The sequence below is a fragment of the Ancylobacter polymorphus genome, assembly GCF_022836935.1.
GTDB classification, from domain to species: domain Bacteria; phylum Pseudomonadota; class Alphaproteobacteria; order Rhizobiales; family Xanthobacteraceae; genus Ancylobacter; species Ancylobacter polymorphus_A.
Window position 1 is genome coordinate 57672 of the sequence record NZ_CP083241.1, and the last position, 112255, is coordinate 169926.

Genomic DNA, 112255 nt, shown 5'->3' on the forward strand with positions numbered 1-112255 from the left:
CACCGCCAGATCGATGTCGGCGGCGTCCCCTTCGGAGACTTCCGCGAGAACCTCGCCGGTTGCCGGGTTGAACGTCTTGAAGGTCCTGCCAGAGAGAGAGGGGACGAATTTGCCGTCGATCAGCAACTGCTTTGGCAGCGGCGCGATGATGTCGGCGATCGGGCTCACATTGATGGTCATGGCGGTGCTTTCGGCGACAAGAGGGTGGGCCGGAACCGCAAGTGCCGTGCCAGAAGCCCCAGCGCCAGCCGCGCCGCCGCCGGCCCGCGCGCCATGGCGGCGCCAGAGGGCGCGGTTGCTGGATTCGCGTGCTTCCGGCCAAAGCTCACCGCCGGGGCGAGGGGCCTCCCGCCCGTCTCAGATCAGCGACACGTGTCGCAGCCGGGCGCCATTTGGAAACACCCGGCGGAGAGATTTCGCCGGCAAAGTCAGGCGTGCGGCGACTGGCACGCGCCTTGCGGTCCGAGCCGTGAGCGGCCGCAAAGGTCGCGACGTGGAGGCTCCCATGATCGATCCGACCGACTTCAAGCACGGCATGCGGCGCCTCGCCGCCGGCGTGTCCGTCATCACCACGCTGGAGAACGGGCAGCCGCATGGCTTCGTCGCCACCTCCGTCACCTCGGTGGCCGCCGACCCGATGCCCACGCTGCTGGTCTGCGTGAACCGCAATGTCTCTTGCCACGACGTTATCGACGCCTCGGGCTCATTCTGCGTCAATCTTCTCGCCGAACCGGAGCTGGAGCTCGCGAAGGCGTTCAGCTCATCGGCGCTTCGTCACACGCGCTTCAGCACCCGGGAATGGCGCCCTCTCAAGACCGGCGCCCCGGCCCTGGTCGGCGCGCTGGCGAGCTTCGACTGTGAACTGGCGGAGAAGGTGAGCGTTCACAGCCACAGCATCTTTCTCGGGAGGGTCGTCGCTATCCATCTGCCGGAGATGCCGCTGCATCCGCTGATCTACGCTGGCGGGCAGTTCGACACGCTGGGCTCGCGTTTCACGCGCCCGGGGCTGTAAATGCGCCGTGTGAGGGCTGAGCGCGGTCTGCTTCTGGTGGTTACCTGAACATCGCGCGTCATGTGCGAACAGCAGGCGAAGATGTATTGGCCTGGTGCCGGTTCTGTGGACACCATGTCAAGCTGATTTGGCTCGCTCCTCGACTTGGAGAGGGCTCAGATAGCCCCGCGTCGAGTGCCTGCGTCGGCGACTTTAGAAGCGCTCGATGTAGTCGAATACATCCGCTCTCGCGTCATCCTCGTCCCGTGGACCTCGCGGTCTGTTCGCTCGGTTTTCGGCGACGAGAAGAAGTTCTCCATCGCAGCATTGTCCCGGACATCGCCCGACCGACTCATCAAACAGTTGATGCCGTAGTCAGACATCAGGCGCAGGAACTGCTCGCTCGTCTATTGGCTGCCCTGATCTCAGTGATGCAGCAGGCTATCGGGCTTGCCGGGGCGCCAGATCGCGATGATGAGGCCAGCAGTGACGAGCTGTGCCGTCATCTCCGCCTTGATCGCCCAGCCGACGGGACGCCGCGAGAATAAGTCGGGCGCGCAACCCATGCTCCCGTGTGAGCCGTTCGATACACGGTAGCCCGCAAGAGAGTCCTTTCACCAACATATCGTGCAGACCGTCGAAAGCCGAAATCGCCCGGCCCCGAAGCAAACCTGCGCTATTTGCGGAGCCGCCGCGCAAAAAGAGCGCTGGTTAGACGTAATTATTCAGGACTGCGGAACGCCTCAGGCCAAAGCGAGAGCTTCGGGCGTGAGCCAAGGTACCAGTGAGAGCATGGGTGGGAGGGCGTGTGACAGCGCCACGCCTCGCGCAACTTCGGCGATGCGTGGCGCCAGATCGTCGAAGTCCCCGCGCCGCGTGGTCAGCAGCAATTCCCGCGAGAAGGCAACGCCCGGCAAAGGCAATGCCACGACGTCTATGGCATGCGCCGCCCCCTGCAATATGCAGAGCGGCGTGGTGATTGCCACCCCCATGCCGGTCGCGACCATGGCGACTAGAGCGTCAGACGTATCGAACTCGAAGACGCGCCGCGGCCGAAGCCCCAGTCGGCCCAGATGCCGCTCGATATGTTGGCCGGCGTAGGAGCGGGCGCTGTGGCGTACCAGTCGGTAGCGCTCAAAAACGGCCCGAAGGTCTTTGCCGCGCACCGCGTCGATCTCGCTGCGCGGGGCGATGAGGACGTAAGGCTCACGGAACACCACAATCCGCTCGACCTCGCCGAGCCCCTCCATTGGGTCGCAGGTCAGGGCAGCGTCGATCTCGTGTCGCATCAGCGCGCGGGTGTGGGAGAAGGCAAGGCCCGACCAGGCGGTCACAGTCAAGGCAAGCGCGCCATCGGCAAGCTCCCTCACAATGCGGGCGCCAATGGTACCCGCCAGCGAATCGACGAGGCCAATACGCAAATTGATACGCCCGGGCATGTCGGCGGCGGCCCGGGCATCGGCCAGAAGCCGCTCAGCATCGCGCGCCAGCTCATCGGCCCGGGCGGCAACCATTCGCCCGACATGGGTCGGCGTGAGCGGCCGGCGGCGGCGGTCAAACAGGGGAGCGCCGATCAGCGCTTCCGCGCGCCGCAACGCCTGCGAGACCGCCGATTGGGTCACCCCGGCTCTTTGCGACGCCGCCGTCACGCTGCCCGTCTCGGCAACGGCGGCCACCAAGCGGAGGGAATGCAGATCGAGATCGCTCATGTCATTATCAGTCAGGAGAATGACTCTTAGTAATTCTACTTAATATACCGCATTTCGTTTGACCCCGACACGGGGGCATGGTCGCTTTCGCGACATGATGTCATTTTGTGCAAATGAAGGTCACTAGGCCGTGGAACGTACGCAAGTCGCCGTCGTCGGTCTCGGCGCCATGGGCATGGCTACTCTGTACCAACTCGCGCGACGGGGCGTGGACGTGATCGGGATCGATCGCTTCGAGCCCCCGCACGATGTCGGTTCGAGCCACGGCGAGACGCGGATCACACGTCAGGCCGTCGGTGAAGGTCGCGACTACGTGCCATTCGTACTGGCCTCGCATGCGATCTGGCGCGAGCTTGAGGTGCTCTCTGGCGAGCCCCTGCTGGAGGCGTGCGGTGTGCTCGTTCTTGCTCCAGGCTCGGGCATATCCTCCCACCACGGCAAGCGGGATTTCGTGGCGCGTTCGATCGAAACGGCGCGGGAGTTCGGTATCCCGCATGAGGTTCTGGACGGCGTCACGGCGCGCCAACGGTTTCCCCAGTTCAAGGGGATTTCCGACGACGACAAGGTCTATTTCGAACCTGGCGGCGGCTATGTGCGGCCGGAACGCTGCATCGCCGTTCAGCGCGATCAGGCATGCGCACTCGGCGCACGCCTCCGGCTTCGCGCCCAAGTCACCTCGATCCGACAGGACGGCGATGTGGTCCGCATCGGTATTGGCGGGGACGAGATCGTCGCCGACCGGGTCGTGGTCGCGGCTGGCGCCTGGACGGCGCCGCTGCTCGGAGCTCCGTTCGACCGGGTGCTAACCGTGAGGCGGCAGGTACTGCACTGGTTTAAGCTGGCGGACGTCACCGCGCATGCTGGAGCTCCGGTCTTCATCTGGATGCATGGTGCGGGCGACGAGGATTATTTCTACGGCTTTCCTCCGCTGGCCAACGACGACCGGCTGAAGGTGGCGACCGAGCAATACGTGGCCGCGACGACGGCCGAGACCCTCGAGCGCGAAGTGTCCGCCTCCGAATCCGAGGCGATGTGGCGGTCGCATGTCGCCGGGCGTATCACTGGCGTGACCCCCGAGCCCGTCCAGGCGGCGGCGTGCCTCTATACGGTCACGCCCGACAGCGGCTTCGTCATCGACCACCACCCGCAAATGCGTCGTGTGATGGTGATTTCCGCCTGTTCAGGCCACGGCTTCAAGCACTCGGCGGGCATCGGTCAGGCCGTTGCGGAGGCGGTCACAGGCGCGCCTAGCTCCTTCGATCTGTCCCCCTTTTCGCTTAGACGCTTCCAGCAGGCAGGCGTCCGCATGACGCTATGTAATGTCCGGCGATGCCTTCTCGCAGGCTGTGAATAACCAAAGACGAGTTCCTTAGTCCCGACATTGATGAAAGGTTGATCCGCATGCGCAAATCAATGATCGCCCTCCTGCTCGCTGGGGCGCTCGCGCCCTTCGCCGCACACGCGGCGGACGGTGTCGACGCCATCAAGAAACGGGGCACGCTCGTTGTAGGCGTCAAAGCCGACTACAAGCCTTTCGGCTTCCGGGACCCATCGGGTGCCGTGGTCGGGATCGAGCCCGACCTCGCGGCCGACGTCGCCAAGCGTCTCGACGTGAAGCTGGAACTTGTGCCGGTGGTTTCATCGAACCGGATCGAATTTCTCCAGCAGGGCAAGGTCGACATGCTGATCGCGACCATGTCGGACAAGCCGGAACGCCGGAAGGTCGTGCAGGCCATCGACCCGCCTTACTACTCGGACTTCGTCAATGTGCTGCTGCCGAAGAAGGCCGGCGTGAAGGACTGGTCCGAACTCAAGGGTAAGCCGCTCTGCGCTACCTCTGGCGCCTGGTACAACAAAGAGATCGCCCAGAAATACGGCACCGAGATCGTCGCGTTCGACGGTTCCGAGAAGCCGCTTTTCGCGCTCAAGCAGGGCAACTGCGTGGGCTACGTCTATGACCAGACCTTCATCCAGGGCAAGCTGCTGGATGCCGACTGGAGTGGCACCTACGAGATGCCGCTGAAGGGCGTTCTGGACGCACCGTGGATCATGGCGGTTGCGACCGGCAATGACAGCCTCATGACGTTCCTTGAAGGTGTGACGAAGGATTGGATGAAGACCGGCTTCATCGTCGCCGAGGAGGAGAAGTACGGCATCCAGCCGACCGAGTACTCAAAGGCCATGCATGACAAGATGAAGGGCTCGGCCAACTGATCGCCCGGCGCGGCCGATCCTTGCCGGATCGGCCGCGTTTTCAACGTTAAGAGACGGCGCGCCCGTCACGGATCGCCAACCGGATAGCGCGATGGACGTCATAGCCGCCTGGTTCAAAGACCTTTACGAAACGACGGGTCTCAATTTCACGGTCTTCTACGACCCCTATGACTGGAACCGTTACATCCACGGGGTGAGGATGACCGTCCTGCTGACGGTCTCCACCATTCTGATGAGCCTTCTGATCGGGGCGGTGGGCGCCCTTCTGCAAAGCGCTCCCTCGCGCATCGTTCGCGGCGCGGTCAACGGCTTCGTCGTCCTGTTCCGCAACACGCCGCCGCTTGTGCAGATCTTCTTCTTCTATTTCGGCATCGGCGCGATGCTCCCGGCCGGGCAGGACCAATTTGGGCTGCGCCAGCCCTTCATCGACAATGTGGAGTGGGCGATCATCGCGCTGTCGCTGTTCGCCGGCGCCTTCAATGTCGAGATCTTCCGCTCCGGCGTCGAGGCCGTGCCGAAGACCACGGTAGAGGCGGCCGAGGCGCTCGGTTATACCCGGCTCAAGGCCTATCTCTACGTGATATTGCCGCTCGCTCTGCGGGTGTGCCTACCGGCCCTCAACAACAACCTGGTCAACCTGCTCAAGACCACCACCCTCGCCTACGCGATAGCCGTGCCGGAGACGCTTTACGCCGTAAAGCAGATCTGGTCGGAGTCGCAGAACGTGTTCGAGATGATGCTGGTGCTGTTCGCGACCTACGGCCTTTTGGTCGGCATCCTGGTCTGGATCATGCACCGATGGGAAAAATCGCTGCGCATTCCGGGATATGGCCGATGAGCACGAAGAACACGCCAGCCAGCGCGGCCGCGCCGCTTCCCGTCCTCTTGCCGTTCCGCATCGAGCCCACCCGGCTGGGAACGCCGCGCCTCGCGCCCATGCACGCCCTGCTGTTTGGCGCAGGCCTCGTGTTGCTCGCGGGCAGCGCTTGGGCGCAGGCCGTCAGTGTCCAGTTGTCGCCGTTGGAAGTCATCATCAAATGGGCGCCGCTGCTGCTGTCCGGCTTCGCGTTCAACATCTTGATCTCCATGATCGCGATGGCGATCGGCACGGGCGCCGGCCTCGGCGTGGGACTGGGCATGCTCTCCCACAACACTTTGTTGGCCCGCTTCTGCTGGGCGCTCACCCAGTTCTTCCGTAACGCGCCTTGGCTGGTGTTGCTGTTTTTTGTGATGTTCCTGGTGCCCTTTCAGATCACGGTGTTCGGCGTCCGGATTCCGTTGCCGGACTGGCTGAAGGCGACGGTGGGCTTCTCTCTGCCCGTGATGGCAAACGTGGCCGAGATCGTCCGTGGCGCGGTACGCTCCGTGCCGTCAACGCAATGGGAAGCTGCGGAATCGCTTGCCTTCACCCCACGGCAGACCATGTGGCGGATCATTCTTCCCCAATGCGTCAAACGCATGCTTCCGCCGTGGATGAACCTCTATTCGCTTGTCACTATGGCGACGGTCCAGGCTTCGATCGTCGGCGTGTCCGAGATGCTGACACTTACCGCGCAGGTTCATACCGCCGAGGGCGGGCGTCCGGAGCTGTTCGCCCCGCTTTATGGCTTCGCCATGCTCTGCTTCTTCCTCTATTGCTACCCGATCGACCGGTTCACCGCCCGGCTCGAGCGTCGGTTCCATATCCGCTGAGAGACCATTTACACATGGCCGTTGCGACCGAACCCCGCCACTGGACACCCGACCAGCCCATCATCCAGTTGATCGACGTCCACAAATCGTTCGGCGCTCTCGAGGTGTTGAAGGGCGTCAGTTTCAACGTGAAGAAGGGCGAGGTGGTCTGCATCATCGGCCCGTCGGGCTCGGGCAAGTCGACTTTGATCCGGTGCATCAACGCTCTGGTGCCGGTGACATCCGGCACCATTCTGGTCGAGAACATCGAGGTGGCAGATCCGAAGCTCGACAAGCTGGCGCTGCGCCGCAAGGTCGGCATGGTGTTCCAGCAATACAACCTGTTCCCTCACAAGACCGCCCTCCAGAACGTCATGATGGCGCCGATTCATGTTCTCCATCAGGACAAGGGGGAGGTTGAGGAACGCGCCCGTGTCCTCATGAAGAAGGTCCGGCTAACCGGAAAGGAGGACACTTATCCGGGTGAGCTTTCCGGCGGCCAGCAGCAGCGAGTCGCCATCGCCCGCTCCCTTGCCATGCGACCCGACGTGATGCTGTTCGACGAGGTCACCGCCGCGCTCGATCCGGAGACGGTCAAGGAGGTGCTGTTCACCATCCGTGAACTCGCCGAGGATGGCATGACTTGCCTGCTTGTGACCCATGAGATGAACTTCGCGCGCGACGTCGCTGACCATATCTATTTCACTGATCGCGGCGTCATCGTCGAGCATGGGCCACCCGCCACCTTCTTCAGCGCGCCGCGCGATCCGCGCACACAGGAATTCCTGTCCCAGATACTGTGATTGCCACCGAATGCAGCGTCGCCGAACCAAGATATCGGACGGTGTTCTCAATCTTGGAGTGACCGAGCAAGATCTGGATGGCGCGTATGTTGCCCGTCGCCTTGTAGATCATGGACGCCTTCGTGCGACGGAGCGAGTGAGTGCCATATTCCTCCTGGCGTAGGCCAATCGCGGTGACCCACTCGTCGACCAGGCGAGCATACTGCCTTGTGCTCATGTGGTGCGCGTGATCGATGCGGCTCGGAAAGGCATAGTCCTCAACGGTGCCGCCGCGCCGCTCCAGCCAAGCCAGCATGCTCGCTCGTACATCGCTGGTGATCTCGAACTGGACCGGCCGCCCTGTCTTCTGCTGCACGACGATCGCGCGGGTCCTGATCTCCGGACCGGCGACCACGTCACGGATCCTGATCTTGACCAGGTCGCAGCCGCGAAGCTTGCTATCGATGGCGAGATCGAAAAGCGCACGGTCACGAATGCGTCTTTCGCGATCGAGGAAAAACCGAATTGCCCATATCTGTTTTTGGGTGAGAGGACGCTTGGTTCCGACCTGCTTTCCGGCATTCCAAGCTGCACGCTCGCGGCTGGCATCATCAAATTGAGAATGGCCCATGTGAGTTCTCCTTGGCCTTGATCGGCCGAGGGAGAAACGTCGAGGCGCACTACCACGCAGGGGCCGGTAGCGGACTGTCCGCTATTGGTTTTTGACAATGGGTAGCAGACGTTCGAAATACCGCTCTGACGGCATGACGCTGATGTGCCAGGCTTCGCTGTCGTCCCGAGTAATATCTAAATCTTTCGACGGACTTGGGGGAGGGAAGTTCATCCCCAACGACAATCTTAAGCGGGCGGGCGGGGCCGAACCGGTCTCATAGGCGGTGTAGCCAACTTGGCAGATCCATTACACGCGCTCCTTAGGCTTGCCGAGGGCAGGAATGCCCAGAAGCGGCTCCTTTTCCCGCCGCAGCCGGATTCGCAAAGGCACCCTGCTTGAAGTTTCACGTCAGTTGCCCTTTGCCCACTGGAGTTTCCTTTACCTCAAGTAAAAGACGAAGGAAGCGCCCAGGACGCTACGGGCCGCTAAATATTCGCGCGCCGAGCATTTAGAGCGTTGCTTTCAGGAAATCGATGGTCTCGGGCTTTTGCGGATTTCCGATGACCTGGGTGGGCGGGCCGATCTCGTGGATCTTGCCCTTGTGGAAGAAGGCGACGCGGTTGGAGACCTCGCGGGCGAAGGCGATCTCGTGGGTGACCACGATCATCGTCATGCCCTCGGCGGAGAGCGAGCGCATCGTGTCGAGCACCTCGCCGACGAGCTGCGGGTCGAGCGCCGAGGTCACCTCGTCGAACAGCATGTAGTCGGGCGACATGGCAAGCGCGCGGGCAATCGCCATGCGCTGCTGCTGGCCGCCGGAGAGCCGTGAGGGATAGACCTTCAGCTTTTCCGACAGGCCGACACGGGCGAGCTTGTCCACCGCGATGGCCTCGGCCTCGGCCTTCGACTTGCCGAGCACCTTGCGCGGCGCCAGCATCACGTTTTCCAGCACCGTCAGATGCGGGAACGCGTTCCACTGCTGGAACACGATGCCGATCTTGCGGCGCAGCTTGTTGAGATCGGTGCCGCGCGCATGCACATCCGTGCCGTCGACGAGGATGCGGCCGGAATTGATCGGCTCAAGCCCGTTGATGCACATGAGCAAGGTGGACTTGCCCGAGCCGGACCCGCCAATGACGGAGACGACCTCGCCCTTCTCGACGGTCATGGTCACGCCCTTGACCACTTCGAGCGAGCCGAAGGATTTGTGAACGTCCTGTATTTCGATCGACATACAAAAACCTCAGCGTCTCAGTCGTTCTCGCGCCAGCGCTTTTCGAGGCGGGCACCGAGGCGGGCGATGGGGAAGCTCATCAGAAAGTAGATCAGCCCGGCGATGGAGAGCACGAAGAGCGGCTCCTGGATGCGGGTGACGATGACCTGCGAGGAGCGCAGCAATTCGACGACGCCGATCCACCACACCATGGCGGTGTCCTTCATCACGCCGAGCGTCAGGCCAATCCAGCTCGGCAAGGCGACGCGCAGCGCGATGGGAAAGACGATCTCGGTCAGGTCCTGGCGCCAGGAGAGCCCCAGCGAGCGGGCGGCGCGGCGCGTGGTGGTGGGCACGGCGAGGAAGCCGGAGCGGACGATCTCGGTGCAATAGGCCGACATGTACAGCGCCAGCACGACGCAGCCGACGGTGAACGGCGCCCAGTGCAAGCCGATGATCGTCTTGAAGGAATTCGCCACCACCAGCTGGATCAGCAGCGGGATGGAGCGGAACACGTCGAGAATGGCGCCGAGCGGGGCGTTGACCCACCAGGGCGCGATGGCTCGGATGACGCCGAAGACGACGCCGAGCAGCGTGCCGCCGAGCACCGCCCAGAAGGTGAGCATCAGCGTGACGCCGGCGCCCTTGAGCATGAACAGCAGGTCGTTGAAGGAGAAGCTGGTCTCGAACAGCGAGGAGAACATGGCGCGCGCCCCTCTCAGTAGCGGAACAGCCGCCACGCCATCAGGCGCGCGGAGAGGGTGACGAATTTGGCGAGCAGATAGTAGATCACGGCGGCGAGCGCGAAATATTCGAAGGTGCGGAAGGAGCGCACATTCAGATCCTGGGTGACGCCGGTGAGATCGTTGTTGAGGCCGACGATGACGCCGAGCGAGGTCATCAGGATCGCCCACACCATCTGGTTGGTGAGGGGATAGAAGACGATGCGGAACATTTGCGGCATCACCACCAGGCGGAAGGCCTGCACCTGCCCCATGCCGAGCGAGCGGGCGGCGCGCACCTGCGTCGGCGGCACGGCGCGCAGGCCGCCCCGGAAGGTCTCGGCGAGATAGCCGGCATTGTTGAAGGTGATGCCGGCGAGCAGGGCGACGAAACTGTCGAGATGGATGCCGAGCGAGCCGAGGCCGAAATAGGCCATGTAGATCTGGAACAGCGCCGGTGTGTTGCGGGCGAGCTCGATCCAGCTTGCCGCCACCGCCCGCAGCGCCCGGTAGGGCGAGGCGGCGGCGAGCGCGAGCAGGATCGCGAAGGCGACCCCGAGCAGCATGGAGAGCACGGCGATCTCCAGCGTGACCAGCGCGCCCCACAGCATGTCGGGCAAGGCGCGGAACGCCGGCAGCCAGTGGAAAGTGTAGTTCATGGGTCGCGCCAGTCCGGCTCGGTCGGAAACTGCAAGGAGGATGGCCATCCGTCATCCCGGCGGCGGAGTGCGGAGCCGGGATCGCGCGCAGAGCCTGCGGACGATCCCGGATCGGCCTGCCGGCCGTCCGGGATGACGCGTTGGGCAAGCGCTCAGCGATAGACGCCGGGCACCGTCAGGTCGGGGGCGGCACCGAGGCCGATCCACTTGTCGTAGAGCGCCTTGTAGCGGCCGGTGCGGACCTGCTGGTTGATGAACAGGTTCAGGTAGTTGATGAGGCCCTGCTCGTTGCGCAGGGCGATGAGGGCGACATAGTCGATGTCGTAGGGGGCATCGCCGCCCATCATCAGGCCCTTATACTTGCGTTCCTTCACGATCGCGGCGGCGACGGTGGAGGTGACGACGGTGGCATCGATCTGGCCCTGGGCGAGGGCGAGGAACACATCCGCCTGCGTCTGGTAGCCACGGAACGTCGTCCCCGCGCCCCACGCCTTCACGTCGCTTTCCAGGGCCATGCCTTCATATCCGCCAGTGACGGAACCCACCTTGCGGCCCTTAAGCTTGTCATAGGTGTCGAGGCCGAGCCCTTCGCGCGTCAGCACGACATTCTTGTAGGCAAAGTACGGGATGCTGAAACCGACGGTTCGTGCACGCTCCAACGTGTCGGAGGTCGAGGCGACGCCAACGTCGACGCGGCCAGAGATTAGAGCAGGAATACGGTCGGGGAACGGAGTCTCGACGATCTCTGCCTTCACGCCGAGCGCCTTGGCGAGATCCTTGCAATAATCGACGTCGAAGCCGATCGGGTTGTTGCTGGCATCGCGCGAGCCCATGGGCGGGAAGTCCAGCACCACCGCGCAGCGCAGTGTGCCGGAAGCGATGATGTCGTCGAGCTTGTCCGCCTGCGCGGGCATCGCAACGCCGCACGTAAGGGCAAGCATAGTTGCCAGCACTTTGCAGTTCATGTTCACTGTTCCTCTGGATTTATAATTTCTGGACGATGATGACATCATCTCGCGCTCATATTTCCGCTTCTGGATGAAGTGTTCCGGACAAAGGCATGCCATCACAACGCCGCGCCGGTCATGTTTTGGTCGATGATGAAACGGATGTTTCAGCCGGCGTGGCCGGCCGCAGAGGTCGCCGTCAACGTCTCGCCGGGGGGAGCGCGCCGCTGGCGCGTCCGGCCTCCGCGAAGGCGTCGAGTGCAAAGGCGATATCGTCGGAGGAATGCGCCGCGCTGACCTGAAGGCGGATGCGCGCCTGATCGCGGGGCACGACTGGATAGGAGAAGGCGGTGACGAACACACCGCATTCGCCAAGAGCACTGGCCAACGCCGCCGCGCGGGCAGCATCGCCGATCATGACGGGCACGATGGGGTGATCGACGCCGCTCAACCGAAAGCCCAGAGCGACCAGCCCCTGCCGCAGCTGGCGGGTTCGCGCCGCCAAATTCCCGCGCAGAGCTTCATCGCTTTCGGCAATGTCGAGGGCGACCAGCGTCGCCGCGCAGATGGCGGGCATCAGCGCATTGGAGAAGAGGTAGGGACGCGCGCGCTGTCGCAGCCAGGCGACCAGTTCCTTGGCGCCCGACACATAGCCGCCGGACGCGCCGCCGAGCGCCTTGCCAAAGGTGCCGGTGAGCAGGTGCACGCGACCTTCGACCCCGTGCAGTGCAGGCGTGCCCCGGCCGCCTTCGCCGACGAAGCCCACAGCGTGGGAATCATCCACCATGACCAGAGCGCCATGTTTTTCAGCAACCGTGCACAGCGCAGGCAGATTGGCGACGATGCCGTCCATTGAGAACACGCCATCCGTCACCACCAATATTGTCCGGGCCCCCGCGGCCTGCTCGAGCGCCATGTCCAGCGAAGCGGGGTCGTTATTGGCGTAGCGGTAGCGCCGCGCCTTCGATAGGCGAATGCCATCGATGATGCTGGCGTGATTGAGTGAGTCGCTGACGATGGCATCCTCTTCGCCCAGCAGCGCTTCGAACAGGCCGGCATTGGCGTCGAAGCAGGATGGAAATAGGATGGCATCCTCGGTGCGGAGGTAGCGGCTGACGCGCTGCTCCAGCTGGCGGTGCACCGCATTCGTGCCACAGATGAAGCGGACGGACGCCATGCCGAAGCCATGCCTGTCCAGCGCCTCTCGCGCTGCCGCGAGGAGGCGCGGATCGTTGGCGAGGCCGAGATAATTGTTGGCGCACAGATTGAGGACCCGATCGCCCCCGCCCTTGACGCCGACCCATATCCCCTGGGGGGTATCCAGTGCCCGCTCGTGGCGCACGAGCGACTGCGCCTGCAACTGGTCGAGCTCGGCGCGGAAGTGGGCGAGTACGGTCTCGACGGCGGCCATGGCAACCTCGCTCACAGTGGATAGGTGACGGGCGAGGACCAGGCGGGGTCCTCATGCTTCGCCCAGTAGAGGTCGGCCAGCCGGCGGGTGATCGGGCCCGGGCGACCGAGGCCGATGGGCGCGCCTTCGATGCGGCAGACCGGCATGATGCCGCCGGCGGTGGAGGTGATGAACACCTCATCCGCGCCGCGCAGGTCGCCGACGCTGACATCCCTCGCCGTGCAGCGGAGCCCTTCCTCGATGCACAGGTCGAACACCGATCGGCGCGTGATCCCTGGCAGCACGCCATAGGCCGGCGTCGTCAGCGCGCCGTCGCGGACGATGAAGACGTTGAAGCCCGGCCCCTCTGCGATGTTGCCATGGCTGTCGAGCACCAGCGCGGTTTCGGCGCGGCGGTCATAGGCGTCATAAAGCCCCTTCACGAGATCCAACCAGTGATAGTTCTTGATCTGCGGATCGACCGAGCCGGGCGGAATGCGCACCACATCGCTGATGGCGATGTCGAGCCCGCGCTCCAGTTGCTCGGCATTGGCGACCGAGCCGAACGGTACCGCGAAGGCGATGAAGCGGTTCACTGCCTGGCGGGGGTCGCGGCTGAACGTCGGCGAACTGCCGCGCGTGCAGATCATCTCGACATAGGCAGCGCGATGACCGGAGAGGGCGACGCTATTTTCCAGGATCGCCGTCACCTGCGTCCGATCATAGGGAATGCGCATCCGCAGACGGTCGAGACCGCCGAAGAACCGATCGAGATGCAGGTTCAGACGGAAGAAGCGGCCGTTCCAGACATGGGCGGTGTCATAGGTGGCGTCGGAATGCAGGAGCCCCCAATCGAGGACCGAAATCTTGGCTTCCGAGACCGGCAGATATTGCCCATCCATGAAGGCGACGCCCTCAGGATACGCCACAGGGTCGATATGCCTGAGGCTGATGTCGGGAAGCGGCGCGGGCGGGGTCGAAAAGGTAGGGTGAGCCATGGGTACGTCCTGATCTGTCTGCGCGTCGCCGAGCCCTCAGGCGGGGCTGGCCGTCGCCTCGAAGGAGGATGACGTCACTTTAGGCGCGGGTTCGGGGCCATTTTCCTCAAAGTAGGGCCAATTCTGGCTCGTGCGTTGCAAGCACCTGCGATGAAATGAAATGCATGATCAGGGCGGCTCGCGTACAGCCGGGCGCCCGCCACTGGAGAGGAGACCCGCCGTGCCCACACGTCTCGATGATCTCGACCGGCGCCTCATCCGCGCCCTGCAGGATGATAACCGGCTCAGTTTCGCCGAACTCGCCGAGAAAGTCGGCTCTTCTGCCGCCTCCTGCATGCGGCGTGTGAACCGGCTGCGGTCGGAGGGCGTGATCGTCGGCGATGTCGCACTTATCGACCCGAAGAAGGTCGGCAAGTCGCTCACCGTCATCGTCAATGTCGAATTGGAGCGCGAAAGGCTGGATCTGCTCGACGAGTTCAAGCGCGCCATGCGCGCGACGCCGGAAGTGAGTCAATGCTGGATGGTGACGGGTGACGCCGACTTCGTGCTGGTGGTGCTCGTTGAGGATGTCGACGAGTTCGACAATTTCGTCAAAACCCGGCTCTATACCAACCCGAACGTGCGCAAATTCCGCAGCATGATCGCGCTGGAACGCACCAAATTCGACCCGCGCATCCATGTCTGACGCAGACATTTCAAAGTGCCGCCGGCTTTGAGGCGTTTTAAGCGGAACGTCGCGCAATCTGTCGACATGTCGACGGTTTAAACGGCAACAATGCCATCCCACAGCATCTATGCACGATGGAAGAAATGCCGGTTCGGCCTGTTGTTCTCTTCGGCGATCCCCGCCTTCGTCACACATGCCGCCCCGTCGATGTCGCGGCCGACGACTGGCGCCCGGACGCGCATGATCTGGCCGATACGCTCACGTGCTTGCGCCAGCGGCTCGGCTTCGGGCGGGCGCTGGCGGCACCTCAGATCGGGTCGCCGCATCGCCTCATCGCCTTCGATTGCGCCCTGGGACGCTTTGTCATGGCCAATCCTGAAATCATCTGGCGTTCCGCTGAAATGCAGCCGGTCTGGGACGATTGCTTCAGCCTGCCGGGTGTCTGCATGGCGGTGATGCGCCATCGCTCGGTCAGCGTGCGTTTCCGCACCCTCGACAACGAGCCGGTCGAACTCGCCGAGCTGCCGCCCGACCTCGCCGAGCTAGTGCAGCACGAGATCGACCACCTCGATGGAATCCTCATGAGCGACCGGCTCGTCGACTCACGCGCCATCATCAGCGCGGAGATGGCGGCGCTGACAGCTCATCCCGGCGCATGAGCCGGACAATGGAGGACAAAGGCGCCTTTCTCGCTCGCGCGCTTGCCCTACTGGAGCAGCTCGTCGCGTTTCCAACGGTGCCGGACGCCAGCACTCTCGACCTGATCGATTTCTGCGGCGACTACCTCGCGGCGTACGGCGTCGAGAGCCACCGCGTCCCATCGCCCGACGGGCGGCACGCCGCGCTCTACGCGACGATCGGCCCCCGCTGTCCCGGTGGGGTGGTGTTATCGGGACATGTCGATGTCGTGCCCATCGAGGGGCAAGTCTGGACCTCGGACCCATGGCGTCTCACCGAGCGCGACGGCCGGCTCTACGGTCGGGGAAGCTGCGATATGAAGGGCTTCATTGCTCTCATGCTCGCGGCGGTGCCGGAGCTCCGCGCCGCTCCCCTCGCCCGGCCGGTGCACCTCGCACTCTCCTATGACGAGGAGGTGGGCTTCGCCGGAGCCCATCGGCTTGTGCCGGTCCTCAAGCAATCCCTACCGATGCCGCAGGCGGTGATTGTCGGAGAGCCGACACGCCATCAGATCGTCAACGGGCACAAAGCCTATGCCGAACTGGAAACACGGCTGCGCGGCCATGCCATCCATTCCGGTCGCGCCGATCTCGGGGTGAGCGCCGTGACCATGGCGGCTCGCCTCATTGGCCGGATCGACGAGATGGACCGGGAAAACGCCGCGCGGGCCGCCGCGCGGCCACCGCTCTTCCAGCCCAACTACACGACGCTGCATTGCGGCCGGATGGAGGGTGGTGTCGCTGCGAGCACGGTGGCGGCGCATGCATGGTTTTCGACCGATATCCGCGCGGTGCCCTGGGAGAAGGCCGACGACTATATCGACCGCCTCCGCCGGATCGCCGCCGATATCGAAGCCGAGATGCGGGCAACGCATTCGGGATGCGGCCTCGACATGCGGGTGATCGTCAACGTGCCCGGCCTGTCGCCCGAAGGCGACCAGAGCGCGACGGCTCTGGCGCAGAAGCTCCTGCCGCGCGCGGCGCTCACCACAGTCGCCTATGGCACCGAAGCCGGCCTGTTCCAGCGAGCGGGCTGGTCCAGCGTCGTATGCGGTCCTGGCGACATTCTCCAGGCGCACCGTCCCGACGAGTACATCGAGCGTGCCGAGCTCGTGGCCGGCGTGGACGTTCTGACAAGGCTGACGCAGGCGCTATGTTGACGCGCTGTCGATAGAAGGTGCTGTGCAGGGATCCGTCTAATGGTCATTGACAGCGAATGAAACCGGTTTCATTCTTAGATGAAACCGGTTTCATTGGTGCGATGAGCGTGGCGAGACCTCCCTCCGACATGTCGGCCCCCACCATCCGCCTCGTAGCGCGCGAGGCTGGCGTCTCCCAGGCGACGGTGTCGCGGGCCTTTTCCCAGCCCGAGCTTCTGACGCCGGCGACGGTGGAAAAGGTTCTCGGCACGGCTCAACGGCTCGGCTATGTCCCCAATCAGGTTGCGCGGGCGCTGTCCACCGGGCGCGCCGGCAACATCGCGCTGATCCTCCCGGATGTCGCCAACCCGTTCTTCTCCGCGCTGATGCGCGGCGCGCAGGCGCAGGCGTACAAGCGCGGTTACGCCACCTTTCTCGGCGATTCCGACGAGACCGCGCATCTGGAAGACATGCTGCTGGGCAAGCTGTCGGCGCAGGTCGACGGTTTCGTGCTCGCCTCGCCTCGCATGGACGAGGCGGCGATCCGCCGGCACGCGGCGCGCAAGCCGGTCGTGGTGATCAATCGTGATCTCGACGGCATCGGCCGCGTGCTGATCGACACGGCCGCCGGCTTCGCCACCGCCGTCGAACTGCTGGGCGGGCACGGACACCGGACCATCGCCTATGTCGGCGCGCCGGCCTCCTCCTGGTCGAGCCAGCAGCGGGCGCGCGCGGTGGCACGCGCCGGTGCGACCTGTGGGCTGAAGGTGGTGGAGATCGCCGCCGGACGCCCGAGCCACGAGGCCGGTCAATCCTGCGTGCCAGCCCTGCTGGAATGCGGCGCCACCGCCGCGCTCGCGGTCGATGACGTGGTTGCGCAGGGGATCATGGCCGGTCTTGCCGCGCGCGGCCTGTCGATCCCCGGCGATTTCAGCGTGGTGGGCTGCGACGACATCATCGCCTCCACCACTTATCCGCCGCTCACCAGCGTCAATGCCCGCTGTGCGCTCGCCGGTGCGAATGCGGTGGATCTGCTGCTCAACAGCCTCGCCAATCCCACACCGCCCATCGAAAGCCACGTCATCATCGGCGAGCTCATCGTCCGCGGCTCGACCGGGCCGGCCCCTGCCCCCGGCACGCCGCCCGGCATCAAGCCCAGCCGAAAAGTGCCGGCGGCCGATCCCAATTCGTCCAGCAGGAAGTGACCATGATCGACATCCGCCTTCACGACAGCAAACAGGACAACGCCATCGCCGCCGCAGCCTTCGGCGGCGCCGCCATCCGCGACACCATCGCCGCGCGGGGGGCGGCCAACATCGTCATCGCCACCGGCGCCAGCCAGTTCGAGATGCTGGAAGCGCTCGTCGCCGCGCCGGGCATTGACTGGTCGAAGGTCACCGCCTTCCATCTCGACGAATATATCGACATGCCGGAGACCCACCCGGCAAGCTTCCGCAAATATCTGAAGGAGCGCTTCACCGGCAAGCTACCGACGTTGGGCGCCTTCCATTTCATCGCCGGCGATGCGCCGGACCTCGATGCCGAACTCGCCCGCATCAACGCCCTCCTCGACGCGCATCCCATCGACGTGATGTTCGCGGGGATCGGCGAGAACGGGCACCTCGCTTTCAACGACCCGCCCGCCGATTTCGAGAGCACGATCGCCTACAAGGTCGTGCAGCTGGAAGAGCGCTGCCGCCGGCAACAGTTCGGCGAGGGATGGTTCCCGACCTTCGACGACGTGCCGACCGAGGCGATCTCGATGACGGTGCAGCGGATCGTCTCGGCCAGGGTCATCGTCCTCACCGTCCCGGACGAGCGCAAGGCGGAAGCCGTCCGCCATGTCCTGGAAGGGCCCGTCACCAATATGTGGCCGGCCTCGATCCTCCAGCAGCATCCCGATTGCCATGCCTTCCTCGACCGCGCCGCGGCGAGCCAGCTCACGAAGTAACGGCTCGCACGGGCGGCGAGCGCCTGCCAGTGCCGATCGTCAATAATAACCAGAGCGGAGAAACAGATGTCCTGCAGTTGGAAGACGCGCCTGTTTGCCACAGGCGCCGTACTCACCTCGATGACCTTCGGCGCCATGGCCGAACCCGTGGTCATCAATGTCATCGACGTGGCCGGCGACCTTCAAGTCAGCCAGCCGGCTCTCGAAAAGTTCCAGGCCCAGCATCCCGAGCTGGTGTCGAAATTCGTGTTCACCCAGGCCACGGCGCCGGAACTCGCCGGCAAGCTGAAGGCCCAGCAGGATGCGGGCCGCGTCGACATCGACTTCGTGCTGACCGGCAACGACGCGCTCGCCGCCGGCATGGAACAGGGACTGTGGTTCGAGATCCTGCCGAAATATGCAGGCGAGTTCCCGAACCTGAAGGAACTCTACATTCCCGGCGCCTACCTTATGCAGGAAATGGCGCGTGGCCAGGCCTTCGTCATCGACTGGTACCCCTCCGGCCCGCTGCTCGAATACGCCCCGGACCGTGTGTCCAAGCTTCCCGACACGCCCGAGGCGCTGCTCGCCTACTGCAAGGCCAATCCGGGCAAGTTCATGTATGCGCGGCCGGCCAATTCTGGCCCCGGCCGCACCTTCGTCATGGGCCTGCCCTACCTGCTCGGCGACAAGGACCCGAAGGACCCGGTCAAGGGCTGGGACAAAACCTGGGCCTACTTGAAGGAACTCGACACCTGCATCGAGTACTACACCGCCGGCACCACCGCCTCGATGAAGGAACTGGCCAACGGCACGCGGGACATCATTGCCACCACCACCGGCTGGGACATCAACCCGCGCTACCTCGGCATCGTGCCGGAAGAGTACAAGATCGGCGCCTTCAAGAACTTCACCTGGGTTGGTGACGCCAACTACATGGCCATTCCGAAGGGCGTTTCGGAAGAAAAGCTCAAGGTCGTGCTGGAATTGATGAAGTTCCTGCTCAAGCCGGAACAGCAGGCCTACATGTTCGACCATGGCTACATGTATCCCGGCCCGGCGATCAAAGGCGTGACCCTCGACATGGCGCCCAAGGAGAGCCAGGAGACCATCGCGAAGTTCGGCCGGCCCGAATATGCCAGCCTGATCGCCGACAACCCCACCGAAGCGCCGCTCGACGCCAAGCCGCTGGTCGAAATGTTCGACAAGTGGGACCGCGAAATCGGCGCGGCGAAGATGAAGAAGTAATCGACCTCCGGCGGGACGCAAACCACGTCCCGCCGGATCGCTTTTCCGAATTCTCAGACAGCGGGATTGAAGGGTGATGGCGATAGCTTCCGCCGGCTTTAGAGAGCTGCGGCTGGACCGCGTCAGCCGGGATTTCGGCGCGCATAACGCGCTCAAGGACATCAGCCTGACCGTGCAGCGCGGCGAGTTCATTGCCTTGCTAGGCCCCTCGGGCTGCGGCAAGTCGACCGCGCTCAACTGCCTGGCGGGACTGCTGCCGCTCAGCGACGGCGCCATCTGGCTCGACGACCGCCGGATCGACACGCTGAAGTCGGAGGAGCGCGGCTTCGGCATGGTGTTCCAGAACTACGCGCTGTTCCCGCACATGGATATCCGCCGCAATGTCGGCTTCGGCCTGCAGATGCAGGGCGTGCCGAAAGCCGAGACCGCGCGCCGGGTGGATGAGGCGCTGAACGTTGTCCGGCTGGCCTCGCAGGGCGCCAAGCTGCCGGGGCAGCTGTCGGGCGGCCAGCAGCAGCGCGTGGCGATTGCCCGCGCCATCGCCATCGAGCCGCCGCTGGTGCTGATGGACGAGCCGCTGTCCAATCTCGACGCCAAGCTGCGGCTTGAAATGCGCGCCGAGATCCGCCGCATTCACCGCCTGCTCGGCTCCGCCACCATCTATGTGACGCACGATCAGGACGAGGCGCTGTCTCTGGCCGACCGCATCGTCGTGCTGCGCGATGGCAAAGTGCGCCAGATCGGCACGCCGCCGGACCTTTACCGGCGCCCGCTGCATGCGGATGTCGCCGAGTTCATGGGTTTCCGCAACGCTCTTGCCGGCCGGATCGTCCGTCGCGAGGGGAACGAGGTGGAGATCGATTGCGGATTCGCCGGGCCGTTGCGGGGCGTGCCGGTCGATGTGCCGGGCGACATGGCGGGCGACGCGCCGGTGACGGCCGCCATCCGCCCGGCCGACCTGGTGCCGTCGGCCGCAGGGCCGCTGAACGCCGAAGTGACCGGCATGGAATATCGCGGCGAAGCCTATTTCGGCACCGCCACCGGTCCGGGCGGGCAGGAATTGTTCTTCCGCTGCGAGGCGCCGATCGGTGTGGGCGAGGCGGTGCGGCTCGGCGCGCCGGTGGACCGCACTCTCATTTATGCCAGCGAGGGCGGCAGATGACCCCGGCGGCGCCCCGCCCCTCCACGGTCCGCCCGCGCCGGCGCAGCCTTGCCGAGCGGGGCTTCGACGGCGTAACGCTGCTGCTGGTTCCGGCGGCGCTGTTCGTGGTCCTGGTCTTCGTCTACCCGTTCGTCTACGGGCTGCTGCTCTCCTTCGCCCCCAAGGAAGGCGGAGTTTTCGGCAACTACATCCGCTTCTTCTCCGACCCCTATATGTACGGCACGATCTGGCTGACGCTGCGGCTCGCTTTGCCAGTGACGGTGCTCAACATCGCCCTCTCCGTGCCCATTGCAATGCAGGTCCGCCATATGCGGCGCCAGCGCCTGCTCACCACCATTCTCGTCCTGCCGATCACGCTCGGTACGGTGCTGGTGGCGGAAGGGCTGCTGAACTATCTCGGTCCGCAGGGCTGGCTGAACCGCACCATGATCCTGTTCGGCCTGATCGATCGCCCGATCCGTCTGGTGCACAATTACTGGGGCGTGTTCATATCGCTGGTTATCACCGGTTTTCCCTTCACCTTCCTGCTCACGCTGTCGATGATTTCGGGCATCGATCCGGCGCTGGAGCAGGCGGCGGCAACACTGGGGGCACGCGCGCGCAGCCGTTTCCGCCACATCGTACTGCCGCTCATCATCCCGGGCCTCGCCGTCACCTTCTGCCTCGCCTTCGTCGACGCTTTCTCGGTGTTCCCCTCAGCGGTGATGCTGGGCGCGCCGGCCGGCGAAACGCGAGTCATTTCCTTCGCGGCGGCGCAGGCCGCCTTCGAGCAGTACGACTATTCCTACGCCTCCGCGATCGCGATGATCATGGCCGTGGTGCAGTTCGGCTTCGTCGGCCTGGTGCTGGCGCTGCGCCGGCTGTTCTACAAAGGGCCTGCGGGCGGCGGGAAAGGGTGAGCAGGACCATGGAAACCGCCCTCGAAAAGCTCTGGAAGACGCTCGTCTGGGCTTTCATCATCTTTTTCGTGGTCAATGTGATCGCGATGATCTCGACCGTCGTGGTCAATTCCTTCGGCACGCGCTGGCTCAATTCCTGGCTGCCCGTCGCCTTCACCACCCGCTGGTACGCCTCCGCGTGGAAGGAGTTCCAACTCAGCGACGTGCTGCTGGTCACCTTCCAGATCGCGGGAGCGGTGGTGCTCATCTCCGCGCTGATCGGCGTGCCCGCCGCCTATGCGCTAGCGCGGCGGGACTTTCCCGGCAAGCCGCTGGTGATGCTGCTGTTCCTGCTGCCGCTTCTGGTGCCGCCGATCACCTTCGGCGTGCCGCTTGCCACCGTGCTGTACAAGGTCGGCCTCGCCGGCACGATGTGGGGCGTCATCGTCGCCAATCTGGTGCCGACCATCCCCTTCACCGTGGTGCTGATGATCCCGTTCATCGAGCAGATCGACCCGCGCGTGGAGGCGGCGGCGCGGGTGTTCGGGGCCGGAACCGGGCGGCTGTTCCTCCATGTGCTGCTGCCGCTGCTGCTGCCGGGCATTCTGGCGGCGACGCTGCTGGCCATGGTGCGCACCGTGTCAATGTTCGAGCTGACCTTCCTCACCGCCGGCCCCACCAGCCAGACGCTGGTTGTGGCGCTGTACTATTCGGTGTTCGCGGCCGGCGTGCGCGCCGGGCAGTCGATCGACGCCATGGCGGTCGTCTACATGCTCAGCACGCTGGTCTGGCTTCTCGTCGCCCTGCGCTTCGTCAATCCGACGCAGATCGTGGCGCGGGTAAAGAAGGCGCCAGCCTGAGCCGCCATCGGTCCCCCCACGAAAAAGCCTCGCTCCGGACAGGAGCGAGGCTTTTGTCGTCGCGGGCGAAAGCGCTCAGTGATAGGCGGCGAGCGCGTCGTCCGGCAGGCGGTCGAGGGCTCGAAGGATGCCGCGCAATTCGCCGAGCCCCTTCATCCGCCCGGCGGCGGTGTAGCCGGGATTGACGATATTGTCGGATTCGAGATCGGCCAGCATGCGGTGGCCGTGGTCCGGACGCAGCACGATGCGGGTCTCGTCGGAACGGCGGCGGTTCTCGGCGAGCAGCACGGCGAGAACCGCCGGCATGTCGACATCGCCGTCGAGATGGTCGGCCTCCTGGAAGCCGAGTTGATCCGCGTCACGGCGCGTGGCGCGCAGATGGGTGAAGTAGATCCGTTTGACGAAATGCGCCGCCATGGCGGGCAGGTCGTTGTCTGGCCGCACGCCGAGGCTTCCGGTGCAGAAGCACAGGCCGTTGGCCGGCGCGGGCACGGCGGCGAACAGCGCGTCGAAGTCGGCGCGAGTGGAGGCGACGCGCGGCAGGCCGAAGAGCGGGCGCGGCGGGTCGTCGGGGTGCAGGGTCAGCCGCACGCCGAGGGCCTGCGCCACCGGCACGACAGCCTGCAGGAACGCGATCAGATTGGCACGCAGCCGCGCCGCGTCGATCGCGGCATAGGCGGCGAGGTGCTCGCGAAATTCGTCGAGGCTGAGCCCTTGCGTCGTGCCGCCTGGCAGGCCCGCCAGCACGGTGCGGATGAGCGCGACCACCTCGTCGTCGCTGAAGCCGTCGGCGACTTTGCTGGCCTCGGTACGCTGCGCCTCGCTGTAATCCGCCTCGGCGCCGGGGCGCTTGAGCACGTGAAGATCGAACGCCGCAAACCGCCGCTGGTCGAAGCGGAGCGCCGTCGCGCCGGTGGGCAGCGGCCAGTCGAGGTCGGTGCGGGTCCAGTCCAGCACCGGCATGAAATTATAGCAGACGATGCGCGGCCCGGCGGCTGCCACGGCTTCCAGGCTGGCGATCCAGACTTCGATGGCCTCGCGCGCCGCGCCGCCCTCGCGCTTGATCACATCGGCGACCGGAATGCTTTCGACGACCGACCAGCGCAGCGGCGTACGGCCCTGCGCCGTGTCCTCGATGATCGCGCGCCGCGCCTCGACCTCGGCACGCGTCCAGGCGACGCCAGGCGGCACATGGTGAAGGGCGGAAACGATGTCCGTCGCGCCCGCCTGCCGCGCATGATCGAGCGTCACCGGATCGCTCGGACCGAACCAACGCCAGCCTTCTCTGATCATCATGCCTCCGGTCTGAATGCGTATCGCGCCACCGTGCGTCCTGCTCCGTGGCGATAGAGCGTCGACAGCGCTGTGCGCACGGCGTCGACGAAGCGAGGGTCGGCGGCGAGGTCGGGGTCGAAGATCTCGCGCACACCGAGCAGCGCCGGCACCAGCGCCTCCGCTGACGGCCCGGCCGCGTCCGCGAGCGCCCGGAGCCGGGCGGCGAGCGGGTCGCGCACGTCAATGGCCTGCCCCTGTTCGTCGATGCCGGTGACGAAACGCATCCAGGCCGCGACCGCGAGCGCAAGACGGGGAATGGGAGCGCCGGACGCCAGACGCTCGCGGATCGTTTCCAGCAGCCGCTGCGGGAGCTTCTGCGAACCGTCCATCGCAATCTGACAGGTGCGGTGATGCAGCGCGGGATTGGCAAAGCGCTGCCGCAGCGCCGCCTTGTAGGCCGAAAGGTCAGTCCGCGCGGGCACGCGGAGGGTGGGCGTCACCTCATCGTCCATGAGGCCGCGAATGAACGGCTCGAAGCCGGGTGCCCGGATGGCCTCGGCGACGGTCCTGTAGCCGCCGAGGTAGCCGAGATAGGCAAGCGCGGAGTGCGCGCCGTTGAGAAGGCGCAGCTTCATCTTCTCGAACGGCTCGGCGTCGGCGACGAGTTCTGCGCCCGACTCCTCGAAGCGCGGCCGTCCGCCGGGGAAACCGTCCTCGATCACCCATTGCCGGAACGGCTCGGTGACCACCGGCCAGGCATCGGCGACCCCCAGCCGCGCCGCCACCGCGTCGCGGTCGGCCGGCGTGGTCGCCGGAACGATCCGGTCGACCATGGTGCAGGGAAACGCCACCTCATTGGCCACGAAACGGCCGAGGCCGCCGTCGCGCAGGCCGGCCAGCTGGCTGGCGACGCGGCGCACCAGCCTGCCATTGGCGGGAAGGTTGTCACAGCACAGCACGGTAAAGGGCGCGATACCGGCCGCCCGGCGGCGGGCCAGCGCCTCGACCAGGAAACCGGGCGCGCTGCGCGGCCGTCCAGGCGAGGCGAGGTCGCGAACAATGTCCGGATGATCCGCGCGCAGGTCTCCTGTCGCAGGATCATGGCAATAGCCCTTCTCCGTCACGGTGAGCGAGACGATGCGCACCTGCGGCGACGCCATCGCCGCCAGCAGGGCGTCGGGCGCTTCGGGCGCCACGAGAAGACGGGATACGGAGCCGATGACACGCAGCCGCTCGCCCGCGCCATCGCGTTCGGACAGCGTGTAGAGACCATCCTGCGGCCCCAGCGCGTCGCGTGTATCGCCCGCGCGGAGACTGGCGCCGAGGATCGCCCAATCGCGCTCGCCGGCAGCCAGCCGATCGTCCACGAACACCGCCTGATGGGCCCGGTGAAAGGCGCCGATTCCGAGATGGACAATGCCGATGCGCGACTCCGCGCGATCATAGCCGGGCCGTGCGATATCGGCCGGCAGTCGGTTCAGCGCGGCATCGGACAGCCTCGGCCGTGCAGTCATGGCAAGTCCTTATCTGCACCGGATGCGGCGCGCAGCGGGGTCGCCACGGTGTCGCCCTGAAGGCCGCGCTGGGCGTCCGGTTCGAAGAAATCCGGCCGCGCCCGCAGCAAATCGTCCAGCCCCGGCAGCACGTTCGCCAGATGCGCGCCCATCGCACGCTCCGCCGCCCGGGGATCGCGCGCGGCGAGGCCGTCGAGAATCGCCCGGTGTTCTTCCATGACCAGCGGGCGGTGACGGGAGATCGGCAGATGCAGCACGCGGCACCGATCGATCTGCACCTTTTCCTGGCGCGCGACCCGCCACAAATTGGGATGGCCGGAGAGAATGGCGATACGCTGGTGAAACGCCTCGTCCTGAGCGTGAAACCCCGCCCAGTCGCTCGCCCGCTCGCTGGCTTCCTGCCGGTCAAGGACAAGCCGCAGAGCGGAAAGATCAGCCTCCGTCACCCGCGCCGCCGCATGGCGCACCGCAACGCACTCCAGCGCTTCGCGGATCACCATGCCGTCGCGCAGCGCTTCCAGGCTGATGCGTGACACGAAGGTCCCGCGCTGGGGAAAAATCTCGATCAGCCGCTCATCCGCCAGACGCAGCAGCGCCTCGCGGATCGGGGTGCGGCTCACGCCGTACTGCTCGGCGAGTTCCTTCTCGGAGACAGGCGTTCCCGGCAGCATTTCCCCCCCGACGATGCGGTCCCGCAACTGCTCGTAAACCCGCGCCGATGCGGGAATGGCGCGCAACTGCGGCCTTTGCGCGAGAGGGAGGTGAGGCTGGGCGTCAGCATTCTTCACGGTTGGCATGCTCCAACTAATATATTAGCATATCACCAAAGGCAACGGATCGGCAGGCGATGAGCGACCAATCCCTCACCACACTTCGGACGGAGCCGCGCGTCATCCGGCTCGACGAGGCCGACAACGTCGTCATCGCGGTGGAGGCCATCCGGCCGTCCGACCGTGCGAGCGGCGTGGTGGCCCGGGAGAAGATACCGCAGGGGCACAAGATGGCGCTGCGCCGGGTGCGTGCCGGCGAGCCGCTGATCAAGTTCGGCCAACCCATTGGCGTCGCGAGCGCGGACATCGCTCCGGGCGACTGGGTGCATGTCCACAATGTCAGTGCCTCCGCCATGCCTGCGGGCGACCTCGATGCGGCACGGTTCGCGCCCGTGGATGACCACGTCTCGTCCATCCCCTCGACATTCCAGGGTTTCCGACGCAGTGACGGCCGCACGGGCACCCGCAATTATATCGGCATCCTCACCTCGGTGAACTGCGCGGCCTCGGTGGCCCGCTTCGCCGCGGCGGCCATTGAGCGATCCGGCCTGCTCGAGGCCTATCCGAATGTCGACGGCATCGTGCCCATCGTCCACGGCACCGGTTGCGGGCTCGCCGATCGCGGCGAGGGCTACGAGATGCTCCGCCGGACCCAGTGGGGCTATGCGTGTCACCCCAATTTCGCCGCCGTGGTCATGGTCGGCCTCGGCTGCGAGGTGCTGCAGATCGCCCGGATGAAGAAGGAATGCGGTGTTGAGGAGAGCGACGGTTTCCGCACGCTGACCATTCAGGAAACGGGCGGCACCCGCCGCACGGTCGACCAGATCACTGGAACAATCCGCGAGATGCTGCCGCGCGCCGCCGCCGCACGCCGGCAGACCCGCCCGGCCAGCGAATTGATCCTCGGTTTGCAATGCGGCGGTTCGGACGGCTACTCGGCGCTGACGGCGAACCCGGCGCTGGGCTTCGCCTCCGATCTTCTAGTGGGCGACGGCGGCACCTCCATCCTCTCCGAAACGCCGGAAGTCTACGGTGCCGAGCATCTGCTCATCCGCCGTGCCTTGCACCGCGACGTTGGCGACCGGCTCATGCAGCGGCTGCGCTGGTGGGAGGCCTACACCGCCCGCAACGGCGCGGAGATGAACAACAACCCTTCGCCGGGCAACAAGGCGGGTGGGCTGACGACGATATTGGAGAAATCGCTCGGCGCGGTGGCCAAGAGCGGCCATGCCGCGCTGCGCGCCGTGCTGGAATATGCCGAGCCGGTGCGCACGTCCGGGCTGGTGTTCATGGACACGCCCGGTTTCGACCCGGTCTCTGCCACCGGCCAGGTCGCCGGCGGCGCCAATCTCATCTGCTTCACCACCGGTCGCGGCTCGGCCTTCGGCTGCAAGCCCGTGCCCTCGTTGAAGCTGGCGACCAACAGTGACATCTACCGCCGCATGAAGGATGACATGGACATCAATTGCGGCGAGATGCTCGAAGGCATCTCGCTGGAGGCCAAGGGACGGGAGATTTTCGATACGCTCCTGCGCGTGGCCTCGGGCGAGCGCACGAAGTCCGAATGTCTGGGCTATGGCGATGCCGAGTTCGTGCCCTGGCAGATCGGGGCGGTGATGTGAGCGGCGCCCGGCCTGCGCCCAACAGGCACCCGGTCGCACTCTCTCCTTGCGGTGCTGACCTCGCCTCATGGGCGAGGGATCAGTTCATTCCCTGTTGGGCGGAGCGTGTCATCCGGCCGGGCCGTGCCGGCTATGCCGAGGCATTCCGCTGGCACGACGGCGCGCCGTGCGAAGCAATCGACCACACGACCATGGTCACCGGCCGGCTGGTCTATGCGTTCAGCATCGCCTACCGGTTCGACAGAAGGCCTCAGTTGCTCCGCGCAGCCGAGCATGGGCTGACATTCCTGCTCGACGCCTGCTGCCTGGGCCCGGGCCAGTTCGCGCATAGTGTGGGCCGCGCGGGCGAGGTGATCGATCCTCATGGCGATCTCTACGACCTCGCCTTCGCTCTTCTGGCGCTCGGCGGCTACAGCGCCGCGAACGGGCGCGCGGATGTGCTTGCCGCCGCCCGCGCCATCGCCGACCGCCTGGATCATGAACTGACGGATCCTCTGGGAGGTTACCGCGAACCGTGGAGCACGGGCGGCGTGCGTCTGCACTATCCGCAGATGCATTTGTTCGAAGCCTTCCTGATGCTCGCCGCAGCCGATCCCACCGGCGGATGGGACCGGCGCGCGGGCGGGATCCTCGCTCTCCTTTCTCGGCTTGTCGACGTGCAGGGAGCGCTCGACGAAGAATTCGGCGCGCGCTGGGAACGCCTTCCACCGGAGCAGCGACGCCGCGAAACCGGCCATCACTTCGAATGGGCCTGGCTGCTTTTCGTCTATACGACGGCCACCGGCTCGGCCGAGGCGCGCGACCTCGCCTGGCGTCTTTTTCACTACGGCCGAGCGACAGCGGGAATCGCCGAGACCTTACCCAATCGACCAATTCCCAATGCGATCGACGCCTGGGGCCAGCCGCTTCCTGTCGTCCGCCCGCTCTGGCCAACGCTGGAACTGGCGAAGGCTTCGTTAGCCGCCGCCAGCTTCGGCGAATCCGCCGATCTCTTCGCCTTATCCGATGCGGCTCTTGCGATTTTTACATCACGCATCAACCCTAACACCCTGACATGGGCGAATGACGATGCGGGGCATCCTCGACACGAGAGTCTCAACGTTCCCGCGAGAACGCTTTATCACATTGTTCCGTGTCTTTTATTATGCGCCTGTGGAGCAGAGGTCTCTCAGTCGCAATCGTCACTCAGTATAACCCGCCCGTTCTAGAGAGCGCGCCTCAGGCGAGCGGTTAGGTCCCGGATTGATTGAATTGCTGCGGTGCCGCGACCGACATGTGCGTGCTTGTGACCGTGATGGACGCCGTCGACCGCGGCTACCTCATCGTTCTGATGGAATACGCGGTCTGCTCCTACTCCGACGATGGGCATGAAGCGGGGCTGGCGATTTATCGCACGCGGTTCGCCGAACACATCAGCGTCGTCCAAGCGGCAGATCTGGTCGAGCGACGAATGTGTCGTAGACTGCCGGCGGAATCGACCACGCCGACTATAAGATCCTAAAAGCACTGCCGACGATGACGGCAAGAAACCAATCTCAAAGGTAAGGCCTCTGTCCAACAGGCGCTGCGAGCGGCTGTCGCACCGATCACTTCACTTTGCTGCCCTGTACCCGTTCAACGGTGGCCCTCTGGGTATCAAATCCATCTCCGAACCTAAAGAAGATCTGCCAGATGGTCACCGCGCCCCAACGTGCGACCTGCACAAGGGCGGAGAAGAGGCAAAAGCCTCGCGGTGGCTCACACATATAATCCCTACCAGAACTGCTCTAAAGGCCTGAACCGCCGTTGGGTATGCGCCGGGCTTTCCATTCGTCGGATGCGGCGGACGCCAGGAGTGTTTCCACCGCCAGCTGGGCCACGGCGAGGGTGGCGCGCGACGAGGGGCGGTTGAGGGGCGTGGCGAGATATACGGTGCGGCGGAAGCCCGGTTCGACCACCCGGAACGTATGGAGCTGTCCGTTATCCGCCGAACTCACCATCGAGCCGGGATGCCGGGCCGCCAGCGAGCAGATCGTGGCGCCGTGCCCGCGACGGATGAGCGCGAAAATCTGGGGCGATGCGTCGACTTCCATTACCACGTTGAGCGGCAGGGAATGGCGTCGCGCCGTCGCCTCGACCAGAAGCCGAAGCCCATGCTCGGGACCTGGCATCACCAGCCGCAGATGGCGGACATCGCGCATCCGAATCTCGCCCTTGTCGGTCAGATACGGGGCAATGGACGGCAGATCATAGGTGCCGACATACAGGTCTTCTTCGGCGATCGCCTGCAGCGAGGCGCTCCGGTCATTGGCCGCGCCGCCGCCGAAGATGATGGCCGCGTCCAGCGTGCCTTCGCGCAGCCAGTTGGCGATGTAGCCCGACATGCTCTCCACGACCCGCAGCCGCACCTGCGGCAGCCGCTCCAGGCAGGATTCGATCAGACGCACCGTCAGCAGTCCCACGAGCGAGCCGGGAACGCCGAAACGGACGGTGCCGATCGGCGGTTTGTCGCGGCTGAGCATGCTGGCCTTGGCATCCTCCGCCTGCTTCAGGATGGCATAGGCGTGGGTCTGGAACTCGCGGCCCTGCTCGGTGAGCGTCAGCCCGCGCGCCCAGCGCTCGAACAGAACGGTGGCCAGCTCGTCCTCGAGATCCTTCAGCCGCGCGCTCAGCGAGGGCGAGCTCATATGGAGCACCTTGCCGGCGGCGGCGAGGGAGCCGGTCTCCGCTATCGTAACAAAAACCCTGAGATCGCGAAGGTCCATGGCACCGTCAGGCTTGCAGGGCGATCTCCGCCCTTTGCGCCTTCATCTGCGCCAACCCGGCGTTGCGGGCAAGGATGGCGCGTGCGCGATCGGCGACCGGCAGATCGACCATGGCGCCGCGATAGGTCACGGCGCCAAGTCCGCGGGCCAGCGCCGCGTCGAAGGCCTCCAGCGCGCCACTTGCCCAGTCGACCTCCGCCGGCGAGGGCGCGAACACTTCATTCATGATCGGCACCTGGCTTGGATGGATGCAGAAGCCACCGGTGAAGCCCATTTCGCGCGCCTGGGTAATGGTGCGGCGGAACTTGGCGGTGTCGGCATAGTCCGCCACCGTGCCGACGAAGCCGATGGGATGGATGCCGGCATTGCGGGCGGCGACCACCGCCTGCGCATTGTGAATGTAGAGCGTATCGTAGGTCGGTGCGGCGCCGAGCGAGAGGGCGAGGTCCTCGGCGCCGACGATCATGCCCGCGATGCGAGGATGGGCGGCGGCGATAGACGCCATGTTGAGAAGGCCCTCCGCCGTTTCGATCATGACGACGAGCCTGGTATGGCCCACCTTCAGGCCGCGCTCGCGCTCCAACTCGTCGAGGATTTCGGCGACGGCGCGCACATGGGAGGCGTCCGGGACCTTGGGAAGCGTCAGGCAGCAGACGTCGGGCCCGACCGAGGCTTCGATATCGGCGAGCGCCTGCCGCCACGGCCGATTGATGCGCACGACCACATCCAGCCCCTGCCGGGCGAGGCGAGCAGCGGCCATCGGCGCGGCAAGGCGAGCCTCGTCCTTTTGCGCCGGAGGAATGGCGTCCTCAAGGTCGAGCTGGATCGCATCGGCGCCACGCTCGGCGGCGCGGGCGAGAAAGCGCTCATTGAGAACCGGAATGAAGAGCATGGAGCGCCATGCCGGAGCGGTGTTCATGACGAGACCTCGACTGCCTTGAGGCGCGCACCGAATCCGAGTTCACGCCGGATTTCCTCATTGTGCTCGCCAATCTCCGGCGCCGGACGGCGGAAGGCCCCCGGCGTGGCGGAGAAGCGGGGGATGATGTTGTGCATCGGCAGTGAGCCGAGATCGCGGTCCTCGACCTCGACGATGGCTTCGCGGCCGAGCACGAACGGGTGGTCCAGCAGGTCGGCCACCGAACAGACCGGGCCGACCGTAACGCCGGCGGCCTCGAAAAGAGCGAGGTTGTCGGCCTGGCTTCGGGTGATGATGAACGCTGCAATGATGGCGTCGAGCGCATCGCGGTTGGCGACGCGGGCGGCATTGTCGACGAAGCGCGGGTCCGCCTTCAGCTCGGGATGGCCGATGGTCTCGAAGATGCGCTCCGCCATGGACTGCATCGAGCCCGACATGGCGACATAGGCGCCGTCCGAGCACTGATAGACATTGCGCGGCGCGGTGTGGGAGGACTGGTTGCCGGCGCGCGCGGTCGGCGCGCCGGTCAGGCGGATCTGCGCCGCCTCGGCGCCAATCATGGCGTGGATGGGCTCGAACAGCGACAGGTCGATGACCTGCCCCGTGCCGCCGCCCTGCTCGACCGCGCGTAGCGCGGCGAGGATGGCGGCGGAGCCATAAAGGCCGGCGATCATGTCGGCCAGCGCCAGCGGCGGCAAAGTGGGCGGCTTGTCGGCATGGCCGTTCATGAAGGCCCAGCCCGACATCGCCTCGACCAGCGTGCCGAATCCCGGCCGCAGGCGCCATGGCCCGGTCTGTCCCCAGCCGGACACCCGGAGGATGACGAGGCCGGGATTGCGGGCATGCAGCACCTCGGGCCCGATGCCCCAGCGCTCCAGCGTGCCGGGCACGAAGTTCTCCACCAGCACCTGCGCGCTGTCGATGAGGCGCAGCAGCACCTCCCGGCCTTCCGCGTCGTGGATGTCGAGCGCCATGCTGCGCTTGTTGCGGGCATAGACCTTCCAGAACACCTCGACGCCGTCGACCCGCCAGTTGCGCAGGTCGTCGCCCTTGCCGGGACGCTCGATCTTGATGACGTCCGCACCATAGTCGGCAAGGACATGCGTGGTCATGTTGCCGGCGACCAGCCGGGACATATCGACGATCCGCACGCCGTCGAGCGGCCCGCGCTGGTCGGGGACGAAAGGATGTGTATCCGCCATCGCTCGCCCCTCAATCCATCACGATGAGCGGCTTGATCTCTTCAAGCCGATGCATGCGCTCGAGCGCCACGTTCACCTCGTCCAGCGTGTAGCGGCCGGTGATCATCTTGCCGAACGGGATGTGGTCGATATGCGCGGAGGCGAATTGCAGCGCCTTCCAGTACGACTTCACGTCGCCCGAGAACGAGCCGAGCACGCGAATGTTCTTCTTGACGATGGTGGAGGGGCTGAAAGTGGTCGTGCCGGTGCCGAGCTGGCCGACAGTGAGGTAGCGCCCACCCTTGCGAACGATGTCGAGACCCTGGCCGAAGGCGTCGGGAAAGCCGGTGAACTCCATCACAATGTCCGGCCCGCGCCCGTCGCTGAGATCGCGCAGTACCGCCACCCGCTCCTCATGGGTGGTGCCCTCGATGGTGAAGGTGTGGGTGGCGCCGAAATCGCGGGCAAGGGCGAGGCGGGCCTCCGGCGCTCCGATGACGCTGACCGTGCGGGCGCCGGCCACGCGGGCGACCGCCGCGGCCAATATGCCGAGCGGCCCCGCGCCCTGGATGGCGACATGCTCGGACGGATCGATGGGACCGAGATTGTCGAAGGCGTTCATCACCGAGCGGAAGGCGCAGCTGCAGAGGCTGGCGACGCCGTCGTCGAGATTATCCGGCACCCGCACGCGGCCGGATTCCGGCAGGACATAGCCATATTCCGAGAAGCCGCCGAGCAAATGAGGCGGCTTCTCGATGTTCTCATACATATAGGCGCGGCGGTTCTCGCACAGGGTCGGCTGGCGGGCGACGGTGCAGTAGAAGCACTTGCCGCAGGCGGTGTGGGTCCACAGGATGCGGTCGCCGATGGCGAGCTTCTGGCCGGCGCTGTCGCGCTCCGCGCCCGCGCCGATGGCGACCACGCGCCCTACCATCTCATGGCCGAGAATGATCGGCAGGTCGACGGCGAGCGAGAGATTGCCGCGCGAGAGGTGCACATCGGTGCCGCAGATCGAGCAGGCGGTGGTGCGCACGATCAGCGCGCCCGGTTCCGGGGCCGGAGGGACGGGCACGCATTCGATCTGCACCGGCTCTCCGAACCGCCGGACGACCGCGGCGCGGGAGAATTCGGGAAGCGTGGCTAGGTCGGTTGTGTCACCAGACAGGGGCATGAGTCACACTAGGCTAGAGGTAGCGGAACCACAGCGTGGCAAACGGGACGAAGGTGATGATCGCCTGGCCCAGCAGCGCCGCACCGAAGAACCAGCCGAGATAGGGCATCATGTCGGCCAGCCGGGCATTGGCGGCGCGGGCGGCGACGTAGAGGTTGGCGGCCATGGGCGGAGTGAGCAGGCCGATTTCCAGATTGGTGGCGAGCACGATGCCGAAATGCACCGGATCGATGCCAAAGCGCTCGGCGGCTGGTGCCAGCAGCGGCCCCATAAGCAGGATCGAGGCGTTGGTCTCCATGAAGGTGCCGACCAGCAGCAACACCACATTGACCATCAGCAGGAAGGCGATCGGGCTCTCGATATAGGTCGCGACCCAGATGGCGATGTCCTGCGGCACCTGGTTCAGCACCATGGCGCGGTTGAAGATGCCGGTCATGGCGATGATGATGAGGATGCCCGAGCCGGTGATCGCCGCCGTGCGGAAGGATCGGGTGAATCCCTCCCGGCTGATCAGCCGGCGCCCGACCGCGACGCCGATCGCGTAGAGGCAGCCGATGGCGGCGGCTTCGGTGGGGGTCATGATGCCTCCGTAGATGCCGCCAAGGATGACCACCGGCAGCAGCAGCGCCGAGGTGGCGTCGAACACGATCCGGGCCGGTGATTTGCGCGGATCGAGCAGCCCGTCGGTTTCGGAGCGGCCCTCGATGCCGCCCCGCAGGACCTTGCGCGACAGGCGGTTGTGCACGAACAGGAACAGCACGCCCATCAGCAGCGCCGGCACCATGGTGGCGATGAAGAGCTGGGAGATCGAGACGCCTACCGTCGCGCCATAAAGGATAAGCGGAATGGAAGGCGGCACCAGCACGCCGAGCAGCCCGGCGGAGGCGGTCAGCGAGGCGACATAGCCCTTAGGATAGCCCCGCTTGATCATTTCCGGCGAGACGATGCCGCCGACCGCCGCGACAGTGGCGACCGAGGAGCCGGTGATGGCGCCCATCATCGCCGAGGCTGCGACGGTGATATAGCCGAAGGCGGCGCGGATACGGCGCAACAGCAGGTCGGCGAGCGCGATCAGCTCCGCCGCCATGCCGCTGCGGTTCATCAGCTCGCCGGTCAGCATGAACAGCGGGATCGCTACCAGCGGGTAGCTGGAGATTTCCTCGTAAGGGATGTTGCTCAGCCCGGCGATGGACAGACCGTAGCTGCCCATCTGCAGAAAGATCACGAGCCCGAAGGTGACGGCCAGCGGCGCACCGAGCATCAGGAACAGGGCCATGAGGCCGAAGGTCAGTGCCACGGATTCAACCCTCCCGGCTCGCGTCCCACCAGCGCCCGCCAGATGTCGAGCGCCGAGTGGAACGTCATCAGGGCAGCGCCGGCGAGCATGAAGCCGGCGGGAATGGCGACGGGCGTGCCGAGATCGATCAGCGTCTCGCCGGAGGCGCGGGCGTAGTCGAACAGGTCCCAAGCCAGGGCAATGAAGAACAGGCCGAACGCCAGGCACAGCACGGCGGCGATCGCGTCGAGCCCGCGGTGCAGCGGTCCCGGCGGCAGCATCTCGACGATGTCGGCGGTGAGGTGCTTGTGCAAATGGCTGCAAAGCGCCGCTCCGATGAAGGTGAGCGGCGACATGGCCACCATCGCCCATTCGCCAGTGTCGGAGAACGGCAGGTCGAAGGTGCGGATCGCCACCGAGGCGCCGACTGCGAGGATGGCAACGACCATCGCCGTGACGACAACAGCATTCTCCATCCGGGCCAGCACCCGCTCGACACACATCAGCGTGTCGAGCACCGCGTGCCGCCGGGGAGGGGCCTCGGCGGAGGCCGGTTCGTGACCGCCCATGGCGGCCGTCCCATCGCGGGCCATGGCCTCACTCGCCCCGCGCCGCGGCGATTTCCTTCTTCAGCTCGGCGATTCGGTCCGCGCCATAGATCGGCGTCAGCTTCTCCCAGCCGATCTGGCCGACCTTGGCGAATTCCGCCATCGCTTCCGGCGTGGGCGTGACGACCGCGACGCCGCCGGCCTTGATCTTGTCGAGGAAGGCGCTGGTGGCGGCGCGGTTGCGGGCGATGCCTTCGCGCGCGGCCTCCTGCGCGGCTTGCGTCACGATTTTGCGCTGGGCCTCGTCGAGCCCGTCCCAGAAGCGCTTACTGACCGTGATCGCGCCCATGGCATACACATGATTGGTCAGGGTCATGTATTTCTGGGCTTCGAACAGCCGGGAATTGTAGGTGATGCTGGCGCCATTGTCCTGGCCGTCGACCGTGCCTTGCTGGAGCGCGACGAACAGGTTCGGCATCGGCATGGTGACGGTCTGTGCGCCGGCGGCCTCGAAGAAGGAGCGGATCGAGGCCGAGCCCGGCACCCGCAGCTTGAGGCCCTTTAGGTCCTCAGCATTGTTCACGGGGCGATTGGAGTTGGTCACCGCGCGAAAGTCGAGCTCGAAATAGGCAAGCGCGACCATATTATGCTTGGCCAGCGTGCCGGTGAGCGTGCGCTGCAGGATGCCTTCAGAATTGTAGAAGATCTTGTCGACCTGAGCGTAGTCGGTCGCGATATAGGGAAGATAGTGGATATCGAGCAGCGGATCGAGGCCGGTCAGAGAGCCGATGTTCAGGAAGGCGAACTCGACCGCGCCGCGGCTGAGATCGCGCCCGAGCGCCTCGTCGCCGCCGAGCTGGCTGTTCGGAAACACCGTGATGTCGATCTTGCCGTCGGTGCGTTCCTTGACCAGGCGCGCAAAGATCTGGCTCGCCTCGTCGGCCGCATTGCCCTGGGCAAAAACGTGCCCGAGGCGCGCCTTGTCGGCGGAGGCCGCCTGCGGCAAGACAGCAAGCGTCACGGCTGCCAAAGCAGCCACGATAATGTTCTTCATGGTTTTCTCCCTAGAGATTTATTTGTTTTTGTTGTCGGTGCTGACTTTGCGTCAGCTTGAGTGGTCGATGACCACGGTTTTGGCGACCGTGTATTCCTTGAGGGCCTCGAAACCCTTCTCGCGGCCGTGGCCACTCTTGCGGAACCCGCCGAACGGCAATTCGACTCCGCCGCCGGCGCCATAGCCATTGATATAGATCTGGCCGGCGCGAATGCCCTTGGCCATGCGCATCTGGCGCCCGCCGTCGCGGGTCCACACGCCGGCGATGAGGCCGTAATCCGTGCCGTTAGCGATGCGCAGCACGTCGTCCTCATCGTCGAACGGGAGGGCGGCGAGCACCGGACCGAAAACCTCCTCGCGCGCCAGCTCATGCTCACGCGGCACCAGACCAAACAGCGTAGGCGGCACGAAATAGCCGGCCTTCGACGCGTCAGGATGGATCTTGCCCTGCGCCACCACCTCGACCTTGTCGCTGGCGGCACGGTCGAGGAAAGCCATGACGCGGTCGCGTTGCACCTGATTGATCACCGGGCCGCATTCGAAATCCTGTTCGGGAAAGCCCACGCGGACCGTGGCCATGCGCTCCGCGAGTTTCCGCATGAAGGGCTCATAAATGGCGCGCTCGATCAGCACGCGTGAGCCGGCGGAACAGGTCTGGCCGGCATTCTGCACGATGGCACCGATAATAACCTCGCACGCCTTGTCCTGATCGGCATCGGCGAACACGATCTGCGGCGACTTGCCGCCGAGTTCGAGAACGCAGGGAACATGGTTCTTCGCGGCGGCGGTCTGCACCAGCGTACCGACCTCCGGTGAGCCGGTGAAGGACAGGAAGTCGATCCCGGGATGGCTCGAAAGGGCGGCGCCGGCCTCGTCGCCGAGCCCGGTCACCACGTTGATGACCCCGGCCGGGAAGCCGACCTCCTCGGCCAGTTCGGTGAAGCGCAGGCAGGAGAGCGAGGCTTCTTCCGCCGGCTTCAGTATCGCGGTGTTGCCGGCCGCCAGCGCTGCGCCAAGGGTGCGCCCGAACATCGAGGCCGGGTAGTTCCAAGGAATGATATGGCCGGTGACACCCCGTGGCTCGCGCAACACGATGACCTGATAGCCCGGCAGGAAGGGGATGGTGTCGCCGTGAATTTTGTCGGCGGCGCCGCCGTAATATTCGAAATAGCGTGCGGTCACGCGAATGTCGTTACGTGCCAGCTTCATCGGCTTGCCGGTGTCGGCGGCTTCGAGTTGAGCGAGTTCCTCGAGACGATCGAGGATAAGAAGGCCGAGCCGGCTGAGCAGGCGGCCGCGCTCCAGAGCCGCCATGGAGCTCCACACGGTTTCGAAGGCATGGCGGGCGGCCGTCACCGCGCGATCGATATCGGCAGCGCCGCCGGCGGCGATCCGGCCGATGTCCTCGCCCGTGCTGGGGTTGACCACCGGCAGAAGTGTCCCCGACGCGGCCTCCACCCAGTGGCCATCGATGAACAGCTGATCCCGACCCATACGCATCCTCCCAGACCTTGTTTTTAAGATTGGCGCGATGCTTCTACGGCCGGGCGCGTTAGACAACTCTGAAAACTCGTAAGCCCCGTTAGGCACAGCCTAAGGCATAGCTTGTGGTTCTACAGCCCCGGTGCAGTTCCGGGCAACTCTCACCAGAAGCTGACGTTGTGAGAGACCCCCGAGATGTGGCGGCCGATCTGCTTTTCCAGTACGGGCTGGAAGGAATAGAACCTAACGGATGCGCCAGAAGCAGAAGTTGGCTGCGACGACGAGTGGCGCGTTTGGGGCCGTCAGCGGTCTGGCCGGTGTTGGCTGCTGCTATGTAATAGCTGCCGTTGGGCTACTTTCTTCATATCCGCCGTTCATGGCGTGAGTTGCAACGACCTGAAAGCTGCCACCCAACGGTTCTCAGTTGAGACGGCATTCCATGGAAAAAACGTGACAAGGACCGTCTGCGCAGCCTTGGGCAGCAGAGCAGGGCCAGGGTTCGGTGCATGCTCCGCGAGAGGCCTCTCCCCGTGGCGATCATCATTCACGGAAGGCTATATCGCCTGATCGGAGGTCGCGCGGCAGATGCTGTCATCAAGACGCACGCGGGGCTGCTAGACGATGCCCGAACGCCACCGCGATGGCGGCGAGCATCATGGCGCCAGCCAGCAGGAAAGTCTGCCGTATGCCCGAGGCGAGGGCCACGGGCGTCGCGCGGACGAAGTCCTCCGTCCCCACGCCGAAGGCGAAGACGGCGCCCATGGCGGACGCACCGGCCATCAGGCCGATATTGCGTGACAGGCCGAGCAATCCGGAGACGGCGCCGCGCCGGTCTTGGGAGATGTCGGCCAGCGCGGCGGTGTTGTTGGCGGCCTGGAACAGCTGATAGCCGGGCGTCAGCACGATGATAGAGAGTACATAGCCCGCAACGCCGATCCCGTTCGGCAGAAACGCCAGGAGAAGCGCGCCTGTCGCCAGCAGGACCAAGCTGATGGCCAGCATGCGGGTACTCCCCCAAGCATCGACCAGCCGCCCGGACGGGACGCCGCTGAAGATGGAGATCACGGGGCCGACCGCCATGACGAAGCCGACCTGCCGCGCCGTCAGACCAAGCCCGCCGCTGAGATAGAAGGGCCCGACCACCAGCGTCGCCATCATGACGGCGGCAACGACGATGTTCACCAGAAGGTTGGGCGCGAGGCTCCGGTTTATGACGGAGCGCAGGCGAACGGTCGGTGCCTTTTCCTTCACGGGCTCGGCCGGGAGCATGGTGATCGCCAGTATCAGGGCCAGAGCCGCCAATGGCACCTGAACCCAGAAAATGCCCCGCCATCCGGTGACCGGGATCAGCAGCCCACCGAGCGGGGGGCCAAGCGCGGTGCCGAGCGCCGACACCGTGCCGAGCAGGCCCATGGCCCGCCCGACGCGCGCCTCGCTGGCAGTCTGGCGCATCAGCGCCATGGCGAGCGTCATCAGGAATGCGGCCCCGACGCCTTGAAGCACCCGAGCCCCGATGAGCAGCCACAGATTCGGCGCGACGGCGCACAGCAGCGAGGCGACGGCGAACAGGGCGAGGCCGGCCACCAGCATGGGCTTGAGGCCGCAACGGTCGCCGAGACGGCCGGCGATCAGCACGCAGGCCGTCAGGGCCGCGAGATAGGCGACCACCACCGCCTGTACCTGTGCGAAGGGGGCTGAGAAGGCCTCGGCAAGCGCCGGCAAGGCGATATTGGCGATGCTCGTGCCGAGGGCGGCCAGCAGCATTGCCAGCGCCAGTGTGATCGCGACGCTCGTTTGCGCCTTCTCCGCTACGCCCGAACTCAACCGTTCCATCGTCTCGACCTCTTGCTTCCGTATCCGTTGGGGAGCAGGCTGCCACCTCAAGTCGACTTGAGGTCAAGCATGAAGTTTCTGGATATTGGAGAGGTCGCGGAGAAGAGCGGAAACAAGCCTTCGACGCTGCGCTATTATGAGGAAGCCGGGCTTATTTCCTCGGTCACCCGGCATGGATTGCGCCGACAGTTTCCACCCGAGGTGCTGTTGCAGCTCAAGCTGATCGCGATGGGCAAATCGGCCGGCTTCTCGCTCACCGAGATCGCGGGGATGTTCGGCAGGAACGGTATGCAGGATCTGCCGCGGGCGGCACTACACGCGAGGGCGGACGAGATTGACCGGAAAATCCGCGAGCTGACGGCGCTGCGCGACACCCTTCGCCATGTCGCCGATTGCCCGGCGCCCTCTCACATGGAATGCCCGACATTTCGCCGGCTGGTAGACATGGCGGGCAGACGCAAAGGAAAGCCCGCGAAAGGAAGTCGCTCGAAGTCAGGCACCCCACGCGCATAGAGTGTTTGCGAGCGCCGGCGGGGGTTAGCGAGCCGTGTCGCGCTTGGAGCAGACATTCCGAACGGCACCACGGCACGTCGGCTGTGGGGTTGCTTCAGGGTAGGCCCAGCCCCGAACGGATGCGTTGCGATGCCGCCTTGGCATGGCGCATCGACTCGGCCATGGTCCGCTCATGAAGGCCGCAGACCGAACCACCGGCATCGCGCTTCCGCGTTTCTGACGTGAGAAGCTGGGACGGGCGATCCTGTCGATCGCCTGTCGGCGTTCGCCTGTACGACAGCGGGCGAACCGGCGCCGCACGCGCGGCTTGCGAACCTTCGGATTCTCTCATGCACAACGTCTTCGAGAGCCCTTTCAAGGGCATCACCCTTGATCGCCTCGTCACCCATCCCAACATCCGGGTCGGGCGCTACAGCTACTATTCCGGCTATTATCACGGGCATGGCTTCGACGACTGCGCCCGCTTCCTGCTGCCGGACGAGGGCGCCGACAAGCTCATCATCGGATCGTTCTGTTCGATCGGCTCGGGCGCCGCCTTCATCATGGCCGGGAACCAGGGCCATCGCAGCGACTGGATCAGCACCTTTCCGTTCTTCTGGATGTCGGACGTGCCGGCCTTCGCCGGGGCGGAAAATGGATACAAACCGGCGGGCGACACGGTGATCGGCAACGATGTCTGGATAGGCTCCGAGGCGGTCGTCATGCCGGGCGTCACCATCGGGGACGGCGCAATCATCGGCACGCGCGCGCTGGTGACGAAGGATGTGGAGCCCTACGCCATCGTCGGCGGTAACCCCGCCAGGATCATCCGGAAGCGGTTCGACGACTCTGCCATCGCCAAACTTCTGGAGCTTCGCTGGTGGGACTGGAGCGACGAGAAACTGCGGGATGCCATGCCCCTTCTTACCAGCGGGGATGTTCCGGCCCTTCATCGCCGTTGGAGAAGAGCAAATGCCCGCGCGACTTGATCACTGCGGTCGAACGGGCGCGCCGCAGCAGCCTTCCCATCGAGCCGTACCGGCGCCGGCCTTGCGGGCGTCCGGGCGCGGGCGGACCCAGTGCGACCGCCGGTGTCAGGCCCGCTAGAGGCCCGGATCGTCCCGCGCCGGGCATCGTCATTTATGCTCCGTGCCGCGGACCTCTCCGCAGCCACGGCACGGGGCGCAAAGGCCCCTGTCACGAACCGGCGGGTGGTTTTGCACCCAGCCCCTGGAACTGCATCACGATCAGCCCGAGAAAGACCAGACCGAGACCGACCAGACGTGAGGGTGACAACGGCTTTCGAGGCAGCCCCACCAGGCCCCACTGGTCGATGACGATCGAGGCAAGCATCTGCCCGGCGATCGCCGCGACGACGAAGCCGGCAGCGCCGAGTTTCGGCGCGAGCAAAAGCGCGCCGGTGATGTAGACCACCCCGACAAGGCCGCCGATCCATATCCAGCGGGGCGCCTGCGCCAGATGCGACAGGCTCGGCGTCCCCGTCTTCGCCAGCACCATGACAGGCAGGATGCAGGCGAAGCTGACACAAAGCGAGATGAGCGTGCCCCAGAGGGGGTGGCCGAGCGCTCGTCCGAGCGCGGCATTGGCGCCCGCTTGAAACGGAACGACGGCTCCGGCGATGACAGCAGCGAGGGTGAGAAGCACGGCGTTGGTTGGCATGGCGGACCTCCGATGCCCACCCTCATCCCCTATCGGCTTGGCCGATGGAAATTCCGATGTATCATTCTCGTTATGCACGACACGAATACACTTCGGGGCGTTGATCTCAATCTCCTTGTCATCCTCGACGCCCTTCTCATCGAACGGCACGTGTCGCGGACGGCGGCGCGGCTGAACATGAGCCAGCCGGCCGTCAGCCATGCCCTGGGGCGTTTGCGCCATCTCTTCGATGATCCTCTCCTGATCCGCCGCGACGGCCGCCTGGTGCCGAGCGCAAAGGCACTGGAGATCGCTCCTGCGCTGACCGATGCCTTGCGACAGGTGCGGGACGTTCTGGGGCCGAGAGGCTTCGACCCAGCGGGAGAGAAACGGACGTTTCGCCTTGCGATGTCAGACTATGGTTCCGCCGTCCTTCTCCCCGGCCTTGTGAGGAAGCTACAGCTTGAAGCCCCCGGGATCGATCTGACGATCACCCAATCGGGCCGTGAAGCTATGCTGGGCCGGGTGCTGGAGGGAGACTGCGATCTGGCACTGGGCGTCTTTCCCGATCTGCCTGCCCGGGTGGAGGCGCAGGTGCTCTTCGTCGAGCGCTTCGCCTGCCTTGCGGACCGGGAAACACTTGGGGGCCGCGATCATCTGGACATTGCTGCCTATCTACGCAGGCCTCATATGCTCGTTGCCATGGAGGACGGCTCTACCGAGATCGAGGCAGCCCTAGGCGCGACCGGCCATGTGCGCCGTATTGCCGTCACGCTGCCGCACTGGGGGACGGCACCGCGGCTGATCGTCGGGACCGACCTCCTTCTCACCGTCGCGCGCAGGACGCTGGCGCCCCAGCAGCACGATCCGGCCTTCGCCGTCTTCGAGCCGCCTTTTCCGATCCCGCCCTTCCGCTTTGTTCAGGTCTGGCATGAACGACGCAGCGGTGATCCCGCGCATCTCTGGCTGCGCACGGCCCTTGCCCAGGTTTCCGTGGCACTTGACGAGGACTAGCGGTTGCGACCGACCGAAGGAAGTTCAGCGTGGCGACCAAGGAGGTCTGAGAGCTCTGCTATCGTGCCGTTTGATTCCCCCGCTGCGGATTTCGCATCCACCTAGCGGTATTGTTTCGACCTGGACGATTATCTCTCCTGAGAGCGGCCGATGAGAAGGGCTGCAAGCGCTGCACAGGAGACCGATGCTGCAAATCCTGCTAGGGGCGCGAGGCCCAGCGCCAGATGAGGTGCCAAGACCGCTGTCCCAAGGGCTGCCGCCATGAGCACAAGAAGGACGACGAGCGCTGCGGCCCGACCATCGTCTCCATCCGCAGCAACGATCGCCCGGTGAAAGCCTATTGGACCCCGTAGGCCGAAGCCGAGGCCATTGAGGGCAAAGAGCGGCAGGATGACTTCAATGCTGCCGTAGCCCGAAACGGCAGACAGGAAAATCAATCCGAAGGTAGCGGCTAGGAGGCCTGTGCCCAGCCAGAGCAGTTTCGGCGCGCCAATACGCTCGGCGATGATAGACGACAAAAGGCTCCCGGCAATGAAGGTTGCAACGCCTACCAGTTGGAGGGCAATGAACGCCTCCATTCCGAAGCCCTGCTCGACGAATACGGCCGGAGCGCCAAAGACGAAGATAAGGATACTTGCCAGCGAGAGGGATTGGCTGATCCAGTATCGCAAGAACAGAGGCTTTCGCGCCAAGGACATGTAACTGCCCTTGGCGAAGCTGCGCTTCCCGGAAAATGGACGCAGCAGCACGTGTGATGCCACCGCGCAGCCCAACCCAGTTCCAGCCAAGACCCAGAAGGACAGGCGCCAATCGCCCAGCCCGAAAAGATACAATCCCGCGATCGGCGCCAGCGCGGGCGCAAGGGACTCCGCAGAACCGAGCCACCCCATGGCTTTGGGCGCATGCTCGTCTCCAAATATGCAGCGTACAATGCCGGGCGCGAACACGGCTGGGGCGGCTCCGAGTGCTCCTTGGATAAAGCGCCAAGCGACCAAAGTGTCCAATTGGGAGACCGTTGCCGCGATGGCGGACACCAGAGCGAAGAGGACGAGCGACAACGTCAACAGCCTCACGCGATCGATCCTGGCCCCGAGTTCGCCAAAGGCGAGGAGGCCCAGGGCTGTGCCGAGCGAATAAGCTGCGAGGACCAGTTGCGCGCGAGCTGTATCGCCGCCAAGCCTTTCCGGCAGCAACGGAACCGCTGGCAACACCAAGTCCACGCCCGCTATCCCGATGATGGTTGAAGCGGCGACGACAAGAAACAGCGGCATGCGTGAAGGTGCAGACATGCCTGGCATGTGCCCGTCTGAGCAATGCAAGACAAGGGCTCCAGGGCTGCGGAATATTTTATGCGGGAAGTGACGTGGTCAGTCGAACGGCCCGGCCGTCGGCAAGGAGCAGCCTTTCCCAACGAACCATGCCGGCAGAGATCGGCACCTCGGGATCGCAGTTCGCGCCTGTCGCGAATTCCATCTCCGCAGCAACGTCATCGAACCATCCGATCGAGTTCAGGCTGCGCTCTGCCGCCTCAATCTCTGGGGATGCATAGAGCAGGAGCGATTTGCCCAGTGCCTCGGGTGGATCGAGTTGCCATTCCGACCAACGTGCGGGAGAAGCCGCGAGTAAATGATGAGTTCGGTCGTCAATCAGGTGCACTCGGCTGGTCGACGAATTGATGAGCCTGGCCAATATCCTGTCAGCAGACTGGCTCGGGCGCAGCAGGTGTTGTTCGAGCTTTCCGATCTGCTGGCCTGTCGGCTGGAGCAGGCCGCGTTCAAGGCGAGACAAAGTCGGCTGACTAATATCGAGAAGCTCGGCCAAGTGCTCCTGCTTCATCCCCCGGAGTGTTCTGAGACGACGTATCCAGGCCCCCGAACGCATCTCACAAATCTCCAGATCGAACCCGGCGCAACAACCGCCTCAAGGATGATGCTTGTGAAGCTATTGGATGTTCGAGCTTGGACTGTAGAGTTGAGACGGACGGCTAAGCAAGGTCCGCTTCCAAGGGTGCAGAACCACCTGCAGCTGGCGCAATGTACCTACGCACCGTATTTCGCTGATGCAGCCGTTACCAGATAATGACCGGCGTGGCGGGCCTTCCTGACGGACGGCTTGGGGGCCGTATTCAGACTGTCCGCTTTTTGACGCAGGCTGTCGGAAGCAGACGTCAGGTGACGCATATCGAGCGGGGCGAGCCCTCATATTTCTTCTTCCAGTTGAAGGAGGCGGGCTGGGAGATCCCAGCCAGCCGTAAGATATCTGCGACCGGCACGCCGTCCGCTACCTGCTTCAGGATGAACGCCTTGTGCACGTCCGAAAACTTCGATGCCTTCATCGTCTTCCGCTCCTCCCCGCCAGGGAATTGTGGCGCGGGAAACTCTAGCTTCGAACGGTACATTTTCAGCGATCAGATCAGTTCCGACCGTTATTCAAAGTCGGTCCGCTCGGACGTCGGCTCCAAGCCGTTGATCAGCTGATGTCTGGACAAGGGCACGTCCTGCGCCTTGACCGCATGCCCGTGGTATGTACATTGGTCTGACCACGGACAAGCTAAAGCGATGACCGAGACTTTTGAAATCACCCGAGTTGACGAGCAGGGCGGCAAGGGCTTCGAGAAGGTGTTCGCCTTTCTGCGCGAGCGCCTTCTTGCCGGGGCGCTGAAGCCGGGTGATCGGCTCATCCCCGAGCGAGAGCTCGCCGCACAACTCGGCGTCAGCCGGCCTATCCTGCGGGAGGCGCTGCGGGCGCTCACCGTGCTCGGGATCGTGGAGATCCGCGACCGCGTCGGAACCATTGTCCGGCGGCCGGATATTTCCGTGCTGAACGACTTCTTCACCTTCGCACTGGCGCACCGCGCCGACCTGATGGACGACATCGTCCAGGCGCGTGTGGCGGTCGAGTGCCAGTCCATCCGTCTCGCGGCGGAGCGGGCGAGCGTGAGCGACCTGGAGCGCCTTCAGGCAGCGCTGCGCCGGATCGAGGCGACGATCGACGATGCCGATCTTGGTGCCCTTGCCGACTACGACTTCCATCATGCCATCGTGCAGGCGAGCGGCTCCGAGACCCTGCGCGTGCTCTACGATTCCATGTCGGCGGTGTTGATGCGCTCGCATGTCGATCGCCGGCACCTCGTGCGCATCTTCGACATGCGGACCTACCTGATCGAGGACCACAAGCGGGTCTTCGACGCCATCGTCAGTGGCGACCCGGAAATTGCCGACCGTTCGCTGCGCGAACACTTCGCCATCGGCGACGAGTTCCGCCGCAAGCTGGCCATCGAGGGAGGGCGGCGGGCCGGCACGCCCGACTGATCAGCGCCACAACAAAAAGCAGGACGCTATGGGACGGAAACACCAAGGAAACGTCGGCTTCATCGGCCTCGGCACGATGGGGCGCGAGATGGCACGCAATCTTCTTGAAGCCGGTTTCACCGTGCATGTCTTCGATGTCGTGCCGGCGGCGATCGATGCGCTGGTGGCGCTCGGCGCGACGGCGGCGGACAGTCCGGCGGGCGCGGCGCGCGATGCGGATATCGCCATCACCATGCTGCCCGACACGCCGCAGGTCGAGGATGTGGTGCTCGGTCCGGCAGGATTTCTCGCCAATCCGCCGCGCGGACGGCTGGTCGTGGACATGAGCACCATCTCGCCCGTCGCGGTGCAGAAGATGGCCGCCACGCTGCAAGCGGCCGGCATCCAGCTGCTGGACGCCCCGGTTTCCGGTGGCCCGGTCGGCGCGAAGAACGCGACGCTTTCCATCATGGCGGGCGGCGAGGCCGAGGCCTTCTCACGCGCGCGCCCCTTCTTCGAGGCGATGGGAACCACGATCCATCATGTGGGCGCGTCCGGGGCCGGGCAGGCGGTAAAGCTGTGCAACCAGCTCATCTGCGGCATCAATATTCAGGCGATTTGCGAAGCGCTGGCGCTGGGCCGCGCCCTGGGAGTGGAGCTGGGCCAGCTCCGGCAGGTGCTGCTTGGCGGCTCGGCCGCCTCATGGATGCTCGACAAGCTGGGCCCGGCCATGATCGCCGGCGACGACAGCGCGGGCTTCCGTATCGACCTGATGCTGAAGGATCTCCGGCTGGTGCAGGAACAGGCGCTCGCCCTGTCCGTGCCGCTTCCGGGAACGGCGCTGGTCACCAGCCAGTATCTCGACGCCCGCGCGCATGGCGAGGGGGGCAACGGCAATCAGGCGCTGTTCCGCGTCTATGACCGCATGGCCAATCAGCCGCGTTCGTCCAGCGACGCCTGATTTCCCTTGCCAATTGTTCTCGACAGGTAGGTGGAGCCCCACGATGGGTCTCGTACTTGATTTCTCGGTGGTGGTGGAGCGCTGGCACGCGCTTCTCGACGGCGCCGCGCTGACGCTCCAGCTGGCCTTCATCGCCGTCATCTGCGGTGCGGTCATCGGCATTTTCGGGGCGATCGGCCGGCGGAGCGGCAACGTCTTCGTCGAACGTCTCTGGGGGGCCTATGTCGAGGCCATTCGCAACACACCGCTGCTCGTCCAGATCTTCCTCGTCTATTTCGGCCTGTCGAGCCTCGGCCTGCAGTTCTCCGCCTTCACCGTTGCCGCCGTGGCACTGACCATCAATGTCGGCGCCTACACAACCGAGATCATGCGGGCCGGCTTCGACTCCATCCACAGGGGCCAGATCGAGGCGGCGGAGGGGCTCGGCCTGTCGAAAGCGCAAATCTACTGGCACGTGATCATCTGGCCGGGCATCGAGCGGGTGTATCCTGCCCTCACCAGCCAGTTCGTCCTGCTCATGCTGGCCTCGTCCGTCACCTCGCAGATTTCGGCGGAGGAACTGACCGCCGTCGCCAACTATATCCAGTCCGAGACCTACCGTTCGTTCGAGACCTATATCGTCGTCGCGCTGATCTATGTCGCGCTGTCTTTCATCATGCGCTTCGGCTTCTGGCTTCTCGGGCTGGCCCTGTTCCCCCGCCGCCGCCGTCTCGGCACTCCGTTGTGAGGAGAGGGTCATGGGTGGCGCACTGAACATCAACCATCTTCTCTTCCTCGGCCACGGAGCCCTTTGGACCATCGGCCTGTCTGCCATCGCGCTGATCGGGGGCGGCGCGTTCGGGCTTCTCGTGGCGCTGGGACGCGTCTCCTCCAGCCGGGTCCTGCGCCTGCTGGCGGCGACCTATGTGCAGCTGATCCAGGGCACGCCGCTGCTCGTGATCATGTTTCTCTCTTTCTTCGGGCTTGCGGCGATCGGCTTCAACATCTCGCCGCTCCTCGCCGCCGGGGCGTCGATGACCATCTTCGTCGCCGCCTATCTCGGCGAGATCTGGCGGGGCTGCATCGAAGCGGTTCCCAAGCCGCAGTGGGAGGCCGCCGAAGGGCTCGCTTTGTCGCGCACGCAGCGCATGGTCAAGGTCGTTCTCCCGCAGGCGATCCGCATCGCCACCCCGCCGACGGTGGGGTTCATGGTGCAGATCATCAAGAATACCTCCCTCGCCTCGGTGGTCGGTTTCGTCGAACTGACGCGTTCCGGCCAGATTATCAACAATTCTCTGTTCGAGCCCTTCCTCATCTACTCGATCATCGCGCTCGTTTACTTCTCGCTCTGCTATCCGCTCTCGCGCCTCAGTCGGAGGCTTGAGCGCACGGCCCTCCAGAAGAAGCCGTCTCTCGCGTGACGGCCCGAGGGAAAGCCAGGGAAAACGCCCATGAATGCCCATCAGACCGCGCCCATCTCCGCATCCGCCGCCCCCGTCGTGTCGCTGCGCAATGTCCATAAGAGCTTCGGTTCGCTCAAAGTTCTGGACGGCGTGAGCTTCGAGGTCGGGCGCGGCGAGGTGACCGTGCTCATCGGCCGCTCCGGTTCCGGCAAGAGCACGGCCCTTCGCTGCATCGATCGCTTCGAGAGCATCGATGACGGCCAGATCGAGGTGTGCGGCCGTCGGGTCGACGATGCGGGACTGGACCTGCGTGCCTTGCGCCAGGACGTCGGCATCGTGTTCCAAAGCTACAATCTGTTTCCCCACCTCACCATTGAAGAAAACATCACCCTTGCGCCCCATGCGGTGAAGAAGGTGCCCAAGGCCGAGGCGCGCGCGCTGGCCGCGAAGGTTCTTGCGCAGGTGGGGCTGGAGGAGAAGCTGCACGCCTATCCCGAGCAGCTCTCCGGCGGCCAGCAGCAGCGCGCCGCCATCGCCCGCTCGCTCGCCATGCAGCCCAAGGTGATGCTGTTCGACGAGGTCACCTCGGCGCTCGACCCGGAACTCACCGGCGAGGTTCTCAAGGTCATCGAGGCGCTTGCCGCCGACGGCATGACCATGGTGATGGTCACCCATGAGATGAGCTTTGCGCGCGGCATCGCCGATCAGGTGGTGTTCATGCACAAGGGCAAGGTCCACGAGGCGGGACCGGCCGACATCCTCTCGAAACCCTCCACTCCCGAACTCGCGCAGTTCGTCGGCACGGGGTTCTGAGGCGTTCGACACAACCAAAATCAAGGGAGAGACGCATGCTCAAGCAAACGATGTTCGCCGCCGCCCTCGCGGCGACCTGCCTGTTCGGCGGCGCCGCCGCTCACGCCGATCTGCTCGACAACATCATGGCCGCCAAGAAGATCCGGATCTCGACGGACATGGCCATTCCGCCTTCTGGCATGATGGACGCCAACATGAAGCCCACCGGCTCCGACGTGGAGACCGCCGAGCTTCTCGCCAAGGATCTCGGCCTGGAGATCGAGTGGGTGCAGACGACCGGTGCGACCCGCATCCCCAACCTTCAGACCAACAAGGCCGATGTGGTGATCTCCACCCTCTCGGTGACGCCGGAGCGCGCGAAGGTCATCGACTTCACCGAGCCTTACGCCGCTCTGGAATCGGTCGTGGGCGGCCTCAAGACGATCGAGGTTAAGGACTGGGCCGATCTCAAGGGCAAGAAGATCGCGGTCTCACGCGGCACCACGCAGGACACCGCCCTGAGCAACCGCGCCAAGGATGGCGGCGGTTTCGAGGTCGCGCGCTATGACGACGACGCCACCATGGTGACGGCGGCGGTGACCGGCCAGGCCGATTTTGTCGCCACCTCGGCGACCATCGTGAACCAGATCGGCGTGAAGAATCCCGCCCGGGCATTCGAGCCCAAGGTGCTCATCACCACCTTCAACCTCGCCATGGGCGTGAAGAAGGGCGAGCCGCGCCTCGTCGCCAAGCTCAATGAATGGATCGCCGCCAACATCGCCAATGGCAAGCTGAACGCAATCTACAAGAAGTACCACGGCACCGACCTGCCGGAGAACATGCGCGGCGCTAGCTGAGCCGTTCGCACATGGCGGCGCCCCACCGCGGGCGCCGCACCCCCTCATCAGAAGGAAGACATCATGCGCCTTGTCATTGGTTCCGATCACGCCGGCTGGATGCTGAAGGGCGCCGTCATCGACCATATTCGCAGCCTTGGACACGAGGTGATCGACGTCGGTTCCTATGACGACAAGCCGGTCGATTTTCCCGATATCGCCCGCCAAGTCGCGGCGAAGGTCACGTCCGGCGAAGCGGAGCGCGGCATCATGGTCTGCGGTACCGGCGTCGGTGCCTCCATTGCGGCCAACAAGATGAAGGGCATCCGTGCCGCTGTCTGCCACGACATCTACTCCGCGCATCAGTCGGTGGAGCATGACGACGTCAATGTCATGTGCATCGGCGCGCAGATCATCGGCCCGTGGCTGGCACAGGATCTGGTGACCTCCTATCTCGCGGCCGAGTTCTCGACGGATGAGGATTTCCGCCGTCGGGTCGAGAAGCTGCAACAGATGGACGCGGAAGGCTGACGCTTATGAGCGCCGCGCGGAGGAGCAGAACGTGATCCTTGTCTTCGGCTCGATCAATATGGATCTCGTCGCCTCCGTTCGGACGATTCCCCGGCCCGGCGAAACTGTTCTTTCTCCGGGCTACCGCACGCTGTTCGGCGGCAAGGGAGCGAACCAGGCCGTCGCCGCCGCCCGGATGGGGGGCCACGTGACGATGATCGGTCGCATCGGCCGGGATTCGTTCGGCGAGGCCTGCCGCGCCAACCTCGCCGCCAACGGGGTAAGTGTCGAACATCTCGCAATGTCCGACGCGCCGACCGGATGCGCCTTCATCACGGTCGATGAGGCGGGCGAAAACGCCATCACCGTCGCCATCGGAGCCAATCGCACGCTGGAAGCCCACGATCTGCCGGCTGGCCTTCTCGGGCCGGAGACGGTCGCAGTGATGCAGATGGAGGTGCCGCTCGCGGCCAGCCTTGCGGCTGCGCGGCGGGTGAAGAGCGCCGGCGGCCAGGTGATCTGGAACCTCGCACCGACGCCCGCGCGACTGGAGCGGGCGGAACTGCGGGACCTTCTGGCGACAACCGACGTGCTGGTGGTCAATGAAATCGAGGCGGCGATGGCGGCCGCTGTTTTGGACGGTGCCACGGACTTCAAGACCGCCGCGCAACTTCTCGCGGCCCAAGGCGGCCTGGCCTGCGTAGTGACGGCGGGCGGTGCGGGCGCTTTCGTCGCCACCCCGCCAGCGGCGCTGCGTCACGTGCCGGCGGTTCCTGTGACCCCGGTGGACACGACGGGAGCCGGGGATACCTTCGTCGGTGTTCTCGCTGGCGAACTGGCCGTGCGGGTGGAACTCGAAATGGCTCTGACGCAGGCCTGTGCCGCCGCCTCCATGGCATGCCTTTCGGCCGGCGCGCAGGACGGCATGCCGACCCGCGCCGCGCTCAAGACTTGGCTGGATGGTCGCCCGTTGACCGCGAGCTAAAATCGAGGCGGCGCTTCAATTTCTTTATGCAACAATGACCGTGATGTTGCGGCGATCTGTTCAATTCCCGTTGGCTACCTTGGTCGTTGTGATGCAACAAGCTGTTCGGCTTAGTCCGCGCCGAAGCGCTACGACGAGGGCATCGGTGCGGTTTAGCCCTTCATCCCCGAGCTGAAGGGGGCAACGGCGCAATCCGGGGCCGTGAGCGGACTGGCCGGTCTTAGCTTCCTTCTGTGCAGATGGCCGCCGTTCCGCTGCCGGGCCGCAGTACGGACGCTCAGGCACGCTCCGGAAAATGTCTGCTGCAGGCGATCCTCGCCCAACGGGTTTGCCGCCGATCACGGCTCCCAAATAGGCGGGCAGCCAATAGAAGCACGCAATGCCTCGGCGAAGGCTCGCACCTTTGCACTCGGCTGTGGCAGGGCACGCAACAGATAGATTCCTGACGAGTCCTCGTTCCATGGCTCGCCGCCGATTCCTAACCGCGCCAGCTTTCCCGCCCTGACATCCGGTCCGACAACCCAGCTCGATAGGAACGCAACACCCAAGCCTTCCGCAGCCGCCGCGCGCAGGGCTTCGAAATCATCCGAGCGGAAGGCCACGACGCCGGTGCCGGCATGGCCCGCAGGGCAACCGAGCACGTCGCGCCATCCGAGAAGATCGGCGCCATGCAGCTTGTCGAGCAGTCGATGCGATGACAGGTCCGCCGCGCTGTCAGGCGTACCGGCCCGCGCGAGATAAGCCGGGCTCGCCACCAGCAGCCGCGCGAAGGGCGCCAGTTTGGTGGCGATCAGCGTACTATCGGCAAGTGCGCCCATGCGGATGACCACATCAAGCCGCTCGGCCACGGGATCGGCGAGCCGCTCGGTCAGGTCGAGTTCGACATGCAGAGCCGGGTGCTCGGCCTGTAGCGCCGCGACGACGGGCAGGACATAGCGCTTGCCAAAGGTGGGGAAGCAGGCGATCCGCAATCTGCCGGAGACGGAGCCGTCGAAGGCGGCAATCTCGGCATGGGTGTCGGCCAGTTCGTCGAGATGGCGCTGCGCTCGCTCGTGCAGGCGCTGACCGGCATCGGTAAGCGTGAGTGCCCGTGTCGAGCGGACAAAAAGCGCGACGCCGAGATCCTCCTCCAGCGCATCGATCTGGCGCACCACAGCCGAGGGCGTCACTGCGCGCCGGCGCGCGGCCCCGGAAAAGCTGCCCGCCCGGACGACATCGACGAAGGTGGCGAGATATTCGGCGAAATGAGGTCTCATCTTTGCGATCCGGGCAAAGCCGTTTGCAGCAGGCTCCGGCTTATCGCCGACACCGGACACTCGCATATTCCCGGCGATGACGCAGCGGCGGCCCCGCCTTGCCCCACCGCAATCGCTCGGGGCAAAGCGGCGCGGCGTTCCATCTCGCAAATTCCGGCGGCGACCATGGAATCTCGAAACAACCGCGGCCCGGAGCCCGCGCATAACCGTGCTCGCAAGAGCTTTCCGCCCTTGCGGCGGCGACTGTGACGACCGCCGACGCCTGTGAAACGGCTCCATCGAGAAGGCAATGACATGAAGATTCTCACCGACAAGATCCTTTCGCAGTCGGCCTATACGGCGGACATCGACGTTCCCTTCGAGAAGGTCGACATCGCCGAATGGTTGTTCAGCCTGCCGGAGGCCGAGTATCTGCGCTGCTGCCCGCCCGACCATATTGGTTCCGGCGTCACGACGACCGATGACGGCCGCCGCATGGTCATCAATGTCGAGATGATCGGCACCGGGCTGGTTATCCAGCACTATGTCGCCGAGGAAGCCACGGCCGGCTATTGCCGCATGAATTCGATCTCCGACGTGTTCACGCCCGTCGGCCGGACGCAGGTCAATGTGATTTGGGAGTTGATCGCCGAGTCCATCGAGGGCGGGCGCACCCGCTACACCAACCGCGTCACCTCGCACCCCACCGACGTTTTCATGGACTTCCTCGCCGCGCACGGCCAGACCTTCGAGCAGGCGGCCGTCGCCCGGCAGGAAGCCGGTGGCGACCACAACCGTCGTGAGACGCCGCTCTTCGCGGCCAGCATCGCTCGCCGGGCGGTCGCCAAGGCCGCCGGAAAGTGAAGGCGGTCGTCTATGATGACTTCGGCAAGGCGGACGTTCTCCGCCTTGCGGAGGTGCCGATGCCGGAGGTCCGTCCCGGCGATCTTCTCGTCAAGGTGCACGCGGCCGGCGTCAACCGCGCCGATCTGCTGCAACGGCAGGGCTATTACGGCCGTCAGAGCTATGGCGAGAGCGACCTGCTCGGGCTGGAGGTGGCTGGCGAGGTCGTTGCCGTCGGCAGCGAGGTCACCGACATCGGGCCGGGCGAGCGCGTGATGGGAATCGTCGGCGGCGGTGCTTATGCCGAGTTCGCCCGGGTCGACCGCGGCATGGCGGTGCGCATCCCCGAAAACCTCGATTTCGTCGAGGCAGCGGCGGTCATGGAATCCTTCGTCACCGCATGGGAAGCTGCCGTGCATTTGGGTGGTGCTGGTGCAGGTGAGGCCGTGCTCATCCATGCGGCGGCCGGTGGTGTCGGCTCGGCCGGTGTCGAGATTGCCCACGCCCTCGGCGCCCGCGTCTTCGCCACGGCAAATGCCGAGCGCCGCGCGGAGGTGCTGGCACTGGGTGCCGAGGCAGTGTTCGACTATCGCGCCGAGGACTTCGAGCAGGGTGTGCGTGAAGCCACCGGCGGGCGCGGGGTGGATATCATCGTCGATTTCGTCGGCGGCGACTATCTCGCCCGCAATCTGCGCAGCCTCGCGCCAGGCGGACGCCTAATTCAGGTCGGCCTGCTGAGCGGGCAGGACAGTGCCCGCATTCCGCTGTCAGTCCTGCTGCACAACCACCTGCGCCTCATCGGCACGGTGATGAAATCGCGCACGGTGGAGGAGAAGCGCGCCATGGTGCGGCGCTTCGCCGAGGGTGCGCTGCCGATGTTCGCCGATGGCCGGCTGAAGCCGCTGGTCGGGGCGACATTCCCCCTCGTACAGGCCGCCGAGGCTCATCGCGCCATGGAGGCGGGCGGCGGGTTCGGAAAGATCGTGCTGAAGGTGAATGCGTGAAGCGCAGCGGCGCGCTCCGCCTGAACCGCGCCTGGATTTCCCGGACGCCTTCTTTCCTAAATTCGAGGCAAGGGGACCAGATGGACAAAAGCCAACTTCACCGAGAACTCCAAGCGCGACGCGGTCGTTCAGATCACCGAGCGGGGCTGTACGGTTGCGGAGGTGTCCGCTCGGCTGAGGCCAGTAAACACGTCGAGTGGGGAAACGGTACGGCAAGCCTGCGGTCATGGCCATGATGATGATCAGGCCGCCGAGGTCCGCCGGTTGAAGCGCGAGTTGCGGCGCGTGACGGAGGAGCGCGACATCCCAAAAAATTGTCGGACCGAGTTGCACCGATCTCACTAATTCGAGGACGTCAAAAATGGCTCGGAACCCCGATATCGTTAATGCGCTGACTGCCATTCTTCTTCATGCCGAGGTGATCAGGCGCCGCTCGACCGAGCAGGAACGCGCCGAGGTTTCGGAATCGGCGTCTCGCATCACCTTTAACGCACGAAGGATTTGGCGCGCCCTCGAAGCCGCCCCGAAGTGAGATGAGGTCTTCGCCCGCCCGCGGCTAGGTTTGGTGCCGGCATGTCGTGGCCGAGCACCGCATCGTCCTCCGCGGGAGCGCTCCATGCTCTTCAGTCCAGCTGTCGCCCGTGGGACTGCCCGTCGAAACAGAGCCCCTCCGATAAAGGTCTACGAAACCGATGGCCGGCCCATCCCAAAAGGACGGATGCAGCGGGAGCAGAAACACTCCAAGCGCGACCCTTCGAGGCGGGAATAGCGCTTCAGGATTGCCTGAGATGTCTGTCAGCCGTTGGGCCGTGGCTTTTTTGACTCTGAACGGCCGAGATCGCGGCACTTTGCCGACAGACGGCTCCGGGGCCGGGTTTCGGAGTGGCAGGCGTCAGATGATCAAAATAGTAAAGCTGCCGTTCCCGACCAGTCGATGCATACCGCCGCTTCCGATCAGATGTCGCCATTCCGCAGCCGACGCCCGAACGTCCGCTCTCACCAAACTGGTCATTCGCACGCGATCCAACAGCTCGACTGCTACGCGTCCTAACAACGGTACTTCGACGCCACCTGATTACCCGAAAGCTGCCTTGGTGAGCGCCACCTGATATCACTGCGGGATTTGAAGATATCCGCCGTCGACGAACCAGCGATTGGCGGCCAAGGTCTGAAACATGACATGTTACCAGCAATTGAGCCGGGTCGCGTAGCGTGCCTGCTCTTCCGCGAGATAGGCTTGTACGCTGGCCGCTCCCTTCGCCGCTGCGATCGTAGCGAGATGGTCGCGCAACGGAATTAGGTCGTCATTCGCGTTCGAGGTGTAGCTTACGCCCGGGAAAAGTGGACGCTTGGCGTAGAAACTACAACGAGCTTCGACCTCATAGTGCGATGGGGATCTAGGCTCAGGACCTATTAATTTTGCTGCGGATGTGATTCACAGTCTCCATTGAGGAGGCTGGCATGGGTGACTTGTTCCTGCTGAGCGAGCGGCAGATGGCTCGGATCTCGCCGTTTTTCCCGTTGGCCCATGGCGTGCCACGGGTGGATGACCGCCGGGTGGTGAGCGGCATCGTCTACGTGATCCGCTATGGGTTGCAGTGGAAGGATGCGCCGAAGGACTACGGCCCGCACAAGACGCTGTACAACCGATTCATCCGCTGGAGCCGGCTCGGGGTCTTCGACCGCATCTTCGCCAGCCTCGCGGGCGAAGGTCCCAGACCCGAACGGGTCATGATCGATGCCACCCACCTGAAGGCCCACCGCACGGCGGCAAGCCTGCTTAAAAGGGGATGTTCCCCGTCGTATCGGGCGCACCAAAGGCGGCCTGAACTCCAAGCGCCATATGGTCTGCGACGGCGAGGGCCGGCCGATCATCATGATGCTGTCGGAAGGCCAGATAAGCGACCACAAGGGCGCCCGCCTTATCCTCGATGCCCTGCCGCCGGCCCGATGCCTGATCGCCGACCGGGGCTATGACAGTGCCTGGTTCCGCGAGGCACTGGCCGCCAGGGGTATCGATCCCTGCATCCCGTCATCGCGGAGCCGCAAGCGGCCTTATCCCTACGACAAAACCCTCTACCGACAGCGCCACAAGGTTGAGAACCTGTTCGCCAAGCTCAAGGACTGGAGGCGCATCGCCACACGCTACGACCGATGCGCCCACACCTTCTTCTCGGCCATCTGCATCGCCGCAGCCGTCATCTTCTGGCTCTGATCAATGAGTCCTGAGCCTAGCCGCCGATATCGCTCGTCAACTGGCCACCGCCATGCAGGCCACGGTGACCATTTTACCCCCTGGCAGCGGCCAGCAGGCCGGTCCATCATCGGGGGCAGGCTCAATCCGGTACTCGCTTCAGCTTCAAACGGCCCCGTTTTAAGGGGTCCGTTCATCTTTTGAGCCGCCAAGTGAAAGACGAAATGTCTCGTTGGCTGGGCGTGACGGTCAGGCCTTGGTGGTAATCTCGACATCGGCCGCTATACGCGAGCAGCAGGCAAGGATGTAGCTCTGCCGCTCCTCGCTGGCGGTGATGCCTCCTTTGTGGGTCATCTCGACCCAGCCGGTGAGTTTCTTCACCCGGCAGGTGCCGCACATGCCTTCCTGACAGCCGGTTGGAATGACGATCCCGCCCGCGCGCGCCGCTGCCAGAACCGTCGTGCCCGCGGCCACGACAATGGCGCGCCCATTAATGGTCAAGGTCGGGCCTTCCTCCGTCTGCGAGGTGGCACTAGCGGCTGGAATGGCGTCGGCCGCTTTCGAGGTGCCGAAACTCTCAGTGTGAAACCGCGCAGCGTCGCCCCCTTCCGCGTCGAAGATCCGCCCGATCGCGGTCATGAAACCCGCCGGTCCGCAGCAGAACACTTCGCGCCGCGCAAGGTCCGGGACCATCACGGTCAGCATCCGCCGGTCGATCACGCCGCGATAGCCGTGCCAGCTCTGGCCCGTCGGCACATCAGCCACCACCGTGACGACACGCAGATTAGGCATCTGTCGGTCGAGATCGGCCAGTTCCCGCACGAACAATGCATCCTCCGGCGTGCGGGCGGCATGAATGAAGACGACATCGACGGTCTCGCCGCGATCCGCCAGCCAGCGCAGCATCGACATCATTGGCGTGATGCCGCTGCCACCGGAGATCAGCGCGAAGGACGATGCGTAATGATGGGCAATGGAGAACTGGCCGAGCGGCCCGCGCGCCTCGATCTCGATGCCGGGATGGAGGGCCTTGTGCATCCAGCGCGTAGCATGCCCATTCGGCGCCGCCTTCACGGTAAGCTCCACCTCCGCCGGACGGGTCGGCGGCGAAGCGATGGTGAAGGAGCGCCACGCGGTCTCCTCCGGTAACGGCAACGCGAGCGTCAATGCCTGCCCCGGCAGGTGTTTGAGGGGTCGGTTCTCGACGTCGCGAAACACGAAGGTGACGACATCGGCGGTTTCCTGCCGACGCGCTACGCAGGCAAGGCGTAGATCGCGGGGTGGCATTATTCCGCCGCCACTCGCAGGCCCGGCGCGCCCGGGGGCAGATGTTCGGCCATCGTGCTCATGTACCAGCGATTGAAGTCGAGGATCATGAACTCGCCGGTCGGCGAATAGGGGCCGGGCTCATAAGCATCGGACTGCACGCCGAGGAAGTTCTGCTCGGCCAGCACCTGATCCTGCTGGTTGGTGATCTGCCAGACTTCGGCCAGCCGGTTCACGTCGTAATCCCAGCCTTCGACCGCATCCTCGTGCACGAGCCAGGTGGTGCGGACCTCGGTCTCCATCGGGCCGCGCGGCAGCACGCGGAAATGGATGATGTGGTCGGACAGGAAGTGGTTCCAGTTGTTCGGCACATGGAACATGCGGACTGAACCGAGATCGCGCTCGGTGAGATCGCCGACCAGCTTCTTGGACGCCGGCTTGCCGTCCATGGTCATGGAGGTCACACCCTCATTGAACGGCAGGCGGATGCAGCGGAATTCGATGCCGCCATTGACCGGCAGGTGCGGCAGGCCGAGGGCGTCCCATTCAGCGCCCTTGCGCTTCATCAGGTCGCCGAACCAGTGGGTGCGGGTGTCATTCGGCAGCGCCGCCTCGACCAGCGAGACCAGGAGTTCCGGGTGGTTGCCGGCGCAGTGATAGCATTCGCGGTTGTTCTCGATGACCAGCTTCCAGTTCGCCTTCTCGATCAGCACCGATTCGAAGGCCACCTTGGTGCGGGCCGGCTGGTGCGGGGCGATATAGGGCGTAACCGTGCGCTTGAAATGCTCGAGGTCCGGCGGCTCCTGGGCGAGGCAGATATAGATCAGGCCCGCGACGTTGCAGACATGGACGGGCTTCAGCGAATAGCGCTTGGGATCGAAATCGTCCGGCATCTGCGTGGCGGCGAGCAATTGACCGTCGAGGTCGTAGGTCCACTGGTGATAGGGGCAGACGAGGCGCCCGACCGAACCCTTGTGATCCTGGCAGATACGTGAGCCGCGATGGCGGCAGGTGTTGTGCCAGGCCGTCACATCGCCATTGTCGTCCCGTACGATGATGACCGAGTTGCGACCGAGTTCGAGGGTGAGATAGTCGCCCGGCTCCTTCACCTCACACTCATTGCAGGCGAACAGCCATTGCGTGCCGAAGATCGCCTTCATCTCCATGTCGAAGACATCCTGGTCGTAATAGAGCGGCCCCGGCAGGCTGTAGCCCGCGCGGTACTGCGCCATCAGGTCGGAGACTCTCTCCATCGCGCTCATCGTCGGCTCCCGGCAATCGAGCGGGGATTATGGAGTTATTACAGTTCGGACGCCGTGCCGAATGCGACAGCGGGTGACAGGGAGGCGACGTCGCCTCCCATGCCCTGACGGCGGCTCGCCTTCTCGCGCAGTTCGCCTGGACGCATGCCGAAGATGCGCTTGAACCACTGGCCGAGATGCGAGGTGGAGGCGAAGCCGACTGCCACCGCGATCTCGAGGATTGGCTGGTTGGTGTAGATCAGCAATTCGCGCGCGCGGTCGACCCGCAGCGCGATGTAATATCGCGCCGGGGTCATGCCGAGATGGCGGCCGAACAGGCGCTCCAGTTGGCGCGGGCTCAAATTGGCGGCGTCAGCGAGCTCACCGACGCTGACCGGGCTCTCCAGATTGGCCTGCATGGTCTGGATCGTGCGCTGGAGCGGTGCAGGCAGGCTGCCGACGCGCCTCAACCGGCCGCCACGCTGCTCGTCATTGGCGTCGCGGATGCGCTCGTGATGGAACTGGTTCGCCACGCGCTGGGCAAGATCGGGATCGTGCCGGTCGGCGATGATGTGCAGCATCATGTCCATCGCCGCCGTGCCGCCCGAGCAGGTGAGCCGGTCGCGGTCGATCTCGTAGATTTTGCCGGTGGCGATAACCTTGGGAAACGCCTCTTCGAAGGCGGCGGCGTTCTCCCAGTGAATGGTACAGCGATAGCCGTCGAGCAGGCCAGCCTTTGCCACCAGATGGCTGCCGGTCGACAGTGAGCCAACCGCCAGACCGCGCCGCGCCGCCTGACGCAGCATCGCGAGATAGCGCTTCTCGTCCACCGGGGCGATGCGCATGCCGCCGCAGACGAAGACCGCGTGTGCGCCTTCCAGCGCTTCCTCCACCGGTCGAGCCTGCAACTCAATACCGTTGGAGGCGGTGACCGGGGCCCCGTCGATGCTGCAAAGCCGCCAGCGGAATGCCTCGCGATCCAGGAGGCGATTGGCGGAGCGAAGCGGCTCGATGGCCGAGGACAGGCTCATCATCGACAGATTATCGATGAGCAGGAAATTGAAGGTCAGTGGCTCCGCGACGCCATCGTAGAACATGCCGGCACCCACCATGAAGGCAGCGCGAGGATTACGTGAATGCGTCATCAACGCAACAAATCCGACATGATGGGACGCATTTGGCCCCCGGAATCAGGAGGCCATCTGCATCGACTGCCAGCCCTGAAGCGCGGCCCAGTCCGGCTCCAGATGGGCAAAGCGCGACAGGCGCAGCGTCGAAAGATCGGCAAACCTGCAGCTGCCGTCGGTGACAAGTTGCTGGATGGCATGGCCGCTCGCGGGCGACAGGCCGAAGCCGACGCCGGAAAGCGTGGCGAGAGTCAGGTTCTCCCAGCCTTCGGGCCGGTCGATGACCGGGCGGCCGTCCGGCGTGTTCTCGATCAGGCCGGCCCAGGAGCGGATGATCTTGACGTGCCCCGCCAGAGGCAGGAGCTCGGCGACGCGCTTGGCGATGTTCTGCATCAGCGGAGTAGAGGGGCGCGCGCGGCCGGGTAGTTGCTCGGTCTCGACCCATTCATGCGGGCCGCCGCCATAAGCGAGATTGCCGCGCAGCGTCTGTCGGCCATAGAGCCCATTGCCGTCGACCCCACCGATCGGCATCAGCGGGAGCGCCTCGGTGACGATCATCTCGGCGCGGGCGACCTTCATCGGGAGGTCGAGACCGAGCAGGCCGGCGAGACGGCCAGTCTGCGGCCCGGCAGCAAGGACCAGATGGTCGCAGCCTATGCACCCGCGATCTGTCTCGACGGCGGCGACCTTGCCGCCTTCCACGCGAAACCCGGTGACGCCGGTGTGCTGGATCACCCGGCCGCCGAGGTCCTGCAGCGCCCAGGCATAGGCCTGCACGGTGCGGTGGGGATTGGCGTGGCCGCCGAAGTGGTAGTAGTGGCCGGCAAATACATTGGTGCCGGCGAGCGGCACCAGATCGCGCACCTGCTTCGCGTCGATCTCGTCGATACGGAATCCCTGGTGACGGGCGTTCACCACCGCGCGGGTGTAAAGCGTGAGCTGCTTCTCGTTCAGTGCGATGCGCACCCGGTTGGGCTGGAACTCGGTGGGGTAACCGAGCATCTCGTCCATCAGCGGCCAGAGGCGCTGCTCTTCGGCAAACAGCGGCGAGTGATGATGCGAGCAACCGCCGCCATTGCGGCCCGAGGCCTCCCAGCCGACGATGCCCTTCTCGATGACGACGACATCGACGCCGTTGCGTGCCAGCCACCAGGCGGCGGAGAGGCCGGTCACGCCGCCGCCGACCACGACGACCGACGCACCCTTGGGCAAGTCCGCCGTGCCGATGGCTTTCTCGGGGTGATCACTCACTGGCATGAGGCTTTTCCACGGCAAGGCTGGCGACAGTGTATTCGCGATCGACGTCCCAGAACGGCACCCACTGACGGGGCATACCGAACCAGGAATCCCACTGCTCGCCGAAAGCGGCCTCCTCGTTGCGCGGTGCAGCGGCAGCGAGGGGGAGCGGGCGAACCGGGGCGCGGTAGCCGGCGAGCGGCACCGAGCCGAGCGGCACCGCGGCCTGCAACGCCAGCAGGGCCTGCACCTGCTCGCGGCAGCGCCGCCCCTGACAAGGGCCCATACCGGCCCGGGTCAGGCGCTTGATCTGGTCCGGGTTCGGCGGGCCGTCGCCGAGAAGGGCGGAAAGCGCGCGCTCGCGATTGTCCGAGGCCTGCCAGCCGAGATAGCGCGGCGGGCGGACTTCGAGGATTTCGCGGGCGGTGACTTCCTCGCACTGGCATACATATGGCTCTGCATTCGCGGCGATGATGCTCGCGTGGACCCAACCCTTGCGATAGGCGTCGATGTCATAGCCCGGAGCCTGCGGCAGCGGACCGGCGGCAGGCGTTTCGGTTGCAACGCCGAGCGCGCGTGCGGCGGCGGCCGTTGCGCGGCGCGCCTCGGCTTCCGCAATGTCGGGAGTGCGGCTCTTGGCCGGCCAGATGCCGGCGCAATCGCCGACCGCCTGAATCACCTCGACACTGGTCTGGCCCTCCTCATCGACGAGCGGCGTGAAGCCGCCGCGCTCGGGCTGGAAGGCCAGCTTGCAGCCCACCGCGTCGATGAGATCGACCATCGGCACCGCGCCAATGCCGAGAATGACGAGATCGCAGGGAAAGCTGCCGGAGGAGGTCACGGCCGCGCGGACACCGTCGAGATCGGTTTCGACCGATTTGACGACCTCGCCGCAGCGGATATCGATGCCGGCGGCCCGCACCGCCACCACCAGATCGATGGGGCCGACCGGGGCGGCGGCATACTCCACGATCGCGGCGATCTCGATGCCGCTGGCCTGAAGGTCGAGAGCGGCGAGCAGGGCCTCGGCGGTGGTGCCGAGCACGACTGCGCGCGTTCCGTCCAGCGCGCCGTAGCGCTTGGCCAGCTGCACCGCGGCGGTGGCGCCCATCACGCCGGGCTGCTCCCAGCCGGGAAAGGCGAGCCCCATGTCACGGCGGCCGGTGGCCACGATCGCGCGCTCGAAGCTGACGAGATGGGTGCCGTTTTCGTCATCGGCCAGGCCGGCAAGAGGAGAGGGCATCCAGCCGAGATTGCTGCCATTGACATAGAGCCCCCAGCAGGCGGTGCCGAGGCGCACATCGACCCCGAGCTCGAAGGCCTCGGCGATGCCCGGCGCGCTTGCCAGCATGGCTTCCATCATGGCGTTGCGGTTGCGCGCCATGCCGCCGACCCGACCACCGAAATGAAGCGGCACGCTTTCGCCCATGGTCTCGAACGGTACCGGATTCTCGTCGACGAGCATGACCGACAGACCGCGCTGCGCGCCGTCGATCGCGGCCGCGAGCCCCGCAGGGCCGGCGCCGACCACGAGAAGCTGGGTATGACCCTCGACGGCAAGCTTCTTGTCGGCGACGGAGCGCTGGTCGATCGTCATGCCGCGTCCCCGATCGGTTCCAGCACCAGATCGGCAAGATCACCCGCGGGCGCGCCGGCACCCATGGCCGCGACCATGGTCTCGATCGCCTGGCGGCGATTGTCGCCGAGCTGCCCCGCAAGCGAGTGATACTTGGCGGAGACCTCCAGATCCGACAACGGGTTGGCCGGGCCGCCATGCGCCTGCGTCCACTCGGAAGTGACCCGGCGGCCATCCTTGGTGCCTAGAGATACAATGGCGAAACGTTCGGCCGGGAAGCGCGCACAGATCTCGGGATCCTCGACAAGACGGATCGACGACGACAAATCGAGCACCGCCGCATCGCGCAGCCCGGCGCCGGTGATCTCGTCGGCACCGAGACGCCCGCGCATAATCATCGCCGCGAGCGGGAACGGCAGGCTGTACTGAGCCTCTTCCGTCGTGGTCGGTCGGGCCGAATGCAGCCGCACCGCTTCGGCGAAGCTACGCACCTCGACATCGGCGATGTCTGAACCGCTGAGCCCATGCGCGGTCATTAGGTCGTGTGCCGCCTGCACCGCCGGCTGCGCCCAGCGACAGACAGGGTAAGGCTTGAAGTATTGGTCAAGAATGTACCAGCGCGAGCCGAGATCGCCCCACAGCGCCTGCTGTTCGGGCGCCTCCAGCGTCAGGGCCGGCGCCCCGGTGAAACCGTCGGCCGCGAGATAGGCGGCGGAGACACCGGCCAGCGCGCCCCACCCGGAGCCGTCCTTCAACATTGTGGGATAGTCGATGCAGCGCATCATCTGGCTGCGCGGGCCGTGATATTCGGCGGTGCCCAGCGCTTCGCGCGTCTGCGCGGGCGAAAGCTTCATGAGGCGGGAGCCGAGCGCGGCGCAGGCCAGCGCGTTCCAGGCGCCGGAGGTATGGTAGTCGCAGGCACTCGCATGCAGAGCGATGCCGGCCCGGGTCGCGATCTCATAGCCGATGACGATGGAGGTCAGCACTTCGCGGTCGTCCAGCGCCAAATTCTCGGCCTCCCAAAAGGCCAGCAGCGCCGGCAGAACGGCGACGCCGGCGTGGCCCTTGGTCAGGGCGTGGCCGTCATGGGCATCGAAGGAATCGATCAAGGAGGCGCCGGCATAGGCGGCACCAACCGGCGAAACGCGGCGGCCGTCGAAGATCATCCGCGCGCCACGTCCCTCGCCGGCGCTGAACTGCCGGGCGGCGTGATTGGTGACGATCCGCGCCAGATCGGTGCGCCTGCCGCTCGCTGCCACGCCGATCAGATCGAGAAGGCAGCGTCGCGCCATAGCCATTACCGGCGCCGGCAGATCGGAGGAACGCAGATCGTGAATGAAGCTCTGGACGTGCATCAGGTCGCCTTCGTGAAGGCCGGCCGAGACGTCGGACACAATCCCGACAGTCTCGCGGCGCGGCATGTGGAAGACCTTGCGCCGGAGCTTTGGCCGATACTCTCAACTTTGCGACCCGCGCAATCAGAAACCCGACATCCGCGCGTCGCGGCGGGGCTCCATCCGGCGAAAGCAGCGGAAAATACCCCCTAAGTCATGCCCGCTCCTCAGGCAGGGGAGCTTGTCGGAAAGCCGCCAAATGTCGGATTCCTTTTCCTCCATGTCGAAAAGCCTTACCAAAGCCCGCTCCTGCCCGTGCATCAGTAGAAGCACTCCAGCAAGGCTCTGGTGAAACGGGCCCTGCCGCGCAGCCGGGAAGCACACGTTGGAAACGCTGAACTTCGCCATAGCGAACTGGTCGCAGATCCTCGCCCGGGGCTGGGAACACATCTCGCTTGTCGGCGTCGCGGTGAGCGTCGCGGTGCTGACCGGCGTGCCGATCGGCATCCTGATCACGCAGAGCCGGGTGGCGGCGGAGCGCGTGCTCTATGTCGCAGCGATCATCATGACGATCCCGTCCATCGCCTTCTTCGGCCTGCTAATCCCGGTGCTTTCGCCGATCGGGCAAGGCATCGGCTATCTGCCGGCGGTGATCGCGCTGATCTTTTATTCGCAGCTGCCGATCATCCGAAACACCTATGCCGCGATCATGAACATCGACCCGGCGCTGCGGGAGGCTGCGCGCGGCATGGGCATGACGGCGTTCCAGCGCTTGCGTGAGGTCGAGCTGCCGGTCGCACTCCCGGTGATCATCAACGGCGTGCGCAACGCCGTGGTGCTGAACATCGCGATCGCCACCATCGCGACCTATATCGGCGCCGGCGGTCTAGGCGTGTTCATTTCGCGCGGAATCTCGCAGACCGATCCGCGTCAGCTCATCACCGGGGCCGTCGCGGTAAGCGTCCTCGCCATCATCGCCGATCTCGGACTTCTCCTGCTGCAGCGACGGCTCACCCCCGTCGGACTGCGCCAATCCTGACGCGCGGGGGCGATATGATTCGGCTCAAGAACCTCACCAAGATCTACGGCGCCATCACCGCGGTCGACAATGTCAGCATGGAAGTCGGCGCTGGCGAGGTGTGCGTCCTGCTCGGTCCGTCCGGCTGCGGCAAGACCACGACCATGAAAATGGTGAACCGTCTGATCGAGCCTTCGGGCGGGCGCATCTTCATCGACGGGAAGGACGTCACCGAGGTGAACCCGGTCGAGTTGCGCCGCTCCATCGGCTACGTCATCCAGCAGATCGGCCTGTTCCCCAACAAGACGGTCGAGGACAATATTTGCGTTGTCCCGGACATGCTTGGCCATGACCGCAAGGCCTCGCGCAGGCGCGCCGCCGAACTGCTGGAAATGGTCAATCTCGAACCGGCGGCCTACGCCAAGCGCTACCCGAAGGAGCTTTCTGGTGGCCAGCAGCAGCGCGTGGGCGTGATCCGCGCGCTAGCGGCCGATCCGCCGGTGCTGCTCATGGACGAGCCGTTCGGCGCCATCGATCCGATCAACCGCGAGGTGATCCAGGACGAGTTCATGAAGCTGCAGTCAGCGCTGAAGAAGACCGTGATCTTCGTCAGCCACGACATCGACGAAGCAGTGAAGATGGCCTCGCGCATCGCCATCTTCCGCTCTGGCCGGCTCATCCAGTATGACACGCCCGACAATATCCTCGCCCACCCGACCGACAGCTTCGTTGCCGATTTCGTCGGGCAGGACCGCACGCTGAAGCGCCTGCGACTGATCTCGGTGCGCGAGGCGATGACTGTGAATCCGCCCACCGTGGTGGCGGACGACAGTGTCGAGACCGCAATCGCGAAGATGGAGGGACATGGCCACATCTCAGTGGTGATGGTGAGCCCACAGGGCAAGGTGCTCGGCTGCGTGCGGCTGGAAGCGCTGCGTGGCAAGCGCGGCAAGGTCGGCGAGCACTATGAGAAGCTCACCAGCGTGGTGCGCTCCGACAACAATCTGCGCAACGCGGTCTCGCAGATGTTCACCAACGACCAATCCTGGCTCGCCTGCGTAAACGCCGACGGCGTCTATGAGGGCTACATAACCCAGCGGGGCATCACGCACCTGCTCGCTGCCACCTATCGGGATAAGTGATGACCGGGGCGCGCACCGCACATCCGATGGCGGCGCTGGCGAGCCTGTGGCGGCTCATCGTGCTCGGCCTCGTGTTCTTGCTCGGCATATGGGCGAGCACGAGCGGTACGCTTACCGCTATGCTAGCCTATCGCGAGGATATCGCCTTCCTCACGGTGCAGCATCTCGAACTGGTGGCGATCTCCAGCGCGATTGCAATCGTCACCGGCATTCCGATCGGCATCCTGCTGGCGCGGCGAAGCCTTGGCATGTTTGGGCCGGTGCTGGCCCAGATCATCAATCTCGGCACCACCATCCCGACGCTCGCGATCCTTGCTCTGGCAATGACGGTGCTGGGTCTCGGCGCGCCGCCGGCGATCTTCGGCCTTGCCGTTCTCACCCTGCTGCCGGTGGTGCTGAACACGGTTTCCGGGCTGCGCGCCGTGCCGCCCGCGCTGATCGAGGCCGCGCGCGGCATGGGCATGACCCCGGCGCAGATCCTGTTTCAGGTCGAGATTCCCAACGCGCTGTTCGTGATGGCGGCCGGCATCCGCACCGCTCTCGCCATCAATGTCGGCACCGTGCCACTGGCCTTTCTGATCGGCGGCGGCGGCCTTGGCGAACTGATCTTCACTGGCATCGACCTGATGGACACCGGCCTGTTGCTGGCGGGGGCGATCCCCACGGCGATGCTGGCGGTGAGCATCGATTTTATCGCGGGTCAGCTGCAGTTCTGGCTGGTACCACGCGGTGTCAACCCTTTGAGATAAAAAACACTTCCAGAGGAGAAGACCATGTCCATGCGTTTCCTGAAACGGGCCGCCGTAGCCGCCTTTCTTCTTGGAGCGGCCGGCGCGGCGAGCGCCGCGACCATCGTGGTCGGCGGCAAGAACTACACCGAGCAGCAGCTCATGGCGGAGATGACTGCCCAACTGCTCAAGGCCAAGGGCTTCGAAGTGGACAAGCGCGCGGGCCTCGGCACCGCGCCACTGCGCCAGGCCCAGGAGAATGGCCAGATCGACGTGTACTGGGAATACACCGGTACTTCGCTAATCACCTTCAACAAGATTACCGACAAGCTCGACGCCGCCGGCACCTATGCCAAGGTGAAGGAACTCGACGCCGCCAAGGGGCTCGTCTGGCTCGATCCGTCGAAGGCCAACAACACCTATGCCTTCGCGATGCGCGCCGCGGATGCCAAGGCCAAGGATATCGTCTCGATCTCCGACCTGTCGGCCAAGATCAAGGGCGGCGACAAGCTTACCTTCGGCTCCAACGCCGAGTTCTACGCTCGCCCGGACGGCCTGAAGCCACTGGAGGACAGCTATGGCTTCAGCTTCGGCCGTGACTCGGTGAAGCGCATGGATACGGGCATCGTCTATCAGGCTCTGAAGGATGGTCAGGTCGATGTCGGTCTGGTCTTCGCCACCGACGGGCGTATCCCGGCCTTCGACTTCGTGGTGCTGAAGGACGACAAGGGCTATTTCCCGACCTATGCGATGACCCCGGTCATCCGCAAGCAGGTGCTTGATGCCAACCCGCAGCTCGCCGAGATCCTGAACGGCCTGTCCGCCAAGCTCGACGACGCCACCATGGCGAAGCTCAACGCCTCGATCGACGTCGATAAGAAGACGGTAGAAGAAGCGGCCGCCAGCTTCCTGAAGCAGCAGGGCCTGATCTGAGATCTGTCTCACGCACAAAGAGGGGAGCCAAAAACATAAGAGCCGGGCTCAGCCCGGCCCTTTTTCAGTTGTTGGCAGGCTCGCCTCAGCTCAGCCGGTAGATATCCGACCGGCGGTCGGCCAGATAATCGTGACCCGCCCGCCAGGCGTCGACAGTGGCGCGCTTTACCTCGGCCGAAATGATCGCGGCGCCCTGATCGTCCGCTCTCGCCAGAATCGATCCGTCCGGCGCGGTGATGCGACTCATGCCGATGAAATTGAACGCGGCATCACGGCCGACGACATTGGCGTAGACGACGTGGCAGCCATTCTCATAGCCGCGTGCCGGCACTAGCACATCCGGCACCATGCTATAGGGGCGGCTGGTGGCGCTGATGACAATGAGCGTATCCGCGCCCCGCAGCACGAGATCGCGGGCGGCCTCGGCGAACTCCAGATCGTAGCAGATCAGCAGGCCAAGCTTTAGGCCATCCCACTCCATGACCGGCGAGGGTGTGCCGGGCGCAAACAGGCTTTTCTCGTAAGGCCCCCAGAGGTTCACCTTGCGATAATTGCCGCGCACCTTGCCATCGGGCCCGATGGCGATGGCGGAATTGTAGCGCATGTGCCCCGCCTGCTCGGCGTAGCCGGTGATCAGGCCCGTTCCCGAGCACCGGGCAAGCTCGGCCACCTGCCGGATGAACGCGGAATCCTTCTCCACAGCGAGGCGCTGCACGCGCTCGGCCTCCCCATAGCCGCACAGAGCGAGCTCCGGCAGCACGATGAGCTGGGCTTCCGGCGCAGCGCCGAGGGCTCGCTGCACCATGACAATTGCCTCGTCATGGGTCTCCGGCGGCGTGGCGGTCTGGGCGACCGCGATATGAAGGCTGTTTTTCATGGTCGTCTCTCAACGCATAAGGCCGGGACCTCTCGATCCCGGCCCAATGAAAGATATGCGCTAAAGCGGGGACCTCACTTGGGAATGAAGCCCTTCTCCTTCAGGTAGATCTCGGCGACCTTCTCGATGTCGAGGCCGTCAATGTCCGCCTGTCCGTTCAGCTTGATCTGGGTTTCGGTGTCGAGCGAGTTGGTGACGGCCTCGATCGCCGGGCCAATCTCCGGATGCTTGGCGAGCACGTCATCGCGGACGGTGATGGCGGCGTTGTAGGCCGGGAAGAACAGCTTGTCGTCGTCGAGCACAGCGAGGCCGACCTTGCCGATGCGCGCATCGGTGGCGAAGGCAACGATGACGTCGACCGAGCCGCTATCGACGGCGGTGTACATGAGGCCGATTTCCATCGGCTTGATCGAACCGAACTTGAACCCGTAGTGCTTGCTCATGCCGGGATAGCCGTCGAGCGGACGCGCGGCGAATTCGACCGACGAACCGAGCGTCCACTTCGGCGCCTGCGCGGCAAGGTCGGAGATGGTCTTGATCTTCAGTTCCTTGGCCTTGTCCGCCTTCAGTGCCAGCGCATAGGTGTTATTGAAGCTGGTGGGCGCCAGCCAGGTGATCTTGTACTTGTCCTTGTAGCCGTCGCGGACGACTTCATAGGCCTTTTTCGGGTCGGTGATCGGATCGAGCTTCAGCACGTTGGCGAGTGCGTCGCCGGTGTAGTCCGGCAGCACATCGATGGCGCCGGAGATTATAGCCTGCTGGGCGATGCCGGTGCCGCCGAGGTTCGGGAAGCGCTCAACGGGCAGGCCGAGCTTCTTCTCAATGACCAGCGCCGCCATGATGCCGAGCATGGCCTGCTCGGTGATGTTCGGCCAACCGATCTTGATGGCGTCCGCGGCCTGCGCCTTCGGCAGGGACACGGCGGTAAAGGCGAACGCGGCCGCAGCAGCGGCGCAAATGGCGCGGCGGGTGAAACGCGAAATCATGGTTTTCAGTCCTCTGGATGTTTGACGTTGTTGATCGTGTCCTGGGGGAGAAGGCTTTCTCTGGGAATCTTGATGTCCCATTTTCTGGTCTTGACGCGATTTTCGCCCTCGAAGAGGTCGAGCCCCGCCGTGATGCGGAAACCGTCAATGTCGTGCGTCATCTGGGCGACGCTCTGGGTGCGGATCGACCAGTCGCCGCGCGACATGATCATGACCCAGCCGGTCTCGATGCGGGCGGAGAGGGGGACGCCGGCGATGACGTCATAGGTCTCGTCATTGATCCGGCCGAGCACCATGCCGCTCGGCTCGATGCGTTCGTCGCCATAGTCGAGGCGCACATGCGTGCGGCGCAGGCAGGAGACAAGATCGCTCGACAGTTCCCGACGGAAGCTACCCGCGCGCAGCGTGGAGCGCGGCTCTGGCGGCGGTGCGTGCGGCGGGTTCATCTCGGGCAAGAAGCGCGAGCCGGGGCCCGGCTGCCAGACCGGGAGATCGAGCCGGGCCGCGCCGGTGAACAGGCTGAGCGTGGCCGCCTCGGGCGCCGGCCATGCGGTCGGCCAGTAGGAGGTCGAGACGGCGACGCGGATGCGGTGGCCGGCCTTGAAGCGATGGGCGATATCGCAGAGCGGGATATCGATCGCGTAGCGCCGGCCGGGCTCCAGCGCAACGGCACGTTCATGGCCCTCGATATGGTTGAGGTTGAACAGCCCGTAGCTCACCCGCGCCGAGGAGCCGTCCGGTGCGAGATCGTTCAGCCGCACCGCCACCATGGCGCGCGGGCGGTCGACCGCAAATTCAAGATGCAGCACCGGCTGGCCGACCGACGCCAGATCCTCGCCCAGCGGCGCGGTGTCGAAACACAGCGAGCGGGCATCGTCCTCACGCTGGTCGGTCGGCTGGTCGGCAGCGACGCCATATGCGCACCATTCGCCGGCCCCGAAACCGCAATCCAGCGGGCTCAGATGCCGGAGTTCACCGGCCTGCGGCGGCTCCATCCCAAGCGTGTCGTCCCCGAGATAAAGCGCCTGGGTCGTGACATCCGGCGAGGGCCACGCATCGAAGCCGACCCAACGACCGGGCCGTTCAGTGTGGGCGGCATCCGCCGGCAGTTCGTCCTGCAGCCAGAGACGCATCGTCGGTTCGGCTTCGACCGAGTTGTCGCGGCGCTTCAGCCAGCGATCCCACCAACGCAGGCACTCGCTGAGAAAGTCGATTTGCGGGCCAGGTACGGCCAGGTGGGGATAGTCATGCCCCCACGGCCCGATCAGTCCCTTGGCGACGCGGGGAAGACCGCGGACGAGCCGGGGCACCGCATTGGTGTAGGAATCCGACCAGCCGCCGACCGCGAGCACCGGCACCTCGATGCGGGAAAAATCCTCGCACACCGAACCGCGCTGCCAATAAGCGTCGCGCAGCGGGTGGCGGGTCCACTCGGCGATGAAAAGCTGGGCATTGTCGACCCGCTCCATCCACATGTCGCGCCAGCGCGCGCCCACCACTTCGGGGTCCGGTGGGCGCGACAGGTCGGCGAAGAAGGTCTGCGACCAGGTGAGGTTGGCGCTGAGTGGGCAGCCGCCCATGTAATGGACGTCGTCGGCATAGCGGTCATCGGTCGAGCCGACGGTGATGATGGCCTCGAGCTGGGGCGGGCGCAGCGCGGCGATCTGCAGTGCGTTGAAGCCACCCCAGGAGATGCCCATCATGCCGATGCGGCCATTGCACCACGGCTGGGCGGCGATCCATTCCAGGGCGATCAGCGCATCGGCCTGCTCCTGCGGGGTGTACTCGTCGGCGAGCAGCCCCTCGGAGTCACCGGAGCCGCGAATGTCGATGCGCAGGCAGGCATAGCCATGGGTGGCGAAGAACGGATGCACCAGCGCGTCCCGCGCCGACATGCCGTCCGACTTGCGATAGGGGATGTATTCGAAAATCGCCGGCACCGGGCCGTCGGCACCCACCGGCAGCCACAGCCGCGCGGCAAGGCGCACGCCATCTGGCATCGGAACCCAGATGTTCCGCTGGCACTCGACCTCATAGGGGGCGGCTTGGTCCCTCATCAGCATCCTCAGCCAGTGCTGGCGCGCAGGAGATCGCGGATATGCAGCGCGCCGCCGCCTTCCACGGCGAGCACATCGCGCCCAGTGTCGAGCATGCGCAGGAAGGCCGCCTCCAGCGTGGCGGTGCTGTCGATGACCGGTGCGTCGGCCGGCGCGGCCTCAGTGCTCGTCGCGGAGCCGACGGTGAGCGTCGTCAGCAGCTTCACCAGCCGATCGTGGCCGATCAGTTCGGAAACGAAGGTATCCTTTGGATGGCGCAGCACATCCACCGGCGCCGCGTGCTGAACCAGCCGGCCCGCACGCAGCACGGCCACCTTGTCACCGAGCCTGACCGCCTCGTCCATGTCGTGGGTGACGATGACGATCGTCTTGCGCACCTTGCTCTGGATCGCGAGAAGCTCGTCCTGAACGCGCACGCGGGTGATGGGGTCGAGCGCGCCGAACGGCTCGTCCATCAGCAAAACTGGCGGATCAGCCGCAAGCGCGCGGGCGACGCCGACACGCTGCTGCTGGCCGCCGGAGAGGCTGCGCGGGTAGCGGTTGCGATGCTCGGGAGGCAGGCCGACCAGTGCCAGAAGCTCGTCGATGCGGGCGTCGATCCGTGCCCTGTTCCAGCCGAGCAGCTTAGGAACGACGGCGATGTTCTCGCCCACGCTCATATGCGGGAACAGCCCGACATACTGGATGACGTAGCCGATCATCCGCCGCAGCTCTTTAAGCGGGATGTGCGAGATCGGCTTTTCGCCGAGGAAGATCTCGCCGCTCGACGGCTCGATGAGCCGGTTGATCATCTTCATCGTCGTGGTCTTGCCGCAGCCGGACGGCCCCACGAGAGCCAGGATGCTGCCGGCCTCGATGGTCAGCGACAGGCGGTCCACGGCAGGCGGAGTGCCGGGGAACTGCTTGGTGACATCGCGAAACTCGACCTGAAGCGCCATGGGCGCGTCTCCTATGATACGCGCCGGCTGGCAAGGCGTTCCAGCCCGAACAGCAGGTAGTTGACGGTGACGGCGAGCAGCGCGGTGAGGCCGGAGCCGATGAGCAGCGGCGTCGTGTCCATGCGCGAGATGCCCTGCAGGATCAGCGTGCCCAGGCTATCGACGCCGATATAGGCGGTAAGCGTCAGTACCGAGACCAGCATCACCGCGGAGATACGCACCCCGGCAATGACGATGGGCAGCACCGCCGGCACCTCGACGCGCACCAGGATCTGCGCCGGCGACATGCCCATGCCGCGCGCGGCTTCCAGCATGCGCGGATCGATCGAGGCGAAGCCGCTTGCCGTATTGCGCAGGATTGGCAGTACGCCCTTCACGAACAGGGGGATCAGCGCGCCGGAAATGCCGATGCCGAGAAACGGGATCGCCAGCGCCAGCAGCACGATCTCCGGGCAGGCCTGAAGCACGTTCACGACCGGCACGATCAGTGTGCTCAGCCCTCTGAAGCGGTGCACCAGCGTGCCCAGCGTGACGCCGAGCACGAGGGCGGCGGCAAGCGAGATCGCAAACAGGATGATGTGCTGTTCGAGCAAATAGAGGATGTTGTCGCCGAAGACGTCAATGTACTCCGCAAAGCTCATGGCGTGGCCACCTCCCGGGAGCGGGAGAGGCGCTGCTCGGCGAGCTTAAGCAGATAATCCGCGCCCAGCGCCATGATCAGTACCGGCGCCGAGCCGGCGATGACCAGGTTCCACGACATGATCGAGATGCCGCGGAAGATGAAATCGCCTAGGCCGCCGGCGGCGATGAGCGAGGCGAGCGTGACCATGCCGATCGCATTGACCACCGCAACGCGCAGGCCCGCGAATATGACCGGCAGCGCCAGTGGCAGTTCGACCCGGAACAGTCGCGTCACCCGGCCCATGCCCATGCCGACGGCAACCTCGCGTAGATGGGGGTCGACATTTGCGAGGCCGGTATAGGTGTTCTGCACCACCGGCAGCAGCGAATAGAGCACCACAGCCGCGATCGCCGGTACAACGCCCAGGCCGAGCAGCGGAATCATCAGGCCGAAAAGCGCCAGTGTTGGCACGGTGTAGATCATGCTGACCGTGTTGAGCACCAAAGCCGCCGCCACGCGGTTCAGATGGCTGATCACGCCGAGCGGCAGGCCGATGCCCAGCGCGAGGCCCACCGCCATCAGCGACAGCCGCAAGTGCCACCAGGACACGGCGAGAATGTCCTCCCAGCGGGTGGCAAGAAAATCCGTGAGGCTCATCGATCGTCGCCTCTGGGAGCGCCGGCGCGCGGCGTCTCGATGGTCCACTCACGCGCGAAAATCCGCTCGCCACGGTCATAGGCGCCGTACTGTGCGTGAAGACGCCATCCGGTGGATGTGGCCGTCACCGTGCTCCGCGTCTCGATACGGGCTTGCCAGTCGCCGCGGATGAACTCGGCCTTGCGCCATGCGGTGGAAGAGGCGCTCGCTGGATCGTTGCGCAGCGTTGTGTAGACCTCGTTGCCCAGTGCGCGCAGTTCAAGCCCGGTCTCGGCGATGCGGACGGCACCGAGATTTCGGACGACCTCCACGGTGGCGCGGCCGGTCGCGACCTCATGTTCGATGCGCAAGCGGCCGCGCGCCGGCGCCTCGATGACTTCCGTCTCCAGCGGCGGCGGCGACCAGGCGGCGCCAAGATCGGGTGCGGCAACCGTGTCGCCCGCGCGGACCGGAACACTTAGCGAACCGGTCTTGAGCGTGACGGTCGCGGCGACCGGCAGCGGCATGGTCAGCGGCCAATACTGCGTCGAGATGGCCAGACGCAGCTTCTGTCCGGGCGCAACCCGATAGCCGACCACCTTTAGCGAGATCGTCACCTCGATGGTCTCGCCCGGCACGAGCGGCTCGCCCGCCGCAAAGCCATCACGGTGCGCGAGGTTGAGCAGACCGTAGGTGATGCGCGTGCTGGTGCCGTCCGGGGTAACCGCGTTCAGGCGGATGGCGAGGATCGCCTCCGGCTGGTCGACGGTCAGCATCAGCTTGACCTCGGGGCGGCCGAGGATCTCGATCGGCTCGTCGAGCGGGAGCGTGTCGAAGCAGGCCGAGCCGGCATCGTCCTCGCGTTGGTCGAGCGGCATGTCCGGCCCCCAGCCATAGGGACACCATTCGCCCGAGGCGAGGCCGACGGTCGCCGGCGATTTCACGGTCACGGCGAAGGGGGTGGCCGCCTCGCCGAGACCCGCACCTGAGAGGTGCAGCAGGCGAGAAGCCACATGGGGGCTCGGCCATTCGGCCTCGGCGATCCAGCGTCCCTTGCGGGTTTCATATTGCGGTTGCGGCGGCTCGTGCTCCTGCATCCAGGTGGTGAGCATGGGTTCGGCATCTATGCCGTTGTCGATCCCCTTTAGCCAGCGGTCGAACCAGCGCACGGCAAGGCCGATGAAGTCGAAGTTGGGTCCCGGCGTCGCGACATGTGAATAGGCATGGGCGCCAGGGCCGATCACGCCCTTGCGCGGACCGGGCAGGTTCGACAGCAGGCGGTGCACGGCATTGGTGTAGCCGTCTGCCCAACCGCCGACGGCGAGCACGGGCACCTCGATATGCGAATAATCCTCACAAACCGAACCGGACTGCCAGTAGGCGTCGCGGCTGGCGTGGCGCATCCAACGCGCCGCCGGCGGTTCACTGATCGCTTCCATGCGGCCGAGCCACATGTCGCGCCAGTTCCCGCCGACGATCTCGGGATCCGGCGGCGGCGCGAGCCAGGTGAACAGGGTCGAGCCGTACTGCAGATTATCGTTCAGCAGCGCCCCGCCCATATAGTGCATGTCGTCGGCAAACCGGTCGTCGGAACCGCAGGTGGTCACGATCGCCTTGAGTGCCGGCGGCTGGGTTGCGGCGATCTGCAGCGAATTGAACGCGCTCCACGAAAGCCCGATCATGCCGACCACGCCGGAGCACCAGGGCTGCCGGGCAATCCAGTCGATCACTTCATTGGCGTCGGCCCATTCCTGCGGCGTGTATTCGTCGTCCATCGTGCCGTCAGAATCGCCAGCGCCGCGCATATCGACGCGGATCGCCGCATAGCCTTTGGCCGCTAGACCCGGATGCAAGATCGCGTCGTCGCCGCGGTGCCGGTCGCGGCGTCGATAGGGCAGGTATTCGAGAATCGCGGGAACGGGATCTGCAGTTTCAGGCAACCATAATCGGGCCGCCAGCCGGCAGCCGTCTTTCAGGACGATCCAGACGGTCTCTCGGGCGGGCATGGCTTCCTATCAGGGTGAGAGGACACATTGGCCCAACTGATACATGGCAGGTTGCCGATCAAGGTGACGTTTCCGACCTCACGCATCAGATAGCCGACAGAAAGCGGCGTCGGTCCGCATCGTCATTGTGCAGAATTCTCCGCAGCACAAATTAGGGGCACGCTGTGATGGCGGCGGCTTTGGGGACGCAACTAACTTAGCTGCTGTCTCTCGCGCTCCGCTCCGGCGGCGCATTAGCCCCCGCTGTGAAGGGCCATGCCTTCTTTGTCTACGCCATCAATGATCTGATTGACCTCGACCACGCCGTTATCGTCGCGTGCAGGCCTCTCGCGCGATCCGTCAGGCGGAAGCGGGCGCAGCGCGCACCCTTATCGGTTGTATTGCTCTTTATAGAGGAGATGATCGAAAACACCGCGCAAACCGACGAAAATTGCCCTGCGGAGCGCTCCACGGCGCCTCAGGGCACAGGCGATCCCGTCGTTGTTTCTGATGCCGCGCCGTCGGCCGAGGGCACCGCCTTCCCCGCTCCGCTTCCGGAAGAACGTGCCTCGCTGCCCGCGCATCTCGATCGTCTCGCCGGCCGGGCGCGCGACTATGCCAAGGCGTCGAGCTCGGCGAATACGCGGCGCGCCTATGCCGGCGACTGGGCACACTTTTCATCGTGGTGCCGGCGCCAGGGGCTGGAGCCTCTTCCCCCCTCCCTGCAGGTCGTCGGGCTCTATATCACCGCCTGCGCCTCCGGCGCCGCGATTCCCGGTGGCAAGGCGAACTCCGTGTCCACCATCGAGCGCCGGCTCTCGGCGCTGACCTGGAACTACGCCCAGCGCGGCACACCGCTCGATCGCCGCGACCGCCACATCGCTACCGTGCTCGCCGGCATCCGCAACACCCATGCCGCCCCGCCCCGTCAGAAGGAGGCGGTGCTGCCCGAGGACCTGATCGCCATGCTGGAGGTGCTGGAGCGCGGCACGCTGCGCGGCCTGCGTGATCGCGCCATGCTGCTGCTCGGCTTCGCCGGTGGCCTGCGCCGCTCGGAGATCGTCGGGCTCGATGTGGGGCGCGAGCAGACGCAGGACGGGCGCGGCTGGATCGAGGTGCTCGACAAGGGCATGGTGGTGACGCTGCGCGGAAAAACCGGCTGGCGTGAGGTCGAGATCGGCCGCGGCTCGGCGAACGTCACCTGCCCGGTGGTCGCACTGCAAACCTGGCTCAAACTGGCGAAGATTGCCCATGGCCCGCTGTTTCGCCGCGTGACTGGCCGGGGCAAGGATGTGGGTGTCGACCGCCTCAACGACCGCGAGGTTGCCCGGCTGGTCAAGCGCACGGCGCTCGCCGCCGGGGTGCGCGGCGATCTCACCGAGAGCGAGCGGGAAGAGAAATTCGCCGGTCACTCGCTGCGCGCCGGTCTCGCCTCCTCGGCGGAAGTCGACGAGCGCCACGTCCAGAAGCAGCTCGGCCACTCCTCTGCCGAGATGACCCGTCGCTATCAGCGCCGGCGCGACAGATTCCGCGTCAATCTCACCAAGGCCGCCGGACTTTGAGGGCCCCCCTGCTTCGGAGAAGGGCAAATCAACGCCAAGACAATTGATCCTTCGGAAGCCGACCGCTGGGGTCGAAGACGGCTACCTTGTGCGGTAGATCCGGACCCCATCTCCAAAGCACCAGATTGTTATCGTCTGCTTCGGCGCCGGGCGCGAAGCTCGGCACGCATATGCCCGCAATGCCCCGTGCTTTGAGCCGATCATAAACCGACCACGAGGCTGGACGATCGCCATCGGCAAGGGCCGAGGCCCATGCACAAGCCATGTCATCGAACGCGATCGCGCGCTCTCCCCTCCCCTCTTCGGTCGTCAGATCGGCAATGTCCTCGCAGTCGACTTCGTAGGAGCACAGCACGCAAGGATCGATCCGGTGCGCAAATCCCTGATTAGCCTCCTTGACCGCCGTCATGATGCTCAAACCGAGATAAAGCGCTGGAATGCCCTTTGGATTGAAGCGGGCGCCCCTGATCGCCGCGCCATCCCCGGACGTGGGCTTGAACGCCCATCGCGGATCATGCGCCCGGTAGCAGGTTCCAACGAACCTCACGCAAATCCGCCGACGGCCATATGGTCGAGATAGTCGCGAACGGCTGCGGCCTTGCCATCCTTGACGAGCGCCTCCGCAGTCCGCCCCCCAAACGCCGGCAGCGGTTGAGCTCGATACCAGGCCATGGCCTGCTCCTTGCCCCCGGCCCAATCCGAGACCCGGCTGATGATTTCGAGCATTTCGCGGAGCCTGCCCTGCGTTCTCTGAGCACGGCTACGCTCAACGCGATAAAGCGTCTCACGGGCAAGACCGGCCGTTTCGGCAAGCTGAGACTTGGACATGCCGAAACCATCCGCGAGTTCATTCACCGCGATCCGACCGGCTCGATCCATATAGGTCAGAACCAAAGATCCAGCCTCGATTGGAGCTTTCTCAGCCTGCGCCATCAAAGCCTCCCGCCATACCCACATCCATATTTCCATGACAACATATATGGCAGGCTCGAAGGGAGTTCAACGCGTAGCCGCGATCCGGTGCCAACTGCGCCTGCTGAGACAACCTCAAACGATCGGTTATCCGTATCTTCAACATCTGGAATTCCGCGCCTGAACGATCTCTCGCACGCTCCAAATAGCCGCCGACACTCAAAATCGCGCTTCCCGTCGACCACAGGGCCGGCTGGTCGACTATTCTTGCTCGCACCAAATCGGCGTCGTAGACGACCCTCGAAACAAGGGCACCATGCGCATTGCGGTGACCGGTGCGCATGGCACCGGCAAGAGACGACGTTGATCGACGACTTCGTAGCCATGTATCGCGACTCCGAGAGCGTGCCGGAGCCCTATTGGCTTCTCGAGCTGGGAGACATGCCTTTCGCCAACGGGGCAACGACAACCGACCTCGAATATCAGCCCATGGAAAGCTGCAAGCTGGTTCTCGCTCATACTGGTGAGCGCGAGGTGATTTTCGATCGATGCCCGCTCGACTTCCTCGCCTATCTCTCGCATTACCCTCGGCTCATCCGCCGCGGCACCGATCCCAGATTTTGCCGCGTCAATGGATGGAGGAGGTAAGCTCCTCCCTGAAAAGGACGAACGCGACTCGGTAATGAACAGACCAGATTGTTGTGCTTACCGACTTGACCTCCTGATCCTTTCGCAGCTTCTCCAAGATCACATTCCCGGTCCATAGTCAGCGCTCCAGCCTGGTCTCTCGATCGACTCGGCATAATTCTTGATTTCGACATCGTGGCGAGTCAGCAATTGGCGGAAAGCCGTCAGGAAAGAACACACGATCGTCTTGAATGGCTCGAGGATTCTCGACAAAAAGCGCTTCCGCAAATTATGGATCTCTGGATTATAGTGGATTTTCCACTCACCCGGTCTGGCGTTCTCTATTGCTGTAATTTCCCCCGCCAATAACGCCTCAACCCCTATCTCCACGGCCTCCATGGCTTTTCGCCGTTCCTGGGCCGCCTTGTCACGTTCCGCGATGATAGAGGCGAGCAGCCCACGAAGCCCCGGCCGAACATGTACACTTAATTCCGCCAGTTCCCGGTGCCGGGGAGTCCCGATCAAATCCGCGCGCAGCGTCAGCTTGGCCTTACCGCCGGGCTGCTTGTCGGCGCTTATGATCTCGCCATTCTGACAGGCCGACAGCATGGCAGATTCGGCTCTTTCCTGTAGGTCCAGATCGGCTTCGCGCTTTCTCAGCCTCTCCGCCCGTTCACGAAAGATGTCTGCGTGCACGTGCTGCCGCTGGGTCTCACGCTTCGGCTTTCCCCTCTTCAACCTCGGGTCAATGTACGCACAGGCCCACCGTCCCCATGAATCCTGAAGAGCTTCGAAAGACTTGAGAATCCCTTCTCGTCCCTGCAACTCCTTTTCTCGGGCTGCGAGCCCTTCCAAGGCCGACTTAACGGAAACGGTCAGTTTTAAAGGGCGCCCGCGCCCGCCCGCCTGCATGGCGGTCGGACAGAGGTACAGGTCCACGATCCCTGAGCCCGCTTCATCGACATCCAGCCGTGATGCGATCAATGCCTCCGGACCGAACTCAGCCTTTGCCCATGCCTGAGCCTGGTCGAAGAGAGCGCGCACCCGCGGATTGTTAGGGTCGCGAGGGTCGCCAGCCTCCACGAGCACCTCTGGTGATATGATTGCGATCACGTGAGCCATAATCGCCGCGTTCTTCCCCTCGACAGCCCCTGTCCTCTGCTTGAACGCCTTAAACGCGGCCTCCAGGGCAAGCGGATCCTCGGCGCAGTACTGGCTTGCCGCCAGATTGCCAGGCGTACGGGCGGCGTCGACACGCCTTTTGCTGGTCTCGTCCATGCGGCGGCCATGAGCTTCTGCGGCACGAATGGCGGCCATGTTCCGGAAGCGCTGCAAACGAACGGCGACGAAAGCTTCCATGACGGTTATCCCATTTATGGGATAACACACTATCCCCTATTGTCCTGCGGTCAACCGGCTCCGCCTTAGGAGTGTGGAAGGGCGCACCCTTCACCGCAAAGAGGTCATTCCCATCCCCTACGTTACCGTATGGCAATGCGTGTAACTCTCCTTCTCGGGACCAAATGGCTCCGATAGGGCCTTAAGCCTGCCAAAAGGGCGTTGTTGGCCGCGTTATCGTTGTCGCTGGTCCCACTGGGTCCGTGAAAACGGTGCCCACCCGACCGTCATCCGTCACCGCGATTTCTCACACGGCGTAGGGAGCCGTCACTGCGCGCGCGCATTCCACGACGTGGAGGCACTTCCAGCGCCCCCGCGCCGCCTCTGTCATCCCATTCGCTCTCAGTCCACCTCCCGGACGGCGAGCGGCACAGAATCAACCCAAACGCCCGGAAGTCATTGCGTCTGCACAGGCTTTCGGCCTGATGCAATTCTTTGCAATAGAATTGCATACTATAGAAAAGTAATAGCAACCCATTGTCATATAAGACGTTCTTCTGAAATGGCACACTTCGCGCCCCAAATCGGCTGATGCAGTTCTTCCATGAACAGCGGCGCAGCCTCTTTGTCTGGAACGCCGGCTCGCTTACCAGTCCCGGCTGGGACGCCGCCGGCGCGATCGGATACATCGGCATCGCCGCGCCGGCCATCGCGCAGTTGGGCGGCATTCGGCGTTTCCGGTCCCGGCTGCTCGTCACTCCGCTGCTCGGAGCGACCCTCCTGTGGTTCGCGGACCAGCTCACGCCGATCAATCCGCTGAGCCCGACCGAACTTACGCCCGCGCGAATTCGCTCGATCCGCGAGAGCGTGGGATCGCGGAAGGCATTCGAGGAGATGGCGGGGATCCCGGCCAGAACTATTGACGAATATGAAATGAGGTCGCCGCCGACCGGATGCCGCCACACAAGCTCTGTTCCGTGTCGTCGAGCGCGAAGCGGAGGCGATCCACCGTGCTCTCATCGCGGAAGGCCGGGTAGCATGATTCAGCTGTTAAGCAGGCAATGAACAGGCCGCAGCGGCCATCGACAGAGGACGCGCTGGTCGTCCGACCGAGTGCCGCCGCATGGTGCCTCTTGCGTTGGCCCTTTACCTAGAAGACGAATGGCGGACCCAAACAGGACGGCTGGGGCGAAGAAACGGCGCAGTCGTGTCCATGCAATAGGTTCGACGACCATTTGCATGGCACATCGGCTAAGGGCACGTGAACGGACGGTCTGCTCAGTCAAGCTCTGCGGGCTTCAGGCGTATTCTCGCCGGCTCTGGATCGAATTCGACGCTTTCGCCATCGCCATCCTTCTGGCGGATCCGATCGCTGATGGACCGAGGTGGTGCTGCGAGTGCTTGCCAAGCCGGGTAGGACAAGAGGACATAGGCGGGCTTGCCGTTCTCATCGACGATGAACACAGCGCCCTGCGCGGCGGCCTTCAGGGCGCGGGCGAGGTTGTCGTCCAGAACCTGCAGGGTCAGGGTCGTATCCATCTACACCTCGCTCCGCTGTCGCCTGGAGTTTGTAGCGTGTTCTCTTCGGTGTCGAACAAGAGGCCTCAAAGCTCGACAATGAGAGTGGGATTGAAGCCGGGGTTCTGCGGCCCATACCCCATGGGATTGGCCAGAATGCGGGTGTTACCGATCCGGTAATCGGCATTTGCGTGAAGATGGCCATGCACCCAAAGCTGCGGCTGCAACTGTCCGATGAGCGAGGTGAGGTTGCTGGCATAGGCGCCGTGATAAATCCATTTCTTCGGTCCATAATCAGGCACCGAGAGCTCGGACGGGGCATGGTGGGTGACCACGACATCGGCACCACTGGTGGCGAGAAAGGCGACGCTTTCCTGGTGCCGCTGGAGTGCCTGTTCGGGGGCGAACGGTTGGTCAGAGTCCCGGGTGCGGATGAGCCGAAAGTCATTCACATATTGGCGGGCATTTTCCATGGCATCCACCGGCTCGGTGTTGACCGCGAAATCGCTCCACAAGGTGGCGCCAGCGAAGGTGAGCCCGCCAAACCGGATGGTCTCATTCTCGAGGAACAGGACGTCATAGCGCGGTGCCGCCTCGCGGGCAGCTTCCAGCTCGTGCTCGATCACCCGGTGATAGAAGGTGTGATTGCCGGCGACCGTCAGAATGGGCGTTGAGGGAATGAGGTGGCGCAGCCATCTAAAGCCGTCTTCGCTACCTTCACAGACATCGCCGGCGACGATGACCAGATCGACATCCAGTCCGACCACGATGTCATGCGCCGGGCGAAGCACGTCGAAATGCACGTCGGAGAATATCTGTACGAGCATAGGGCCGCGCAGTCCTTCGGCTGAAATTGGGGGCGTCGTCAGCGAGAGGCAGGGAGGGGAGCCGCGAGATCGTGCCGGATCACATGTACGTCGACATTGATGGCGCGGGCGAGGGCACGCAGCAGTCTCGTGGCATCATCGGCGGCTCGGTGTCGGGGCGCATTGCGCTCTACGAAACGGCGTTGCCGATACCATTGAGCCGCTTCCAGCTCCGCGAGTGCCAGATCAAACGGCAATATCTCGAAGCGGCGTGAGATCCCAGCGGCGGCAAAGAGCTTATCGATCCAGTGGCTATCGAGAGACGCAGCGTCGGAGAATGCGGAAGGAGCGGCCAATGTGTTCAGGCAAGGCGCCGCCGTTTCAACCGGCACCCCCTTTTGTAGCTCTGCCTGAGCGATACCGTGAAGGTCGGCGGATCCATCATCCCAATCCCCGAGGAGCACCCATTCTTGAGTGGGCCGGATGAGGCTCGACCAGACCTCGATTGGATGGGAAGGGCCCGGCCAGATGGCGACCGCGACTTCGATGGGGGTGGAATGTGGCGTGACGCTGGAGGCCTCCAGATCGATCATACGCAGCGGCCATGGCATGGTTCGGGGAGGTAGGCTCATGGTGGGGTGTCTGGCTCCAGGGCCGCGTGTGCCCCATCCGTGGTGTCTGCTACCGATGAGGTTGCCTCGCATACGTCGACATAGCCGCGCTTCAGCTTCTGACACTTGAGCACGATCAGAGCCCGTTCGGCAGCTGATCGATCGTCGAACAGGTCGATGCGTGAGCGGCCCTGCGTGCCTATGCGGCCCCACGCGCGCCGCAAGGCCGTGCCCGGAAGCAGCGATGGCTCGACCGAGGCAACATAGAAGCGCGCCATGTTCCGCGAAGGGTCGATACGGCGCAGATGGAGGTGGGTCTCACAAAATGTGCTCATGGGACGAGTGTCACGCCAGCCGCACCACGCGTCCAACGCGTTTTGTGAATCAATGAAGGCGGTCGATTCATATCGGCAATGGATCACCGGGCTGAATCGGACTCGGCCGCAAGCTCGACTGTGAACGGCGACTGGACGGTTCGTATCCGCGTGCCCGTCGCCACTCTCACCGGAGGTGAGCGGCGGCTGGTCGGCGCCGCGACGCGTCGGGGCAGGTCCGGCAGCGAAAAGTAGCCAAGCCTGTGCCGGGCTGTAAGATGGGCGGGGCTGTCTTTCCGCTGAACCGGCTGCATCGCGACGGGATGCCCTTTTTCATTCATGCTCCGATCCCTGCGGCTGGGCATGTTCTCGCAGGAGATCGACCGTGCCCAAGCGCCAAGGGACGTTTCCACCCAAGCCAGAGCCTCCCGCAGCGAGCGCCCCCCGTGCCGAGCTCGGTGAGGAGGAAGCGACGATCCGCATCGGCGATTTCCCGCAGCTACGTCTCATCGCCTGGAACATGGATCCCGACATGCGGCTCACCGCGAAAGGCGCCCTCTCGCTCTATGAGCGAAATTGGCGGCATGTCGATCAGGGGAACATGCCGCCCCATGAACGCGAGCTTCTGGAGCGCCTGATCCTCACAGCCGGGAACGGCGTGCTCCATGTCTGAGACCGGGGACAGCCAGCGGATCGCGGAGCTGCTCGGCGCCTTTGACGCGACGCTGCTTGAGAAAGCCGGATGTTATCTCGGCGGCGGCGCGGCCCTCGTCCTCGCCTTGGGCGAGTACCGGCAACTGAACAACGTCAATTTCATGTGCAACTCGGCCGAAGGCTACCGCCTGCTGCGCAACACCGTTCAGGATACGCATCTCGGAGCCTTGCTGACGCGTTCCCTGCCGATTGTGCGAGAGGTGCGGACGTCGGCCTATGTCGTGAGCACCTTCCTTAAAGTGCAGGGAGCCCCGATCAAGGTGGATTTCGGGTGGGAGATCCGGGTTGCCATCTCAGGCACCTTTGACGCTGCCCTCGGCATTCCCGTGCTCTCGCGCGTGGACATGTACGCGGAAAAGCTGCTGGCCAATGCCGATCGAGGCTTGGACCGGTCGACCGGAAGCCGCGACATCATCGATTTGGCGATGATGATCAGGAACTGGGGGCCGATCCCTCGGATGTCGTGGGAGAAGGTGCGGCAAGCCTATGGCGATTACGCCGTCAGGGCCTTCGATGACGCGCGCGACCTGATCCGTGACCGGCAGTACCTGTCAGATTGCCTGCGCTCGTTGCGCATGGACCCAGCCCTCGCAGACGGGCTGCCGGAGATTCTGGATCGACATGCCCCGCGGTGTTCAATGCCGGACGATGGGCCAGCGTGAGTTGGTATGGTCTCGATCGGGAGTGCGCCGCTGCAAAGGCCGCCTGAGCCGCACTTAATTACCTTCCTCTGTATCATGAAACGATACATTCCATTGACTTTGGGATGTATCGCTATATGATACTTGCATCGCGAGGGCGGCAATGATCGTTTCGACCAAAGGCAAGTTCGTCGAGGCGGTCATCGCCGGCAAGGCGCCGAAGGGATTCCCCGCCGACATCCTCCGCAGCGCCGAGCGCCGCCTGCGTGCCGTTGATGCCGCCGTCGTGCTGGACGATCTGCGCTCCCCGCCGGGCAACCACCTGGAAGCGCTCTCGGGGGACCGAGCCGGCCAGCATTCGATCCGCATCAACGATCAATGGCGCATTTGCTTCCGCTGGACCGAGGCAGGCCCTGCGGACGTTGAGATTACCGACTATCACTGACCAGGAGGTCGCCATGGCTGTGAACTTCGCTCGCCCCATGCATCCCGGAGAATTTCTCCGCGAAGAGTACCTCGTTCCGCTCGACATGAGCCCCGGCAGGCTCGCCAAGGCACTTGGCCTGCCGCGTACGCGCATCGAGCGCATCGCGCGCGAGGAGATTGGCATCTCGACCGACACCGCACTCCGGCTTGCCCGCTTCTTCTCGACGACGCCGGGTTTCTGGCTCAACCTCCAGCAGGCCTATGACGTCGAGACCGAGGCGCCGAAGCTGGCGGCCGATATCGCCAGGATCGAGCCTTACGCGCCTGTTGGACAGGCGGCCTGAGGGGGCACCGTCAGCCTTAAGTCGCAGTCGGCGAGGGAGGCCGGCATGCAGAGCTAAGCTCAGCTTTGTCGAGACGGTCGACCCATTGACGCTAACGTTGCTTTAGCCGCCCCCAGATGTTGCCGGCCCGCGTGGGGGGCGACTCCGGCGGCACGCCGCCGGCGATCCGGGCGCAGCGGTTTCGATCCACGCACCCGCGTGGGGGCGACTGCCCCTCAAGTGGAGTTGATGCCGTTGAACAGCACGTGGGGTTGCCCACGTGAGCAGGCCTCCACCCTCGCCTCCACACAAAAGACGGCTCTCAGCATGTCCGTGCAGATCACATCCGCGCTGGCGCCACAGGCCTGCACCCTTCCGCCGGCCATAACCAGGGCCTTGTCCGTGAAGCGAAGGGCGAGGTTAATGTCATGCAGGGAGATGATGACGAGCGCACCCTGTGTACGGGCGAAGGTGCGCAGAATTTCCAGCACCTCAAGCTGTCGGTGAAGGTCCAGCGCGCTCGTTGGCTCATCCATCAGCAGCACGCGCGGTTGTCGCACGAGGGACTGGGCGAGAGAGGCAAGCTGGCGCTGCCCGCCGCTCAACGCATCGAGCCCCCGAAACGCGAGATCGGTGAGCCCCAGTTGTTCGAGCACCGCGTCCACCCGCTCCAGAACCGCCTCGGGCACCGTCCATAACGCGCCGCGACGGGCGGACACGACCACCGACTCATAGACGGTAAGGGCGGGCGCGGCCGCCGAATCCTGCGGCAGATAGCCGATGTCCTCCGGACCCGCGCCTTTAAGCTCCAGCCGCCCCGTGCCCGGCAGCACGCCCGCCATCCGCTTCAGCAGGGTTGATTTTCCGGACCCGTTCGGCCCGAGCAGGGCCACGACCTCGCCGCCGAAAAAGGCCGGCGTGGTCACGCCCTTCAGCACGGGCCGGCGACCATAGGAGGCTGCCACATCCACAAGCCGGGCGGAGAGGGGCTCGGTCATGGGCGCACCCGGACGCTGCGCAGGATCAGAAACACGAACAGCGGCACGCCGATGATGGCCGTCACGATCCCGATGGGCAGGATCGTGCCCGGCACCAGAGTCTTGCTGAGGATGGAACTGGCCGAAAGCAGCACCGCTCCACACAAAGCGGAGGCCGGGAGGAGAAACCGCTGGTCTTCGCCGATGAGCAGGCGTGCCATGTGCGGACCCACGAGGCCTATAAAGCCGATCGTACCCACGAAACTGATGGGCACGGCCGCCAGAAGGGCCACCAGTGCCATCGTCTCGAGTTTCAGCCGGCGCACGCGGATGCCGAGGCTCGCCGCGCGCTCCTCGCCGAGGCGCAGACTGGTCAGCGCCCAGGCGCGCCTCATGAAGACGGGGAAAATAAGCACCGCCGCCGCTGTGCAGATCGCCAGTCGCTCCCATGTGGCCTTCGTCAGGCTGCCCATGGTCCAGAACACGATGGCGGCGATGGCCTGTTCGGACGCGAGATACTGCACCAGGGTCAGCAAGGCGTTGAAGGAAAAGACAAGGGCGATGCCGAGAAGGATCACGCTCTCCGTCGTGACGCCCCTTTGCAGGCTGAACACATGGATGATGCCGGCCGCCAGCAGGGCCATGGCAAGGGCATTCAGCGGCACCATGATGCCCATGAGCGCGGGCACCAGCGATACGCCAAAGGCCAGCGCCAGGGAGGCGCCAAAGCCGGCTGCCGCCGAAATGCCGAGCGTGAAGGGAGACGCGAGGGGGTTGGCGAGAATGGTCTGCATCTGCGCCCCGGCCACGGCGAGGGACGCGCCCACCACCACGGCCATGAGGGCGGTTGGCAGGCGCAGGCTCCACAGCACTGCAACGACTTCGGGCGGAGCCGCAGCCGGCGAGAGAAGGGCACGGAGGACATCCGCCGGCGAGAAGCGTGCCGGCCCCAGAGCAAGGTCGAGCGTCACCGAGACGAGCAGGGCCAGGGTGATAAGGGCCAGCAGAAGCTGCTTGCGGCGTGTGCGGGCGCGAAAGGTCGCGCCGAGGCTTGCGGCCGCCGCGCCGCCGCGCAGGCTGGCGCTCACGCGGCCACCGCATCGCCGCCAACGGCGATGATGTCCTCCTCGCTCATGCCGCGCCGCCAGTGGGAGAAGGCCACCACCTGCGCCGCCGGAAGCTTCACCTCATCGCGCAGGAAGTGCCGGAGGGTGCGGAATTCATGGAACTCGCAGCCGATCCAGACGGACAGGTCAGCCCGATCCGCCTCCCAGTCCAGCAGGCGGATCGCCGCCGCGAGGGGCTGCGTATCCGGAAGCTCATTGCGGAGCAGCCAGCGGACCTCCATGCCGGATGGTGCCCGCAGGGGCTGCCGCTCAGCAGCATCGGCGACAGAGATCAGCGCCAGGCCGCGCGTCTCTTTCGGCGCGTCCTCAAGGATGCGGGCAATGCCCGGCAGGCCCGTCTCGTCGCCGGCCAGAATCATCCGCCGGGCAGGCTTCGGGCCATGGGCGGCAGGCCCCAGAGCGCCCACCACGTCGCCGGGGCGGGCGCGCCGCAGCCAGCGGGCGCCCGGCCCCTCGCCACCATGATCGAAGAAATCGATCCAGAGCCGGCCGGCTGACGCATCCACGTGCCGAAGGGTATAGACGCGCGAGCCGAGCCGCTGCACGCCGCCGGGCCACTGGATGAGGCCGGCATCGTCCAGCAGCGGCCATTCGGGAAACACCGCGTCCTCGGGCTGGAACAGGAGGCGCGTGTGGATCTGCTCCCCGGTGGCGAACCGTCCAAGATCCGCGCCGTCGAACATCACCCGCCGCATGCGGGGCGTGAGCACCTGAATCTCGCGGACCGTGAGGATGCGCAGATCGGGCGGGAGAGTGGCGCCCGCAACGTCTCCCTCCCATCGGATATCCAGTTGCTCGCTTTTGGCGACAAAGCCGATGAGGCCGGTGATCGCATGCCGAACGCGGTTGAGCTCCGGCCCCGTTACGGCGCGCACATGGATGGTGAGCGTCCCGTCCCCCGGCTCCAGCCGGGCTTCGCCGAAGGAGGAGCGGGCCACATGGGCGCCATCCTCGGCGGCCACGGCCATGTCGTGTGCCGCCAGAGAGTCCAGGATCGCCTCCAGGAAAGCGGCGATGCGGGGAAAGGCGACGGTGGTGCTGGCTGAAAGCATTGGCGGGCCTCACGCATCGGTTTTCAGGAACTGGCCAGGCTGACCCAGAGGGGCATCGCGACCGGAACGGAGAGAAAGCGGCGGTTGAGTTCGTCGAGTGTCTGGTCCGGATGGATGGCGCCGCACCGCTCCGGGTGCAGCCAGGTCGCCATGCGCTCCACGAACAGGATGTTGAGGGGGCGAATGGCGACCAGCCCGGTCCAGACGCCATAGACGCGCCGGTCGCGTACCGCCGTCAGAAGGTCCATGCCTGCTCGCACGGTGAGTGGCGCCAGGCCGTTGCGTGCGGCGTCCGCAGAAAGGCCCGGCGCGATGGGCGGACGCGTCCCTTTGGCGAAGGCGCCGCCTGCGGCCACGTAGACATCCGGCTGCTCGGCGATGAGCTGCTCCACATGCAGCTTCTGGAACCAGGGGGCCGTGGCCGCGTCCAGGTTCCTGCCGCCAGCGAGGGCCAGTAGTTCGCCCCAGACCATGCGGCCTGCAGCCCAGCAGCAGTCGTCATAGGTGGACTGCACTTCCAGATAGACCTTCCGCGCTGGGGCTCCCTCTATGCAGGCGGCCACCGCCGCAAAGCGTCCGGTGAGGAAGGTGAGCAGACGATCGGCCTGTTGCTCGCGCCCCAGCAGGCGGCCCCACATGCGCAGCACGGCGGCCAGATCGTCGCTCCCATTGCGGCCGATGCCACTGCTCGCGCTGTCGCTGAACACCACGGGAATGCCGAACGCAGCAAGCTGCGCCGCACTCTCGCCATTGCTGCTTTCCGCGTTGCGCGTGGTCACGACCAGATCGGGCTTAAGCGCCACGATGCGTTCCACCGAGACGCTGCCGGGTGCGAGTCCGCCAATAACGGGAATGTCGCGCCCCGCCTTTGCCTTTAGGGCCGCCAGCAACACGTCGCTGTCGAGCACCTCCGGCGCCGCCCAGCCGGCGATGCGGCGCATGGGGTCGGGATCAAGCAGGGCGATGGTCACGGCGTCGCGCGCATCCATCAGCACAATGCGCTGCGGCGGGGCGGGAAGCGTCAGGCTCCGGCCCAGCATGTCGGTGATGCGCACCGACGGGACCGCCGCTGCCGGCAGGGCACTGAGAGCCAGGCCGGCAAAGGTGCCGGACAGGAGCCGGCGGCGGCTGATCCCTTGCATCACCATGTCTTGCGCAGGCCCGCCAGGAAGGTGCGGCCGGTGCCGTACTGACAGTAAATGTCGTAGGTGCAACTGGTGTAATAGGTGGTGTCCGCGATGTTGCGCACATCCAGCGTCGCGGTGACGCCCTTCAGGCGGTCGCTGAACTGGCCGAGATCGTAGCGCAGCGAGGCATCGAACAACGTGTAGCCGTCAACCTCGATGGTGTTGGCATCGTCGGCATAGCTCGGGCCCATCACCCGCACGCCACCGCCCGCCGTCAACCCGTTCAGCACGCCGGTGGTGAAGCGGTAGTTCAGCCAGAGCGAGCCGAAATAGTCCGGCACCGCCTGCGGCCGCTTGCCGACATAGTCCGCCACATTGGAGGCCGTTACCTTGGTGTCCAACAGGGTGACGGCGCCAATCATCTCGAGATTGGCGCTCAGATCCGCCCGCGCCTCGAATTCCACGCCGCGGGAGCGGATCTCGCCGGTCTGGACGTTGAAGCCGAGCACCGGGCCGGGCGTGAGGACATTCTGCTGGCGGATGTCGAAGGCGGAGAGGGTGAAGAGCGCATCCATAAAGGTCGGCTGGTACTTCACGCCGATCTCGACCTGCTGCGCCTCGGTCGGCACGAAGGGCTGTCCCTCGGCATCGACACCAATGACCGGCTCGAACGAGGTGGAGTAGCTCGCGTAAGGCGCCACGCCGTTGTCGAACAGGTAGAGCAAGGCGGCGCGATACGTGGTGGCGGAAGAGGACTGATCCGAAGTGCTGCCGCCGGCAAGATGATTGTCGGTTTCCTGCGTCACCCAATCCTGCCGGATGCCCAGCACCGCCCGCCAGTTTCCGAGCGCGATCTGGTCCTGCAGGTAAAGGCCCGTCTGCTGGAGGATCTGCGTGTTGTCGATGAGGGTGAGGAAGGGCCCCGGCGCCACCCCATAGACGGGGTACACCACGTTGAGGCTCGGGGCCGCGCCCCATTGATAGGTCCAGTCGCTGGTGAACCACTGATAGTCGAGCCCGGTGATCACCTTGTGGCTGAGCGGCCCAGTGCCGAAGGTGAAGACCGCGCTGTTATCCGTGGCGACACCGCTCGCCTGCTCGGTGGAGATAACCGCCTGCCGGGGGATGATGCCGTCGGCGCTCATGGGGCCGGCCATCTGGATGCCCTGCAGGTCGCTGGACACCTCTGAATAGCGGGTGCTGGAGCGGATCTCGAACCAGTCGGTGAAACGATGTTCGAAGGAATAGCCGATGCCGCCCTGCTGGCGCGTGTACCCGTCGAAGTCGGGATCGCCGACATTGACGGTCGGGCCGAGGAAAGCGCGGTACTGCGGCGGCGCGAGGAAGGTGGGGTAGATCGAATTGAAGTAGCCACCTTCGGGGTCGTTCTCATAGAATGCGCTGATCGTCAGCCGCGTGTCGGTGCTCGGCTGCCAGGTGAGCGAGGGGGCAACGCCGAAGCGCTGCTCGTCGACATCGTCATATTGGGTGCCCGAGGTGCGGCCGATGGCGGAGAGGCTGTACTGCCACACGCCCGCCTCGTCGAAGGCGCCTTGAGTGGTGAGCCCCGCCTGCAGGCGGCCATAGGAACCTGTCTCGACCCGCAGCTCATTATAGGGAACAGCGCTCGGTTGGCGGCTGACCATGTTGACGAGGCCGCCAGGGCTGACCTGCCCGTACAGCACGGCGGACGGCCCCTTGAGCACATCGATGCGCTCCAGCAGGAAGGGGTCGATCTGGAACTGGCCGAAGGCCTGGCCGCGCGGAAGGCGAAGCCCATCGAGAAAGCCGACGAAGGTCGTCGACGTGCCGAAGCCGCCGAAACCTCGCAGGAAAAGTCCGTCAAAACGGTTCGTCGCATCGGGCGTGAAAACGCCCGCCGTGTACTGGAGCGCACCGGCGACCGTCTGGGGATTCTGATCGTCCAGCTGCTTGCGGCTAATGACGTCTACCGATTGCGGCGTCTCGATGAGCGGCGTCTCGGTCTTGGTGGCGGCGGAATCCCGCCGTACGACGATCGTCTCGTCGGAGGCGCGTTCGCCATCGCCCTCCACCGTGACCGGCGGCAGCACGATGGCCTCTTCGGCGCTGGCGATGAACGCGACGGAGCCAAGCAATATTGTAGTCATTCCAAATAAAACGCTGCGTCCACCGTGCGTTCGCATTGTAGTGTCCCGTCTGGCGATGCCTTATGTCTCTGGATTCTGCGCATAACAGAAACGGGACGATAACGTCCAGTTAATTTCCAGCGCTGTCGGATCACCGCCACAAGGCTGTTGCCAAGCAGCAACGGAACGCTTGCGTTTGGTTATTGAGCAAGGTTAGATGCGTTCTAAATAATTCTTCGCGGGGGCAGATGACGCAGCAACGGGCAGAGGCGCGGGTGGTGCCAAGCAGCAAGGTGAGGGTACGCGAGGCGGTTGCGGCTCCGGTACCGGCGCGCGGCGGGCGGCCGACCAAGAAGGCCGCGGAGGAGCTCGGGCATCGGATCCTCGCCACGGCCGCGCGCCTGTTCTCCACCCAGGGGTTCGCCGCCACCACAATGGAGCAGGTGGCCACGGCATGTGGAGCCGGCAAGGACACTATCTATCGCCGCTATCCCTCGAAGGCGGCGCTGTTCACGGCGCTGATGGACCAGTTGCGCGCCAGCGTGGTCGCCGAGATTGATGCGGCGCTGGAGCCGGAGAGCGCGCCGCTGGACCGTCTCAAGTCCTATGCCCGCCGCCTGCTGGCCATCAATTTGCGCCAGGATATGCTGGCGCTCAATCGCGTGGCGTTGGCGGAGGCCGTTCCCTCTGGCGGGGTACGGGCGCCAGCGGGCGAGGACGATCCCTTCATGGTCCGGTTCGCCCATCTTGTGGCGGCGGCGCAGGCGGAGGGCGAGCTTGCTACGGGAGATGCCCTGTTCATCGCCGACCAGTTGCTCTACGCCACTTCCATCAAGCCGATGATCCGCGCGATGCTGGGCGACGAAAGTTTCGCCGAGACCAGCGCGCAGGACCGCTATTTCGAACAGGCATGGTCACTGGTCCTGGCTGGCGTGGCGCGGTCCTGAGCTGGGTGGCTTGCTTCGCCGATTAACTTAGGGTGGACACCATCTCTGCCGCTCTCCACCTGCTAGTTGAACGGCCCCGGCTCCAACGGAGGGCCTCTGGTTTAAGCCGTCCAGCCTTTGCTCGTCGAGCACCGGGCAGAAGAAGGCGCCAGGGTGACGCCCGAAGCGAGTCACCTGACCAGCATAGAACGCTTGTGGGAGACGGCGATGATTGGCGAACCGTGTCGCGCTAGGAGCATACATACCAAATGGTACCACGGAGCGTCGGTTCGGGGGCCGGAAGCAGACTTTCCGCTATTGGGGACTTCAAATGAGAAGCAGACATTTCAATCCGTGTCATCCGAGCGGCAACTTTTCGAACGGATGTAAGTCGCCTGCAGGAAAACGGCGTTCCAGTTCGGTGACCTGCTCACAGGTCAGCGTGCGGGTCTTCTGGCCCTGCAGCATGAGGTACAGCTTGGCGGTCTCCTCCAGTTCCTCGGTCGAATAGACCGCCGAGGCAAGGTCCGTGCCCGCGACTACCGGCCCGTGATTGGCGAGCAAGACCGCGCGATGGTCGCGTGCCTTGTTCGCCACTTCGATAGCGAGGGTCTCTTCGCCCGGCGGGTGATAGGGAATGAGCGGCAGCTTGCCGACGCGCATCACGTAATAGGGCGTGAGAGCCGGCAGCACATCATTCTGGTCGATGCCGCACAGGCAGCTCACCGCGACGGAATGGGTGGAATGCAGATGCACCACCGCCCGCGCCTTCGGCCGCTCGCTATAGATGGCGCGGTGCAGGAAGGCTTCCTTAGTTGGAGGATCGCCGGAGACGAGTCGGCAGTCGGCGTCGAGCTTCGAGATGCGGGCCGGATCGAGATCGCCAAGCGAGGAGCCGGTCGGCGTCATTAGCCAGCCATCCTCGGTGCGGACGCTGATGTTGCCGGTCGAGCCGGAAGTAAGCCCACGGTCGAACAGCGACTTGCCGTGTTTGGCGATTTCCTCGCGCAGCTGCGTTTCGCTCGACATCTTGGCCCTCAGAATGGCGTTGCCAGTGCCCGCTCGAAGAAATCCGGCCCGCCGAAATTTCCGCTCTTCAGGGCGATCTCGAGTGCGGGTTCGTTGATGGTGCGCGTCCAGGGCACGCCGGGCGCAATCTCGCTGCCGATCTCCAGCGCCGTAATGCCAAGAGCCGAGACCACCGCACCCGATGTTTCGCCGCCCGCAACCATGAGACGGGAGACGCCGCCGGCAACCGCCTCGCGCACCAGAGCGGACAAGGCCCGCTCCATCATTTCGCCCGCTCGCTCGCGGCCGTATCGTGCCTGATTGGCTGCAACCTCCGCCGGATCGGCGGAGCCATAGACCACGACGGGCTGTGCGGGGGGCTGCGCGTGCAGCCATTTCGCGGCCTTCTCGACGATGGGCTCACCCGCCGCGATCCCGTCCATATCCAGCTTGTGGTGCGGCCAGATCACCATCGCCCGGCGCAGCTGCTCGCGTGTCGCCGCCGAGCAGCTCCCGGCCAGCACGATGACCCGTCCGCGTGAGGAGGATGTGATGGTGGAGGTTTTGCGTGGCGCCGCAGTGCGTTCCGTCGCGAGGCCTATGGCGATGGCCGAGCCACCGGTGATGAGACGACTGTCGCGCGCCGCGCGGCCGATTGCCATGAGGTCGCTATCGGTGACCGCATCTGTGACGAGATAGCGGATGCCGTCCCGCGCCGCCTGCGCGAAAGCTGAGCGGATCGCCTGCGTTCCTTTGGCGACAACCGCATGCGGCACCAGCCCGACCTTGTAGCGTGACTGTTCGGCCATCAGTTCGACGAGATTGGACCGTCGCATCGGGGTGAGCGGATGGTCCCTCATGGACGAGTTCTGAAGCAGCCTGTCGCCGACGAACAGATGCCCCTGATAGATGGTGCGGCAATTGGTGGGGAAGGCCGGGCACACGATCGCGGGGCCGGCACCGAGAGCATCACCGAGCGCATCTGCGACCGGGCCGATATTGCCTGCCGCGGTGGAATCGAAGGTCGAGCAATATTTGAACAGAATCTGCCCGGCGCCCTGTGTTTTCAGCCACCTAAGAGCGTCGAGCGACTGCTGGACGGCTTCCGCCGCCGGAATGGTGCGCGACTTCAGCGCAACGACGATCGCGTCCGCCGGCGGCAGGGGCTGATCCGGTACGCCTATCACGAACAGCACGCGGCGTCCGTCACGGGCGAGGATGCCAGCTAGATCGGTCGCGCCGGTGAAATCATCGGCAATGGCTCCGAGCACGGTCACGCCCTCTGGTTGATCCGGTCGCGCAGGGCGTTGACGGCAGCGCTTGGGCTGGTGAGCACAGACCGGCCAAGCGCCTGTTCTACTGTTACTTTTGCCCGCGAGGTCGAGAACTGTGCGAGCATGATGGCATCGCAATCTGCGAGTTCGGAGGCACGCTCGGCGACGAGGCGGTTATGGGCTTCGGTGTCTCCAGCCCTCAGCGCCTCGATGGCGCCTTCGACCAGAATGGTCTCGAGCCGGGCATCGCTGCCGACCGCCGCCTCGCGAAACTCGGCCTCCATGGTGGCAATCGCAGGGGCGAAAGTGGCGAGCATGCCGATGCGCTTTCCGGCGCTAAGTGCCTGTACGAACATCGCTTCGTTCGGTTTGAGCACCGGCACCGGCAATCGCTTCGCCGCCTCTTCAATTGCCGGGCCGAAAGCTGAGCAGGTGAAGAGGATGCCGTCGGCGCCGGTCAGCACCGCGTAATCCGCCAAGATATTGATACGGCTGGACATTTCGACCGAAAGCGAGCCCTCCGCGGCGCGGTCGGCGGAGAGGCTGTCCTCCAGCAAATTGGTGCAGCGCGCCTCCGGCCACAGCGCCGCGAAGGCGCTGGTGATCGGCTCGATCGCGACTTCAACGGCGTGGATGAGTGCTATCCTCGGCGACATCTTTGTTACGCCACAAGGGTTTGCGCGGGCTCGCGCAGGAAGGTTTCGTCCTGCAGCCGGCGCAGACGCCACAGCTCGGAGCCGGCCGGCTCCTCGATCATGTCGTAGGTGACGACCGTGCCCGCCGGGATGTCCACGCGCGCCCGATTGCCGGTCAAAAGGGCGGAAATCACCGGATTTCCGGGCGCAATGGGCGCGGCGGGCACAATTCGGGCGCTCAATTGCGGGCTGTGGTCGTTGCCGAACACATCGCCCGCTTTGATGTCGCGCGCGGTCACCTTGATCAGGTCGTAGCGCGGCAGGAAATTATCCGAGGCGGTGTCGAGGCCGAGCAGGCCCGCGACCAGCAGCGAGCTCGAGGTCTCCACGCCACAGAGATGATAGGGCCGGTAGATCACCGCCGTGGTGTCGTCGTAATTCGCGATCTGGCCCTTGGTCGTCAGCACATGGTTGGAATAGGCGTTGTCGCAACGCACCACCAGGAACACGCCGCCACCGAGACCCGATTCGATCGGCGCACGCATGCAGGTGGCGAGGTCGATGATGCCATCGCGCTCGAAAATGCCGCCCTGCTCCTTGGAGCAATAGGCCACGGGGATTTCAGTGATGCGCAGGGGTGCATGGACCAGCGTGTCGATGGCGGGAGCAAGGCCGGTGTAGTTGGCCGCCACCGTCATCTCGCACAGATCGTAGGAACCGGGCTGCGGCAGAAGGCTGAGGATCTGCGCGCGCTTCTCGATATATTCGGCCGCCCGCCCCTTCGGGATCATCTCCAGATATTTGCGGTCTTCCGGCGCAATGGTGATGGTCTCCTGATAGGGCGCGTGGATCTTCTTGTCGGTCTTGATGGTGACGGTGCCGCGCGCCTCGTCATAGATGTACTCGCCATCGGTCGCCTTGCCGCCGCTGATCACAGTGAGCCCGATCGACTTCGCCCATTCATAGAGCTGGATCAGCAGGCCGTGCTGGTCGCCATCGACCGGCGTGTAGACAACGCCGACCTCACCGGCCATGCGCTTGAGCAGCGGGCCGATGCTGGCGTCGCAGTCCTTGGTGATCATGGCGACATGCTTGCGATTGGCGAAAGCATCGAGCGTGTAGACCGCGCTCGCTTCCGGCACGCCGGTGCTCTCGCAGACGATATCGACCTCGGGAATGCGGGCGATGATCTCGCAGCGGTCGGTATAGACCCGCTTGCCCTGCGCGATCTGTTCCTGAGCCTCGCCCTCGCTGGTGCAATAGGCGAGCTCCGCCTCGTCGAAGCCAGCTTTGAGATAGGCGCCTTTCGCGGCTTCCAGCGAGAGGTCCGCCACCGCGATCACGCGCAGCATCGGGGTGTAGGGGTCCTGGGTGACGATGGCGGTGCCGTAATTGCCGGCACCGATGACCCCGACCCGAACCACGTCCTTCGTGGCGAACTTCTTGTAGAGATGATGATAGATCATGGACGTGCTCTCTCAGGTAAGTCTGGGCAGGCGCGTGGGTGGTGAGGTGACAGGCGTCAGGCGCGCGCGGTGATCGCGTCGTCCCGCTTGGCCTTGTCGTGCTTGGCCTTGGCGCGACACTTCATCAGCAGGGGCACCACGAACAGGGCGAGGGTGATGGCGAAGATCGCCAGCGCGATCGGGCTCTTGAAGAACACGCTGAGATCGCCATCCGAGGCCACCAGCGTGCGGCGGATGCCGCGCTCCAGCATCGGGCCGAGGATCAGGCCGAGCACCAGCGGCACCGGCGGGTAGCCGAGCTTCGACATCAGATAGCCGACCACGCCGAAGCCGATGGCGAGCGAGACGTCGAACATCGAGTAGTTGATCGAGAACACGCCGTAGATCACCACCGCGATCACGATCGGATAGAGATAACCGGGCTTGAGGAAGGCGCAGGCGGCGAGCAGCGGGGTGAGCAGGATGGTGATCGCCACCAGCGCCAGGTTGCCGATGTAGAAGCTGCCGAACACGGTCCACACGAAGGCCGGCTGGGTGGCGAACAGCATCGGGCCGGGCTGGAGGCCGATCATCAGCAGGCCGCCCATCAGCACCGCCGTGGTTCCGGAACCGGGAATGCCGAGCGCGAACATCGGGATCATCGAACCATAGGACGCCGCATTATTGGCGGCCTCCGGCGCGGCGACGCCTTCCATGGCGCCATTGCCGAACTGCTCGGGGTGCTTTGACTGCCGCTTGGCGAACGCATAGGAGATCATGGTCGCCGCCGTGGCGCCGGCGCCGGGCAGAACGCCGACGAAGAAGCCGATCAGCGAGCCGGAGATCAGTTCGCGCCAGCAGCGCAGCGTGTCGCTGATCTTCGGCAGGAGCTCGCGGAAGCGGAAGCGCGCGGTGGTGCTGGATTCATCCGCAGCCGGCGTTGCCAGCATTTCGGCAAGGCCGAACAGGCCGACGGCGAGGATGGAGAACTCGATGCCATCGAACAGCCGGACATCGCCGAAATCAAAGCGCGGCATGCCCATGATCGGATAGAGACCGATGGTGCCGAGCCAGACGCCGAGGAACAGCGCGATGAACGCCTTCACCGGGTCCGCGCCGCCGAGCACGCTGACCAGCGACAGCGAGAAGATCATCAGCGCGGTCATCTCGATCGGGCCGAAGGCGATGGCCGCTTTGGCAATCGTAGTGGCGAAGGCGGTGAGCAGCACCAGGCCGATAAGGCCGCCAATGAAGGAGGCGGCGACGCTGATGCCAAGCGCAACGCCGGCCTTACCCTGCTTGGCCATCTGGTAGCCGTCGATGACGGTCATGGTCGCCGACGAGTCGCCGGGGATGCCGAGCAGGATGGCGGTGACGGCGCCGCCATATTGCGCGCCGTAATACACCGCGCCGAGCGCAGCGATGGCGGCAGTGCCATCAAAGCTGACGGCGACCGGCAGCAGGATCGCGACGCCGGCGGTCGGGCCGAGGCCCGGCAGCGCGCCGATGAACAGGCCGATGACGGCACCGACCATGATCGCCAGAAGGATCGACGGTTCGGAGGCGGCGGACAGGCCGCCGAGCAGCAGGGTCCAGGTCTCGGTCATGATTGCATTCTCCCTCTCGCGTCAGATCAGCGGGACGCCGAGGAGGTTGGCGAAGGTGAAATAGAGGATGGCAGTCATCACCAGCGCGATGGCGGTGAGCACCACGTAGAAGCGGATGTTGCGCGGGCCGAACACGGCGCCGATGGCCAGCATCAGCACGAAGATTGCCGGGGTCATGCCAATGGCAAAGGCCAGCACGATGAAGCCGGCCATCAGGGCGGAGGCGCCGAGCACCTTGCCGATTTCGCCATAAGGAATGTCGGTGAGGCCGAGGTCGGCCAGCGTCGCGCCGTCGCGATGGAAGGCGCGATAGGCGTTGACGGCCGCGCAGACCACGAGGCCGAGGCCCACCCAGAACGGGAAGAAGCCGCCGCCGGGAACGCCGTTCTCGGCAAAGCCATAGCCGATGCCCTGAAAGACGATCCAGCCACCGAAGATGACGAGGATGATGGAGACGTAGATATCGAGCTGGCGGACCTGCAGCATGCGGACCTCCCCTGCGCGTGATGAATGGACAAGATGGGCCCCGGTGCTCCGCCCGATGCGGCGCACCGGCAGCCGATTACTTGATGAGCTTCAGCTCTTTCATCAGCTTTTCATAGCGAGCGCTGGTGACGTCCATCTGCTTGGCGAACTCGGCGCTGTTCAGGAAGATCGGCTCTTCGTTGAAGCGCTGGATGTACTGGGTCTTCCAGGCATCGCCCTCGGCGACCTTCTTCAGCACGCCTTCCCAGTAAGCTACGGCTTCCGGCGGCACGTCCTTCGGCATGATGATGCCGCGGAGCTGGGTGTGGACGATGTCGTAGCCCTGCTCCTTGAAGGTCGGCACGTCCGGCAGCGAGGTCAGGCGATCCGGCGACGACACGGCGAGCGGACGCAGCGCGCCGGCCTTGATCTGCTCAAGGATCTCGTTGGGGTTGCCGTAGATGAGGTCGATATGGCCGCCGAGCAGGGCCGCCAGCACTTCGCCTTCGCCATCATAGGGCACGGCGCGGATCTGGGTGCCGAGCTGCTGGGCGGTCATGGTGGCGAGCAGCGCCGGGTCGGACACCGCGCCGGAGGTGCCGGTGGTCAGGCCCGACTTGGTCTTGATGTCGGCGACGCTCTTGATCGGCGAATCCGCGCGCACCGCGAGGATGTAGGGCGAGCGGGCGATGGCCGCGAGCGGGGTGAAGTCCTTGTAATTGACCGGCATCTTGCCGAGCAGAGGCGTCGTGAAAAAGCTGACGCCGACGCCGCCGAGCACATAGGGGCTCGCCTTCTGGCCGGCGATGTAGCTATAGGCGATGGCACCGGAGCCGCCGGGGCGGTTCTCGACCAGCACATTGGTCGGGATCAGCTTCTCCTCATGCAGGATCTTGGCGAGGGTGCGGGCGAGAATATCGCTGCCGCCGCCGACGCCGGTCTGCACGATGTACTGGAAATTCTTGGCCGGATAATTCTCGGCGACGGCGCTGCCGAGGCCTGAGAACAGCGCGGCGGCGGCAAGGGCCGCCTTCATCGCGTGACGCCGAGAAAGCGCGGGAATACCGGCGCGGGCAGAGCTATGCATTCATTCCTCCTATTTGTTCTTTTTGAGTGCCGCCAACGGGATACGCTGACAAGGCCGCTCATTCGGGCGCCACGAGGAGCATTGGCGTGCCCATCCGCAGCGTTGTCGTTGTATGGCTCTCGATGAACCTTGGGTAACGATAGGCCAGCCCAACTAGACACACAAAGCCGAAAATCCTACTGATTGGTCAGCTTATCGAACCAATGAGCAGGCCATGGATTTCGTCGGCAATGTGAACATGAAGCTGCTCCAGAGCTTCCTAGCGGTCGCCGAACAGGGCAGCTTCCGGCTGGCGGCTGAGGTGCTGAACCGTTCGCATTCGGCGATCAGCGCGCAGATCATGCAGCTTGAGGCGCAGCTCGACGTGCGGCTGTTTGAGCGCACCACGCGCAATGTCCAGCTCACCGACGAGGGCCGGCAACTGCTGGATAGCGCAAGGCGGGCGCTCTACGAACTCCAGCTCGGCATGCGGCTGATACGTGAGAGTGCCGACATCAAGCGCGGGCAGCTCTCATTGGCGGCCTCGTCCAACCTTGCCTCGATCTATTTGCCGAAGGTGCTCGCCGAATTCGTCGAAACCCACCCGCAGATCGCGGTGACGGTGAGCGAGCTGACCTCGAAGGAGCTGTTCGAGGCGGTGAGGTCGAAGAAAGTCGATTTCGCCATCGGGCCGGAGATCGACGACAAGGCGCTGCGCTTCGAGACCATACTGATCGAGCCGCTTCAGGCGCTGGTACCCTTGCGCTTTCCCGAGGCGCAACGCGAGCACATCACGCTCGAGGAACTGTTACGCCTGCCGCTGGTGCTCTCCAGCCCGGCGACCGCGATCCGCGAGCGCTTCGAGACCGCGCTGCGCGAGCAGAACCTGTCGATCTCTAGCCGCTTCCAGTTCATACAGGCGCAGACGATCATCGCCATGGCGGAGGCCGGACTGGGCGTGGCGGTGCTGCCCGCCTCGTCGCTGACCAAGGCGCATTCGCCGACCGCCCGCATCGTGTCGATCGAGCCGCCGATCCGGCGCAAGATGGCTCTGATCACCCTGCCGACACAGACGCTTTCACCCGCGGCGGCGCGGCTGGCCGACAAGATCACCAATGACTTCCGCCGAATGACCGGCTATCGCACCGATGTCTAGGCTCAGGACCTATTAATCTGCTGTGAGTTGTGATTCACAGTCTCCATTGAGGAGGCTGGCATGGGTGACTTGTTCCTGCCGAGCGAGCGGCAGATGTCTCGGATCTCGCCGTTTTTCCCGTTGGCCCATGGCGTGCCACGGGTGGATGACCGCCGGGTGGTGAGCGGCATCGTCTACGTGATCCGCTATGGGTTGCAGTGGAAGGATGCGCCGAAGGACTACGGCCCGCACAAGACGCTGTACAACCGATTCATCCGCTGGAGCCGGCTCGGGGTCTTCGACCGCATCTTCGCCAGCCTCGCGGGCGAAGGTCCCAGACCCGAACGGGTCATGATCGATGCCACCCACCTGAAGGCCCACCGCACGGCGGCAAGCCTGCTTAAAAGGGGATGTTCCCCGTCGTATCGGGCGCACCAAAGGCGGCCTGAACTCCAAGCGCCATATGGTCTGCGACGGCGAGGGCCGGCCGATCATCATGATGCTGTCGGAAGGCCAGATAAGCGACCACAAGGGCGCCCGCCTTATCCTCGATGCCCTGCCGCCGGCCCGATGCCTGATCGCCGACCGGGGCTATGACAGTGCCTGGTTCCGCGAGGCACTGGCCGCCAGGGGTATCGATCCCTGCATCCCGTCATCGCGGAGCCGCAAGCGGCCTTATCCCTACGACAAAACCCTCTACCGACAGCGCCACAAGGTCGAGAACCTGTTCGCCAAGCTCAAGGACTGGCGCCGCATCGCCACACGCTACGACCGATGCGCTCACACCTTCTTCTCGGCCATCTGCATCGCCGCAGCCGTCATCTTCTGGCTCTGATCAATGAGTCCTGAGCCTAGCACTACTTTGGCAGATTTTGAGGGGCTGGCGGTTTTGGGGTTCCTCTTGCGCGGTTTGCGTGATTCATGGGTGATCGGCATTCTGGAGGGCCGACCATGGACGCGGCCTGGAAGTCCGATCTCGAGAGCTGGCTTACGCCCTTTCTCGGTGCGCTGCGGCACAAGGTGCGGGCGCGGATGTGTCCGGCCTATGTGGCGGGGCTGATCGGAATCGGCGATCGCAAGAGCGTCCAGCCAATGGCCGCGCGCGACGGTGGCGTTGGCTACGACCAGCTTCATCACTTCATCGCCGGCGGTGTTTGGGATGCGGGCCCGCTGGAGAAGGTTCTGCTCACTGAAGCCGACAGGACGGTCGGCGGCCCCGAGGCCTGGCTGATCGTCGACGACACGGCGCTGCCGAAGAAGGGCGAGCGCTCGGTCGGCGTCGCGCCGCAATACGCCTCGGACCTGGGCAAGAATGCCAACTGCCAGACACTGGTGTCGCTGACGCTGGCTTCCGGCGAGGTTCCGGTCATGGTGGGGTTGCGGCTGTTCCTGCCCGAGAGCTGGACGAGCGATCCCACGCGACTGGCCCGAGCCGGCGTGCCGGACGATCACCGAGGCTATCGGACCAAGCCCGAGATCGCGCTCGCCGAGATCGATCGGGCGCGCACGGCCGGCCTGCGCTTCGGCTGCGTGCTGGCCGATGCCGGTTATGGCCTCTCCGCGCCGTTCCGTCAGGCTTTGAGCGAGCGTGGCCTCACCTGGGCCGTCGGCATTGGGGCGCGCCAGAAGGTCTATCCGGTCGACGTGGCCCTCGTCTTCCCCGTCTCCGGGCGTGGCCGCCCGCGCAAGAACCATGGGCCCGACGCGAAGTCGGTCTCGGCGGAGAAGACGCTGGCGACGGCGCCCTGGCGCACGCTGAGCTGGCGGCGTGGCACCAAGGGCCCGCTGAAGGCTCGCTTCGCCGCCGTGCGGATCAAGGTGGCCGACGGGCCGCCCCAGAGGATCGGTGACATGGGACAGCAGCATCTGCCGGGAGAGGAGGCCTGGCTGATCGGCGAACATCGCTCGAATGGAGAGCGCAAATATTACCTCTCGAACCTGCCGGCCGGCACCCCGCTCAAGCGCCTGGCCGGCGCGATCAAGGCGCGCTGGATCTGCGAGCAGGCGCATCAGCAACTGAAGGAGGAACTCGGACTCGATCACTTCGAGGGACGATCATGGACGGGGCTGCACCGGCACGCGCTCATGACCATGATCGCCTATGCCTTCCTTCAATCCCGTCGCCTCAAACAGGCGAAGCGGGAAAAAATGAATCCAGGGCCCGCCACCTCAGCCGACCCTGCCAGCCATCTGCACGGCCATCATCGCCGCCCTCGAACGGCCGCCGCCAACACGATGTCCGCACTGCCGCAGGCCGCTCAGCTCTAAAAATATGCCAAAGTAGTGCTAGAAGCGGTCGTTCCATTTTCCACCCCCAGCCGGTCATCGCCGGGGGGATCCCCATCACCAGCGGAACGGCGCAATCGGGGCCGTCAGGAGACTGTACGCTATTTCGGCGCCGGGGGACCGAAGCGGCCGTCGGTCCGACGCAAGAAGTTTGTGGGGCCTTCGGAGCGCATCGCAGGGCATTATGCAATCCTCTAGGGGAATCTCATTAAGCACCACAAGGCCATGGACGATGTAACCAAATGGCTTACTCTGCTACACTGGCGCCATACGCCGGAGTTGACCACTCGCCCAAGGTGTTCCCGATAAGCGGCTTCCAGCTTGAGCGCTTGTCCAATAGGAAAACCGACGACGCATGACCCAGTCAGGGGCAACTCAGAGCAAATGACAAGGAAGATTTTGTGTCGAATGTTCATCCGGCGCCATTTCGAATTCTGAGCCTCGACGGTGGCGGCGCCAAGGGATTTTACTCGCTCGGTGTCCTGCGAGAAATCGAGGGCCTTGCCGGCAAGCGCCTGTGCGAAGTCTTCGACCTGATCTTCGGGACAAGTACGGGGGCAATCATCGCGTCGTTGCTTGCCCTCGGGCACTCAGTCGACGAGATTCACGCGTTGTACGCAGAGCACGTCGTGCGGGTCATGAAGCGCAAGTCATCGCCCGAGAAGACCGCTGCGCTCTCGGACCTTGCTCGCGAGGTCTACCGCGACACCCAGTTCGATGCTGTGAAAACGGGCATCGGCATCGTCGCCACGAAGTGGGAGATAGAGCGCCCCATGATCTTCAAGGCGAGCGTTGCCCAAGCACATGGTCGCAAGGGCACGTTTGTTCCCGGCTTCGGCGTGCCGGTGGGCGACGCGGTTGTCGCCTCATGCTCGGCCTACCCCTTCTTCGAACGAAAGTTGGTGACCACCGCCCAGGGCGACCGCGTGGAGCTGGTCGACGGGGGCTATTGCGCCAACAATCCCACGCTCTACGCGATCGCAGACGCCTTGAGCGCGATGGAGCAGCCCGCCGCCGCGCTACGCGTTGTCAGCGTCGGAGTTGGTGTCTACCCGCAACCCAAGCCAACCTTATTTAGTACAATGTGGTTCGCGCGATATCTGAAAAGTGTACAGCTCCTCCAAAAGACACTTGAAATAAATACCCAGTCGATGGATCAGCTTCGGCACATTCTATACAAGCACGTTCCAACCGTCCGCATCAGCGACACTTTCGAGCGGCCGGAGATGGCTACCGATTTGTTCGAGCACGATCTCGACAAACTTAATCTATTGCGTCAACGCGGGGTAGAGTCATTCGCTAAACGGGAACTGGAGCTTGCGGCGTTGCTGGCGTAGACGGGCTGAGCCCTTGCTGGCCAAGCTGCTTTGTAAGGGCTCGTCACGCCTCCTGTTCATGGTTTGTGCTTGAGCCCGGCACGCTACGTCGGTAGGCTAAAGGATACAACAAGCTGCGGATGGGGTCCGTCCAACGGCTTCGATTCGCCAGAGGAAGACTATGTACGACGCGTCTGCTGAACTGCTGGGCTACCACGATGCCGAGGTGAACCTACCCAGCACCGAGCGCACCAACATGCGCAAGCGGCGGGACGCCAATCGCGCCCGCTTGAAGAAGGGCCTTGCCGATGCCGGCAAACCCGCACCGATTGGGCAGCGCACGCAAGGCTCCTACGCCATGCACACGATGGTGCAGGACGAGAACACCGATTATGACATCGACGACGGCGTCTACTTCCGTAAGGATAAACTCGTCGGCCCGAACGGTGGAGAGTTGTCGGCCCTGAGCGTGCGCCAGATGGTTTGCGACGCGCTCCAAGACGACCGCTTCAACACGCCTCCTAAGGTGCTCAAGAACTGCGTGCGGGTCTACTACAACGAGGGCTTTCACGTCGACGTGCCCTCCTATCGTCGGATCGAATCCACCGATCCTTGGACCGGAAAGGTGGTCTACTCCTACGATCTGGCGAGCTCCGACTGGAAGGCCTCAGACGCACTTGCGGTTACTCGCTGGTTCAAGCAGCGCAATGAGCATCATAGCCACGATTTTGACGACACCGATGGGCAGTTCTGCAGAGTAGTGCGACTGCTCAAGGCCTTCGCGCGGAGTCGGTCATCGTGGAAGTCTCTGACTGCGACCGGCTTTATGATCACCAAACTCGCCGACGACTCATTTTCGGCGTCCGCTGGCCGCGACGACATTGCGCTCCGGGAGACCATGAAGGCGATCCGTTGGCGTCTGGAGTGGAACACGACCATCGCCCACCCCACCATCAACGGTGAAACGATCGGGCACGACAACGATGCCCGACCGGGTCACTTCAAGGATCGGCTGATGGAGAACCTGAAGCACCTGGAAGTGCTCGACATCGCCGACTGCACGCATGAGGCCGCTATGGCCGCGTGGGACAAGGTGTTCTGTACGGATTGGTTTTCGCAACAGCCGCCACCAGAGGAAGGGAGTGACGGCTCAGGGAGCAAGAGCGCCCGCTCGCCGACTCGGCCTGTCGAGAAACGCGAGGGTGGTCGCTACGCCGGGTCGGCGTTGCCTTGAGTTTTCTCGCAACGAGGCGCTTGGCGGCGATCGAGCAAGTCAGGGCGTGGGTCGAGACTGAAATTCCCGACGCTCAGCGTCTTTCCGGCGCACAGCTCCTTGCGCTCGGGCGCGACGAAAGCTGGGACGGATGGAGGTTGCCGCTTCCCGGCAGCGAAGCAGGATCGTTGAACCTGCTCCTCGATGCCGAGTTCCCCTATTCACTGCCGCGCTTCTCGCTGGATGGCCGCAGCGATCTGCTGCGTGCCCCGCACATCGAAGCAGGCGGGCGGCTCTGTCTCGCTGGTGACAGTGGCCGAGCAGACACGCTCGATCCCGTGGCCGTGGTCGAATATTCCCACCGCGAAGCGCTTGCGCTCATCGCCGAGGACGAAGCCGGGGGCAACCGAGACGATTATCTGCTCGACTTCGATGCTTATTGGCGGCGCGATGTCACCCGCGACTTCCCAATCCGCACGTGGCTGCGCCCCGAGGCACGCAGCCGAGCCTTAGCGGCGTGGCACGGTCAGAAATTCTACCTCGTCGCCGAGAACACCGACGACTGCCGCACTTGGTTGAACAACCGCTACGGAGTGGACGACACTCGAGCGTTCAAGGACGCCGCCGTCATTTGGCTTGATCGCCTGCCCGAGCCGGACAACTATCCCAACGACGCAGGTTCGTTACGACGTTTGGTCGCCGAGCGCTCGCCGGATGGTCTCAGGGTATTCGACCGCCTCATGACCACCATGGTCGAGCGGGCGACCGTGGTGCTAACCGGAGCCACGTCGGCAGGCGAGATAGCCCAAGCACCGGCTGTGATCGAAGATCCCAACGTGGCAAAAGCCAGCGGGAAGGCTCCGAAGCCGAGCGTGTCGAAAGGGTTCCGACCAGGGCACGTTCCGCCCAACATTTTGGCTATCCGACGATCGGCCCGCCGGGCAACCGTGGAGCGGGTCGACGCCTGGCTAGGACGGATGCGCGCCGGCGAAGGTGCACAGCTCGCGGAGAAGCGTGTTGCCGTGCTCGGATGCGGCTCAGTGGGCGCCGGTGTCGCGAAGCTGCTGCTTCAATCCGGCCTGGGTCACGCCGTGTTGGTCGATCCCGACACCTTCGCTTGGGCCAATGTCGGCCGCCATGAGCTCGGCGCAAACAGTGTCGGGAAGAACAAGGCCGCGGCACTCGCGGACCAGTTCAGGCCGATGTACCCGCACGCACGCGAAGTCCGGGCGGAACCGCTCAGCTGGCAATCGCTCTTGAGGCGAGAGCCCGACGCGCTGCGCGGTTGTGATCTCGTGCTTTCGTTGATCGGCGACTGGAATGCGGAGAGTGCGCTGAACGACCTACAGAGGTCCGGCACGGGAGAACTCAGTTCACCGGTACTTTACGGATGGCTAGAAGACCAGGCCGGCGCGGCGCACGCCCTTGCGATCGGATGCAACGGAGCCTGTCTTCGCTGCGGCTTCGGCGCGACCGGGACAATACGGATTCCCGCGACCGCTTGGCGCCGCAAAGGTCCGGTCGCGTGCGGTGGCCCGACGAGCATCTACGGCGCGATCGAACTCGCACCCGCACAGGCCGCCGTCGCTTCCCTCGCCGTGGATCTCCTCCTCGGCCGCTGTGCAACGCCGGTCAGGCGCGCTTGGCTGGCCCCTAAGCCGGTGCTGGAGCATGGCGGGGGTTCTTGGCATCCATCCTGGGTCGATCGCTTCGGAGACCCTGGTCGCGGGGGCGTTCTGACCGCAACTCCTTGGCCGGAAAATCCTGAGTGTCCATGCCCTCATCACCCAGCGACCTCACCTTCACCGACCCGACCGGGAGTCCTCGCGTCTTAGTTCGTGGAGCCGTGCTTCTGCACGTCTCACACCATCGCCAGACCTCGTACTGGAGACGAGAGGCTGGTGGACAGCTGTTCGCGCGAATTCATGGGGACGAATGGTCAGTCGAGCAGGCTACCGGACCCCGGCAGGGCGACCTTCGTAGCCGTTTCGGCTTCCGTCCCAATCGGAAAGCCGAGCAGCAAGAAATAGGAGAACGCTTCACTGCGGGATTACACTATGTTGGGGACTGGCACACCCACCCTGAGAGCAGTCCGAAGCCGTCTTCGACCGACATTTCCAGCATGAAGGACATGGTGAGCGCCTCGCGTCATGAACTGCCAGGGTTCCTTATGATGATCGTCGGCACACTGCCTAGCCCTTCCGGTATTTGGCTTTCCATTCATCGCGCGAATGGTGAGTGGAGCCGCTTTGATCAGTTGCAGCCAACAAAGGACGAGACTTGATTTTCCCCTGCTGCTTCGTTGGTGCCAATATCCGGGTCTACCGGTGCGTCGTCACTTGAACCCGTAGTTTCGCGGGCCGCTTCGATGGCGGCTCCATCTACTCAGCGACGCATGGCTCCTCCAGTGTCCCCTTCGAACCTGCATTTTATCCAGGATTCAGTATGCAAGTTCAACACCCTCGGCGGTCGAAGCGGCATCGCCGCTTTCCAAGAAAGTTGAGGATCCGTCGCATGGTGGGCGGGTTTGACGCACTTAGCTGCCATCCTAGATCATCCGAACGAACGGCAGCTTTCGGGGGGCAGTGCGGGCCTGACGAATGGCCAGAATGGGGGCGCAAAGCGGCCGTTCGCCAAGGGTGCCTGGAAGGCCGCTTTCGGTCAGCTTCGGCTGTCGGCGAGACGCGGGACCAGGAGAATGGACGGCTTAAGATCGCCATGTGGCAGACGGCGCTGCGCTTGATGTGCTTCGGGATGTGCATATATTGTGCGTAACATCATAGAGGTGCCTCATGACCCAGGCTCAGATTGCCCACACCGCCATGGTTTCCGGCTTCGTCGACAGCCTGCAGGAGCCGCGCACGCCCTATATCTCGCCAAAGCGCCTGTCCAAGGCTCTTGGGGTCAATGTCGCCAATCTGGCTCAGCTCACCGGCGTTCATCGCAACACCTTGCGCAACCCCTCTTCCGAGCGGCTGCAGGGACGGATGCGGGAGATGGTGAAGGTAATCTCGGCGGCCACTGAGCTCACCGGAGATATCGAGAAGGCCATCTATTGGTACCGCAACGAGCCGATCGCCGATTATGGGCACCGCACGGCGGCTGAGCTCGTCGCCGATAGCCAGGTAGAGGCGGTGCTGGCCTTCATCCGCGATCTCGAGAACGGAGCGCGCGGGTGAGGATTGCCCGCCTCGGTCCGGACGAGATATTCCATCGCTATCTGACACCTAAATGGGCGTTCCTGCCGACCAGCGGCGCGGGTGCCGCAATAGATGGTGGCCGGTTCAACCGGCCCGGCATCGAGGCGCTTTATCTCTCCCGCGCGCCGCAGACGGCGCTTGAAGAATACCGGCAAGGCGCCAGCATCACACCGCCGGCAACCCTTGCCGCCTACACGGTAACGCTCGGCGAGGTCGCGGATCTCTCGCAGGGCTACGATCCGGGCGTCTGGGATGAGACCTGGAAGGACTGGGATTGTGCGTGGCGCCGCATTGCCCGCATCGACGGAAAAGTCTCGCCATCCTGGAAGCTCGCCGATCGCGTGATCACCGCCGGGCTTCGCGGCATTCTGTTTCCCTCACTTCGCCATGCCGGCGGCACCAATCTGGTGATCTTTCCGGCCAATCTGCTCGCTGACGACACGGTCACGGTCCACGATCCCGATCATCGGCTGCCGAAAGACCAATCTTCGTGGTCGTAGGCTTCTTCGGGGAAATAGCAGGAGCTCTCAGCTCTCCTCGTCAGCCTCAACTTCCTCTCCAAGCTCCTCCCCATCGCCTTCCATCATCGCCAACGGAAACTCCCCGGCGAGCAGCCTGTCCTTGCTGAGCAGGCCGGCGTCCTCCAGCGCCTCCATGTCGGGAAGGTCGCGCAAGGTATCAAAGCCGAAATGAGCGAGGAATTCTCGTGTGGTCACATAGGTATAGGGCGCGCCGGGCTGGGGGCTGCGCGGCCCGGCGGCGATGAAGCCGAGGCGGCGCAGATGGCCGATTGTGTCGCGGCTGACCTCCTTGCCAAAGAACCGGCTGAGCTCGCCCCGGGTGATCGGCTGGAAATAGCCGATGCACAGCAGCACCAGCGCCTCGGATTGGGAGAGCGGCTTGGCCTCCGTCGTGCCGAGCCCGGTCGCCACCCCGATCGCCTCCGCATAGTGCCGGCGGGTGCGGTGCTGCCAGCCGCCAGCGACCGAAACCAACTCATAAGGGCGCCCGGCGAGTTCGGCGCGGATGTCGGCGATGATGAGATCGAGATTGCAGTCGCGGCCGACCACCTTGGCCAGCGCCTCGCGCCCGACCGGCTCAGGCGAAGCAAAGATCACCGCCTCGACCCGGCCCATCCATTCGCGCCAGCGCAGCTCGGGCGGAAGATGGGTGAGTTCGGCATCGAAGCTTACCGGGGTTTTCGCGCGCCGGCCCATCTCAGAGCCCATAGAGCTTGAAGCTGGAACGGCCGGTCAGCTCGCGCACCGCACCAAACGCTTCCAGCCGCTCGAACAGCCGCCGCGCGGCCCAGCGCGAGAGTTTCGGCGTCGTCAGCGTCCCGGGCACCGCGTCCTCGTCGAGCAGAAGGGCGATCGCCTCCCCCGCCCCCTTGGCGCGCAGTTTTGGTGCGACCGCCTGGAGCCGGGCGGCGCGGGGGGCAATCTCGGCGGCGCCGCGCAGGGCCCGCGTCGCCGCCTGCGCCACGGCGAGACAGATCGCGGTGTCGAAGCCCTCGTGCCCGGGACGCGACCGCCCTCCTCCCCGGCCCGGACGGCGAAACGCGGCACCCGGCGCTTCCGCCATCAACAGCGGCACGGGCAGCGGCCAGCGCAGGCGCAGCGCCAGGACCTGGTCGGCCAGCCACCAGCCGAGCAGCTCGGCGTCGGGCCGCAGAGCGCGAACCTCCGCGGCAATCGCGGCCGCCGCGAAGGGCGCGGGCGTCGCCGCGCGGGCCAGC

113 protein-coding genes and 4 pseudogenes (2 of these 117 only partly in view) are annotated in these 112255 nt (G+C 64.7%); 56 read left to right on the forward strand and 61 right to left on the reverse strand.

Annotated elements, in window-relative coordinates; translation table 11 throughout:
• Window positions 1-180, reverse strand: partial view of an aldehyde dehydrogenase family protein gene (locus tag K9D25_RS22560; RefSeq protein WP_244451255.1) — the start only. Its footprint begins 1308 nt before the window's first position; the window shows 180 of its 1488 coding nt (coding positions 1-180); the start codon lies at window positions 178-180; its stop codon lies beyond the left edge, outside the window.
• Window positions 181-505: 325 nt separating this feature from the next.
• Between K9D25_RS22560 and K9D25_RS22565 the strand changes: the two genes are divergently transcribed.
• Window positions 506-1012 carry a flavin reductase family protein gene (locus K9D25_RS22565; protein ID WP_244451256.1) on the forward strand — a complete coding sequence of 169 codons (507 nt, stop codon included), beginning with the start codon at window positions 506-508 and terminating at the stop codon, window positions 1010-1012.
• Between the two features lie 117 nt (window positions 1013-1129).
• Here the strand turns inward: K9D25_RS22565 and K9D25_RS22570 are convergent.
• Both K9D25_RS22570 and K9D25_RS22575 read right to left on the reverse strand, forming a co-directional pair.
• Window positions 1130-1542 (reverse strand): annotated as a pseudogene (locus K9D25_RS22570) (DDE-type integrase/transposase/recombinase); the annotation flags it as partial.
• A gap of 192 nt (window positions 1543-1734) precedes the next feature.
• On the reverse strand, window positions 1735-2700 hold the full coding sequence (locus K9D25_RS22575; protein ID WP_244451257.1) for a LysR family transcriptional regulator: 966 nt from the start codon (window positions 2698-2700) through the stop codon (window positions 1735-1737).
• Window positions 2701-2830: 130 nt separating this feature from the next.
• Here K9D25_RS22575 and solA point away from each other — a divergent pair, with 130 nt between their 5' ends.
• From solA to K9D25_RS22600, 5 genes are all read left to right on the forward strand, one after another.
• Window positions 2831-4054, forward strand: coding sequence for an N-methyl-L-tryptophan oxidase (gene solA / locus K9D25_RS22580; RefSeq protein WP_244451258.1), 1224 nt, complete (start codon window positions 2831-2833; stop codon window positions 4052-4054).
• Window positions 4055-4101: 47 nt separating this feature from the next.
• Window positions 4102-4914 (forward strand): transporter substrate-binding domain-containing protein, encoded by an 813-nt coding sequence (locus K9D25_RS22585; RefSeq protein WP_244451311.1) that lies wholly within the window; start codon window positions 4102-4104, stop codon window positions 4912-4914.
• A gap of 91 nt (window positions 4915-5005) precedes the next feature.
• Window positions 5006-5752 (forward strand): amino acid ABC transporter permease, encoded by a 747-nt coding sequence (locus tag K9D25_RS22590; RefSeq protein ID WP_244451259.1) that lies wholly within the window; start codon window positions 5006-5008, stop codon window positions 5750-5752.
• On the forward strand, window positions 5749-6606 hold the full coding sequence (locus K9D25_RS22595) for an amino acid ABC transporter permease (RefSeq protein ID WP_244451260.1): 858 nt from the start codon (window positions 5749-5751) through the stop codon (window positions 6604-6606). The genes K9D25_RS22590 and K9D25_RS22595 overlap by 4 nt, the downstream gene beginning before the upstream one ends.
• Before the next feature lie 14 nt (window positions 6607-6620).
• Window positions 6621-7388 (forward strand): amino acid ABC transporter ATP-binding protein, encoded by a 768-nt coding sequence (locus K9D25_RS22600; RefSeq protein ID WP_279613824.1) that lies wholly within the window; start codon window positions 6621-6623, stop codon window positions 7386-7388.
• Here K9D25_RS22600 and K9D25_RS22605 read toward each other — a convergent pair.
• The 7 genes from K9D25_RS22605 to K9D25_RS22635 all read right to left on the reverse strand — a co-directional run bounded on the left by K9D25_RS22605 (window position 7336) and on the right by K9D25_RS22635 (window position 13909).
• The gene (locus tag K9D25_RS22605; RefSeq protein WP_244451261.1) at window positions 7336-7998 is read right to left on the reverse strand and encodes a tyrosine-type recombinase/integrase; all 663 of its coding nucleotides are present in this window, start codon (window positions 7996-7998) and stop codon (window positions 7336-7338) included. The genes K9D25_RS22600 and K9D25_RS22605 overlap by 53 nt on opposite strands.
• A gap of 490 nt (window positions 7999-8488) precedes the next feature.
• Window positions 8489-9214: an amino acid ABC transporter ATP-binding protein gene (locus K9D25_RS22610; protein ID WP_244451262.1), complete on the reverse strand. Its 726-nt coding sequence runs from the start codon at window positions 9212-9214 to the stop codon at window positions 8489-8491.
• Window positions 9215-9231: 17 nt separating this feature from the next.
• Entirely contained in the window at window positions 9232-9897 is a 666-nt protein-coding gene (locus K9D25_RS22615; protein ID WP_244451263.1) for an amino acid ABC transporter permease, read from the reverse strand.
• 14 nt (window positions 9898-9911) lie between these two features.
• A complete protein-coding gene (locus K9D25_RS22620) occupies window positions 9912-10574 on the reverse strand; it encodes an amino acid ABC transporter permease (RefSeq protein WP_244451264.1) in 663 nt (220 codons plus the stop codon).
• 152 nt (window positions 10575-10726) lie between these two features.
• Window positions 10727-11539 carry a transporter substrate-binding domain-containing protein gene (locus K9D25_RS22625; protein WP_244451265.1) on the reverse strand — a complete coding sequence of 271 codons (813 nt, stop codon included), beginning with the start codon at window positions 11537-11539 and terminating at the stop codon, window positions 10727-10729.
• Window positions 11540-11720: 181 nt separating this feature from the next.
• The gene (locus K9D25_RS22630; RefSeq protein WP_244451266.1) at window positions 11721-12932 is read right to left on the reverse strand and encodes a glycine C-acetyltransferase; all 1212 of its coding nucleotides are present in this window, start codon (window positions 12930-12932) and stop codon (window positions 11721-11723) included.
• An 11-nt stretch (window positions 12933-12943) separates the two neighbouring features.
• Window positions 12944-13909 carry an aminotransferase class IV gene (locus tag K9D25_RS22635; RefSeq protein WP_244451267.1) on the reverse strand — a complete coding sequence of 322 codons (966 nt, stop codon included), beginning with the start codon at window positions 13907-13909 and terminating at the stop codon, window positions 12944-12946.
• Window positions 13910-14129: 220 nt separating this feature from the next.
• Here K9D25_RS22635 and K9D25_RS22640 point away from each other — a divergent pair, with 220 nt between their 5' ends.
• The 9 genes from K9D25_RS22640 (at window position 14130) to K9D25_RS22680 (ending at window position 22470) form a co-directional block, all read left to right on the forward strand.
• Complete coding sequence (locus tag K9D25_RS22640; protein WP_244451268.1) at window positions 14130-14594, forward strand: Lrp/AsnC family transcriptional regulator; 465 nt, start codon at window positions 14130-14132, stop codon at window positions 14592-14594.
• Between the two features lie 116 nt (window positions 14595-14710).
• Complete coding sequence (locus K9D25_RS22645) at window positions 14711-15235, forward strand: peptide deformylase (protein ID WP_244451269.1); 525 nt, start codon at window positions 14711-14713, stop codon at window positions 15233-15235.
• A gap of 8 nt (window positions 15236-15243) precedes the next feature.
• Window positions 15244-16413 (forward strand): acetylornithine deacetylase, encoded by a 1170-nt coding sequence (argE, locus tag K9D25_RS22650; protein WP_244451270.1) that lies wholly within the window; start codon window positions 15244-15246, stop codon window positions 16411-16413.
• A 128-nt stretch (window positions 16414-16541) separates the two neighbouring features.
• Complete coding sequence (locus tag K9D25_RS22655; RefSeq protein ID WP_244451271.1) at window positions 16542-17597, forward strand: LacI family DNA-binding transcriptional regulator; 1056 nt, start codon at window positions 16542-16544, stop codon at window positions 17595-17597.
• A gap of 2 nt (window positions 17598-17599) precedes the next feature.
• Entirely contained in the window at window positions 17600-18343 is a 744-nt protein-coding gene (locus K9D25_RS22660; RefSeq protein WP_244451272.1) for a glucosamine-6-phosphate deaminase, read from the forward strand.
• A 66-nt stretch (window positions 18344-18409) separates the two neighbouring features.
• On the forward strand, window positions 18410-19570 hold the full coding sequence (locus K9D25_RS22665) for an extracellular solute-binding protein (protein WP_432207975.1): 1161 nt from the start codon (window positions 18410-18412) through the stop codon (window positions 19568-19570).
• 76 nt (window positions 19571-19646) lie between these two features.
• Complete coding sequence (locus K9D25_RS22670) at window positions 19647-20732, forward strand: ABC transporter ATP-binding protein (protein WP_244451273.1); 1086 nt, start codon at window positions 19647-19649, stop codon at window positions 20730-20732.
• Window positions 20729-21631, forward strand: coding sequence for an ABC transporter permease (locus K9D25_RS22675; RefSeq protein WP_244451274.1), 903 nt, complete (start codon window positions 20729-20731; stop codon window positions 21629-21631). The genes K9D25_RS22670 and K9D25_RS22675 overlap by 4 nt, the downstream gene beginning before the upstream one ends.
• Before the next feature lie 8 nt (window positions 21632-21639).
• On the forward strand, window positions 21640-22470 hold the full coding sequence (locus K9D25_RS22680; RefSeq protein ID WP_244451275.1) for an ABC transporter permease: 831 nt from the start codon (window positions 21640-21642) through the stop codon (window positions 22468-22470).
• A gap of 75 nt (window positions 22471-22545) precedes the next feature.
• Here the strand turns inward: K9D25_RS22680 and uxuA are convergent, their stop codons facing one another.
• The 3 genes from uxuA to K9D25_RS22695 are packed head-to-tail and all read right to left on the reverse strand — an operon-like array spanning window position 22546 to window position 26047.
• Complete coding sequence (gene uxuA / locus K9D25_RS22685) at window positions 22546-23760, reverse strand: mannonate dehydratase (protein WP_244451314.1); 1215 nt, start codon at window positions 23758-23760, stop codon at window positions 22546-22548.
• Window positions 23761-23762: 2 nt separating this feature from the next.
• Complete coding sequence (locus K9D25_RS22690; protein ID WP_244451276.1) at window positions 23763-25259, reverse strand: mannitol dehydrogenase family protein; 1497 nt, start codon at window positions 25257-25259, stop codon at window positions 23763-23765.
• Window positions 25256-26047 (reverse strand): GntR family transcriptional regulator, encoded by a 792-nt coding sequence (locus K9D25_RS22695; protein ID WP_244451277.1) that lies wholly within the window; start codon window positions 26045-26047, stop codon window positions 25256-25258. The genes K9D25_RS22690 and K9D25_RS22695 overlap by 4 nt, the downstream gene beginning before the upstream one ends.
• 59 nt (window positions 26048-26106) lie before the next feature.
• Here K9D25_RS22695 and K9D25_RS22700 point away from each other — a divergent pair, with 59 nt between their 5' ends.
• The 3 genes from K9D25_RS22700 (at window position 26107) to K9D25_RS22710 (ending at window position 29152) form a co-directional block, all read left to right on the forward strand.
• Window positions 26107-27651, forward strand: coding sequence for a UxaA family hydrolase (locus K9D25_RS22700; protein ID WP_244451278.1), 1545 nt, complete (start codon window positions 26107-26109; stop codon window positions 27649-27651).
• On the forward strand, window positions 27648-28859 hold the full coding sequence (locus tag K9D25_RS22705) for an AGE family epimerase/isomerase (RefSeq protein ID WP_244451279.1): 1212 nt from the start codon (window positions 27648-27650) through the stop codon (window positions 28857-28859). The genes K9D25_RS22700 and K9D25_RS22705 overlap by 4 nt, the downstream gene beginning before the upstream one ends.
• A gap of 86 nt (window positions 28860-28945) precedes the next feature.
• On the forward strand, window positions 28946-29152 hold the full coding sequence (locus K9D25_RS22710; protein ID WP_244451280.1) for a cysteine hydrolase: 207 nt from the start codon (window positions 28946-28948) through the stop codon (window positions 29150-29152).
• Between the two features lie 265 nt (window positions 29153-29417).
• Here K9D25_RS22710 and K9D25_RS22715 read toward each other — a convergent pair whose 3' ends face one another.
• From K9D25_RS22715 to K9D25_RS22755, 9 genes are all read right to left on the reverse strand, one after another.
• Window positions 29418-30395, reverse strand: coding sequence for a LysR family transcriptional regulator (locus K9D25_RS22715; RefSeq protein ID WP_244451281.1), 978 nt, complete (start codon window positions 30393-30395; stop codon window positions 29418-29420).
• 7 nt (window positions 30396-30402) lie between these two features.
• Window positions 30403-31314 (reverse strand): HpcH/HpaI aldolase/citrate lyase family protein, encoded by a 912-nt coding sequence (locus tag K9D25_RS22720; protein WP_244451282.1) that lies wholly within the window; start codon window positions 31312-31314, stop codon window positions 30403-30405.
• Window positions 31311-32516 (reverse strand): CaiB/BaiF CoA transferase family protein, encoded by a 1206-nt coding sequence (locus K9D25_RS22725; RefSeq protein WP_244451283.1) that lies wholly within the window; start codon window positions 32514-32516, stop codon window positions 31311-31313. The genes K9D25_RS22720 and K9D25_RS22725 overlap by 4 nt, the downstream gene beginning before the upstream one ends.
• A 10-nt stretch (window positions 32517-32526) precedes the next feature.
• A complete protein-coding gene (locus K9D25_RS22730) occupies window positions 32527-33582 on the reverse strand; it encodes a zinc-binding dehydrogenase (RefSeq protein WP_244451284.1) in 1056 nt (351 codons plus the stop codon).
• Window positions 33583-33679: 97 nt separating this feature from the next.
• Window positions 33680-34963: a TRAP transporter large permease gene (locus K9D25_RS22735; RefSeq protein WP_244451285.1), complete on the reverse strand. Its 1284-nt coding sequence runs from the start codon at window positions 34961-34963 to the stop codon at window positions 33680-33682.
• A complete protein-coding gene (locus K9D25_RS22740) occupies window positions 34954-35535 on the reverse strand; it encodes a TRAP transporter small permease (protein ID WP_244451286.1) in 582 nt (193 codons plus the stop codon). Before K9D25_RS22740 ends, K9D25_RS22735 begins: the two co-directional genes overlap by 10 nt.
• Window positions 35536-35539: 4 nt before the next feature.
• Window positions 35540-36544 (reverse strand): TRAP transporter substrate-binding protein, encoded by a 1005-nt coding sequence (locus K9D25_RS22745; RefSeq protein ID WP_244451287.1) that lies wholly within the window; start codon window positions 36542-36544, stop codon window positions 35540-35542.
• A 51-nt stretch (window positions 36545-36595) separates the two neighbouring features.
• A complete protein-coding gene (locus K9D25_RS22750) occupies window positions 36596-38044 on the reverse strand; it encodes an aldehyde dehydrogenase family protein (RefSeq protein ID WP_432207976.1) in 1449 nt (482 codons plus the stop codon).
• Between the two features lie 576 nt (window positions 38045-38620).
• Entirely contained in the window at window positions 38621-39859 is a 1239-nt protein-coding gene (locus tag K9D25_RS22755; RefSeq protein ID WP_244451289.1) for an MFS transporter, read from the reverse strand.
• 69 nt (window positions 39860-39928) lie between these two features.
• On the opposite strand from K9D25_RS22755, the gene K9D25_RS22760 reads away from it, so the two are divergent.
• The gene (locus K9D25_RS22760; protein ID WP_244451290.1) at window positions 39929-40372 is read left to right on the forward strand and encodes a helix-turn-helix domain-containing protein; all 444 of its coding nucleotides are present in this window, start codon (window positions 39929-39931) and stop codon (window positions 40370-40372) included.
• A gap of 329 nt (window positions 40373-40701) precedes the next feature.
• Window positions 40702-41340: a type B chloramphenicol O-acetyltransferase gene (gene catB, locus K9D25_RS22765; protein WP_244451291.1), complete on the forward strand. Its 639-nt coding sequence runs from the start codon at window positions 40702-40704 to the stop codon at window positions 41338-41340.
• 208 nt (window positions 41341-41548) lie between these two features.
• Here catB and K9D25_RS22770 read toward each other — a convergent pair whose 3' ends face one another.
• The gene (locus K9D25_RS22770; protein ID WP_244451292.1) at window positions 41549-42031 is read right to left on the reverse strand and encodes a DMT family transporter; all 483 of its coding nucleotides are present in this window, start codon (window positions 42029-42031) and stop codon (window positions 41549-41551) included.
• Between the two features lie 72 nt (window positions 42032-42103).
• On the opposite strand from K9D25_RS22770, the gene K9D25_RS22775 reads away from it, so the two are divergent.
• Window positions 42104-43024 carry a LysR substrate-binding domain-containing protein gene (locus K9D25_RS22775; protein WP_244451315.1) on the forward strand — a complete coding sequence of 307 codons (921 nt, stop codon included), beginning with the start codon at window positions 42104-42106 and terminating at the stop codon, window positions 43022-43024.
• A 128-nt stretch (window positions 43025-43152) separates the two neighbouring features.
• On the opposite strand, the gene K9D25_RS22780 is transcribed toward K9D25_RS22775, so the two are convergent.
• The 3 genes and pseudogenes from K9D25_RS22780 to K9D25_RS22790 form a co-directional block, all read right to left on the reverse strand.
• Window positions 43153-44313, reverse strand: a complete 1161-nt coding sequence (locus K9D25_RS22780) for an MFS transporter (protein WP_244451293.1) — start codon at window positions 44311-44313, stop codon at window positions 43153-43155.
• Between the two features lie 58 nt (window positions 44314-44371).
• Window positions 44372-44845 carry a helix-turn-helix transcriptional regulator gene (locus tag K9D25_RS22785; protein WP_244451294.1) on the reverse strand — a complete coding sequence of 158 codons (474 nt, stop codon included), beginning with the start codon at window positions 44843-44845 and terminating at the stop codon, window positions 44372-44374.
• 332 nt (window positions 44846-45177) lie between these two features.
• Window positions 45178-45359: pseudogene (locus tag K9D25_RS22790) on the reverse strand (transposase); the annotation flags it as partial.
• A 223-nt stretch (window positions 45360-45582) separates the two neighbouring features.
• Here K9D25_RS22790 and K9D25_RS22795 point away from each other — a divergent pair.
• From K9D25_RS22795 to K9D25_RS22830, 8 genes are all read left to right on the forward strand, one after another.
• A complete protein-coding gene (locus K9D25_RS22795; RefSeq protein WP_244451295.1) occupies window positions 45583-46335 on the forward strand; it encodes a FadR/GntR family transcriptional regulator in 753 nt (250 codons plus the stop codon).
• Window positions 46336-46363: 28 nt separating this feature from the next.
• A complete protein-coding gene (locus K9D25_RS22800; RefSeq protein WP_244451296.1) occupies window positions 46364-47275 on the forward strand; it encodes an NAD(P)-dependent oxidoreductase in 912 nt (303 codons plus the stop codon).
• A 43-nt stretch (window positions 47276-47318) separates the two neighbouring features.
• Entirely contained in the window at window positions 47319-48002 is a 684-nt protein-coding gene (locus tag K9D25_RS22805) for an amino acid ABC transporter permease (protein WP_244451297.1), read from the forward strand.
• A 10-nt stretch (window positions 48003-48012) separates the two neighbouring features.
• On the forward strand, window positions 48013-48675 hold the full coding sequence (locus K9D25_RS22810) for an amino acid ABC transporter permease (RefSeq protein ID WP_244451298.1): 663 nt from the start codon (window positions 48013-48015) through the stop codon (window positions 48673-48675).
• A gap of 30 nt (window positions 48676-48705) precedes the next feature.
• Window positions 48706-49470: an amino acid ABC transporter ATP-binding protein gene (locus K9D25_RS22815; protein ID WP_244451299.1), complete on the forward strand. Its 765-nt coding sequence runs from the start codon at window positions 48706-48708 to the stop codon at window positions 49468-49470.
• A 35-nt stretch (window positions 49471-49505) separates the two neighbouring features.
• Entirely contained in the window at window positions 49506-50306 is an 801-nt protein-coding gene (locus K9D25_RS22820) for a transporter substrate-binding domain-containing protein (protein ID WP_244451300.1), read from the forward strand.
• Between the two features lie 63 nt (window positions 50307-50369).
• Complete coding sequence (gene rpiB, locus K9D25_RS22825) at window positions 50370-50816, forward strand: ribose 5-phosphate isomerase B (RefSeq protein WP_244451301.1); 447 nt, start codon at window positions 50370-50372, stop codon at window positions 50814-50816.
• A gap of 31 nt (window positions 50817-50847) precedes the next feature.
• Window positions 50848-51780, forward strand: coding sequence for a ribokinase (locus tag K9D25_RS22830; protein WP_244451302.1), 933 nt, complete (start codon window positions 50848-50850; stop codon window positions 51778-51780).
• Between the two features lie 338 nt (window positions 51781-52118).
• Here K9D25_RS22830 and K9D25_RS22835 read toward each other — a convergent pair whose 3' ends face one another.
• Window positions 52119-53036, reverse strand: a complete 918-nt coding sequence (locus K9D25_RS22835; protein ID WP_244451303.1) for a LysR family transcriptional regulator — start codon at window positions 53034-53036, stop codon at window positions 52119-52121.
• Window positions 53037-53330: 294 nt separating this feature from the next.
• On the opposite strand from K9D25_RS22835, the gene K9D25_RS22840 reads away from it, so the two are divergent.
• From K9D25_RS22840 to K9D25_RS22860, 5 genes and pseudogenes are all read left to right on the forward strand, one after another.
• A complete protein-coding gene (locus K9D25_RS22840) occupies window positions 53331-53879 on the forward strand; it encodes a hypothetical protein (RefSeq protein ID WP_244451304.1) in 549 nt (182 codons plus the stop codon).
• Complete coding sequence (locus tag K9D25_RS22845) at window positions 53876-54862, forward strand: NAD(P)H-quinone oxidoreductase (RefSeq protein WP_244451305.1); 987 nt, start codon at window positions 53876-53878, stop codon at window positions 54860-54862. The genes K9D25_RS22840 and K9D25_RS22845 overlap by 4 nt, the downstream gene beginning before the upstream one ends.
• Before the next feature lie 60 nt (window positions 54863-54922).
• Window positions 54923-55174 (forward strand): annotated as a pseudogene (locus K9D25_RS22850) (IS3 family transposase); the annotation flags it as partial.
• A 49-nt stretch (window positions 55175-55223) separates the two neighbouring features.
• Window positions 55224-55394, forward strand: a complete 171-nt coding sequence (locus K9D25_RS22855; protein ID WP_244451306.1) for a hypothetical protein — start codon at window positions 55224-55226, stop codon at window positions 55392-55394.
• 929 nt (window positions 55395-56323) lie between these two features.
• A protein-coding gene (locus K9D25_RS22860; protein ID WP_244451307.1) for an IS5 family transposase occupies window positions 56324-57077 on the forward strand; the annotation gives its coding sequence in 2 pieces (ribosomal slippage) (window positions 56324-56661 and window positions 56660-57077; 756 coding nt in all).
• 228 nt (window positions 57078-57305) lie between these two features.
• Here the strand turns inward: K9D25_RS22860 and K9D25_RS22865 are convergent.
• From K9D25_RS22865 to K9D25_RS22895, 6 genes are read right to left on the reverse strand one after another with little or no spacing between them, the layout of a single operon-like run.
• Window positions 57306-58343 (reverse strand): hybrid-cluster NAD(P)-dependent oxidoreductase, encoded by a 1038-nt coding sequence (locus K9D25_RS22865; protein WP_244451308.1) that lies wholly within the window; start codon window positions 58341-58343, stop codon window positions 57306-57308.
• Window positions 58343-59584: an aromatic ring-hydroxylating oxygenase subunit alpha gene (locus K9D25_RS22870; protein ID WP_244451309.1), complete on the reverse strand. Its 1242-nt coding sequence runs from the start codon at window positions 59582-59584 to the stop codon at window positions 58343-58345. The genes K9D25_RS22865 and K9D25_RS22870 overlap by 1 nt, the downstream gene beginning before the upstream one ends.
• A gap of 38 nt (window positions 59585-59622) precedes the next feature.
• Window positions 59623-60708 carry a GlxA family transcriptional regulator gene (locus K9D25_RS22875; RefSeq protein WP_244451124.1) on the reverse strand — a complete coding sequence of 362 codons (1086 nt, stop codon included), beginning with the start codon at window positions 60706-60708 and terminating at the stop codon, window positions 59623-59625.
• Between the two features lie 45 nt (window positions 60709-60753).
• A complete protein-coding gene (locus K9D25_RS22880; protein WP_244451125.1) occupies window positions 60754-61947 on the reverse strand; it encodes an NAD(P)/FAD-dependent oxidoreductase in 1194 nt (397 codons plus the stop codon).
• Window positions 61934-63523, reverse strand: coding sequence for an NAD(P)/FAD-dependent oxidoreductase (locus K9D25_RS22885; protein ID WP_279613823.1), 1590 nt, complete (start codon window positions 63521-63523; stop codon window positions 61934-61936). The genes K9D25_RS22880 and K9D25_RS22885 overlap by 14 nt, the downstream gene beginning before the upstream one ends.
• On the reverse strand, window positions 63520-64923 hold the full coding sequence (locus tag K9D25_RS22895) for an MmgE/PrpD family protein (RefSeq protein ID WP_244451126.1): 1404 nt from the start codon (window positions 64921-64923) through the stop codon (window positions 63520-63522). Before K9D25_RS22895 ends, K9D25_RS22885 begins: the two co-directional genes overlap by 4 nt.
• A gap of 298 nt (window positions 64924-65221) precedes the next feature.
• Here K9D25_RS22895 and K9D25_RS22900 point away from each other — a divergent pair, with 298 nt between their 5' ends.
• From K9D25_RS22900 to K9D25_RS22915, 4 genes are read left to right on the forward strand one after another with little or no spacing between them, the layout of a single operon-like run.
• Complete coding sequence (locus K9D25_RS22900) at window positions 65222-65875, forward strand: ABC transporter permease (RefSeq protein ID WP_244451127.1); 654 nt, start codon at window positions 65222-65224, stop codon at window positions 65873-65875.
• A gap of 14 nt (window positions 65876-65889) precedes the next feature.
• Window positions 65890-66996: an ABC transporter ATP-binding protein gene (locus K9D25_RS22905; RefSeq protein WP_244451128.1), complete on the forward strand. Its 1107-nt coding sequence runs from the start codon at window positions 65890-65892 to the stop codon at window positions 66994-66996.
• Window positions 66996-67745, forward strand: coding sequence for an ABC transporter permease (locus tag K9D25_RS22910; RefSeq protein WP_432207968.1), 750 nt, complete (start codon window positions 66996-66998; stop codon window positions 67743-67745). Before K9D25_RS22905 ends, K9D25_RS22910 begins: the two co-directional genes overlap by 1 nt.
• Before the next feature lie 24 nt (window positions 67746-67769).
• Window positions 67770-68657, forward strand: a complete 888-nt coding sequence (locus K9D25_RS22915; protein ID WP_432207969.1) for a glycine betaine ABC transporter substrate-binding protein — start codon at window positions 67770-67772, stop codon at window positions 68655-68657.
• 85 nt (window positions 68658-68742) lie between these two features.
• Here the strand turns inward: K9D25_RS22915 and K9D25_RS22920 are convergent, their stop codons facing one another.
• The 7 genes from K9D25_RS22920 to K9D25_RS22950 all read right to left on the reverse strand — a co-directional run bounded on the left by K9D25_RS22920 (window position 68743) and on the right by K9D25_RS22950 (window position 76779).
• On the reverse strand, window positions 68743-69534 hold the full coding sequence (locus tag K9D25_RS22920) for a carbon-nitrogen hydrolase family protein (protein ID WP_244451129.1): 792 nt from the start codon (window positions 69532-69534) through the stop codon (window positions 68743-68745).
• Window positions 69535-69608: 74 nt separating this feature from the next.
• Window positions 69609-70520 (reverse strand): glycine betaine ABC transporter substrate-binding protein, encoded by a 912-nt coding sequence (locus K9D25_RS22925; protein WP_244451130.1) that lies wholly within the window; start codon window positions 70518-70520, stop codon window positions 69609-69611.
• Between the two features lie 5 nt (window positions 70521-70525).
• Complete coding sequence (locus K9D25_RS22930) at window positions 70526-72577, reverse strand: CocE/NonD family hydrolase (protein WP_244451131.1); 2052 nt, start codon at window positions 72575-72577, stop codon at window positions 70526-70528.
• Between the two features lie 8 nt (window positions 72578-72585).
• Window positions 72586-73515 (reverse strand): ABC transporter ATP-binding protein, encoded by a 930-nt coding sequence (locus K9D25_RS22935; RefSeq protein ID WP_244451132.1) that lies wholly within the window; start codon window positions 73513-73515, stop codon window positions 72586-72588.
• Window positions 73516-73526: 11 nt separating this feature from the next.
• Window positions 73527-74156 (reverse strand): ABC transporter permease, encoded by a 630-nt coding sequence (locus tag K9D25_RS22940; RefSeq protein WP_244451133.1) that lies wholly within the window; start codon window positions 74154-74156, stop codon window positions 73527-73529.
• Window positions 74153-74794: an ABC transporter permease gene (locus K9D25_RS22945; protein WP_244451134.1), complete on the reverse strand. Its 642-nt coding sequence runs from the start codon at window positions 74792-74794 to the stop codon at window positions 74153-74155. Before K9D25_RS22945 ends, K9D25_RS22940 begins: the two co-directional genes overlap by 4 nt.
• Window positions 74791-76779: a CocE/NonD family hydrolase gene (locus tag K9D25_RS22950; protein WP_244451135.1), complete on the reverse strand. Its 1989-nt coding sequence runs from the start codon at window positions 76777-76779 to the stop codon at window positions 74791-74793. The genes K9D25_RS22945 and K9D25_RS22950 overlap by 4 nt, the downstream gene beginning before the upstream one ends.
• Window positions 76780-76986: 207 nt before the next feature.
• Between K9D25_RS22950 and K9D25_RS22955 the strand changes: the two are divergent.
• Window positions 76987-77152: pseudogene (locus tag K9D25_RS22955) on the forward strand (IS5/IS1182 family transposase); the annotation flags it as partial.
• Between the two features lie 25 nt (window positions 77153-77177).
• The gene (locus K9D25_RS22960; protein WP_244451136.1) at window positions 77178-78320 is read left to right on the forward strand and encodes a site-specific integrase; all 1143 of its coding nucleotides are present in this window, start codon (window positions 77178-77180) and stop codon (window positions 78318-78320) included.
• 28 nt (window positions 78321-78348) lie between these two features.
• Here K9D25_RS22960 and K9D25_RS22965 read toward each other — a convergent pair whose 3' ends face one another.
• Window positions 78349-78867, reverse strand: coding sequence for an RES family NAD+ phosphorylase (locus K9D25_RS22965; protein ID WP_244451137.1), 519 nt, complete (start codon window positions 78865-78867; stop codon window positions 78349-78351).
• Window positions 78864-79253, reverse strand: coding sequence for an MbcA/ParS/Xre antitoxin family protein (locus K9D25_RS22970; protein WP_244451138.1), 390 nt, complete (start codon window positions 79251-79253; stop codon window positions 78864-78866). Before K9D25_RS22970 ends, K9D25_RS22965 begins: the two co-directional genes overlap by 4 nt.
• Before the next feature lie 342 nt (window positions 79254-79595).
• Here K9D25_RS22970 and K9D25_RS22975 point away from each other — a divergent pair, with 342 nt between their 5' ends.
• The gene (locus K9D25_RS22975; RefSeq protein WP_244451139.1) at window positions 79596-79880 is read left to right on the forward strand and encodes a hypothetical protein; all 285 of its coding nucleotides are present in this window, start codon (window positions 79596-79598) and stop codon (window positions 79878-79880) included.
• 99 nt (window positions 79881-79979) lie between these two features.
• On the opposite strand, the gene K9D25_RS22980 is transcribed toward K9D25_RS22975, so the two are convergent.
• A complete protein-coding gene (locus K9D25_RS22980) occupies window positions 79980-81218 on the reverse strand; it encodes a plasmid recombination protein (protein ID WP_244451140.1) in 1239 nt (412 codons plus the stop codon).
• Window positions 81219-81788: 570 nt separating this feature from the next.
• Between K9D25_RS22980 and K9D25_RS22985 the strand changes: the two genes are divergently transcribed.
• On the forward strand, window positions 81789-82262 hold the full coding sequence (locus tag K9D25_RS22985) for a hypothetical protein (protein WP_244451141.1): 474 nt from the start codon (window positions 81789-81791) through the stop codon (window positions 82260-82262).
• Between the two features lie 213 nt (window positions 82263-82475).
• On the opposite strand, the gene K9D25_RS22990 is transcribed toward K9D25_RS22985, so the two are convergent.
• The 4 genes from K9D25_RS22990 to K9D25_RS23005 all read right to left on the reverse strand — a co-directional run bounded on the left by K9D25_RS22990 (window position 82476) and on the right by K9D25_RS23005 (window position 84410).
• A complete protein-coding gene (locus tag K9D25_RS22990; protein ID WP_244451142.1) occupies window positions 82476-82736 on the reverse strand; it encodes a type II toxin-antitoxin system Phd/YefM family antitoxin in 261 nt (86 codons plus the stop codon).
• Between the two features lie 65 nt (window positions 82737-82801).
• Entirely contained in the window at window positions 82802-83518 is a 717-nt protein-coding gene (locus K9D25_RS22995) for a metallophosphoesterase (RefSeq protein ID WP_244451143.1), read from the reverse strand.
• Window positions 83519-83580: 62 nt separating this feature from the next.
• A complete protein-coding gene (locus K9D25_RS23000) occupies window positions 83581-84114 on the reverse strand; it encodes a 3'-5' exonuclease (RefSeq protein ID WP_244451144.1) in 534 nt (177 codons plus the stop codon).
• Between the two features lie 35 nt (window positions 84115-84149).
• Window positions 84150-84410 (reverse strand): WGR domain-containing protein, encoded by a 261-nt coding sequence (locus K9D25_RS23005; protein ID WP_347881483.1) that lies wholly within the window; start codon window positions 84408-84410, stop codon window positions 84150-84152.
• Between the two features lie 421 nt (window positions 84411-84831).
• Between K9D25_RS23005 and K9D25_RS23010 the strand changes: the two genes are divergently transcribed.
• From K9D25_RS23010 to K9D25_RS23025, 4 genes are all read left to right on the forward strand, one after another.
• Window positions 84832-85119, forward strand: a complete 288-nt coding sequence (locus K9D25_RS23010; RefSeq protein ID WP_244451146.1) for a hypothetical protein — start codon at window positions 84832-84834, stop codon at window positions 85117-85119.
• Window positions 85112-85822, forward strand: a complete 711-nt coding sequence (locus K9D25_RS23015; protein WP_244451147.1) for a nucleotidyl transferase AbiEii/AbiGii toxin family protein — start codon at window positions 85112-85114, stop codon at window positions 85820-85822. Before K9D25_RS23010 ends, K9D25_RS23015 begins: the two co-directional genes overlap by 8 nt.
• Window positions 85823-85964: 142 nt before the next feature.
• On the forward strand, window positions 85965-86246 hold the full coding sequence (locus tag K9D25_RS23020) for a type II toxin-antitoxin system RelE/ParE family toxin (RefSeq protein ID WP_244451148.1): 282 nt from the start codon (window positions 85965-85967) through the stop codon (window positions 86244-86246).
• Window positions 86247-86259: 13 nt separating this feature from the next.
• Entirely contained in the window at window positions 86260-86571 is a 312-nt protein-coding gene (locus K9D25_RS23025; RefSeq protein WP_244451149.1) for a HigA family addiction module antitoxin, read from the forward strand.
• Window positions 86572-86786: 215 nt separating this feature from the next.
• Here K9D25_RS23025 and K9D25_RS23030 read toward each other — a convergent pair whose 3' ends face one another.
• The 5 genes from K9D25_RS23030 to K9D25_RS23050 are packed head-to-tail and all read right to left on the reverse strand — an operon-like array spanning window position 86787 to window position 92950.
• Window positions 86787-87548 (reverse strand): ABC transporter ATP-binding protein, encoded by a 762-nt coding sequence (locus tag K9D25_RS23030; RefSeq protein ID WP_244451150.1) that lies wholly within the window; start codon window positions 87546-87548, stop codon window positions 86787-86789.
• Window positions 87545-88615, reverse strand: coding sequence for a FecCD family ABC transporter permease (locus K9D25_RS23035; RefSeq protein WP_432207970.1), 1071 nt, complete (start codon window positions 88613-88615; stop codon window positions 87545-87547). The genes K9D25_RS23030 and K9D25_RS23035 overlap by 4 nt, the downstream gene beginning before the upstream one ends.
• Window positions 88612-89706, reverse strand: coding sequence for a siderophore-interacting protein (locus tag K9D25_RS23040; protein WP_244451151.1), 1095 nt, complete (start codon window positions 89704-89706; stop codon window positions 88612-88614). Before K9D25_RS23040 ends, K9D25_RS23035 begins: the two co-directional genes overlap by 4 nt.
• Window positions 89707-89729: 23 nt before the next feature.
• Window positions 89730-90848, reverse strand: a complete 1119-nt coding sequence (locus K9D25_RS23045) for an ABC transporter substrate-binding protein (RefSeq protein WP_244451152.1) — start codon at window positions 90846-90848, stop codon at window positions 89730-89732.
• Complete coding sequence (locus K9D25_RS23050; RefSeq protein WP_347881484.1) at window positions 90848-92950, reverse strand: TonB-dependent siderophore receptor; 2103 nt, start codon at window positions 92948-92950, stop codon at window positions 90848-90850. The genes K9D25_RS23045 and K9D25_RS23050 overlap by 1 nt, the downstream gene beginning before the upstream one ends.
• A 269-nt stretch (window positions 92951-93219) precedes the next feature.
• Between K9D25_RS23050 and K9D25_RS23055 the strand changes: the two genes are divergently transcribed.
• Window positions 93220-93888, forward strand: coding sequence for a TetR/AcrR family transcriptional regulator (locus K9D25_RS23055; protein ID WP_244451154.1), 669 nt, complete (start codon window positions 93220-93222; stop codon window positions 93886-93888).
• Window positions 93889-94224: 336 nt separating this feature from the next.
• On the opposite strand, the gene otnC is transcribed toward K9D25_RS23055, so the two are convergent.
• The 7 genes from otnC to K9D25_RS23090 form a co-directional block, all read right to left on the reverse strand.
• Window positions 94225-94896 (reverse strand): 3-oxo-tetronate 4-phosphate decarboxylase, encoded by a 672-nt coding sequence (gene otnC / locus K9D25_RS23060; protein ID WP_244451155.1) that lies wholly within the window; start codon window positions 94894-94896, stop codon window positions 94225-94227.
• Between the two features lie 8 nt (window positions 94897-94904).
• Entirely contained in the window at window positions 94905-96152 is a 1248-nt protein-coding gene (gene otnK, locus K9D25_RS23065) for a 3-oxo-tetronate kinase (protein WP_244451156.1), read from the reverse strand.
• Window positions 96149-96805 (reverse strand): aspartate/glutamate racemase family protein, encoded by a 657-nt coding sequence (locus K9D25_RS23070; protein WP_244451157.1) that lies wholly within the window; start codon window positions 96803-96805, stop codon window positions 96149-96151. The genes otnK and K9D25_RS23070 overlap by 4 nt, the downstream gene beginning before the upstream one ends.
• 5 nt (window positions 96806-96810) lie before the next feature.
• Window positions 96811-98250 (reverse strand): NAD(P)H-dependent oxidoreductase, encoded by a 1440-nt coding sequence (locus K9D25_RS23075; RefSeq protein WP_244451158.1) that lies wholly within the window; start codon window positions 98248-98250, stop codon window positions 96811-96813.
• 56 nt (window positions 98251-98306) lie between these two features.
• A complete protein-coding gene (locus K9D25_RS23080) occupies window positions 98307-99836 on the reverse strand; it encodes a tripartite tricarboxylate transporter permease (RefSeq protein ID WP_244451159.1) in 1530 nt (509 codons plus the stop codon).
• Window positions 99837-99857: 21 nt separating this feature from the next.
• Window positions 99858-100322, reverse strand: a complete 465-nt coding sequence (locus K9D25_RS23085; RefSeq protein WP_244451160.1) for a tripartite tricarboxylate transporter TctB family protein — start codon at window positions 100320-100322, stop codon at window positions 99858-99860.
• Between the two features lie 76 nt (window positions 100323-100398).
• On the reverse strand, window positions 100399-101388 hold the full coding sequence (locus K9D25_RS23090; protein WP_244451161.1) for a tripartite tricarboxylate transporter substrate binding protein: 990 nt from the start codon (window positions 101386-101388) through the stop codon (window positions 100399-100401).
• A gap of 214 nt (window positions 101389-101602) precedes the next feature.
• Here K9D25_RS23090 and K9D25_RS23095 point away from each other — a divergent pair, with 214 nt between their 5' ends.
• From K9D25_RS23095 to K9D25_RS23130, 9 genes are all read left to right on the forward strand, one after another.
• The gene (locus tag K9D25_RS23095) at window positions 101603-102523 is read left to right on the forward strand and encodes a LysR family transcriptional regulator (protein ID WP_244451162.1); all 921 of its coding nucleotides are present in this window, start codon (window positions 101603-101605) and stop codon (window positions 102521-102523) included.
• 60 nt (window positions 102524-102583) lie between these two features.
• Window positions 102584-103337 (forward strand): IS5 family transposase gene (locus K9D25_RS23100; protein WP_244451163.1). Its coding sequence is split into 2 segments (ribosomal slippage): window positions 102584-102921 and window positions 102920-103337, totalling 756 coding nucleotides; the frame shifts between segments, so codons are not numbered across the junction.
• Between the two features lie 86 nt (window positions 103338-103423).
• Window positions 103424-104770, forward strand: a complete 1347-nt coding sequence (locus K9D25_RS23105; RefSeq protein ID WP_244451164.1) for an IS701 family transposase — start codon at window positions 103424-103426, stop codon at window positions 104768-104770.
• A 419-nt stretch (window positions 104771-105189) separates the two neighbouring features.
• Window positions 105190-106125: a patatin-like phospholipase family protein gene (locus K9D25_RS23110; protein WP_244451165.1), complete on the forward strand. Its 936-nt coding sequence runs from the start codon at window positions 105190-105192 to the stop codon at window positions 106123-106125.
• Between the two features lie 160 nt (window positions 106126-106285).
• Window positions 106286-107338 carry a cyclic GMP-AMP synthase DncV-like nucleotidyltransferase gene (locus K9D25_RS23115; protein ID WP_244451166.1) on the forward strand — a complete coding sequence of 351 codons (1053 nt, stop codon included), beginning with the start codon at window positions 106286-106288 and terminating at the stop codon, window positions 107336-107338.
• A gap of 20 nt (window positions 107339-107358) precedes the next feature.
• Complete coding sequence (locus K9D25_RS23120; protein ID WP_244451167.1) at window positions 107359-109152, forward strand: ThiF family adenylyltransferase; 1794 nt, start codon at window positions 107359-107361, stop codon at window positions 109150-109152.
• Window positions 109092-109601: a Mov34/MPN/PAD-1 family protein gene (locus tag K9D25_RS25125; RefSeq protein ID WP_432207977.1), complete on the forward strand. Its 510-nt coding sequence runs from the start codon at window positions 109092-109094 to the stop codon at window positions 109599-109601. Before K9D25_RS23120 ends, K9D25_RS25125 begins: the two co-directional genes overlap by 61 nt.
• A gap of 508 nt (window positions 109602-110109) precedes the next feature.
• Window positions 110110-110496 (forward strand): MbcA/ParS/Xre antitoxin family protein, encoded by a 387-nt coding sequence (locus K9D25_RS23125; RefSeq protein WP_244451168.1) that lies wholly within the window; start codon window positions 110110-110112, stop codon window positions 110494-110496.
• The gene (locus K9D25_RS23130) at window positions 110493-111017 is read left to right on the forward strand and encodes an RES family NAD+ phosphorylase (RefSeq protein WP_244451169.1); all 525 of its coding nucleotides are present in this window, start codon (window positions 110493-110495) and stop codon (window positions 111015-111017) included. Before K9D25_RS23125 ends, K9D25_RS23130 begins: the two co-directional genes overlap by 4 nt.
• Window positions 111018-111044: 27 nt before the next feature.
• On the opposite strand, the gene scpB is transcribed toward K9D25_RS23130, so the two are convergent.
• Both scpB and K9D25_RS23140 read right to left on the reverse strand, forming a co-directional pair.
• Window positions 111045-111734 (reverse strand): SMC-Scp complex subunit ScpB, encoded by a 690-nt coding sequence (scpB, locus tag K9D25_RS23135; protein WP_244451170.1) that lies wholly within the window; start codon window positions 111732-111734, stop codon window positions 111045-111047.
• Window position 111735: 1 nt separating this feature from the next.
• Window positions 111736-112255, reverse strand: partial view of a DUF1403 family protein gene (locus tag K9D25_RS23140; protein WP_244451171.1) — the 3' portion only. It continues 437 nt past the right edge of the window; 520 of the gene's 957 nt are visible here — the last part of the coding sequence; its start codon lies beyond the right edge, outside the window; it ends in the stop codon at window positions 111736-111738.

Bases quoted from the DNA above. Each gene is read 5' to 3' on its own strand.
- K9D25_RS22565 (WP_244451256.1), top strand. From the start codon at position 506: ATGATCGATCCGACCGACTTCAAGCACGGCATGCGGCGCCTCGCCGCC.
- K9D25_RS22575 (WP_244451257.1), bottom strand. From the start codon at position 2,700: ATGAGCGATCTCGATCTGCATTCCCTCCGCTTGGTGGCCGCCGTTGCC.
- K9D25_RS22585 (WP_244451311.1), top strand. From the start codon at position 4,102: ATGCGCAAATCAATGATCGCCCTCCTGCTCGCTGGGGCGCTCGCGCCC.
- K9D25_RS22590 (WP_244451259.1), top strand. From the start codon at position 5,006: ATGGACGTCATAGCCGCCTGGTTCAAAGACCTTTACGAAACGACGGGT.
- K9D25_RS22595 (WP_244451260.1), top strand. From the start codon at position 5,749: ATGAGCACGAAGAACACGCCAGCCAGCGCGGCCGCGCCGCTTCCCGTC.
- K9D25_RS22600 (WP_279613824.1), top strand. From the start codon at position 6,621: ATGGCCGTTGCGACCGAACCCCGCCACTGGACACCCGACCAGCCCATC.
- K9D25_RS22605 (WP_244451261.1), bottom strand. From the start codon at position 7,998: ATGGGCCATTCTCAATTTGATGATGCCAGCCGCGAGCGTGCAGCTTGG.
- K9D25_RS22610 (WP_244451262.1), bottom strand. From the start codon at position 9,214: ATGTCGATCGAAATACAGGACGTTCACAAATCCTTCGGCTCGCTCGAA.
- K9D25_RS22615 (WP_244451263.1), bottom strand. From the start codon at position 9,897: ATGTTCTCCTCGCTGTTCGAGACCAGCTTCTCCTTCAACGACCTGCTG.
- K9D25_RS22620 (WP_244451264.1), bottom strand. From the start codon at position 10,574: ATGAACTACACTTTCCACTGGCTGCCGGCGTTCCGCGCCTTGCCCGAC.
- K9D25_RS22625 (WP_244451265.1), bottom strand. From the start codon at position 11,539: ATGAACTGCAAAGTGCTGGCAACTATGCTTGCCCTTACGTGCGGCGTT.
- K9D25_RS22630 (WP_244451266.1), bottom strand. From the start codon at position 12,932: ATGGCCGCCGTCGAGACCGTACTCGCCCACTTCCGCGCCGAGCTCGAC.
- K9D25_RS22635 (WP_244451267.1), bottom strand. From the start codon at position 13,909: ATGGCTCACCCTACCTTTTCGACCCCGCCCGCGCCGCTTCCCGACATC.
- K9D25_RS22645 (WP_244451269.1), top strand. From the start codon at position 14,711: ATGGAAGAAATGCCGGTTCGGCCTGTTGTTCTCTTCGGCGATCCCCGC.
- argE (WP_244451270.1), top strand. From the start codon at position 15,244: ATGGAGGACAAAGGCGCCTTTCTCGCTCGCGCGCTTGCCCTACTGGAG.
- K9D25_RS22655 (WP_244451271.1), top strand. From the start codon at position 16,542: ATGTCGGCCCCCACCATCCGCCTCGTAGCGCGCGAGGCTGGCGTCTCC.
- K9D25_RS22660 (WP_244451272.1), top strand. From the start codon at position 17,600: ATGATCGACATCCGCCTTCACGACAGCAAACAGGACAACGCCATCGCC.
- K9D25_RS22665 (WP_432207975.1), top strand. From the start codon at position 18,410: ATGTCCTGCAGTTGGAAGACGCGCCTGTTTGCCACAGGCGCCGTACTC.
- K9D25_RS22670 (WP_244451273.1), top strand. From the start codon at position 19,647: ATGGCGATAGCTTCCGCCGGCTTTAGAGAGCTGCGGCTGGACCGCGTC.
- K9D25_RS22675 (WP_244451274.1), top strand. From the start codon at position 20,729: ATGACCCCGGCGGCGCCCCGCCCCTCCACGGTCCGCCCGCGCCGGCGC.
- K9D25_RS22680 (WP_244451275.1), top strand. From the start codon at position 21,640: ATGGAAACCGCCCTCGAAAAGCTCTGGAAGACGCTCGTCTGGGCTTTC.
- K9D25_RS22690 (WP_244451276.1), bottom strand. From the start codon at position 25,259: ATGACTGCACGGCCGAGGCTGTCCGATGCCGCGCTGAACCGACTGCCG.
- K9D25_RS22700 (WP_244451278.1), top strand. From the start codon at position 26,107: ATGAGCGACCAATCCCTCACCACACTTCGGACGGAGCCGCGCGTCATC.
- K9D25_RS22710 (WP_244451280.1), top strand. From the start codon at position 28,946: ATGGACGCCGTCGACCGCGGCTACCTCATCGTTCTGATGGAATACGCG.
- K9D25_RS22715 (WP_244451281.1), bottom strand. From the start codon at position 30,395: ATGGACCTTCGCGATCTCAGGGTTTTTGTTACGATAGCGGAGACCGGC.
- K9D25_RS22720 (WP_244451282.1), bottom strand. From the start codon at position 31,314: ATGAACACCGCTCCGGCATGGCGCTCCATGCTCTTCATTCCGGTTCTC.
- K9D25_RS22725 (WP_244451283.1), bottom strand. From the start codon at position 32,516: ATGGCGGATACACATCCTTTCGTCCCCGACCAGCGCGGGCCGCTCGAC.
- K9D25_RS22740 (WP_244451286.1), bottom strand. From the start codon at position 35,535: ATGGCCCGCGATGGGACGGCCGCCATGGGCGGTCACGAACCGGCCTCC.
- K9D25_RS22745 (WP_244451287.1), bottom strand. From the start codon at position 36,544: ATGAAGAACATTATCGTGGCTGCTTTGGCAGCCGTGACGCTTGCTGTC.
- K9D25_RS22750 (WP_432207976.1), bottom strand. From the start codon at position 38,044: ATGCGTATGGGTCGGGATCAGCTGTTCATCGATGGCCACTGGGTGGAG.
- K9D25_RS22755 (WP_244451289.1), bottom strand. From the start codon at position 39,859: ATGGAACGGTTGAGTTCGGGCGTAGCGGAGAAGGCGCAAACGAGCGTC.
- K9D25_RS22760 (WP_244451290.1), top strand. From the start codon at position 39,929: ATGAAGTTTCTGGATATTGGAGAGGTCGCGGAGAAGAGCGGAAACAAG.
- catB (WP_244451291.1), top strand. From the start codon at position 40,702: ATGCACAACGTCTTCGAGAGCCCTTTCAAGGGCATCACCCTTGATCGC.
- K9D25_RS22770 (WP_244451292.1), bottom strand. From the start codon at position 42,031: ATGCCAACCAACGCCGTGCTTCTCACCCTCGCTGCTGTCATCGCCGGA.
- K9D25_RS22775 (WP_244451315.1), top strand. From the start codon at position 42,104: ATGCACGACACGAATACACTTCGGGGCGTTGATCTCAATCTCCTTGTC.
- K9D25_RS22780 (WP_244451293.1), bottom strand. From the start codon at position 44,313: ATGTCTGCACCTTCACGCATGCCGCTGTTTCTTGTCGTCGCCGCTTCA.
- K9D25_RS22795 (WP_244451295.1), top strand. From the start codon at position 45,583: ATGACCGAGACTTTTGAAATCACCCGAGTTGACGAGCAGGGCGGCAAG.
- K9D25_RS22800 (WP_244451296.1), top strand. From the start codon at position 46,364: ATGGGACGGAAACACCAAGGAAACGTCGGCTTCATCGGCCTCGGCACG.
- K9D25_RS22805 (WP_244451297.1), top strand. From the start codon at position 47,319: ATGGGTCTCGTACTTGATTTCTCGGTGGTGGTGGAGCGCTGGCACGCG.
- K9D25_RS22810 (WP_244451298.1), top strand. From the start codon at position 48,013: ATGGGTGGCGCACTGAACATCAACCATCTTCTCTTCCTCGGCCACGGA.
- K9D25_RS22815 (WP_244451299.1), top strand. From the start codon at position 48,706: ATGAATGCCCATCAGACCGCGCCCATCTCCGCATCCGCCGCCCCCGTC.
- K9D25_RS22820 (WP_244451300.1), top strand. From the start codon at position 49,506: ATGCTCAAGCAAACGATGTTCGCCGCCGCCCTCGCGGCGACCTGCCTG.
- rpiB (WP_244451301.1), top strand. From the start codon at position 50,370: ATGCGCCTTGTCATTGGTTCCGATCACGCCGGCTGGATGCTGAAGGGC.
- K9D25_RS22835 (WP_244451303.1), bottom strand. From the start codon at position 53,036: ATGAGACCTCATTTCGCCGAATATCTCGCCACCTTCGTCGATGTCGTC.
- K9D25_RS22840 (WP_244451304.1), top strand. From the start codon at position 53,331: ATGAAGATTCTCACCGACAAGATCCTTTCGCAGTCGGCCTATACGGCG.
- K9D25_RS22855 (WP_244451306.1), top strand. From the start codon at position 55,224: ATGGCTCGGAACCCCGATATCGTTAATGCGCTGACTGCCATTCTTCTT.
- K9D25_RS22865 (WP_244451308.1), bottom strand. From the start codon at position 58,343: ATGCCACCCCGCGATCTACGCCTTGCCTGCGTAGCGCGTCGGCAGGAA.
- K9D25_RS22870 (WP_244451309.1), bottom strand. From the start codon at position 59,584: ATGAGCGCGATGGAGAGAGTCTCCGACCTGATGGCGCAGTACCGCGCG.
- K9D25_RS22875 (WP_244451124.1), bottom strand. From the start codon at position 60,708: ATGACGCATTCACGTAATCCTCGCGCTGCCTTCATGGTGGGTGCCGGC.
- K9D25_RS22880 (WP_244451125.1), bottom strand. From the start codon at position 61,947: ATGCCAGTGAGTGATCACCCCGAGAAAGCCATCGGCACGGCGGACTTG.
- K9D25_RS22885 (WP_279613823.1), bottom strand. From the start codon at position 63,523: ATGACGATCGACCAGCGCTCCGTCGCCGACAAGAAGCTTGCCGTCGAG.
- K9D25_RS22895 (WP_244451126.1), bottom strand. From the start codon at position 64,923: ATGCCGCGCCGCGAGACTGTCGGGATTGTGTCCGACGTCTCGGCCGGC.
- K9D25_RS22905 (WP_244451128.1), top strand. From the start codon at position 65,890: ATGATTCGGCTCAAGAACCTCACCAAGATCTACGGCGCCATCACCGCG.
- K9D25_RS22910 (WP_432207968.1), top strand. From the start codon at position 66,996: ATGACCGGGGCGCGCACCGCACATCCGATGGCGGCGCTGGCGAGCCTG.
- K9D25_RS22915 (WP_432207969.1), top strand. From the start codon at position 67,770: ATGTCCATGCGTTTCCTGAAACGGGCCGCCGTAGCCGCCTTTCTTCTT.
- K9D25_RS22920 (WP_244451129.1), bottom strand. From the start codon at position 69,534: ATGAAAAACAGCCTTCATATCGCGGTCGCCCAGACCGCCACGCCGCCG.
- K9D25_RS22925 (WP_244451130.1), bottom strand. From the start codon at position 70,520: ATGATTTCGCGTTTCACCCGCCGCGCCATTTGCGCCGCTGCTGCGGCC.
- K9D25_RS22930 (WP_244451131.1), bottom strand. From the start codon at position 72,577: ATGAGGGACCAAGCCGCCCCCTATGAGGTCGAGTGCCAGCGGAACATC.
- K9D25_RS22935 (WP_244451132.1), bottom strand. From the start codon at position 73,515: ATGGCGCTTCAGGTCGAGTTTCGCGATGTCACCAAGCAGTTCCCCGGC.
- K9D25_RS22940 (WP_244451133.1), bottom strand. From the start codon at position 74,156: ATGAGCTTTGCGGAGTACATTGACGTCTTCGGCGACAACATCCTCTAT.
- K9D25_RS22945 (WP_244451134.1), bottom strand. From the start codon at position 74,794: ATGAGCCTCACGGATTTTCTTGCCACCCGCTGGGAGGACATTCTCGCC.
- K9D25_RS22950 (WP_244451135.1), bottom strand. From the start codon at position 76,779: ATGCCCGCCCGAGAGACCGTCTGGATCGTCCTGAAAGACGGCTGCCGG.
- K9D25_RS22960 (WP_244451136.1), top strand. From the start codon at position 77,178: ATGATCGAAAACACCGCGCAAACCGACGAAAATTGCCCTGCGGAGCGC.
- K9D25_RS22970 (WP_244451138.1), bottom strand. From the start codon at position 79,253: ATGGCGCAGGCTGAGAAAGCTCCAATCGAGGCTGGATCTTTGGTTCTG.
- K9D25_RS22980 (WP_244451140.1), bottom strand. From the start codon at position 81,218: ATGGAAGCTTTCGTCGCCGTTCGTTTGCAGCGCTTCCGGAACATGGCC.
- K9D25_RS22985 (WP_244451141.1), top strand. From the start codon at position 81,789: ATGCAGTTCTTCCATGAACAGCGGCGCAGCCTCTTTGTCTGGAACGCC.
- K9D25_RS22990 (WP_244451142.1), bottom strand. From the start codon at position 82,736: ATGGATACGACCCTGACCCTGCAGGTTCTGGACGACAACCTCGCCCGC.
- K9D25_RS23000 (WP_244451144.1), bottom strand. From the start codon at position 84,114: ATGATCGATCTGGAGGCCTCCAGCGTCACGCCACATTCCACCCCCATC.
- K9D25_RS23005 (WP_347881483.1), bottom strand. From the start codon at position 84,410: ATGGCGCGCTTCTATGTTGCCTCGGTCGAGCCATCGCTGCTTCCGGGC.
- K9D25_RS23015 (WP_244451147.1), top strand. From the start codon at position 85,112: ATGTCTGAGACCGGGGACAGCCAGCGGATCGCGGAGCTGCTCGGCGCC.
- K9D25_RS23020 (WP_244451148.1), top strand. From the start codon at position 85,965: ATGATCGTTTCGACCAAAGGCAAGTTCGTCGAGGCGGTCATCGCCGGC.
- K9D25_RS23025 (WP_244451149.1), top strand. From the start codon at position 86,260: ATGGCTGTGAACTTCGCTCGCCCCATGCATCCCGGAGAATTTCTCCGC.
- K9D25_RS23030 (WP_244451150.1), bottom strand. From the start codon at position 87,548: ATGACCGAGCCCCTCTCCGCCCGGCTTGTGGATGTGGCAGCCTCCTAT.
- K9D25_RS23040 (WP_244451151.1), bottom strand. From the start codon at position 89,706: ATGCTTTCAGCCAGCACCACCGTCGCCTTTCCCCGCATCGCCGCTTTC.
- K9D25_RS23045 (WP_244451152.1), bottom strand. From the start codon at position 90,848: ATGCAAGGGATCAGCCGCCGCCGGCTCCTGTCCGGCACCTTTGCCGGC.
- otnC (WP_244451155.1), bottom strand. From the start codon at position 94,896: ATGTCGAGCGAAACGCAGCTGCGCGAGGAAATCGCCAAACACGGCAAG.
- K9D25_RS23070 (WP_244451157.1), bottom strand. From the start codon at position 96,805: ATGTCGCCGAGGATAGCACTCATCCACGCCGTTGAAGTCGCGATCGAG.
- K9D25_RS23075 (WP_244451158.1), bottom strand. From the start codon at position 98,250: ATGATCTATCATCATCTCTACAAGAAGTTCGCCACGAAGGACGTGGTT.
- K9D25_RS23080 (WP_244451159.1), bottom strand. From the start codon at position 99,836: ATGACCGAGACCTGGACCCTGCTGCTCGGCGGCCTGTCCGCCGCCTCC.
- K9D25_RS23085 (WP_244451160.1), bottom strand. From the start codon at position 100,322: ATGCTGCAGGTCCGCCAGCTCGATATCTACGTCTCCATCATCCTCGTC.
- K9D25_RS23090 (WP_244451161.1), bottom strand. From the start codon at position 101,388: ATGCATAGCTCTGCCCGCGCCGGTATTCCCGCGCTTTCTCGGCGTCAC.
- K9D25_RS23095 (WP_244451162.1), top strand. From the start codon at position 101,603: ATGGATTTCGTCGGCAATGTGAACATGAAGCTGCTCCAGAGCTTCCTA.
- K9D25_RS23105 (WP_244451164.1), top strand. From the start codon at position 103,424: ATGGGTGATCGGCATTCTGGAGGGCCGACCATGGACGCGGCCTGGAAG.
- K9D25_RS23115 (WP_244451166.1), top strand. From the start codon at position 106,286: ATGTACGACGCGTCTGCTGAACTGCTGGGCTACCACGATGCCGAGGTG.
- K9D25_RS25125 (WP_432207977.1), top strand. From the start codon at position 109,092: ATGCCCTCATCACCCAGCGACCTCACCTTCACCGACCCGACCGGGAGT.
- K9D25_RS23125 (WP_244451168.1), top strand. From the start codon at position 110,110: ATGACCCAGGCTCAGATTGCCCACACCGCCATGGTTTCCGGCTTCGTC.
- scpB (WP_244451170.1), bottom strand. From the start codon at position 111,734: ATGGGCCGGCGCGCGAAAACCCCGGTAAGCTTCGATGCCGAACTCACC.